Here is a 113,993-nt window from a genome sequence, read left to right on the forward strand (position 1 = left end):
TGGTCGACAGCATGTGTAACGGGAGCTTCGTTGCTGCGCAAGCCGCCACGCGGCATCGACAACCCTCGACGCAAATCCTTAACTCACCGGCATTGACCCCTGACTACACAAAGTCTTCCGGATCACGGGGGGCGCTGCGCGGTCGCTACCGGCGGGGGGCCACCGGGGCGCTGAGGCCGAGGGTGAAGAGGCGTTGGTCCACCTCGTTGAGGGCCAGCCGCAGGGCGCCCAGGGCGACACTGTCCGCTCCCAGCGTCGAGGCGCGGACGTCCGGCAGGCGCAGGCACAGGCGCTGCAGCTCGCGGCGGAGCGGGTCGAGGACCAGGTCGGCGGAGCGGGAGAAGCCGCCGCCGAAGACCACGACCTGCGGGTCGAGGGCCAGGACCAGGGCGGCGGTGCCGATGGCGAGGTCCTTCACGTAGCGGTTGACGGCGGTGCGCGCGTCGCGGTTGCCGTCGCGGGCGGCGTTGAAGACCCAGGCGGCGGCGTCGTCGGGGCTGACGGTGGCCGGCACGCCAGGGCACCGCTCCAGGTGGGACGGTGCCGTCAGCCAGCGGACGGCCTTCAGCGCGCCGATCTCGCCGGCGGCTCCGCCGTAACCGCGGCGCAGGACGCCGTCGATGATGAGCCCGGCGCCGTTGCGCATGCCGGCGAGGAGGAAGACGATGTCGTTGGCGTCGCGGGCGGCGCCCTGCCAGCGCTCGGCGAGGGCGGCGAGCTTGCAGTCGTTCTCCACGACGATGGGGCAGGTGAAGCGGTCGCTGAGGTGGGCGCCGAGGTCGACGGTCTGCCAGCCGGGCAGCGGTGTGAAGAGGGTGGTCTTGCCGCTGGCGTCGACGGGGCCGGTGACGCCGATGGTGACCGCCCAGATGTCCTGCTCGGTCTTGCCCGCCTCGAGCAGGCAGGTGGCCAGGATCTGGTCGAGGGCGGCGAGCCGCTCGCGGGGGTCGGCGTCGGCGGCGACGGTGCAGCGGGCGGTGTGCACCACGTTGCCGTCGAGGTCGGCGAGCAACGTCAGTATCTTGTGCGCGCCCACGTCGACGCCGATGACGTGACCGGCGGTGGCGCGGAAACGGTACCGCCGGGCGGGCCGCCCCACGACGCTGCTGCCGCCGGGCTCGACGACCGTGGCCCAGCCGCCGGTGACGAGGCCCTGGGCGATCACGTCGACCGCGGGCCGCGACAGGCCGGTGAGCTTGGCCAGCTCGGTGACCGTCGCCGGGGGCTGGTCGCGCAGCGCCCGGACGACCGACAGCGAGTTGAGCTCGCGCAGCCTGGACAGATCGGTGCCGCTGATGACCTGATCTGTCACAGTCCGCCCCCTTGACGTATCGTGCCGTCGGCCCGCCAATATTGCTATGGAGTTTACAAAGTCCTCAGGGGATCGCAAGCCCGTCACGATCGCCGTGGTCGGTGCGGGGCTGCGCGGGCGGCAGTACGCGCGGCTCGCGGAGCGCAACGGCGGCCGGATCGTGGCGGTCGCCGAGCCGGAGCAGGGCCGCCGGGCGGCATTCGCCAAGGCGCACGACATCCCGGCGCGAGGGGTCTTCGAAAGCTGGGAGGAGCTGACCACGAAGGTCGCGGACGCCGCCATCATCGCCACCCAGGACCGCCTGCACGCCGAGCCCGCCGTCAGGCTCGCGGGTATGGGGTACCACCTGCTGCTGGAGAAGCCGATGGCCCCCACCGAGCCCGAAGCGCGGAGGATCGCCGACGCCGTCGAGGCCGCCGGGGTCATCGGGGCGGTGTGCCATGTGCTGCGCTACACGTCGTACACGAAAGCGCTGAAGCGGGCGATCGCCGAGATCGGTGACCTGGTGAGCGTGCAGCACCTGGAGCCGGTCGGCTGGTGGCACCAGGCGCACTCGTTCGTCCGCGGCAACTGGCGGCGTGAGGACGAGTCGGGCCCGATGCTGCTGACGAAGTCCTGCCATGACCTCGACTGGCTGGCGTACGTGATCGGCGACACCCCGCGATCGGTGGCCTCCTTCGGCGGCCTGGCCCACTTCCACGCCGGCAACAAGCCGGAGCGCGCCGGCACGAGGTGCACGGACTGCGCCGTGGAGCCGCAGTGCCCGTATTCTGCGGTCCGGTTGTACCAGCTGGATGAATACAAGTGGCCCTTGGACGCGGTCATCGACGAGCTGGACCCGCACAAGCTCGAAAGCGCCCTGAGCAACGGTCCCTACGGCCGTTGCGTGTACGACTGCGACAACGACGTCGTCGACCACCAGGTCGTCGCCATGCAGTACACCGGCGGCGTGACGGCCACCTTCACCATGACGGCCTTTACGCCGATGCAGCGCCGGCAGACCAGGCTCTTCGGCACCCACGGCAGCATCGAGGGCGACGGCCGCCTCCTCCACGTCACCGACTTCCGCACCGGCACCACCAGCACCAGCACCACCAGCACCACCGGCACCACCGGCACCGGCGACGTCGGAGAAGGCCACGACGGCGGCGACGAGGGCCTCGTCACGGCCTTCCTCGCCGCCGTCGCCGCCGACGACCCCGGCCTGCTCAGCTCGGACATGGCGACCAGCCTGGCGTCGCACCGGGTGGTCTGGTCAGCCGAGCGCGCCCGGCTGACCAGCACCGTCGTGAGGATCTAGACGAAGGAGATGCTGTCGATCGTGAGGGTGCCGCTGCCGCCGTACCAGAAGCCCATCGCGAGCTGAGCGGGGTTGGCACGGTTGATGCCGTTGGCGACGAGGGGGATCCTGATGTCCTGGAACGTGTCCGTCAGGACGGGATGCCCGCCGCCGTCGAGGGTGTAGTCGGCGAACACCTTCGTGGTGCCGCCGACGCCGAGGTCGAAGTGGGCGGCGCTGCTGCCCTTGACCCGCATCACGAGGTAGGTGCGGCTGGACACGTCCACGCCGACGTCGCTGCCGAACCAGCCGCAGTTGTTGTACTGCAGGCTCAGCGCACCGCCGGCCACGGCGCCGCTGCCGCCGCCGTTGGTGAAGCAGTTGCCGCCGGTCCACTTCCCGAGGTCGTTCTTCGCCGCCGACGGGTAGGCGGGCGTGCCGTCGAAGTCGTCGACGACGAGCCCGGGCGGCGCCGGGGGAGCGGTCGCCGCGGTCAGCGGCGCCGACGCGGGGGAGAGGTTGCCGGCCGCGTCGCGGGCTTTCACGGTGTACGTGTAGGACCCGTCGCTCAGCCCGCTGTCCGTGAACGAGGTCCCGGTGACCGTGGCGGCCTGCGTACCGTTGCGGAAGACGACGTATCCGGTGACGCCGACGTTGTCCGTGGACGGGTTCCAGGACAGCGCGATCGAGGACGTGCTCGTCCCGGTGACGGCGAGGCCGGTCGGGGTGGACGGCGCCGCGCAGTCGGTGCAGCCGACGCCGACGGTCACGGCATTACTCGAAGCGGAGATGTTTCCCGCCGCGTCGCGGGCGGTGACGGTGTACGTGTGCGACCCCGAGGGCACCCCGGTGTCGGTGTAGGACGTGCCGGTGACCGTGGCCACCTGGGTACCGTCGCGGAGCACCGCATAGCCGGTGACGCCGACGTTGTCGGTCGCGCCCGTCCACGACAACGACGCCGAGGTGGCCGTCGTGCCGGTCGAGGTCAGCACAGGCGCCGACGGCGGGACGCAGTCCGCGGTGCACGAGCCGACCTGGATCGACGATGCGAGGACGTTGTACCCCTTCGCCGCGTCCCAGGTGCCGGTGTTGGCCAGCCGCACCGAGTACGCGGGGTTCCCGCGCAGCCCGGTCGCCTGGTCCGGCAGCCACAGCGCCAGCTTGTACGTCCCGGCTGTCATCGCCGGCAGCGTGACCGTCTGCGTCGGCACGGTGGCGGCGCCGGGGCGCCAGGTGCGCGGGTCGACGCCGGGCAGCGGCACGTTGTAGCGCTGGGATCCGTTGTCGAAGACGAGGAACGCGGGGCGGGGCTTGACGATGCCCGCGTAGCCGTCGTTGGACAGGTGCGCGGCGAACGTGAACGGCGCGCCGGCGACGGCCTGCGCGGTGAAGGTCGCGTCGAGCAGGCGCAGGCGGTAGCCGAGCTTGCGTTCGATGCGGGTGAACAGCGTCTCGGCCGGGTCGCTGCCGGACGCCGCGAGGTGCGCGGCCTTCCAGATGTCGGTGTTGACGGGCGCGTAGTCCTCGTTGATCTCCGTCCAGTGCTGTTGCGACAGTTCGTACTGGGCGCCGACCCCGGCGGCGTCGTTCGCGCCGCTGGCGTTGCAGGTCTCGCCGCCGACCATCGTGTTGCCGCCGGTGGACGTGAGCATGTCGTACACCCACTGCTTCTTGACCGCGACGTCGAACCAGCCGAGCCACGAGTTCTGGTCGTAGGTGCCCATGTCGGCGGTGTCGGCGAGGAAGCAGTCGTCGTGGAAGCCGAGCCGGTCGAGGTCCTGGGTGGTCATGAGGCAGTTGTCCGGCAGCGGGCAGCCCGGCGGCGGGGTGGTCCGTTGCCGGAACTCGTAGTTGAAGATGGGGTAGCGGATCGCGACCGGGATCGTCGCCGGGGTGCTGCTGAGCAGCTTCTTCACCAGCCTGTACCGGACCGGGGCCTGGCTCTCCTCCGACGACGCGGTGTAGGGGCTGGAGTGCCATTCGCCCCAGGCGCCGAAGAAGCCGGCTTCGATGTGCATGAGCACGTCGGCGTTGGCGGCGAGGACCGGGGCGAGCTGGTCGATGTGCCGCTCCATCTGCGGCTCGGTGACCGCGGAGTAGCCGTCCCAGACGTAGGCGACCCGCAGGACGAGCTTCATGCCCTGGGCGCGGATCGCGGCGAAGCCGGTCCCGAGGTTGGCCAGCAGCGCCGGCGGCAGGTCGCTGTTCTGGTATTTGTCGAGGTGCAGGTAGCTGTGGACGAGGGTGTTGCCGTTGGTGCGGGCCCGGGCGAACGTGCGGTCGAGCATGTCGGGGTTGAAGCCGGGGATGGTGTTGCTGGCGTAGTCGTTGACGGCGGGGTCGTCGATGATCTCGTACCGGTTGTGGAAGCCGCGCTCGGGGTTGGTGAACACGGTCGCGAGGTCGGCGGTGTAGGTGGCGGTGGTCGTCGGCGCGGCGGCGGTCGCGGCGCCCGGGACGAGGATCAGGGCAAGGGTGCACGCGGCGGCGATGAGCCGTCTCATGGGGCTCTCCTCGAATGGACCGGCGCCGTCCGAAGTGGACACTGTGGACGGCGCCGGCCGGGGGTGTCAGTTGGTGAAGGAGATGTGGTCGATGGAGATGCTGCTGTTGCCGCCGAACCAGAAGCCCATGGCGAGCTGGGCCGGGCTGCTCCGGTTGATGCCGTTGGCCACCATCGGGATCTTGATGTCCTGGTAGGTCGTGGTGATGACGGGGTGCCCGCCGCCGTCGAGGGTGTAGTCCGCGAACAGCTTGGTGGTGCCGCCGAGGCCGAGGTTGAAGTGGGCCTGCTCGCCGCCGGCGTTGCCCTTGACCCGCACGACGAGGTACGTGTACGCGGACACGTCGGTGGCGACGTCGCTGCCGAACCAGCCGCAGTTGTTGTACTGCAACGTGAGCGCCCCGCCGGCGACGACACCGCCGCCGCCGTTGGTGAAGCAGTTGCCGCCGGTCCATTTGGCGAGGTCGTTCTTCGCCGCGGACGGGTAGGCCGGGTTGCCGTCGAAGTCGTCGAGGCCGATGCCGCCGCCCCCACCGCCGCCGCTCGCGGACGTGGTGACGGTCAGCGGGCTCGACGCGGCCGACACGTTGCCTGCCGCGTCATAGGCCTGCACGGTGTACGTGTAGGCGGTCGACGCCGACAGCCCGCTGTCCGTGTAGGACGTGGTCGCGGTGGTGCCGACCTGGGTGCCGCCGCGCAGGACCCGGTAGCCGGTGACCCCGACCGCGTCCGTGGACGCGGTCCAGCTCAGCGACACGCTGCTGGCGGTCTTCGACGGTGAGGTGAGGCCGGTCGGGACGCTCGGCGCGGTGGTGTCGCCGCCACCGCCGGACCCGACCCCGATCGCGCCGAGGCCGAGCCACCCGTCGGCGTTCTGGGTGGCGTTGCCGAAGCGGAGCTGCTTCGCGGCCGGGCTGAGCGCCTCCAGGGGGTTCTTGACCCGCAGCACGAGCTGGTACGAGCCGGTCGCGACCCCGGTGAGGCTGACGCTCGACTGGAAGTACTGCGGGTAGCCGAAGTCCCGGTAGGTGGGGTCGGCGCCGACGCCCCAGTCGGGGAACGCCCGGATCTTCAGCGGCTGGACGGTCCGCAGGTCCCAGGGGGTGTCCCAGGTCTTGACCACGGTGCCGGCGGAGTTCTTCAGCCCGAGCGTCATCGTCCACGGGTAGTAGAACGGGGCGACGCCGTTGTTGACGAGCGTGACCCCGATGTTCGCGCTGCTGCCGGACACGGTGTTCTGGTAAAAGGCGTGGGTGGCGGACAGGTCGTAGCCCATCAGCCGGACCGCGGCGGCCACGTTCGGGTCGCTCGCGGCGTAGCTCTGGCTGGTCTGGTTGATCTTCCAGGTGGTGTGCTCCAGCTCGATGCAGGCCTTCATGGTGTCGACCTGGCCGGAGCCGCCGGGCCACGAGGAGAACGCGGAGCTCTGGATCTCGGGCCGGACCTCGCCGCCCATCGAGCTGGTGATCCATTTGTTCTCCACGCCCATGTTCAGCGCGCGCTGCAGCTGCGAGTAGCTCGCGCCGCCCATCGACTGCGGCAGGGTGACGCCCTGCAGCGGGGAGCCCTCCTTGTAGCAGAACGAGTCGTCGTGGTAGCCGATGTCGCGGGTGTTGGCGGCGCCGCCGGCGGAGTCCGGGTAGCGGATCTCCAGCTTCGTCTTGTTGAACGCCGTGTCGAACGCGGCGACGATCTGCGCGCCGTGCGCGTCGGTCGGCATGAGGTTCGGGTAGCCGTCGGCGGTGTCGGTGTCGAACGGCCACGTGTGCCATTCACCCCACAGGCCGACGATGCCGAGGTTGATGAACCCGATGCGGGGGTCGCCGTCGTACCGGGCACCGAACGCGGCGATGAAGTTCCCGAGGGCGCTGAGCAGGTACGGGCTGTCGTAGTCGGGGGACACGGTGCCCCAGAACGTGTTGTTGCGGTAGGTGACGTGCCCGTCGAAGCAGTGCGGGATCGAGTTGCCCGGGTGGGAGCCGGTCCCGCCCGGGTACTCCATGAAGAAGCGGATCGCCGCCTGGTTGCCGTAGGACGCGATCTCGTTGAGCGCGTTCTCCACGATCGTCCAGTCGTAGCTGCCGCAGTTCGCGGCGTTGGTCATCACCTCGGACAGCCCGAAGTAGCTCCAGGCGAGCGACCGGGGATAGCCGGTGTTCTGGTTGTCGCCCGGGAAGTAGAACCGGGCGAAGCCCTTGAGCGGATTGTCCAGCGGGCTCGGGGCGGCGGTGAGCGGGTGGTCGGTCAGGGCCGGGCTCGGCGTGGCGGGCGGAGCCGGTCTGGCCGGCGGACCGGCGGGTGCCGCCGCGGCCGGGGAAGCGACGGCGAGCACGGCCGTAGCGGCGGCCGTGCAGAGTGCGGCGGCGAACGCGATGCCTCGCCGCCGCAGGGCGGTACGCATGGATGGGCCTCCGGGACGTGGGGTGTAGGTCCCCGTACCTCGGTCTGATACGAGGAGGTGTTGACAAACTTTCCCTGAGCTTCATCATTATTAACGGCCGTCCACCCCCCGCCGCAAGACATCAAACTCGAAGACTTTCGATGGACGAATCGAGGCACGGATCGTGACGATGCGTAACTCCCTGGCGGTGACCGCCCCGCCGGCGTCAGCCCCGCCAGACGGGCCGGTCATCGCGGGACCGCGCCGTCACCGCGACGACAGGCGGGTCGCCTGGCTGTTCCTGCTGCCCGTGCTGACCGGGTTCGCGGTGTTCTACCTGTACCCGACGGCGCGCGGGGTGTGGTACTCGCTCACCGACTACAGCCTGCTCAACACCCCGTCGTACGTCGGTGCCGACAACTACGCCAAGCTCGTCACCGACGCGCAGTTCTGGAAGTCGCTGCGCATCACCGGGTACTACGTGCTCGTCAACATCGGCTCGCAGACGCTGCTCGCGCTCGGCGTGGCCACGCTCATGCACCGGCTGACCCGCTCCGTCGTCCTGCGGGCCACGCTGCTGCTGCCGTGGCTGGTGCCCAACGTGACCGTCGGCCTGCTCTGGATGTGGCTGCTGGACGCCAACCTCGGCTTCGTCAACCACCTGCTGACCGCCGCGGGCCTCTCCAGCCGCGGCTTCCTCACCTCGCCGGACCTGGCGATGCCGTCGATCGCGCTCATCAACACGTGGGCCTACACCGGCTACACGGCGCTGCTGCTCTACGCCGGGATGCTGCAGATCCCGCCGCACCTCTACGAGAGCGCCGCGCTGGACGGCGCCGGCGAGTTCCGGATGTTCCGCATGATCACGCTGCCGCTGCTGCGCCCGATCCTCGCGCTGGTGCTCGTCGTGTCGCTGATCGGCTCGTTTCAGATCTTCGACACCGTCGCCGTGACCGAGAAGGTCGTGCCGGTCGGCGCCACCCGGGTCATCTACTTCTACATCTACCAGCAGGCGTTCACGTACTTCCACATGGGCTACGCCGCAGCGGTCGCGATGGCGCTCGTGCTGATCCTCGGCGTGCTCACCGCCGTGCAGATGTGGCTGCTGCGCGCCTCGCGCTCCGACCTGACCTGAGAGGGGCTGACACCCATGAAACGCCGCCTGACGCCCGGCCGGCTGCTGGCCTGGACCGCGCTGATCGCCTTCCTCGTGGTCACGATCCTGCCGTTCTACTGGATGGTCCGCACGGCGCTCACCCCCGCCGCCGACCTGTACACCGACAGTGCCGGCCTGGTGCCGCAGCACCCCACGATGATCAACTTCTGGCGGGTCCTCGGGCTCGTCGACGACAGGACGGCACGCGAGGCGGGAGGCTCGGGTGCGAAGATCAACTTCCTGCGGTACACCATGAACTCCCTCATCTACTGCGGGCTCATCGCGACCGTCCAGACCTTCTGCTGCGCCATGGCCGGATACGCCTTCGCCCGCCTGCGCTTCCCCGGCCGTGACCTCGTCTTCGGGGCCGTCGTCGCGGCGCTGATGGTGCCGCCGATCTTCACCCTGCTGCCCAACTTCGCGCTCGTGCGGCAGTTCGACGCCATCGACACCTACGCCGGCATGGTCGCCCCGTCGCTGCTGATGACCCCGTTCGCGGTGTTCTTCCTCCGGCAGTTCTTCCTCTCCGTGCCGCGGGAGGTCGAGGAGGCCGCCGTCATCGACGGCGCGAGCCGCTGGGGCATCTTCTGGCGGGTCATCGTCCCGATGAGCCGGGGCCCGCTCATCACCATCGCGCTCACCACGTCGGTGTGGGCGTGGAAGGACTACCTGTGGCCGCTGCTCGTCGGCCGCGGCGAGGACAACCGGGTGCTCACCGTCGCGCTCGGCGTCTTCCTCCAGCAGTCACCGAACACCCAACCCGACTGGACCGGACTCATGGCGGGCTCCACCCTGTCCGTCCTGCCGGTCCTGCTGCTGCTGATCTTCCTGGGCAAACGGCTCGTGCAGTCCCTGAACTTCACCGGCATCAAATGACACCCCCCGCCCTCCTTTGAAAGGGAGAACCATGTCCAGACTCCGTATCGCGGCGTCGCTGACCGTCGCCGCGCTCGCCTTGCCACTCGCGGCCTGCAGCGCCGAATCCGGCGACGACGGCGGCAACGTCACGCTCAACTACTGGCTCTGGGACGACAAGCAGCAGCCCGCCTACCAGGCGTGCGCCGACGAGTTCACCAAGGCCAACCCCGGCATCGCCATCAAGTTCACGCAGACCGCGTGGACGCAGTACTGGCAGAACCTCACGACCCAGCTGGCCGCCGGCGGGGCGCCGGACGTGTGGACCGACCACGCGTCGTACTACCCGCAGTTCGTGTCCAGCAACCAGATCCTCGACATCCAGCCGTACGTCACGAAGGACAAGGTCGACCTCGGCCAGTACCAGGCGGGCCTCGCGGACCTGTTCGTCAAGGACGGCAAGCGCTACGGCCTGCCGAAGGACTGGGACACCATGTCGCTGGTCTACAACACCAAGCTCGTCACCGACACCACCGGCCTGGACAAGCTCACCTGGAACCCGGCCGACGGCGGCACGTTCGAGCAGGCGATCGCGAAGGCCTCCGTCGACGCGCAGGGCCGCAACGGTCTCGACCCGGCCTTCGACAAGAACAAGGTCAAGGTGTACGGCTTCCTGCCCGAGTGGGCGGACGGCTCGCAGGGCCAGAACGGCTGGGGCGACCTCGCCGTCGCCAACGGCTTCACCTACCTCGACAAGAACCCGTGGGGCACGAAGTACAAGTACGACGACCCGAAGCTCGCGGAGACCATCGGCTGGTTCAAGCACCTCATCGACAAGGGTTACGCGCCCAAGTTCGACAAGCAGTCGACCCTCGGCCGGGACGCCGTCATGGACTCCGGTCAGGGCGCGTACACCATCGTCGGCTCCTGGACCATCGGCACCTACCTCGGCACCGGCGCCAAGCAGCAGTACGCGTTCGCCCCGCTGCCGACCGGCCCGGCCGGCCGCAAGACCGCCATCAACGGCCTGTCCGACGCCATCTACGCCGGCACCAAGCACCCCGAGCAGGCGTGGGCGTGGGTGAAGTTCCTCGGCTCGTCCGCGTGCCAGGACATCGTCGGTGAGAAGGCCGTCGTCTTCCCCGCCGTCAGGTCCGGCACCGACAAGGCGCTCGCCGCGCACAAGGCGGCCGGCCGCAACGTGCAGGCCTTCACCGACCAGGCGACCGCGTCCGGCGGCACGTTCTTCCTGCCGATCACCGACCACGGCAACGAGGTCAGCCAGATCGTCCAGGACGCCATCCAGTCCGTCGCGCTCGGCCAGGCCGCCCCGGCTGACGCGTTGAAGAAGGCCAACGACCAGGTCAACGGCCTGTTCAAGTAGCGCCTGCCCCGCTGTTCGAGCGGCGGGGTGCTGTGGCCGCACCCCGCCGTGACACCACCTGATGAGGAGAACCATGGCACAGCTCGTCGAGGTCGGCGGACACCGCTTCGCCCTCCAGCACTCCGCCGACGGCGCACCGCGCCCCGCCCCCGGCGGCGTCCTGCTGCCCCCCGGCCGGGTGGCGATCCTGCACGGCCTCGGCGACGCGTCGTTCTACCGGCACGGGCAGAACTCGTGGAGCCCGTGCGGCTGGCGGCGGCTGAGCGAACCCCCGCTGCGGGTGCCGAACCCGACCCGGCTGGTCACCGCCGACGATCCCACGTTCGACGACCCGGCGCGGCACCACTCCTCGGCCGTCGCCGCGCTGCAGGGCCCCGGCGGCGGCACCCTCCTGCTCGGCGCCCTCGGCCTCGACACGCCCAGGCTCGCCGCCGACCACGACACCATCACCGGCTGGTACGCCGGCGGGGGTGCTGACGGGGGCGCCGAATGGTTCCTCGCCTACGGCCCCGAGGAGGACGTCTTCGCCGCATACACCGACCAGCTCGCGTCGCGGTTCGGCGCCGGCACCCGCCGCGCCGGCAACGTGTGGTGCAGCTGGTACGCCTACTACGAGAACGTCACCGAGGCGCAGCTCACCAAGGACGTCGCCGACCTCGCCGGGCTGCCGTTCGACGTGGTGCAGATCGACGACGGCTGGGAGGAGCTCGTCGGGGACTGGCAGCCGAACGCGAAGTTCCCCAGCGGGATGCGCGCCGTCGCCGACCGCATCGCCGACGCCGGCTTCACGCCGGGGCTGTGGCTGGCCCCGTTCATCGCGCTGCCGCACTCCCGCCTCGCGCTCGAACGTCCCGAGCTGCTGTTGCGCTCCGCCGACGGGCGGCCGGTCGTCGCCGGGTACAACTGGGGCGGCCCCTACTACGCCCTGGACCTCGCCCGCGAGGACGCCCTCTCGCACGTCGCCGGGCTGATCCGGACCGTGGTGCACGAGTGGGGGTACCGCTACCTCAAGCTCGACTTCATCAACGCCGGCGCGGCGCCCGCCGCCGGCCCTTCGAGAGAGTCGCTCTACCGCACCGGACTGCGGGTCATCCGGGAGGCCGCCGGCGACGACGTCTACCTGCTCGGCTCCGGCGCGATCCTGGTGCCGTCGCTCGGCCTGCTCGACGGCCTGCGCAGCGGCCCCGACGTCGCGCCGATGTGGGACAACTACGCGTCGATCGACCCGTCGGACGCCACCGCCCGCAACGCCGTCGTCAACAGCGTGCACCGGCTGTGGCAGTCGCCGCTGGTCGAGGTCGACCCCGACGTCATCTACTTCCGCAGCAAGCTCAACCTGCTCACCACCCAGCAGACCCGCTGGCTGCGGGACCTCGCCGACGTGTGCGGCTTCCGGGCCGTGTCCGACCCGCCGAGCTGGCTGACCCCGGCCGAGCTCGAGGACATGCGCCAGTACCTGGACGCGAAGCCGGTGATCCGCCGCCTCGGGCGCTACCGGTTCTCCGTCGACGGCCGCGAGGTCGACTTCGGCCCGGCCGTCGCCACCGACGGTCAGTTGTATCCCATCTCGTGAGGCGGTGCCGCCGATGACCATGACGGAAGAGGCCGGGCCCATGCTGCCGGCCGTGCGCTACCAGCGCATCATCGAGCTGCTGGCGCGGTGCGAATACGTGACGATCACCGACGTGCGCAACGCGACCGGCGCGTCGCCGGCCACCACGCAGCGCGACCTGGCGCGGCTGGCCACGACCGGCGCCCTCGCCCGGGTCCGTGGCGGCGCGACCCGGGCGCCGGCCCCGCGCGGTGAGGCACGCCTGCTGGCCGCGTGCCTCACCCGGATCCGGCACGCCCTGGACCGCCACGACATCGACACCGTCGAGGACGCCCTGCACCAGGCCCTCGACGCCTGCGCCCGGCTCCGCCGCTGACCGGATCGGCCGCCCCCGTCAGCGGCCGATCCTGTCCGTCGGTGCGAGTCCACTGCATCGGCGCCCGGGTGGCAAACGGTTCGACGATCGTCGAACCGTTTGCCACCCGGAGCGATCGAGGCGCGTCAGTAGACTGGCCGCATGGTGTCGGTGATGGTCGGTGGGGAAGGCATTGCCAGGCTGCGGATGGCGGCGTCGCCGGCCGTGGAGACCCTGGCGTGGTTGTGGCTGACGGCCCGCGGCGCCCGGCACCGCGAGTTCGGCGACCCCGGGCCGGCCGCCCGCTTCGCGCTGCGGGACCGGGACGTGGCGCTGCTCGGCAAGGCGGTCCGGGCCGCCGCCAGATACTCGCCGGACCTGCTCACGCCGAGCCCGTCGATGCTGGGCTGGGACGAGGACCGGCACCACCAGCTGGAGCGGATCCGTGCGACGCCGGCCGGCGTGGCCGTCGAGCAGCTGCTGGACCCCCGGCTCGGGGACCAGTCCCGCGAGGTCCGGGACGCCCTCGACGACGGGTCGTTCGCCAGGCGCGCCGCCGACGGGCTGCACCGGTTCTACGACACCGTCCTCGCCGAGCAGATCACCGGCATCCGCGACGCCCTCGACGCGGAGCTGGCGGCGCGGGGGCGGCTGATGGCGCGGTACGGCATCGGCCACGCCCTCAACACGCTGCACCCGTCGGTCCGGTGGACCGGCACCCGGATCGAGCTGACGGTCTCCTGGAAGCAGGACTACGAACTGCCCAGATCGGGCCTGGTGTTCGTGCCGACGATGCTCGGCTGCCCGACCCTCGCGGTGCAGCTGGACGACCTCGACAACGCCTCGGTCGAGTATCCGCTGTGGGGCAGGCTCGCCCCCTCGGCGCGCTCCGCCGGGCTGATCCAGCTCGTCGGGGTCCGCCGGGCCGCGATCCTGCGCGACCTGGACGAGCCGCGGTCGACCACCGAGCTCGGCCGGCGGCACGGGCTGAGCAAGTCGACGGTGTCGCACCACCTCAACGCGCTGTACCGGGCCGGTCTCCTCGCCCGCGTCCGCAAGGGCAAGGTCGTGCAGTACAGCCGCAACCACGACGGCGAGCACGCGGTCGCGCCCTCGGCCCTCCGCTGAGGCCTCAGGGTCGCAGCAGCGTGTCCACGGCGGGGAGGCCGGGCAGGGCGGTGGTGCGGGCCGCGAGGGCGTCGGCGTCGGCGGGGGACAGGACCCGGGTGGCGTTGAGGCGGAACTTGCGGGCCAGGTCGGCGGGGGAGAGCGGGGCCCCGGCGCTGCCGAGTGAGGCGTCGACGCGGTGCTCGTGGACCTGCCCGGCGGCGCCGACACGCAGGACCGCGGCGAAGGCGTGCGGGAAGATCCCGGTGGCGCGGTCGTCGCGCACGCAGCGGACCTTCGCGGCCAGGGCGAGCCGGTCAGGGTCGAGCGGCCCGGTGAAGTCGTCGAGGCCGACGCCAAGGCCGCCGCCGCCGAGCAGCGCGGTCGCCACGGTGTACGGCCCGGAGAACTTCCCGTGGTAGGTGCTGCGCGGGTGGGCCTTCTCGGCGACCGGTTCGGCGATGGTGCGCAGCGTCGGGGCGGCCACGCCGAGCTCGATCCAGTCCACGGTGGACGCGTCGAGGCCGGCGGCGCGCAGCGCGAGGGCGCAGTCGATGCCCGGGTGCGTGAAGTGGTTGGACGGATACGGTTTGAACGCGGTCCGCAGCAGCTCCCACCGGGTGCCGAGGTCGCCCAGCAGCGCGTCGTCGTCGTGGCGGCCGTCGGTGTACGCGGCGAAGAAGCCGAACCTGCCCTCCAGCACGGTCGGCGGGCCGGTGAGCCCGTCGGCGGCGAGGTAGGCGGCGGACACGCCGGCGTGCGCGGCCCAGCCGCAGTGCAGTTTCTTGACGGTGCCGCCGGTGCGGTTCGCCTCGATGAGGCCGGCGCCCATGCTGGCGGCGACCCCCATCGCGGACGCGACGCGGGGCGCGTCGAGGCCGAGCAGCAGCGCCGCCGCGGCCGCGGAGCCGATCGCGCCGCAGATCGAGGTGGCGTGCAGGCCGCGTTCGAAGAAGATGCTGTTGGCGATCGCCGGGTCGTACGCGGCCATGCCCAGGCGGTTGGTCAGCTCGACGCCGGCGGCGACGGCGGCGAGGACCGCGGCGCCGGACGCGCCGGTGGCCTCGGCGGTGGCGAGGACCGCCGGGACGACGGACGCGGACGGGTGCAGCACCGACGGCAGGTGCGTGTCGTCGAAGTCCAGCGAGTGCGCGAGGGTGCCGTTGACGAGCGCGGCGGCCGGGGCGGGGAGCCGCTCACCGGTGCCGATGACGGTCGCCTCGGGGGTGCCGCCCCACCGGCGCACCGACCGCAGGACGGCGGGCGCGGCGTCGGCGTCGGGGTCGCCGTGGGCGGCGAGGGCGAGCCCGAGGATGTCGAGGACCCGGGCCGGCACGTCGGCGACGACGGCCCCGGGCAGCGGCTCGTCCCGGCAGGCGACGGCGAACTCGGCGAGCCGCTCGACGGCCGTCATGCCGCACCGCCGGCGCGCCGGCCGTCCGTCGCGTGGACGGCGGCGGTCGTCATGCCGCACCCCCAGCGGCGGGGAGGATGGCGAGGGGGCGGACCGGGGCGCCGGTCGCGCCGACGATCGGCAGCGGGTTGAGGATCAGCAGGCACTCGCGGGCGCCGGTGTCCAGCAGCGGGTGCAGCCGCATCGTCTCCACGATGTGGACGCCGCGCTCCACCAGCAGCATCCGGTGCACGGGCAGCACCGCGTGCCCCTTGCCGGCCGGGATGTGCTCGAACGCGATCGTCTCGCCCCCGACGACCCGGACCTGCCGATCGGCGAGCCACGCCCCGGCCCCGACCCCTGGGCCGGGCGTGCCGTCCCGGTGGCCGATGAACGCGTCGTGCTCGTCCCACCGGCGGGACCACCCCGTGCCGATGAGGACGGCGTCGCCGGGACGTACGTCGGCGGCGCAGGCGTCGAGGTCGGCGGCGGTGATCTCATAGCCGGCCGGCAGCACCGGCACGCCGTGCACCCGGGCGACGTCGAGGACCACCGCGCGGCCGACGAACACCTCGAAGGACTCGATGCCGTGGGAGGTGAACCCGAGGTGGGACTGCACCGAGGCGGCCTCGACGCCGCCGTGGAGCACGCCGTCCTGCGACACGTGGGCCAGGGCGTCGACGTGGGTGCCGACGTGGCCGCCGGTGACGATCAGCTCGTTCGCGGCCGAACCACCGTCGGGGCGGACCAGGTCGCCGTGGCGGCGCTCCAGGGCCATCCGGAACGGCGGGTGGTTGGGCGACTGCGGCATGCCGCGGCGCATCGGCTGCGCCAGGTCGAGCACGGTCGCGCCGGCGAGGAACCCGAACATCACAGCACCCCGTCGGCGTGCAGCTTCTCGACGTCCTCGGCGCTGAGACCCAGGCGGTCGCGGAAGATCTCCTCGTTGTGCGCGCCGAGCCTCGGGCCGGTCCACCGGATGTCGCCGGGGGTGGCGGACAGCCGGTACAGCACGTTCTGCATCCGCACGGGGCCGAGGTCGGGGTCGTCGACGGCGCGCAGGGTGCCGAGCGCGGCGTACTGCGGGTCGGCGAACACGCCGGCGATGTCGTTGATCGGGGCGACCGCCGCCTCCGCGGCCTCGAACGCGGCGACCACGTCGGCGGCGTCGCGCTGGGCGATCCAGTCGCCGACGTAGCCGTCGAGGAGGTCGGCGTGCAGGGCGCGGGTGGCGCCGGCCGCGAACCACGGCTCGTCGATCACCTCGGGGTGCCCGACGAGCCGGAGCACGCGCTCGGCGACGGCCTGGGCGGACGTCGAGACGGCGAGCCACTTGCCGTCGCGGCTGCGGTACGTGTTCCTCGGCGCGTTGTTGACACTGCGGTTGCCGGTGCGTCCCTGGACGACGCCGAGCTGGTCGTAGACCATGGGCTGCATCCCGAGCAGGGTCAGGATGGGCTCGATGATGGCCAGGTCGATCACCTGCCCCTTGCCGGTGCCGTGCCGGGCGAGCAACGCCGTCGTCACGGCCTGCGCGGTGGCGATGGCGGCGATCCCGTCGGCGAGGCCGAACGGCGGCAGGGTCGGCGGGCCGTCGGGCTCGCCCGTGATGGCCGCGAAGCCGCTCATCGCCTCGGCCAGGGTGCCGAAGCCGGGGCGCGACGCGTAGGGGCCGAACTGGCCGAACGCCGTCACCCTGGCGATCACGAGGCGCGGGTTGACCTCGGCGAGGACGTCGGGGCCGAGGCCCCAGCGCTCCAGGGTGCCGGGCCGGAAGTTCTCGATGAGCACGTCGGCGTCCGCGAGGAGGCGTTTGAGAAGCTCGGCGCCGGCGGGGCGGGACAGGTTGAGGGTGGCGCAGCGCTTGTTGCGCCCGAGCAGCGTCCACCACAGCGGCACGCCGTCCTTGGCGGGGCCGTGGCCGCGGGAAGGATCACCCTTCGCGGGATGCTCGATCTTGATGACGTCGGCGCCGAAGTCCCCGAGGATGGTGGCGGCGAGGGGGCCGGCGAACAGGGTGGACACGTCCACGACCGTGATCCCTGCTAAGGCGGGCTGCAGTTCCACCAGCAGAGCCTAACGGCACTTCCGCCGAAATGGAAACCCCGTTACTCTCAGGGAAACGCCGGAAAGGATGATCACGTGGCGCGGTACGACCTGCTGGTTCGCAATGGCACGCTGGTGCTCCCATACACGGGCACGGTCCGGGCGGATCTCGCCGCGAAGGACGGACGTATCGTCGCGATCGGCGAGGATCTCGACGATGCGGACGAGGTCCTCGACGCGACCGGCAAGCTGGTGTTCCCGGGCGGCGTGGACGCGCACTACCACCTCGGCATCTACCGGCCCCTCGCGGTCGACGCGGCCGAGGAGACCCGCTCGTCGCTGGTCGGCGGGGCGACGACCGTGCTGTCCTACTTCCGCACCGGCCAGCACTACCTGAACAGGACCGGCGCCTACGAGGACATCCTGCCCGAGGTCCTCGACGCGGTGTCCGGCCACGCCTGGACCGACTACGGCTTCCACCTCGCGCCGATGGACACCCGCCAGGTCGGCGAGGTGCCCGCGCTCGTGGACCGGCACGGGATCAGCTCGTTCAAGTACTACATGTTCTACAAGGGCTTCAACCTGTCCGCCGACTCCCGGGACGCGAAGGCGTTCACGATGAGCGACGAGTACGACCTCGGCCACCTCTACCAGATCATGGAGGCCGTCTCCGCCGCCGCCCAGGACACCGGCCGGCGGGTCTCGCTGTCGCTGCACTGCGAGCAGGCCGAGCTGATGCGGCTGTTCATCGAGCGGGTCCGCGCCGCCGGCGACCCGCAGACGCTGAAGGCGTACTCCGACGCCCGCCCGCCGCTCACCGAGCGGGTCGCGATCGGCGAGGCGACGACCCTGGCGGCGGCGACCGCGTGCCCGGTCAACCTGCTGCACCTGTCCAGCGGTGAGGCGCTCGCGGCCGCGAACGAGGCCCGCCTCGCCCGTCCCGACCTGGACCTGCGCACCGAGGTCACCCTGCACCACCTGTGCCTCAACTACGACGAGCTGTCCGGCCTCGGCGGCAAGGTCAACCCCCCGATCCGCAGCGCTCTTGACACGGAGGCGCTCTGGGCGGGGGTGCTGTCCGGCAAGGTCGACTGGATCGCCTCCGACCACGCGTGCTGCCTGGAGGAGCACAAGGGCGACGAGCTCTGGCCGGCGCTGCCCGGCTTCGGCGGCACCGGCCTGCTGTATCCGATCCTGCTCAGCGAGGGCATGCACAAGCGTGGCCTCGCCCCGCACCGGGTCGCCGAACTCGTCTCCGGCAACCCGGCCCGCGCCTACGGCCTGTGGCCGCGCAAGGGCTCCCTGCTCGTCGGCCAGGACGCCGACCTCACCGTCGTGGACCCCGACCTCGAGCAGGAGGTCACCACCGACCTGCTGCTGTCCGGCCAGGACCACTGCCCGTTCGCCGGGCGCAAGGTCCGCGGCTGGCCCGTCGCCACCGTCCTGCGCGGCCAGGTCGCCTACCGCGACGGCGCCGTCGTCGGCACCCCCCGCGGCGCCTTCGTCCCCCGCTGAGGCTCGTCGCCCGCTGAGCTCTTGTCGCCCGCTGAGGCTCGTCGCCCGCTGACCCGCCCGATTCCAGGTTTCCGCAAGCTTCCTGCATTGCGACCGCTCGATGCTGTCTCCCGTCACGCAGTTCCGACGGACGGGAGACAGCGCAGTGCATCGTTTCGGACCCATCGGCCGGCTGCTGGGGGTGACGGCGGCCGTGTCCGCCGTCGCGCTGGCCGTGAGCGGCGCCCCGGCGCACGCGGCCGGCTACAACACCCTGACCACGTACATGACCAGCGCCAACAACAGCCAGCTGCGACTCGGGTACGGCACGTGGTACTCCAACCCCGTCGGCAGCACCGGCAACGGGTACGTCGAGGCCCACGACTCGTACTGCGACGGGCTCAACGGCATCTTCGCGATGGTGACCGGCGCCGGCGGCAGCACCTGGTCGACGTCGGCACAGGGCTGCGGCCTGAGCAACTACAAGGACATCCCGGCGGCGGCCCAGGGCGGTCCCGCGTACGGCGAGCGGATCACGCTGACGGTGTGCAAGCTGCTGCCCGACGGCAACTTCAAGAGCTGCTCGACCCGCGCCGCGGTCAACCGGCCGGTCTGAGCCGGGCGGCTGCCACGGACGGACGGCCGCCGCCCGGCAGGGCGGCGGCCGGGTCCACTACATGCCGTCGCCGGACCAGGGGCCGCGGGAGCGGGAGCGGACCGGGAGGGTGGAGATGACCGGGGCCTCGTGGGTGTGGTAGTTCTCGGCGGTGCCGCCCCACTTGACCCACTCGTCGGTGGTGTACCAGTTGATGAGCTCGCCGTCGGAGCGGATGATCCAGTCGATCTCGGTCTCGGCGATGAAGTGGCCGTGCTTCACGCCGGCGGGGCGGAAGCAGTAGGTGCCCTCGTCGATGTCGCCGAAGTTGTACGCCATCTTGCCGCTGAGCGTGTAGAACTCCTCGTAGCAGGGGTGGTGCGCGAGGCGGTGGTCGCTCCAGCCCTTCGGCGCCCGGATCAGGCGGGTGTAGAAGCCGGTCTTCGGGTCGCGGTGCAGCAGCTTGATGTACAGCGGCGTGAGCGGCCCGACGGTCGGCGCCGCGACCCACTCCAGCTTCGACGGGTCGATGAGCGACGGCGCGCCTTCGGAGCGGGACGGGCCGTCGGGGTCGAAGCCGGCGTCGCCGTACTCGCGCCAGTGCAGGACGTGGCTACCTTCCCGGATCTTGATCCAGTCCATCGGCACGCCCTTGGGGACCTGCAGGTAGCCGCCCGGTCCGACCTCGGTGCCGCCGTACACCAGCGAACCCGACACGACGTAGAACTCGGTGTCGGCGTGCGGCACGCCCGGGCCTCGGCCCCAGTCGGCCGGGAACCGCAGCGACAGCGACGACGAGCCGTCCTCCTCGTCGGTGGACAGCCGCCGCTCGACGGCCCCGCCCTCCCCGAACGGCAGTTCGGCGGCGTGCCAGATGTAGTCGTCCTCGTGGATCAGCTCGACATGGGCCCTCACAGAGCACTCCTCAACTCTCGTTTCAACACCTTGCCAGCCGCGTTGCGGGGCAGCGCCGCGATCGGCCGGATCTCCTTCGGCACCTTGTGCCCGGCGAGCCGGTCCCGCAGGTGCTCGCGCAGCGCGTCCGGGTCCCACCCGGTCCCGGGACGCGCCACGACGTATGCGACGACCCGCTCGCCCCACCGGTCGTCGGGCTCGCCGACGACCGCGGCCTCCACGACCGACGGGTGCGCGGCCAGGGCCTCCTCGACGTCACGGGGGTAGACGTTCACCCCACCGGTGATGATCAGGTCCTTCTTGCGGTCGACGATGGTGATGTACCCCTCGTCGTCGACCACGACCACGTCCCCGCTGGTCATGAAGCCGTCCGCGGTGGTGCACTCCGCGGTCGCCGCGGGGTTCGCGAGATATCCGTTCATGAGGAACGGCGACCGGCTGTAGAGCTCGCCGGGTGTGCCCGGGGCGACCGGCACACCATCGTCGTCGACGACCCGGATCTCGGTCATGAACCAGGGATGGCCGACGGATCCGGCCTTGCGGCGGGCGTCGGCGGGGCGCAGGTTGGTGATGACACCGGCCTCGGTGGAGCCGTAGAGCTCGTGCACGCCGACGCCGGGGAACGCTTCCAGGACCCATGCCTTGAGCGCGACGGGCAGCGCGGCCGCGTTGAAGTACAGCGTGTCGAGGCTGCGCAGGTCGTGCCCGGCGAGGCCGGCCTCGCGCAGGCCGACCGCGTGCGTCGGCACCAGGAACACCGACTGCAGGCGGTCCCGCCCGATCATGGCCAGGAGCGCGCCCGGGTCCCAGGCGCGCAGCATCGACACGGTCCCTCCGGTGAAGACGGCCGCGTAGGCGAACGCGAACCCTGCGCCGTGATACATCGGCGCGACGGCGACCGTGCGCCGGCCCGGTCCGAGCCCCCACTCCAGGGCGGTGCAGTAGAAGGTCAGGCAGCGGGAGCGGTGACTGATGAGGACACCCTTCGGCGCGCCGGTGGTGCCCGAGGTGTACGCGATGCAGAACGGGTCCTGTTCACCGACCGGCACCCGCGGGTCGGTCGCGGAGGCCCTGGCGAGCGCGGCTTCGTAGGCCGGGCCGAGCGGCAGCGTGATGCCGACGTCCACGGCGCGGTCCTGCAGCACCGGGTCCAGGATCAGCGCCCGCGCGCCCGAGTGGCCGGCGATGTACGCGGTGTCGGCGGCCGTCTGGCGCGGGTTCAGCGGCACCATCGGCAGGCCGGCCTTCGCCAGCCCGGCGGCGATCTCGCAGTACTCCAGGCGGTTGCCGGACAGGACCGCCACCGGGTCGCCGGGCCGCAGACCGGCGTCCAGGAGCGCGTTGGCCAGGCGGCTCGCCCGCTCGTCGAGGGCGGCGTACGTGAGCCGGCGGTCCCCGTCGATCACGGCGACCGTGTCCGGCGTGGCACGGGCGAACTCCCGCACGCCGTTGCAGATGTTCAGCTGAGCGCCAGTCACGGCGTAATGGAAACACCGTTTCCATTCTGAGGCAAGGGTGGGAACGGCGCCGTGCGGCCGAGCTGGGCGGGGGTCCGGATGCCGAGCCGTTCCCCGATCCAGGTGCCGGTGGCGGCGAGGGCGGGCAGGTCGAGCCCGGTGTCGACGGCCATGCCGTGCAACAGGTACGTGAGGTCCTCGGTGGCGATGTTGCCGGTCGCCTGCGGCGCGAACGGGCAGCCGCCGATCCCGCCGATGCTGGCGTCGAGGGTCCGCACCCCGGCTTCGAGGGCGGCGACGGCGTTGGCGTAGCCGGTGTTGCGCGTGTTGTGGAAGTGCGCCCGCAGCGGCACGCCGAGGGCCTTCAGTTCGCGGACGAGTGTCCGCACCTGGGTGGGGACGCCGACGCCGATCGTGTCCGCGATCGCGATCTCGCGCGGTGCGGACCTGCAGGCCTCGGCGGCGATCTCGAGCACGCGGTCCACGGACACCTGGCCGGTGAACGGACAGCCGAACGCGGCCGCGATCGTCAGCGAGGCCGGAACGCCCGCCGCGGACGCGATCCCGTGCCAGACGTCGAGGGCCTCGGCGGTGGTGGTGCCCTGGTTGCGGCGGGAGAACTCGTCGGAGGCGACCACGACCACGTTGACCTCGTCGACCCCGGCTGCCAGGGCCCGGTCCAGGCCGCGCCGGTTGAGCACGAGGCCGATGTACGTGACGCCGGCGCGGCGCGGCACCGACGCCATCACGGCCTCGGCGTCGGCCATCTGCGGCACCCGGCCCGGATGCACGAACGCGGTCGCCTCCACCCGGCGGACGCCGGCGTCCAGGGCCCGCGTGATGTAGTCGACCTTGACCTCGGTCGGCAGCAGGACCTTCTCGTTCTGCAGGCCGTCGCGCGGACCCACCTCGACGATCTCCACACCGGCCATCGCCGACCTCCGGTTCCTCTAGCGAAACAACGTTTCCAAACCGTACACTCCCGAACCATGGTTGGTCCGCTGTCTGACATCCGCGTCCTGGAGACCGGGACGCTGCTCGCCGGTCCGTTCGCCGGGCAGCTGCTCGGCGACTTCGGCGCCGAGGTCATCAAGCTGGAGGATCCCGGCAAAGGCGACCCGATGCGCGAATGGGGCAGGGAGAAGCCGCACGGGCAGTCGCTGTGGTGGCCGGTCGTGGCCCGCAACAAGAAGTCCGTCACCTGCAACCTGCGCAGCCCCGCCGGGCAGGACCTGGTCCGCCGGCTCGTCGCCTCCTCCGACGTGCTCGTGGAGAACTTCCGGCCCGGCACGCTGGAGCGCTGGGGCCTCGGCTACGACGAGCTGTCCGCGATCAACCCGCGGCTCGTGCTCGTCCGGGTCACCGGGTACGGGCAGACCGGCCCCTACGCGCCGCGGGCCGGGTTCGGGTCGATCGGTGAGGCGATGGGCGGCATCCGGCACGTCACCGGCGAGCCCGACCGCCCGTCCAGCCGCGTCGGCGTGTCCCTGGGCGACGCCCTCGCCGGCACCATGGCCGCCTACGGCGCCGTCATGGCCGTGCACGCCCGCTCCCGCACCGGTCGCGGCCAGGTCGTCGACTCCGCCATCTACGAGGCCGTCCTCACGTACATGGAGTCGCTGCTGCCGGAGTGGGTCGTCGCCGGGTACCAGCGCGAACGCACCGGCGCGATCCTGCCGAACGTCGCGCCCAGCAACGCCTACCCGACCGCGGACGGGGTCGACATCCTCATCGCCGGCAACCGCGACACCGTCTTCGCCCGCCTGTGCGAGGTGATGGGCCGGCCCTCGCTGGCGGAGGATCCCCGCTACGCGACGCACGGCGCCCGCGGGGCCAACCAGCAGGAGCTCGACGACACGATCGGCGCCTGGACCGCGACCCTGCCGGCGGATGAGACCCTCGCGTTGCTGCACGCGGCGGGTGTACCGGCGGGGAAGATCTACCGCCCCGCGGACATGCTCGCCGACCCGCACTTCGTCGCCCGGCAGTCCATCGTGGACGTCCCGCACCCCGGCTTCGGGACGCTGCCGATGCAGGCGCCGGCGCCGCGCCTGTCGGAGACCCCGGGTTCGATCCGCTGGGCCGGTCCCGCCCTCGGCGAGCACAACGAGTCCGTGTACGGCGACCTGCTGGGACTGTCCACCGAGGACCTGGAGAAGCTGCGCGCGGACGGCGTCGTCTGATGTCCACACCGGACTATCTGGCCGCCGGGTTCTCGCGGCGGCTCGGCTGGGGGTCGCGGCCGGCGCTGCTGCTCGTCGACCCCGTCGTCGCCTACCTCGACCCGGACTCGCCGCTGTTCTGCACCACGGCATCGGCCGCGCTCGCCGCGATGTCGGACCTGCTCGCCGCGGCCAGGCCCGCCGGGCTGCCGGTGGCGTTCACGGCCGTCGGGTTCGCCGACGAGACCTGCTCCGAGGCGCCGCTGTTCGCCACCAAGGTCCCCGGCCTGAGGGTCTTCGCCGACGGCTCGCCCCTCGCCGCGCTGCCCCCCTCGCTGACCCCGTCGGCCGGTGAGCTGGTGATCCGCAAGCACTACGCGAGCGCGTTCGCCGGGACCGCCCTCGCCGCGTGGCTCACCGCCGCCCGCGTCGACACCGTCGTCATCGGCGGCTACTCCACGTCCGGCTGCGTGCGGGCCAGCGCCGTCGACGCGCTGCAGGCCGGCTTCCGGCCCATGGTGGTGCGGGAGGCGTGCGCCGACCGTGCCCCGGGCCCGCACGAGGCGAACCTGTTCGACCTGGACGCGAAGTACGCCGACGTCGTCTCCGTGGATGCGGCGGTGCGGGCCTTCTCAGGATGAGGTTCGATGTGAGCCTGTCCCCGTTCACCCTTGTGCATGCGCGGGTTTCGTTAGACAACGGGGGTGAACCGTAACAGCCGCCTACCGTCGCTCACCGGACTGCGCTGGGCAGCCGCGCTCATCGTCTTCGGCCAGCACCTGCTCGAGCAGTACTACAACCCGCAGCTCGTCGCCGCCAAGCCCGTCCGCTCCGCGGTCTGGGCCGCCCTCGCCCACGGCGGCGGCCTCGGCGTCTCGTTCTTCTTCGTCCTGTCCGGCTTCGTCCTCGCCTGGTCCGCCCGCCCCGGCGAACCCGCCCGCACCTTCTGGTGGCGGCGCTTCAGCAAGATCTACCCGGCGACCTTCGTCACCACCGTGGCCGCCGTGTTCATCATCGGCGGCGCCGGCCCGCTGCAACTGGCCACCCACCTGACCCTCACGCAGAGCTGGGTGCCGCGGCGCGACGTGTACGCCGGCCTCAACATCGTCAGCTGGTCGCTGTCCTGCGAGGCGTTCTTCTACCTGTGCTTCCCGCTGCTGCTCGCCGGCCTGCGCCGCCTCGGCCCCGCCGGCCTGTGGGCGATCGCGGTCATGATGGTCGAATGCGTCGTCGCCCTCGGCGCGAACCTTGTCCACGCCTCCCACGCCACCGCGGCCTGGGTCGGCTACCTCCTGCCCCCGGTCCGCATGGCCGAGTTCACGCTCGGCGTCTGCGTCGCCCTGCTCGTGCGCTCCGGCTCCTGGCGCGGCCCCGGTCTGCGCTGGTCCTTGGCGCTCCTGCCGCCGGCGATGGTCGCGGGCCTGTTCGCCCCCTACCCGCTCAACGAGCACGCCATCACGCTCGTCCCCGTCACCTGCATCGTGGCCGCGGCCGCCCGCGCCGACCTGCGCGGCGCACGCACCTTCTGGTCCCGCCCGGTCATGGTGTACCTGGGCGAGCTGTCCTTCGCGTTCTACCTGGTGCACTACCTGGTCATCGCCGCCTTCAACCGCTGGGGCCTCCTGCCGCACCACGCCGGCCCACTGCAGGCGCTGGTGGCGACGGTGTCGGTGCTGTGGTTCAGCCTCATCGCGGCCATGCTCGTCTACCACGGCGTCGAACTCCAGGCACTGCGCCTGTTGCGCCGCTCCAGGCCCACGCGGGTCCCGGTCGCCGGCCGGCACCGCCTGGTGCTGACCGCGGCCCCAGGTCCCCGCTTCGCCGCCACGGTCCCCGTGCCCCGCCGCTCCCTGCCGACCCTCACCGTCCCCGCTCCACCGGGCGTGCCCGTCCCCCGCTCGCCCGTGTCGGTGCCCACCGCGGCGGGCCGGGCAAGGCACGCCCGCTGAGTCCCGCCCCCGCCACGGCCGGCCGAGCGCGACGGGCCGGGGCCGGGCCGTCGATACTGGACGGCATGGACGTTCGGTACGACGACGTGATCGGTGCGCTGCGGACGGCGTACGACGGGCGGGCGGCCTGGCGGGACCGGCTCACCAAGGAGCCGTGGAAGGTCGCGGAGCGGCAGGCGTTCCGGGACAGGCTGGCGCCGGGGGCGCGGCTGCTGGAGGTCGGCGCCGGCACCGGGCAGGACAGCCTCGCGTTCCAGGAGGAGGGTTTCGAGGTCGTCGCGGCCGACCTGTCGCCGGCGATGGTCGAGCGCTGCCGGGCCAAGGGGCTCGAGGCGCACGTCATGGATCTGCTGCGGCTGGAGGTGCCGGCCGGCTCGTTCGACGCGGTGTTCACGATGAACTGCCTGCTGCACGTGCCCAACCGCGACCTGCCCGCGGCCCTGGAGGCGATCCGCGCGGTGCTGCGCCCCGGTGGGTTGTTCTTCCTCGGCGTGTTCGGCGGGACGCACAGCGCAGAAGGGCCCATCGACGGCGACGAGCACGTGCCGCCGCGCTTCTTCTCGTGGCGCACCGACGAGCAGTTGCTCGGCCTCGTCACGGGCGGCGGCGCGGGCTTCGACGTCGTCGACTTCCACACCGTCGGGGTGGAGCGGGGCCGCCGGTTCCAGTCGCTGACCCTGCGGGTCAGTCCGTCGTCCACGGCCTGAGCTTCTCCGGGTTGCGGACGGCCCAGATGCGCGTGATCCGGCCGCCGTCGACGGCGAACGCGAACACCGTGACGATGCGGCCGTCCTGTTCGGCGACCAGGCCGGGCCGGCCGTTGACGGTGCGCTCCAGGAAGGTCGTGCCCGCCGTCGCCAGGTGGGCGATCTCGACCCAGGTGCGCGCGATCCGCGCGGCGCCCGAGATCGGGTGCGGGAAGGTCACGGCCAGGCCGCCGCCGTCGGCGACCGCCGTGGCGTCCGGGTCGAGCAGGCCGATGAGCGCGTCGACGTCCTTGGCCTCCCAGGCCGCCTTGAACGCCCGCACGACGGTCGCCTGCCGGGCCGCCGGGGTCGCGGAAGCCCGGGCGGCGCGGATGCGGCGGCGGGCCGAGGACGCGAGCTGGCGGCACGCCGCCGGGGTGCGGCCCACGATGCCGGCGATCTCCGCGAACGGGTAGCGGAAGACGTCGTGGAGGATGAACGCGACGCGTTCCGCCGGGGTCATCGACTCCAGCATCACGAGAAACGCCATGTTGACCGACTCGTCGAGGGTGACCCGGTCGGCCGGGTCCGCCGTGGCGCCCCACTCCGTGCGGTCGGGCAGCGGCTCCGGGAGCCACTCGCCCACGTAGCGCTCCCGGCGGGCGCGGGCCGAGCCCAGCACGTTGAGGCAGATCCGGCTGGCGACCGTGGTCAGCCACGCACCGGGTGCCTCGACGGCCTCCTGCTGCTCGCGGCTCATGGCGTACCAGCGGGCGTACGTCTCCTGCACGGCGTCCTCGGCCTCGGCGAGGGAGCCCAGCAGCCGGTACGCCAGGTTGATCAGCTGCCGCCGCTCGTCGACGATCGCTCGGTCGGTCATGTCCGGCCGCTCCCCTCGGTTGCGGGTTTCCTCACCGGTACGACAGCACAGCGCACCGGATTGTGAGGCCTGACATTCCGCGGGGCTGTGCTGTCGAACCCCTCGAAGCAGCATCCGACGAACAGGGGACACCGATGACGGACTTCCAGGCGATCGCGGACCGGGTCGAGATCGAGGCGCTGCGCGGCGAGTTCACCGACGCGGCGATGATGCGGGACCGGGCCCGCCTCGCGGCGCTGTTCACCGGCGACGGCGTGCTGCGGATGCCCGACATCCCCGCCGAGTTCACCGGCCCGGAGGAGATCCTGGCCGGCGGCGAGCGGCTGCAGGCGCAGTGGGAGTTCTTCGTGCAGAACACCCACCCGGGCACGATCCAGCTCGACGGCGACACCGCGACCGGCCGCGCGTACATCCAGGAGCTCGCCCGCACCCGCGACGGCCGGCAGGGACAGAACTACGCCGTCTACCACGACCGGTACCGGCGCACCGGCGACGGCTGGAGGTTCGCCGAGCGGGTCTACGAGGTGCGGTACCTCGACACCAGCCCGCTGGCAGGGGAAGCACCCACCGACAGGCTGGAGCGGACCGCGGCGGCGCTGCGGGCGAACAACTTCGCCGTGGAGATCCTCGACGACGCCGCCGCCGCGCGGGCCCGCGTCGCGGAGCTGATCCCGCAGGGCGCGAGCGTCTTCACCGGGGCGAGCGAGACGCTGCGCCTGTCCGGCATCGACGCGGACATCAACGCCGGCGGGCGCTACGACGCGATCAAGGCGCGGACCCTCGGCATGGACCGGGCGACGAGGGCCCGCGAGATCTGGGCGCTGATCGGCGCCCCGGACGTCATCGTGGGCAGCGTCGCCGCGGTCACCGAGACCGGCTCCCTGGTCGTCGCGTCGGCCAGCGGAGGCCAGATCCCCGGCTACGCGGGCGGCGCCGGGCACGCCATCTGGATCGTCGGATCGCAGAAGGTGGTGCCCGACCTGGGCGCCGCGCTGCGCCGCGTCGAGGAGCACTGCCTGCCGCTGGAGAACGTCCGCGCCCAGGCGGTCTACGGCCGGCCCAGCGCCGTCAACCGCCTGCTCGTCCTCAACGGCGAGCTGGAACCCGGCCGCGGCACCGTCCTGCTGCTCCGCGAACCCATCGGGTTCTGAAGGCTCAGCGGTACGCCTGCCAGCCCAGCCGCACGGCGAGACCGAGACCGAGCACGGCGATGACACCGCGCAGCGCCGCCGGCGGGCTCCTGCGGATGACGACCGGTCCGAGCCGGCCGCCGATGAACAGGCCCGCGCCCAGCGGCAGCACCGCGAGCCAGTGCACCGGGCCGAACAGCGCGAACGCGCAGGCCGCGACCGCGTTCGCCGCGCCGAGCAGCACGTTCTTCGCGGCGCTGCCCTGCGCGAACGTGTCCGGGGTCATCGCCAGCAGCAGCGCGAGCAGCACGATCCCGGCCGCCGCGCCGAAGTAGCCGCCGTACACGCCGACGAGCGCGACACCGCCGGCGAGCAGCCAGCGGTGGTGCCGGTGCCGCGGCGCGTCCGACGGCCGCCGGGGCAGCAGGATCGCCAGCGACGCGCCCGCGATCAGCCACGGCACCACGTATTCGAACGTCTCCGCCGGCGCGAGCAGCAGCAGCGAACTGCCCGTCACCCCACCCGCGACGGCGGCGAGCGACAGCCACCGCAGCCGTGGCCCCTGCCCGGCGAGCTCCGGCCGCGACCCGGCCACCGACCCGGCGCTGCTGAAGACGAGGGAGACGCTGTTGGTGACGTTCGCGGTGACCGGCGGCAATCCCATCGCCAGCAGCATCGGATAGCTGATGAGCGAGGCGAGCCCCGCGACGCTCCCGACGAGGCCGGCCCCGAAGCCGGCGAGCGGCAGCAACGCGTACATCCACCACGACACGCACCAGAGTGTTCCCCGGCGTCCCGTCGCGGCCGGCGGCAGGCCACCCGCGACCGGGATCCGTCACACCCGGTCCGGGCTTGAGCTCAAGTGCGGTTGAGCACCTAGTGTCCGCGCCATGACCTACGTGATCGCGTTGCCGTGCGTGGACCTGATGGACAAGGCATGCGTCGACGAGTGCCCGGTCGACTGCATCTACGAGGGCGAGCGGATGCTGTACATCCAGCCCGACGAGTGCATCGACTGCGGTGGGTGCGAGCCGGTCTGCCCGGTCGAGGCCATCTTCTACGAGGACGACCTGCCCGCTGGGCTCGACGCGTTCACCGCCGTCAACGCGGGGTTCTTCAGCGCGATCGGCTCACCCGGCGGGGCCTCGCGGGTCGGACCCGTCGGGGGCGACCACGCGTTCGTCGCGGCCCTGCCGCCGCAGGTCCACGACGCCGCCCTGGCGTGAGGTCACGCCGGGTCGTCGAGGCGCACCGGCCCCTTCCCGCGGGTGCCGAGCTGGTCGTCGGGGTTGAGCAGGTCGCACAGCCGCATCGACAGGCAGCCGCAGCCGATGCAGGCGGTCAGCTGCCGCTCGAGATTCACGAGGTACCGCCGCCGGTCCTCGAGCTCACGCTTCCAGATCCGGGACACCCGCACCCAGTCCCGGTGGCTCGGCGCCTCGTCGGCGGGCAGGGTGGTGAAGATCTGCGCGACGTCGGCGAGCGGGATGCCGAGCCGCCTGGCCGCGAGGATGAGCGAGATGCGGCGCAGCATGTGCCGCCGGTACAGCCGCTGGTTGCCACGGTTCCGCTCGGCGGTGATGAGTCCTTCGGCCTCGTAGAACCGCAGGGCTGACGCGGCCACCCCGGTGCGGGCGGTGACCTCACCGACGGTCAGCAGGTCCTTCACGTGCGCGTTCGGCTCGGGTGCCACGCGTGCACCGTAAAACCTCAACCTAGGTTGAGATCAAGGTCAGGGGCGGTGGTGGATGAACCCAGGAGCGCGAGGGTCCGCGGCCTTCATCGGATCCGGCTTCGGCGGCGGTACCGGTCAGCGCCGGCACACCGCGAATGCCCGGCCGGTCCGGGGCGGGGCTACCATGACGCTTCTTCAGAGATCGCCGGACCGTAGAGGGGCATACGCCATGACCGAACCCGTCGAGACCCGGGGCGACCAGCGCGACGAGCTGCTCGCCGTCGACACCAACGGCGACGGCGTCGCCGACGTGCTGGCCATCGACACCGACGGCAACGGCAAGGCCGACCTGTTCCAGCTCGACAGCGACGGCGACGGCAAGGCCGACGTCACTATGGTCGACCTCGACGAGGACGGCATCATGGACACCAAGGTCGACGGCGACGGCGGACACCCCCTGTCCGGCTGACGGGCGGCGGTCCGTTTCCGGGCCGGGTGCGGGTGGGCCGGGACGCGCGACACGCGCCCCGGCCAACCGGCGGGTCAGGAGGAGCAGGTGTTGAGCATCGTCTGCAGCGCGGACTTCTCCGACGACTGGAGCTTCAGCGCCCAGTAGTACTTGACGGCGATCCACATCTTGGCGTAGGTGCAGCGGTACGACGTCAGCGACGGCTGCCACGTCGACGGGTCCTGGTCGCCCTTGGACTGGTTGACGTTGTCGGTGACGGCGATGAGCTGCGGGCGGGTGAGGTCGTTGGCGAAGCTCTGCCGCTTCGCGGTCGTCCACGAGTTGGCACCGGACCGCCACGCCTCGGCGAGCGGGACGACGTGGTCGATGTCCACGTCGGACGCCGCGGTCCAGGTGGCGCCGTCATAGGGGGAGTACCAGCGGCCCGACGTCGCCGAGCAGGAGCTGTTGGTGACCACCGACGTGCCGTCCCGCTTGAGGACGGTCTCGCGGGTGTCGCAGGAGCCGCTGATGGTGACCCAGTGCGGGAACAGGTCGCGGGAGTAGCCACTGGTCGTGCCCTGCGTGGCGACGGTCAGCGCGTTCAGCCACGACTGCGCGGTCGCCTTCGACGGGATCCCTGACGGGGCCGCGTGGGACGGGGTGCCGAGCACGAGCGCGGCGAGCACACCGGCGAGCAGCGCGGCGAGCGGACGAGAACGTCGGGTCATTCCTGCTCCGATCAGACTTCGGGCGACGGCGGCGACGCCGGTACCGGCACCGCCGCCGACAATATCGACGATCATTAGTGTCTGACGCGACGGCCGCCACGTGAACATCCCGTGGCCGTCCTACGACGCGACAGATGGTCGTTGACCCCCGAACGACGCGACGTCGGGACCCGAACGAGGTGGGTTCGGCCCCGAACGAGGTGGGTTTCGGGCCCGAACGAGGTCGGGGGCGCCGGCGAAGACCGGATCCGAACGACCGTCGCCGGCGCGGCCCCGGGAACCGGGCCGCGCGGTGCCGCCGGCGGTCGCGCACGACGGCCGGTGCCCCGGACGGGTGGAACCGCTTGCGCCGGTGCGTTCCGCGGCCCGTGGTGAGGCGGCTGGGGGTGGGGTCACCGCCTCGGTGGGGCCCAGGTGCGTTCGCGGGCGTCGAGCCGGTCCAGGCCGGCGCGCGGCCGGAGAGCGCCGCCCTCCAGGAGAAGGGCGGCGACCGGGTCGACGCAGCGGTCCATGGCGGCGCGCCGGGTGTCGCGGAGGCGACGCAGGACCTCGCGGCGCTGGGCGTCGGCGAGGTGGCCGTTCCCTACGGAGGTGTCACATCAGTCGCGTTCGGCTTGACGCAGGCCGTGTGCGGGTGTCCACCACTCGACGACGAGCCGGGTGCCCGCGGCGTTGAGGTGCGTGTGCACGACCTCGGCGATGTCCGCGCAAAACTTATTTGAATTGTCGGAATTGTCCGACAAGGCCGCGCGCCCGGTGATCTTCGCCTCGCCGGGCCACGAAGCCTCGGAGCCGTCCACCGGGTCGACCGTGGCGCTGTGCAGGGCGAAGCGAGGATCGCGCCGCAGGTCGGCGCCCTTGCGGGCGTTCGCCATCGAGCCGAAGCACAGCTCGCCGCCGGTGAACTCCGCCTCGATGCCCGAGATGCGCGGCGACCCGTCGGCGCGCAGTGTAGCGATCGTCTTGTGCTTGTACGCGTCGAACAGCGCCCGGACCCGGCCGGCGAACGCCGGCTCGGCCGTCTCGAACTCCTGCCACGTCGTCATGCGACCCATGATGGCACCAAGGTCCATCCCCCGGTCGGCGGCCGTCAACCGAGGTGCGAAAGACTGTGGCATGCACCTCCAGCACGGACTCCTCGCCATCGCAGCGGTCCTCGTCATCGTCGCGGTCGCGAAAGTGGCGCCACGCGTCCGCGTGGCCGTGCCCATCGCGCTCGTGGTCGTCGGCATCGGGTTCAGCTACATCCCGTTCGTGCCGAATCTCAACGTCGATCCGCACCTGATCCTGTTCGTGGTGCTGCCGCCGATCCTGTACTCGGCCGCGGTCAACGTGCACGCCACCGACTTCCGGCGCAACGTGAAGGCGATCGGCGGGCTGTCGGTGCTGCTCGTCGTCATCTCCGCGCTGGCCGTCGGGCTCCTGCTGCACTGGCTCATCCCCGACCTCAGCCTGGCCGCCGCGATCGCGCTCGGCGCCGTCGTCAGCCCGCCCGACGCCGTCGCCGCGATCGCGATCGGCAAGCGGCTCGGCCTGCCGCCCCGGCTCGTCATCGTGCTGGAGGGCGAGGGGCTCATCAACGACGCGACCGCGCTCGTCATGCTCCGCTCCGCGGTCGCCGCGACCGCCGGCGTGGTGTCGCTGTGGGACGTGCTCGGCGACTTCGCGTTCGCCGTCGCCGCCGGGCTCGTCATCGGGCTCGTCGCCGGCCTGCTCACGGTGTGGATCCGGGCAAAGCTCAACGAGCCGGTGCTGACCACCGCGATCTCGTTCATCGCGCCGTTCCTCGCGTTCGTCCCCGCCGAGGAGATCCACGCCTCCGGCGTGCTCGCCGTCGTCGTCGCTGGACTGGTCACCGGGCATCAGAGCGCGCGGCACTTCACCGCGCAGGACCGCATCAGCGAGCGCACCAACTGGCGCACCATCCAGCTGCTGCTGGACAACGGGGTGTTCCTGCTCATGGGGTACCAGATCGTCACCGTCGTCGGCGACGTGCACCACGGGGAGGACGACGTCCTGGAGACCGTCGGGATCGGGCTCGCGGTGACCGCGCTGCTGGTGCTGCTGCGGGTGATGTTCGTGGCGCCGCTGACCGCGATGCTGCGCCACGACCAGCGCCGCGCCCGGGCCCGCACCGACCGGCTGCAGGGCATCCTCGTCAGGCTGGCCGAGCGGCAGCACGACTCGCCGAAGTCGGCGGCGCGGGCCGGCTGGATGGCCTCGCTGGTGCGCCGCAAGCAGGCCGACGACGCCTACCTGACCACGGAGGGTCTCGGCTGGCGCGGCGGCGCGGCGCTCGCCTGGGCCGGGATGCGCGGCGTCGTCACCCTCGCCGCCGCGCAGTCGCTGCCGCAGAACGTCCCGCACCGCTCACAGCTGATCCTCATCGCGTTCGTCGTCGCGATCGTCACGCTCCTCGGCCAGGGCGCGACGCTGCCGGTGCTGATCAAGAAACTGCGCATCGCCGGCACCGACGCCGAGGCCGACCGGCGGGAGCTGGCCCGGCTCATCGGCGAGATCGTCGCCGAGGGCGAGGACGTCCTGGAGAACCCGGACCTGCGGCAGGCGGGCGGCCAGCCGTTCGACGAGGAGGCCCTCGAGGCGGCCCGCCGGGAGAACGCCGCGCTCGGGCAGGCGCTCACCAAACCGGCCGGCCCGGCCGAGTCGGACCTGCTGCACCAGCGCCGCGAGCTGCACCGGCTGCTGCTCGAGTCGGCGCAGGCCGCGCTGCTGGACGCGCGCGAGTCCGGCACGTACACCTCACGCGCCCTCGGACACGTCCAGCACATCCTCGACAACGAGGTCTCCAGTCTCGACCCCGCGGACGCGCACCATTAGGCCTGAATAGGCCTGGTCAGGCCTCGTTGCGCCACTCGGTGTACATGTACGGGTTGTCGAGCACCTTCGTGGCCGGGATGTCCGGGTTCATGCCCTGCTGCCACGCCGCAGGGCCCATGGTCGTGATGAGGTGCTCGACGGTCCGCTCGACGTCGAGGCGGGCCTTGGCGAGGTCCGCGCCGACGAGCCTGCCGTCGCGCTTCACGACGCGCCCGTTCACGAGCACTGTGTGCACGTCGCCGCGCTGTGCCTGGAAGGCGACGTGGCCGTACGGGTTGAGGATCGGGAACATGACGGGGGAGTGGTCGTTCTTGAGGAGCACCACGTCCGCCGCGCGACCGGGCTGGAGGCTGCCGACGACGCCGTCCAGGCCGAGGGCCCTGCTGCCGCCGCGGGTCGCCCAGTCGACGACCTGTTCGGCGCGCAGGTGCACGTGCGTGACGGTCTCCGCACGGTCGTGCGCCTGCAGGTGCTCGCGGGAGCGGTCGGCGCCGAGCGTGGCCCGCATCGCGGAGAACAGGTCGCCGCTCCACCACACGCTGGTGTCCATCGACAGCGACACGGGGATGCCGTGGTCGCGCAGCTGCCAGGTCGGTGGGTAGCCCTGCCCGGCGCTCTGCTCGCTCTCCGTCGACACCGAGACGGACCCTCCGGTCGCGGCGATGCGATGGTACGAGTCGCCGGACAGCGTCGCGGCGTGCACGTAGATCGTCGACGGGGTCATGAAGCCGTGCTCGTGCATGAGCCGGATGCCGTCGTCGTTGGTGGCGCCCCACACCCCGGCGTGCGTGGTGACGGGCACGCCGAGCTCGCGGGCGACCTCGAACGCCGCCCGCTCCGGGAACGCGGGGTCGCCGGTCACGTCGAACGCCATCTGGAAGCCGAGCGCGCCGCGCGCCCGCCGCTCCACGAAGTCGCGGAAGCCGGGGCTGGTCGCCCACTCCCACGGGCCCTGCTGGATGTTGCCGTAGGCGAGGACGAACCTGCCCGGCACCGACTCGAGGGCGTCGGCGGCGGCGTCGGCGTGCTGCGGGGTCTGCAGGCCGTGTGACCAGTCGACGGTCGTGGTGACGCCGGCGTCGAGCGCCTCCCAGGCGCCGAGGACGTTGCCGGCGTGGATGTCCTCGGGCCGGAAGTGCCGGCCGGACTCCAGGTAGTACCAGACGAAGTACTGGGTGAGCGTCCAGTCGGCGCCGTAGCCGCGCATCGCGGTCTGCCACAGGTGCCGGTGGGTGTCGATCATGCCGGGCATGACGATGCCGCCGCTCGCGTCGATCTCGTCGGTGCCGGGCGGGGCGGTGAGGCCGACGCCGACCTCGGCGATGCGCCCGTCCACGACGAGGACGTCGGCGCCGGGCAGGACGGTGTGCGCGTCGTCCATCGTGAGGACCAGACCGTTGCGGAACAGCACCGGCTGTGCGTCCATCGCTGTCAACTCCTTCCGGACAATCGTCCGTGTAGCGGTCAGAGGAGCGATCGGCGAAAGTGTGTCCCCCGTCACGAGCGCTGTCAAGGCACCCGCCTCGCGCCTTCCCAGGTCGTACCGATGCCGCAGACGCCAGCGGGGCGGCGGTTGACATCACGGGGTGCATTCTTGAGACTGGTGTAGCGGACAAGTGTCCGTATCGCGGACGAGGGGGAGTTGATGGCGGCACCGGAGCGCGGGGGACCACTCAGTGGTCTGCTGGTCGCCGACTTCTCGCGGATCCTCGCCGGGCCGTACGCCACGATGCTCCTCGCGGACCTCGGCGCCGACGTCATCAAGGTCGAGGGGCCGGGCGGCGACGACACGCGCACCTGGATGCCGCCGACCCGCGACGGCGTCTCCACGTATTACCTCGGCATCAACCGCAACAAGCGGTCCATCGCCCTCGACCTGCGCGACCCGGAGGACCTCGCGGCGGCGCAGGCCCTCGCCGCCCGCGCCGACGTCATGATCGAGAACTTCAAGCCCGGCGGGCTGCGCCGCTTCGGCCTCGACCACGCGACCGTCGCCGCCGGCAACCCGGCGGTCGTCTACGCCTCGATCAGCGGTTTCGGGTCCGGCGCGGGCGCGGCGATGCCGGGCTACGACCTGATGGTGCAGGCGGTGTCCGGCCTGATGAGCCTCACCGGCGACCCCGGCGGGCCGCCGTTCCGCGCCGGGATCTCCGTCTTCGACGTGATGGCGGGCATGCACGCGGGCATCGGCATCCTCGCCGCGCTGCACCACCGCACCGCGACCGGCGCCGGCCAGCATGTCGAGGTCAACCTCCTGTCCTCCGCCCTGTCCGGCCTGGTCAACCACAGCAGCGGCTACGTCGCCGGCGGCACCGTGCCGTTCCGCATGGGCAACGCGCATCCGAGCCTGTTCCCGTACGAGCCGCTGCCCACCGCCGACGGCGACCTCATCGTCATCGCCGGCAACGACGGGCAGTTCCGCAAGCTCTGCGCCGTCCTCGGCTGCGAGGAGCTCCTCGACGACCCCCGCTTCCAGCGCAACCAGGACCGCACCGCGCACCGGGAGGCGCTGCGCCCGCTGCTCGTCGAGCGGCTGCGGGCCAAGGGCAAGCAGGCGTGGTTCGACGAGCTGATCGCCGCCGGGGTGCCGTGCGCGCCGATCAACACCATCGACGGCGGCGTCGCCCTCGCCGAGTCGCTCGGCCTCGACCCGGTCGTCGAGACCGGCGCGGTGCCCGGCATCCGCAACCCGATCACGCTGTCGGCGACCCCGCCGAGCTACGAGCTGCCGCCGCCCGGCCTGGACGAGCACGGCGAGGAGATCCGGCGATGGCTGAAGAGCTGAGCTTCCCCACGTCCATCGGCACCTCCGACGCCGACCGCATCACGCTGCTCGGCCAGGACCTCGCCGCGGACCTGATGGGCAACGTCGGCTTCGGGGAGCTCGCCTTCTGGCTCGTCGCCGGGCGCCGGCCCTCGGCGGGGGAGACCCGCGTCTTCGAGGCGGTCCTGGTCGCGCTCGCCGACCACGGGTTCACACCCACCGCGATCGCCGCCCGGGTCACGTACGCCAGCGCACCCGAGTCCCTGCAGGGCGCGCTCGCGGCGGGGCTGCTCGGCGGCGGCTCCCGCTTCCTCGGCGTCACCGAGGACTGCGGCGTGTTCCTGCACTCGGTGTTGTCGTCGCTTTCCTCGACTCCTGTCGATGATGCCGGCTGGGACGCCGTTGCCGCCGACGCGATCGCCGCCCGCCGTGCCGCCGGACAGTTCGTGCCCGGCCTCGGGCATCCGGTGCACAAGGTCCAGGACCCCCGCACGCCGGTGCTGATCCGGATCGCCGACGAGGCCGGTGTACGGGGACCGCACCTGCGACTGTTCGAGGCCGTCGGACGGGCGCACCCGGCGATCCTCGGGCGGACCCTGCCGCTCAACGGCGCGGGGGTCTGCGGCGCCGCCCTCGCCGACCTCGGCCTGCCGGTCACCATGCTGCGCGGCTTCGCGCTCCTCGCCCGCGCCGCCGGGCTCCTCGGGCACCTCGCCGAGGAACAGCGCACCGGCCTCGGCCTCGAGATCTACCGCACCGTCGACCGCAACGCCCGCTACGTCGACCCACCCACTGTTCCGGCTGACTGAAAGGAAGCGGCGCCATGGCCCAGGTTGTCGCGGTCATCGCCTCGACCCACCATCCGTTCTACTTCAAGGCCAGCACCGCCACCGGCGACGACCGCCCGCCGTTCGCCGACGAGTGGGTCCGCAAGGTCACCGCGTTCCGCGAGACGCTGACCCGCGCCCGCCCCGACGTGCTCGTCATGGTCGGCTCCGACCACTTCCACCAGCTGTGGCTGGACAACATGCCGCAGTTCCTCGTCGGCAAGGCCCCGTTCTACGACGCCAACTGGTACAACGAGGAACGCGAGTTCGGCCTGCCGCGCATGCTGCTGCGCGGCCAGGAGGACCTGTCCGCGCACGTGCTGCGCGAAGGCCTCGACGCCGGCTTCGACCTCGCGTTCAGCAACGAGCTGCGCATCGACCACAGCATCACGTGCCCGATCATCACGCTGCGGCCCGAGGCGGACCTGCCGATCGTGCCGATCTACACCAACATCTTCGCCCCGCCGCTGCCGCAGCCTCGCCGGTTCGTGCAGCTCGGCCGCACCATCCGGGAGCTCGTCGAGTCGTGGCCCAGCGATCTGCGGGTCGCGGTCATCGGCACCGGCCACCTGTCCCTGGAGCTCGGCGGGCCCCGCCAGTTCGGCCCGCACGGCCCCGACCCCGAGTTCGACCGGCGGGCCGTGGAGTGGATCGCCAACGGCGACCTCGACGGCTGCCTGTCCGAGGTGACCCTGGACAGCCTGCACGCACCCGGCAACGCCACCCACGGGTTCATGGACTTCATGCTCATGATGGGTGTCGCCGGCGACGGCGTGAAGGCCGACTACGTCGACACCTACGACCTGTTCCACACCATGGAGGCGTACTTCACCTGGTACCCGCAGGGAGCCCCGGCATGAGCCGCTATCTGCTCGACAAGTTCCTGTACACAGTGGACAGAGACCCCGCGCTCGTCGAGCGGTACCGTGTCGACCCGGCCGGGACCGTCGCCTGGTGGGAGTCCACGCTGGCCAACGCGCTGCTCAACAGCCACACCGGCGAGGCGGGCACGTGGCAGCGGTTCACCGACGAGGAGCGGGCCGCGCTGACCGGGCACGACCACATCGCGCTGTTCGGCCTCGGCGCCCACCCGTTCCTCACGCTGACCCTGTTCATCGCGATGTTCGAACGCGACCACGACGAGCCCCTCGCCTACCAGAAGCAGTACGGCGCCCGGCTCGCCCACTTCGACCTGCCCTACCCCGACATCGCCACATGATGCGCGCCGCCACCGTCGTGCGCTGCGGGTCGCCGCCCGTGGTCGTTGTGAGATCGGCGCCGGTCGCGGGTGCGGGCCAGGTGACGGTCACGGTGACGGCCGCGCCGATCACGCCCCTCGACGTGCTGTGCGCGTCGGGCACCTCCTACTTCGGCACGCCCGGGCTGCCGTACGTGCCGGGCGTGCAGGGCGTCGGCACCCTCGACGACGGCACCGCCGTCTGGTTTCCGACCGACGCCGGGATGCGCCCCGGCGACGGCAGCATGGCCGAGGTCGTGACCGTGCCCGCCGCCGACGTCGTGCCGCTGCCCGCGGACGTCGACCACCGGCTCGTCGCCGCGCTCGGCCTGTCCGCCGTCGCCGCCTGGCAGGCACTCACCTGGCGCGGCGAGCTCCTCCCCGGCGAACAGGTCCTCGTCCTCGGCGGCGGAGGCGTCGTCGGGCAGGCCGCGATCCAGCTCGCCCGGCTCGCCGGCGCCCGGCGGGTCATCGCCGCCTGCCGGTCCGCGGCCGCCCGGGAACGCGCGCACCGCCTCGGCGCCGACGCCGTCGTCGCCCTCCACGACACCGACGACGTCGCGACCCTCGCCCGGCGGCTCCAGGACGCCACCGACGGCCCCGTCGACCTGGTCCTCGACCCGCTCTTCGGGATCCCGGCCGCCGCGTCGCTGCGCACCCTGCGCCGCGGCGGCCGCCTCGTCAACCTCGGCAGCGCCGCCGGGGAGATCGCGCCGCTGGACTCCGCGACGCTGCGCAGCGGGTCGCTGCGCGTCCTCGGCTACACCAACACCGAGCTCAGCGCCGCCGAGAAGAGCGCCACCATGCGGTACCTCGCGGGCCATGCCGCCGCCGGCCGGCTGGTCGCCGACCACGACTGCGTGCCGCTGTCCGAGATCGGCGCCGCGTGGACCGCACAGGCCGGCGGCGTGGCCACCCGGCGCCTCGTCGTCGTCCCCTCGTCGCCGTTGCGCAAGGACTAGTGTTCGCGGGGCGAACTCCAACCACGATTGAGGCGGCGATGGCACAGCGCGGAGAAGGACCCGACTTCATCGAGGCCCTGGCACGAGGGCTCGACGTGATCCGGGCGTTCCACGCCGACCAGCCGCGGATGACGCTCGCCGAGGTCGCCACCGCCACCGGCCTCGCCCGGCCCACCGCCCGCCGCATCCTGCTCACCCTGGAAGAGCTCGGCTACGTGCGGGCCACGGCCGGCGTCCACGAGCTGACCCCCCGCGTGATGGAGCTCGGCATGGCGTATGTGGGGGCCCTGTCACTGTGGGACATGGCCCGCCCGCACATGGAGCAGCTCGTCGCCGCGACCGGCGAGTCGTCGTCGATCAGCCAGCTCGACGGCTCCGACATCGTCTACCTGGCCCGCGTCGCCGTGCCGAAGATCATCGCGCTGCGCGTGCAGATCGGCACCCGCTTCCCGGCCGCCGCCACCTCCCAGGGCAAGGTCCTCCTCGCCGCGCTGCCCCCCGACCGCCTCGACGCCGCACTGGCCACGCCGAGCCGCTCCGGCATCGAGCCATGGGTCCGGCTCGGCCGGCGCACGATCGACACCATGCTCCGCGAGGTCAACGTCCGCGGCTTCGCCACCGCGGACAACGAGCTCGCCCCCGGCATCCGCTCCGTCGCCGTCCCGATCCGCGACGCCCGCGGCGACGTCCGCGCGGCGATGAACGTGACCGTCAACGCCGCCGAGACCAGCATGAAGACGCTCCTCGACAAGCACCTGCCGCACCTGCAGCGAGCGGCGGGCGCGATCAGCTCCGACTGGGCACTGTGGCAGTCCCGCCCCCAGCTCGACCTGCCCACCCCGTCCCCGACCCCCGTCTGACCCGCCGCCCCGACCTCGCCGCCGCGGTCCACGATGCCCGGGGAGCGGACCGCCTGACCGTGCCCGGCGCCTGCCGGCTCGATCCGGACACGGACGGTGGTCCGGCCGTAGCGTTCCTGCCATAGCCCGCTGGCGGCCGCCCTGCGGACGGTGGTCCGGGTGTGTCGCTGCCGGAATCGGTCGGGGGTGGTCGGTTCGCGGACGGTGGTCCGGGCCGTGGAGTTCGGGAGTGGGTCAGCGGGTGGCGGCGCGGCGGACGAGGGTCCGGATGCCGGGCAGCGTGACGGCGCGGACGGTGACGTCGCCGAGCCAGACGTGGAAGCGGTTCGGCGGGGCGTACTGCCGCATGCCGCGCCTGGCGAGGGCCTGCCGTCGGGTGACCTCGGGGCGCAGCGCCCGCTCCCAGCCGGCCAGGGCGGCCGGGACGTCGTCGTGCGCCGACAGGGCGGCGCCGAGCTGGTCGGCGCCGGCGAGGGCGAGGCCCGCGCCGTGGCCGGCGAACAGCGTGACGCACCAGGCGGCGTCGCCGAGCAGCACCACCCGGCCGGCGCTCCACCGTGGCATGACCACCTGGCTGACCGCGTCGAAGTAGGCCGCGCCGGGATGCAGGGCGAGGTGCCGCAGCGCGTCGGGCACGCCGCCGCCCAGGTCGCCGAACGCCGCGCCGAGCGCGTCGACGGGACCGCGGTCCAGGTCTGATCGCGGGGTTTCGCTGCGGTACGCGAAGAACGCCGACGACCGCTGCGGCCCCAGGTTGATGACGGCCGCCGTGCGACCCGGGCCGATGAACGTCGTGCCGGACCGTTCGGGGACCCCCGCCGGCGGGCCGGGCAGGTCGACGGCGCCCACCACGTACGGCAGCGGCACCCGCCAGCCGTCGCCGAACACCGCGGTCCGGGTGGCGGAGTGCACGCCGTCGGCGCCGATGAGCAGGTCGGCGTGTTCGACGGTCCCGTCGCTCAACGTCACCCGCACCGCGTTCTCCTCCTGTGTGACCGCCGTGACGGTGGTGCCGAAGCGGAAGTCCGCGCATGGTCGTACCTCGGCGAACAACGCGGACTCGAGATCGCCCCGGAAGACCGTGATGGCCCGCTTGCCGAGGGCGGCGGCCGCGAGCTCCGCCGGCACCGTGAGCTTGGGCCGGCCGTCGGCGCGCACGAGGACCGTGGTGAACAGGCCCAGATCGCGGGCGGCCAGGCCGGGCAGCAGCCGCTCGGCGGCGTCGAAGCCGGGGCCGAGGAGGTTCACCAGGTAGCCGCCGCTGCGCCGGGCCGGGGCCTGCTCCACGACGAGCGTCTCCCAGCCGTCACGCCCGAGCCTGACGGCAGCGGCGAGACCTGCCACGCCCGCACCGACGATCACCGCACGCATGTGTTGCCCCCTCCAGAATGAGCAAGTGTTCAAACCTAGTATGAGCAGATGCTCATTCTGTGCGCAACGCCTAGAATCCGGGGATGCCCCGCGGAGTCGCCATCCCAGAGCCCAGGCAGCAGCTCTTCGCCGCCGTCGAGCGGGTGATCGCCGCCGACGGGCCGGTCCGCCTCACGGGCCGCGCCGTGACCCGCGAGGCCGGCGTTGCGACCGGGCTGCTCTATGCGCACTTCGCGGACTTCGACGACTTCCTCACGGGGTATGCCGTCGACCGCGCCTTCCAGCTGGCGGCGGCGGTCGCGGGCCTGCCGGACCGGGCGGGCACCGGCACCGTCGCGGGCAACCTCGCCGACGCGCTGCTCGCCGTCCCCCTCGACGGTCTGCTCCCGCTGACCCGGCTGACGGCAGCGAAGCCCGAGCTCGCCGCGGCGGTCCGCGACGTCCTGGGGGAGCGGACCGCCGGCCTGGAGGCGGTCGAGGCCGCCGCCGCCCGCTACCTGGCCGCCGAGCAGCGCCTCGGCCGGGTCCCCGCCGGCGCCGACACCGAAGCCCTCGCCCTTGCGGCGGTCGCCGTGCTGCACCACGTCGCGCTCACCGCTTCGGACGGCGCCCGCGTCCGTCGCGCGATCGCCGCGCTGGCCGGCGGATTTCCGGTCGCCACCGGCTCGTGACCGGGTCGCGGTGGGCACTTGTATTGACAGATATCTGTTAGTCAGGTTACCTGTCCGGTACCCCCACCGCCCGCCCGACGACGTCTGGAGCCCCCATGCGCAGACCTGTCCTGGCGCTCGCATCGGTCGCGCTGACCCTGGTCGCGACCGCCGCCTACGCCCTGACCAGCACGTCCCCGGCACTCGCCGCCGGACCCACCGCCGCCCAGCTGCTCGCCAAGACCGCCACCTGCAGCCAGGTGTCCAACGGGAAGTACGCCACCGACGACGGCGGCGCCGAGACCGTCGCGATCTGCAAGAACGGCTCGGCGTACTTCTGGACCGCCGACATGGACATCGACTGCGACGGCATCTCCACGTCGCGCTGCAACGCCTCGACCGACCCCTGGTACCAGGCACAGACCTCGTTCACGACGTCGACCGGCGCGTACTTCACCTCCGACGTGACCCGCTACTTCGTCGTCCCGCTGCCCAGCAGTCACAGCTCCAGGCGGTAGCCGAGGCCCGGCTGGGTGACGAGGTGCTGCGGGCGGGCGGGGTCGCGTTCCAGCTTGCGGCGCAGGTTGGCGAAGTGGACCCGCAGATAGTTGGTCTCCGTCTCGTACCGGGGACCCCACACCTCCCGCAACAGCCGGCGGTGCTCGACGAGGGTGCCGGGGGAGCGGGCCAGGACCTCGAGCAGATGCCACTCGGTGGGGGTGAGGCGGACCTCGCCGGCCGGGCCGACGGCGCGTTTCGCGGACAGGTCCAGGGTGAACGCCGCCGTCGTGACGACCGCCGGGCCGGCCGCGGCGCCGGTGGGCGGAGAACCTCGGCGCAGAGCGGCGCGGATGCGGGCCAGGAGCTCGTCGACGCCGAACGGTTTCGTGACGTAGTCGTCGGCGCCGGCGTCGAGGGCCGCGACCTTCGCCGGCTCCGAGTGGCGCGCCGACAGGACGATGATGGGCACCTCGCTCCATCCGCGCAGGCCCTTCACCACCTCGATGCCGTCGAGGTCGGGCAGGCCGAGGTCGACGATCGCGAGATCGGGGTGGTGGTTGCCGGCCGAGATGAGGCCTGCCGCGGCGGTGCCGGCCGTGTCGACCTGGTAGCCGCGGGCGGTGAGGTTGATCCGCAGCGCCCGCAGCAGCGGCTCGTCGTCGTCGACGATGAGGATCCGGCTCACGATCCGTATTGTCCCCCGGGCGGTGCGGGGCCGGCCCGGTAGGGTCGCGAGGGTGTCGTCGCCCATCTCGCTGACCGGACCCGGCAGCCACCGCCTCGAGCGGAAGCCCGGCGTCGGTGTCGTCGTCATCGGGCCGCAGGGCAGCCGGCCGCAGCCGGACCTGGTCGTCGAGGCCGGCGACGCGATCGACTGGACCGTGTTCGACCCGTTCACCGTCCCGGCGGGCTATCCATGGCCGCGCCGCATCGTGTACGACGGCGACGACACAGGCTTCGTCCGCTGGGCGGACAGCGGGGCATGACGGGCGGCGGCGGCATCATGGGCGGGGCATCGCGAACGGGGCATCGCGGGCGGCATCATGCGCGCGGGGGAGCTGTGCTGGCGCGGACGACGAGCTGCGTGGCGAGCTCCACCCTGCCCGGCTCGACCGGCTCGCCGACCGCCAGCTGCAGCACCATGCGCGCCGCGGTGGCGCCCATCTCGGCGAACGGCTGCCGGACCGTCGTCATCGGCGGGCCGCACCACCGGGTGACCTCGATGTCGTCGAAGCCCACGACGCTGACGTCGTCGGGGATGCGCCGGCCGAGGAGCCGGGCGGCCTCGTAGACGCCGAGCGCCTGCAGGTCGTCGCCGCACAGGATCGCGGTCGGCGGGTCGGGCAGCGACAGCAGCTGCCGGCCGAGCAGGACCCCGTCGTCGAAGTGGAAGCGGCCGTGCCGCAGCAGCACCGGATCGAGGGGCACGCCGGCGGCGTCGAGGGCGCCGCGGCAGGCCTCCAGGCGGGCGCGGGCGCACAGGTACTCCATCGGGCCGGTGATGACGCCGACCCGCCGGTGACCGAGGTCGAGCAGGTGCCGGGTCGCGGCGATCCCGCCGCTCCAGTTGGTCGCGCCGACCGACGGGATCGAGTGCATCGGCTCACCCGTCGGGTCGAGCACGACCATGGGCACGCCGCTCGCGGTGAGCTGCTCGTATTGCCGGGCCCGGAACGCCGAGTTGACGGCGATGACCCCGGTCGGGCGGCGGGCGAGGAGCCGGTCCGCGGTGCGCCGCCCGCCGGGTGCCGGACCCTGCAGGTCGGTGAACCCGACGGCGAGCCCGCGGTCGCGGACGACCTGCTCGACACCGCGGAGGATCTCCATCGCGAGGTGGCTCTCCAGGCCGTAGAACGCCACCTCGACGCTCGGCGACGCGGCCGCGGACCCGCCGCGCCGGTAGCCGTGCTCGCGCAGCAGCGCCTCCACGCGGTCGCGGGTCTGCACCGCGATGCCGGACCGGCCGTTCAGCACCTTCGAGACCGTCGGCGGGGACACGCCGGCGAGCTGCGCGATCGCCGCGACCGTGACCTCGCCGCGGCGCCGGCGGCCGCCCTGACCCTGCGACTTCCCGGAATCCACGGCGCCAGTCTATGACCGTGCCGAAGACATGGAAATGTTTCCGAGCGCCGCCGTGCTGGCCCGCACCACCAGCGGGGTGGCCAGTTCGAGGCGGGTCGAGTCGAGGGGCTCACCGGCGATGAGCGTCAGCAGCATCCGGGTGGCGAGCCCGGCCATCTCGGTCAGCGGCTGCCGGACCGTGGTCAGCGGCGGGATCGACCAGCGGGCCTGCTCCAGGTCGTCGAACCCGACGACGCTCATGTCGTCGGGGACCCGCAGGCCGCGCTCGTACAGGGCCTCGTAGGCGCCGCGGGCCATCTCGTCCGCTGCCGCGAAGACGGCCGTCGGCGGCGTGGGCAGGTCCAGCAGTGCCAGGGTCTCCCGGTGGCCGGTCGGGCTGGTGAAGTCGCCGGTGCGCTCGTAGCCGGCGGGGACCGGCAGGCCCGCGGCGTGCATCGCGGCCCGGTAGCCGTCGACGCGGGCCCGCGAGCACAGCACGTCGCCGGGGCCGCCGATGACGGCGATCCGCTGGTGGCCGAGCCCGATCAGGTGCTCGGTCGCGGTGAGCGCGCCGGTCCAGTTGGTGGCGCCGACCGACGGGACGCTCGGGTCGGGCTGCCCGGCCGGGTCGACGACCACGACGGGGATGCCGAGCTCGGCGAGGCGCGCCCGCTGGTCGGCGGCCAGTTCCGACAGCACGAGCAGGACCCCGTCGGAGCGGCGCGCCGCCAGGTGCTCCAGCCACCGCCGGTCCGGCGCGGTGCGGGTGCGGCCGCGAGGTTCGAAGCGGTTCCGCTCAGCGTCCCTGTCGACGTGTGGTGTGTGCCGGACGGCGGAGACGACGACGCCGGTCCCGGCGCGGTGCGCGACCTCCTCGACGCCGGCCAGGATCTGCATCGCCCAGGCGCTGCCGAGGTCGACGAACACGACGTCGATGAGGCCCGCGGTGCGGGCTGGCGGGTTGCGGCGCGGCAGGTAGCTGCGGGCGCGGAGCAGCTCCTCGATCCGCTCCCGGGTGGCGGGGGCGACGTCGTGGCGGCCGTTGAGCACCTTGGAGACGGTCGGCACGGAGACGCCCGCCTCGGCGGCGATCTCCGCCATGGTGGCCCTGCTGCGCGACGTCATAGCCCGCGAGTCTACGGCGAAAGTTTCGAGCGCAGCCAGTCCAGCTGGCGGCGCACGTGGACCGCGTCGCCGCCCTCGTGCCCGTTGAACGGGTAGGTGTGCATGGTGCGGTCCGCGCCGCCGTAGGCGTTGTACGCGGCGAACACCGTGCTCGGCGGGCACACGGTGTCGCGCAGCCCGGCGCCGAAGTGGCCGGGTGCCCGCGCCCGGCGGGCGAGGTGGACGCCGTCCACATAGGACAGCGTGCGCCAGACGTGGTCCCCGGCGTCGCGGTGCACCGCCAGGTACTGCGCGATCTCGCCGTAGGGCGGGGCGTCGGTGAGCGCGACGGCCCGCTCGAAGTGGCACAGGAACGGTGCGGTCGCGAGCAGCGCCGCCAGGTCGGGGACGAGGCCCGCGACCGCGAGGGCGAGCCCGCCGCCCTGGCTGTTCCCCAGCGCCGCGACCCGTGCCGGGTCGACGCCGGGCAGGGCGCGCACCGCGTCGACCGCCCGCACCGCGTCGGTGATCAGCCGCCGGTAGTGGTAGTCGTGCGGCGACCGGATGCCCCGCGTGACCGGCTGGAGACCGCCGGCGTGCGGGTCGGGGGTGTCGCCGCCGCTGCCGAACAGGTCGCCCTGACCGCGGTTGTCCATCAGCAGGTGCGCGTACCCGGCGGCGACCCAAATGAGCCGCTCGTGCGGCAGGCCGCGGCCCCGCCCGTACCCGGCGAACTCCACGACGGCCGGCAGCGCCCCGGAAACGCCGGCGGGACGGCTGAACCAGGCCCGGACCGGGTCGCCGCCGAAGCCCGCGAAGGTGACGTCCCAGGTGTCGACGAGCCGCAGCCCGGTTGCCACGCGGGCGGCCGACACGACCGGCGGCACGGACCGCGCGTCGCCGAGCGTCGAAGCCCAGAACGCGTCGAGGTCCGGCGGCTCGGCGATCCGCGGCGCGTACCGGCGAAGCTCGGGCAACGGAAGGTCGAACTGCGGCACGGGCGCCTCCTCGCGGGTCGACCGAAAGTTTCCAATGCCACGCGCGAAGGCGGCCGGTCCAGTGTGCGCAGGTCATGCGCCGCAGATCGAGTCCTTGACAGCACGTAGTGATGAATCTACATTGCCCAATGCCTGGCCGAATGTTGCCGAAACTTTCGAAGATGCGGAAGGGGGAACATGGGACGCCGCACCTGGCGGGTCGCGCTGCGGCGCGACTGGCAGCTGTACTCCCTCGCCGTGCTGCCGCTGCTGTTCTTCGTCGTCTTCCGGTATCTGCCGATGGCCGGCAACGTCATCGCCTTCCGGCGGTTCCGCCCCGGCGGCGACCTCTTCGGCGACACGTGGGTCGGCCTGCGCTACTTCAGGATGTTCTGGCAGGACCCCACGTTCTGGCACGTCTTCACCAACACGCTGGTCCTCGGCGGGCTCACCCTGCTGCTCGTCTTCCCGCTGCCGATCGTCCTGGCGCTGCTGCTCAACGAGGTCCGCGCCCGCCGGCTCAAACGCCTCGTGCAGACCATCTCCTACCTGCCGCACTTCCTGTCCGTGGTCGTCGTCGCCGGCATCGTCATGCAGCTGCTCGCGCTCGACGGCGCGGTCAACGCGGGGCTGCGCGCGGTGGGCGCCGACGCCGTGCCGTTCCTGCAGCGACCCGGCTGGTTCCGCACCGTCTACATCTCCTCCGAGATGTGGCAGACCGTCGGCTGGGGCACCATCCTGTACCTCGCCGCCCTGACCACCATCGACCAGGAGCTCTACGAGGCGGCCCGGATCGACGGCGCGAGCCGGTGGCGGCAGACGTGGCACGTCACGCTGCCCGGCATCCGTCCGACGATGGTGACGCTGCTGATCCTCAACATCGGCACGTTCCTGTCCGTCGGGTTCGAGAAGGTCCTGCTGCTGTACAACCCGCTGACCTACCCGACCGCCGACGTCATCTCCACCTACCTGTACCGGGTCGGCGTCGTCTCCGGCAGCTTCAGCTACGCCGCCGCGATCGGCCTCTTCGAGTCGGTCATCGGCCTCACCCTCGTGCTCACCGCGAACGTCGTGTCCAGACGAACGGTCGGAGCGGGCCTGTGGTGAGACGCGCCGTCCTCGGGCTGATCCTCACGGGCGTCGTGGTGGTCACGCTGTACCCGTTCGGCAACGTCGTCGCCCGCTCCTTCAGCGACGAGCAGGCGATCCAGGCCGGGAAGGTGAACCTGCTGCCGCGCGGGTTCAACACGACCACCTACGAGGTCGTCATGGCCGACCCCGCGTTCTGGACCGGCTACCGCAACACGCTGCTCTACACCGTCGTCGCCACCGCGATCTCGATCGTGCTGACCACCTGCTACGCCTACGTGCTGTCGAAACGCCATCTGAAAGGCCGGGCGCTGCTCGTCGGCGCCGCCGTCTTCACCATGTTCTTCAACGGCGGCCTCATCCCCAACTACATCCTCGTCAGCGGCCTCGGGCTGCGCAACACGATGTGGGCGGTGGTCCTGCCCAACGCCGTCAGCGTCTTCAACCTGCTCGTCATGAAGGCGTTCTTCGAAGGGCTGCCGGTCGAGCTCGAGGAGGCCGCCGCAGTTGACGGCCTCGGCGCCTACGGCATCCTGTGGCGGATCGTGCTGCCGCTGTCGAAGGCGGTCATCGCCACGATGGTCCTGTTCTACGCGGTGGCCTTCTGGAACTCGTGGTTCCCGGCGTTGCTGTACATGGACGACGCCGACATGTTTCCGGTGACCATCTACCTGCGCAACCTGATCGCCGGCTCCACCGGCGGGTCCGACATCTCCACGCCCTCGGACACCGCGATGCAGATCGCCGCCAACATCCAGGCCGTGACGATCGTGCTCACCGCCCTTCCGATCATGCTCGTCTATCCGTTCGTCCAGCGGTACTTCGTCTCCGGGGTCACCCTGGGCGCGGTCAAGGGATAAGGAGTCTTCGATGTTCGAGGTGAAACGGCGCACCCTGCTCGGCGCGGCCGGCGCCGCCGCGCTCGTCTCGCTCGCCGGCTGCGGCGAGGACGAGGATCCCGCGAAGGGTCAGGACTACACCGGGCACCGTGACGGCGCCATGGACGGCTACGGGATGGGCGCGCAGTTCACCGCCACCCAGCCGCTGACGTTCTCCATCATGATGCTCAGCAACGCGGCCTACCCGTACAAGGCCGACTGGCTGTTCTTCAAGGAGCTCACGAAACGCACGAACGTGACCCTGCAGGCCACCGTCGTGCCCGGCAGCGACTACAACCAGAAGCGCAGCGTCGTGGTCGCCGCCGGCGACGCGCCGATGATCATCCCGAAGACGTACCACCCCGACGAGGAGGCGTACATCGCCGGCGGGGCGATCCTGCCGGTCAGCGACCACCTCGACCTCATGCCGAACTTCCGCGACCAGATCGCGAAGTGGAACCTGCGGTCCGACCTCGACACGCTCCGGCAGGAGGACGGCAAGTTCTACCTGCTGCCCGGCCTGCACGAGGACGTGTGGTCCGACTACTCTCTCGCCGTGCGCACCGACGTGCTGCAGCAGCTGAACCTGGGGATCCCGAAGACGTGGGAGGACCTGCGGACCGTGCTGCGCGCGATGAAGGCCGCGCACCCCGACGTGTACCCGTTGTCGGACCGGTGGAGCAGCCCGCCCAACCCCGGCGGCAACAACCTGCTGTCGATGATCGGCGCCGCGTACGGCACCCAGGCCGGCTGGAGCTACCAGCACACCAGCTGGGACGACGCGGCGAAGGCGTTCGTCTACACGGGCACGACCCCGCAGTACAAGCAGATGATCGAATACCTCAACTCGCTCGTCACGGAGAAGCTCGTCGACCCGGAGAGCTTCACCCAGTCCGACGACATCGCCAAGCAGAAGTTCGCCAACGGGAAGTCGTTCGTGATGAGCTGCAACGCGCAGACCCTCGTCAACGAGCTGCGCCCGAGCATCGCGAAGATCGCCGGGGCGACCGTGCTGAAGATCCCCACGCCGACCGGCCCGCTCGGCGACGTGAAGGTCGGCACCCGCCTGGAGAGCGGCGTCATGATCTCCGCCAAGGCCCGCGACAGCAAGCACTTCGTCGCGCTCATGCAGTTCATGGACTGGCTGTACTACTCGCCGCAGGGCAAACTGTTCGCCAAGTGGGGCGTGGACGGCACCACGTACACCGGCAGCGTCGACGACGGCAGCTTCAAGCTCGCCGCCGACGTCAACTGGGGCGGCCTCAACCCCGCCGGCACGAAGAACCTCCAGGTCGAATACGGCTTCCTCAACGGCGTCTTCGTCTACGGCGGCGCCACGAAACTGCTCGACTCCCAGTTCCCGAAGGAGGAGCAGGCGTTCCAGGACGTGATGAACGCCCGGAAGAACCAGCCGCTGCCGCCGCCGCACCCGCTCAACGCCGACGAACGCGAGCAGGCGACGCTGTGGGAGACGACGCTCAAGGACCACGTGAACCAGCAGACGCTGAAGTTCGTCCTCGGCACCCGGCCGCTCAGCGAGTGGGACGCGTACGTCGGCGAGCTCAAGGGCAAGAACATGACCCGCTACGTCGAGGTCGTCAACGCCGCCTACAACCGGTACAAGAAGAACCACGGATGACGGGCCGCCTCGGCGACGCGTGGCGGCACTGCGTCGGCGCCGGCCGCTTCGACCTCGCGCTGCGGCGTGACTACCAGGACTCCCTCGCGCTGCTGCAGCGGGACATCGGGTTCCGGCACGTCCGCCAGCACGGGCTGTTCAGCGACGGCGCCGGCGTGCACCGGCCCTACGAGCACGGCGGGTCGCGGCGGGTGCTGCACGCGTTCACCTACGTCGACCAGGTCGTCGACGCCTACCTGGAACTGGGGATCCGGCCGTTCGTGGAGCTCGGCTTCACGCCGTCGGGGCTCGCGTCCGGCGACCAGACCGTGTTCTGGTGGCGCGGCAACGTGACGCCGCCGCGGGACCGGGCCGAGTGGGTGGCCCTCGTGCGCGGCACGGTCGCGCATCTCGTCGACCGGTACGGCCTCGACGAGGTCCGCCGCTGGCCGATCGAGGTGTGGAACGAGCCGGACCTCAAGGACTTCTGGCAGCACGCCGACCAGGACGCCTACCACGAGCTGTACGAGGCCGCCGCGTGCGCGGTGAAGGACGTCGACGCCGGGCTCCAGGTCGGCGGCCCGGCCCTGTCGCCGGGCGCCGACGACGGATGGTTGCCGCGCTTCGCCGAGTTCGTCACCGCGCGCGGCGTCCCGGTCGACTTCGTGAGCCGCCACGCGTACACGTCCGGCGCCGCCCGGCACGTGCCGTTCGGCGTCCACCAGACCCTCGCACCGGCGGCGAGCCTCCTGGAGCAGTTCGCGGCGCCGCGCCGGCAGCTGTCCGGCAGCGCCCTCGCCGGGGTGCCGGTGCACATCACCGAGTTCAACTCCTCCTACCGGCCCGACAACCCGGTCCACGACACCGCGTTCCACGCCGCGTACCTGGCGCCGGTCGTCGCGGCCGCCGGGGACCTGGTCGACTCGTTCTCGTACTGGACGTTCTGCGACGTGTTCGAGGAGGCCGGGGTGCCCACGTCGCTGTTCCACGGCGGGTTCGGGCTGCTCACCCACCGGCAGATCCGCAAGCCCACGTTCCACCTGTACGCGTTCCTGGCCCGCATGGGCGACGAGGTCCTCGCCCGTGGCGACGACCACCTCGTCACCCGCGACGGCACCGGCCGGGTCACCGTCCTGGCCTGGGCGCCCGCGGACCACACCGGCCGGAACCCGCCCACCGGCGGCCACCGCCTGCGGCTGTCCGTCCCCATCGGAGGGTCCATCGGAGGGTCCATCGGAGGGCCCATCGGAGGGTCCATCGGTGGACCCCGGAACGCCTTCGTGGCGCGGTCGTCGGTGTCGGAGGAGGCGGGCAACGCCTGGGCCGCGTGGCGGGACATGGGCCGGCCGCGCTCGCCGCGTGCGCGGCAGCTCGACGCGTTGCGGGAGGCGTCCGAGCCCGCCCGCCGCCACCACAGCGTGCCGGTCGCCGGCGGGCGGGCCGACCTCGACCTGACCCTCGCCGCCCACGAGGTCACCCTCGTCGAGGTGACGCCCGTCCGCGACGAGACCCCGCCGTGGTGCGACGACGACCGGCTCCTTGGATGAGCCGCCCGTTCGGGACCGGGCCGCTGTCGCGGGTCGCGGCGCGCACCTACACGCTCCTCGTCGTGGAGGCGCTGTTCGCCGCCGCCACCGCACCGGGTCTCGCGCTGCTCGTGGTCCTCGGCCGGGACGCCGGCGACATCCCCCTCGCCGCCGTCGCGGCGCTGCCGGTCGGCCCGGCGCTGTCCGCGGCGCTGTTCGCGCTGCACCGGCAGCCGGCCGACCTCACCGACCTGCACCCCGCCGCCGCGTTCCTGCGTGGCTACCGGCTCAACGCCCTCGGCGCGCTGCGGATCTGGGCGCCGCTCCTCGCGGTGCTGACCGTCGTCGCCGTCGTGCTCGCGCACCGGTCGGCGGCGGGTGTACCGGCATGGTGGCTCGCCCTGCTCGTCGCGCTCGCGGCGGCGGCGACACTCGTCGCGGTCACCGCACTGGTCATCGTGTCGCTGTTCGTGTTCCGGCCCGGCGACGTCCTGCGGCTCGCGGTCCACTTCCTCGCCGGCCGGCCGGTGACCGCGCTCGGCGTGGCCGGCCTGCTCCTGGCCGCGGCCGCCGTCACGCTGCTCCTGTCCGAGGCGGTGCTGCTGCTCCTCGCCGCGGGATACGCCGCCGCGCTGCTGACGGTCACCCGCCCGATGATCGCCGGGATCAGGGAACGGTTCGTGGCGTGAGTCCCGGAGGGTTCGCGTCCGGCGGGGACGTGACCGGGGTCCACCCGGCGTGGCTGCCGCCCGAGGCGATGCGGCCGATCGGTGCCCGCACCGTGTCCGTGCACGGCGACGGGCTCGACACGGTCCGCGCCGAGGTCCGGCAGGCGTGCGACCGCCACGGCGGCGCCGTCGTCGCCGGCGGCGCCGACCTGGTCCTCACACTGTCCGGTGTGGACACCGGTCCGGACGGCTTCGTGGTGTCCCGCGACGGCGTGGTCACCACCGTCGCCGCCGAGGACCCTGCCGGGCTCCTCTACGGCCTGTTCCACGTCGCGCGGGTCGGCGAGGCCGCGTTCGGCGCCCCGCATCCGCCCGGCACGCACCGGCCCGCCCACGGCCGGCGGATGCTCGACCATTGGGACAACGTCGACGTGCACCCCGTCATGGGGCAGGTCGAACGCGGCTACTCGGGCGGCTCCCTGTTCTGGGACGGCGGGGCGCTGCGCGCCGACCTGACCCGGGTCACCGCCTACGCGCGGCTCCTCGCCGCGTGCGGCGTCAACGCCGTCACCGTCAACAACGTCAACGTCCACGCCACCGAGACGCTGCTGCTCACCGACCGGCTCGCCGACATCGCCACGATCGCGGACCTGCTGCGCCCGTACCACATCCGGATGCACCTGGCGGTGAACTTCGCCGCGCCGGTCGCCGACCTCGGCACCGCCGACCCCCTCGACGCGCGGGTCCAGGCGTGGTGGGCCACGGCGACCGACGGCGTCTACGCCGCGATCCCGGACTTCGGCGGGTACGTCGTGAAGGCCGACTCCGAAGGGCAGCCGGGACCGTACGGGTACGGACGCGACCACGCGGACGGTGCGAACGCCCTCGCGGCGGCGCTCGCCCCGCACGGCGGCGTCGTGCACTGGCGGGCGTTCGTCTACGACCACCGGCAGGACTGGCGGGACCGCACCACGGACCGGGCCCGCGCCGCGTACGAACACTTCGCGCCGCTCGACGGCCGGTTCCTCGGCAACGTGATCGTGCAGGTGAAGCACGGCCCGATCGACTTCCAGGTCCGCGAGCCGGTGTCGCCGCTGATCGCCGCGATGCCCGCCACGGACGTCGCCGTCGAGGTGCAGGTGACGCAGGAGTACACCGGCCAGCAGCGCCACGTGTGCTACCTCGCTCCGATGTGGAGCGAGGTGCTGCGCACCATTCGGACGGCCGGTCCGGTCGGCGTGTCCAACGCCGGCGACGACCCGTTCTGGACCGGGCACCCCCTCGCCCAGGCGAACCTGTACGCGTTCGGGCGGCTCGCGTGGGCGCCGGACCTCGACCCCCGCGAGGTCCTCGACGAGTGGATCGGCCTGACGTTCCCCGGCACCCCGGACGTCGTCGGGGAGACGCTGCACGCCGTCATGGACGACTCGTGGCGCACCTACGAGGACTACACGGCGCCGCTCGGCGTCGGGTTCATGGTCCGGCCCGGTCACCACTACGGCCCCGACGTCGACGGCTACGAGTACACGCCGTGGGGGACCTACCACTTCGCCGACCGGGACGGCGTCGGCGTGGACCGCACGTGCGCGACCGGGACGGGTTTCACCGGCCAGTACCCGCCCGTACTGGCGCGGCTGTACGAGTCGGTCCACGACTGCCCCGACGAGTTGCTGCTGTTCTTCCACCACGTGCCGTACGGGCACGTCCTGCACGACGGCGGCACCGTCATCCAGCACATCTACGACACCCACTTCGCCGGCGCCGACGCGGTGGCGGCCATGCGGGACCGCTGGGCCGCGCTGCCGGCGGATCTCGTCGGCCCCGCGTTCGCCGCGCGGGTCGCGGACCTGCTCGACGAGCAGGTGCGCGGCGCCGCCGAGTGGCGGGACCAGATCACCGCGTACTTCTTCCGCAAGTCGGGCGTCCGCGACGCCCACGGCCGCCGCATCCCCTGAGGTTTCCGCCGGCCGTGCAACGTTCACGGGCACCGCGATGTTTCGGACGGGTCCGGAAACATTGCCTTGTTGACACCGATCGATTGCTGCGACGCTCCGGGCCTCCTCACCCCCGGAAAGGAGCATCGATGAACCGACCTCAGCTGATCGCCGTCGCCGTCACGGCCGCCGTGACCCTTGCCGCCGGCGTCGCGGTCGCCGCCAGGACGGCCACCGCGGAAGCGGCGGTGACGGCGTCCACTGTGGAGGACGAGGGCGCCGGCTGCCCGGTGCCCGCCCTGCCCGACGCCGGCGCGCTGCCGACCGACGCGAAGCTGCCCGACCCGTTCAAACGCCTCGACGGCAGCCGCATCACCGCGAGATCCGACTGGCGGTGCCGCCGCGAAGAGGTGAAGCAGCTGGCGGAGAAGTTCGTCTACGGCGAGAAACCCGCGAAACCGCAGAGTGTCACCGGCACCGTGTCCAGCACCGGCGTCACCGTCAACGTCACCCACAACGGCAGGAGCGCCGGCTTCTCCGCCCGGGTGGAACTGCCGGGCGGCACCGGCCCGTTCCCCGCCGTCGTCGTCCTCGGCGGGTTCGGCGCCGACACCGCCGCGATCAAGGCCGCGGGCGCCGCCGTGATCAGCTACGACCCGTACGCCGTCGGCAAGGAGGGCACGCCCCGCAGCAACAAACAGGGCGCGTTCTACAGCGTCTACGGCGCGCAGAGCACCACCGGGCTGCTGATGGCGTGGGCGTGGGGCGTGAGCCGGATCATCGACGTCGTCGCCCAGTCCGACGGGCGGGTCCTCAGGGCCGACGCGATGGGCGTCACCGGCTGCTCCCGCTTCGGCAAGGGCGCGTTCGTCATCGGCGCGTTCGACCAGCGGATCGCGCTGACCATGCCGATCGAGTCCGGCAGCGCCGGCGCGCCCATCTTCCGCGGCATCCCCGGCGAGGGCGCGCAGAGCCTCAGCAGCGCCTACGGCGAGCAGCCGTGGCTCGGCGACGCGTTCGGCACGTTCACGGGCAACCCGAACCGGCTGCCGGTGGACACGCACGAGATGGTCGCCATGGTCGCGCCGCGCGGGCTGTTCATCATGGACAACCCGCACATCGCCAACCTCGGCCCGAGGTCCGCGAGCGTCGCCGCGCTCGGTGGCGCCGAGGTCTACAAGGCGCTCGGTGCGGGCGACAACATCACCTACTGGTCGGACGTGCAGGACGGCACCCACTGCGCCAACCGGCCCGAGTGGCGCACACCGCTGCAGCAGCACATCCAGAAGTACCTGACGAGGACCGGCAACAGTGCGGGCACCATCCGCATCTCCAGCCGGGCCGCCGGGCGCCTCGCCGACTGGGCCACCTGGCAGACCCCGGTCCTCAGCGACGGGCCGACGTCGAGCGCGAGCCCGAGCGCGAGCGGGAGCCCGAGCGCGAGCGGGAGCCCGAGCCCGAGCGGGAGCCCGAGCCCGAGCCCGAGTCCGAGCCGGTCCGGGTCCCCGTCCCAGTCGGCTTCCCAGCCCCCTGGTCAGGGGTGCACCGCCGTGGTCACCGTGCAGGACGTCTGGGACGGCGGGTTCGTCGCCTCCGCCCGGGTCACCGCCGGCGGCGCCCCGATCACCGGCTGGACCGTCCGGCTCGCGATCCCCGGCGGCACCGTCACCAACCTGTGGAACGGCAGGCTCACCGGTACATCGGTGGCCAACGCGGCCTGGAACGGCACCCTCGGCGCGGGCGCGTCGACGGACTTCGGCTTCCAGGGCACCGGCTCCGCCGCCGGTCTCGCCGCGACCGGCTGCACCGCCGCCTGAGTCCCTGTCCGGCGGGCGCTCAGGACCGCTGCCGCAGCGCCCGCCGGATCGTGGCGGCGACGGCCTCGGGATCGCGCTGGTCGTGCAGGACGATCACCGCGGTCCCGTTGCTCTTGCCGCCCGAAGGCTCCGCGAACAGCGACACCACCTCCGTCATCGCGGCGTCGAGCTCCGCGGCCGGCTCGGTGGTGTCGCGCCGCAGCCACCGGCGCAGCACGTGGTTGTGCGCCGACACGACGGCCGCCGCCATGAGCTCGGCCCGCAGCGCCGCGCCCGGGGCCGGACCCATCCACTCGGCGATGAACTCGCGGAACAGCCGCTGGTACCGCGCGACGGTGGCGATCTCCCGGTCCCGCAGCGTGGCGATCCGGCTGGTCAGCGCGTACCGCAGGCGGGCCCGGTCGCCCTCCTCCACGTACCGCAGCAGCACCAGCCGGACCGTTTCGGTGACCGCGACGATCGCGGTGTCGGCCTTGCTCGCCGTGGCCAGGCGCTCCTTGACGATCGCGAGCAGGCGGTCGTGATCGGGAAAGATCACGTCCTCCTTCGACCGGTAGTGGCGGAACAGGGTGGTGCGGCCGACGCCCGCCCGGTCGGCGATGTCGTCGGCCGTCGTCTGCTCGTAGCCCCGCTCGTCGAACAGCGCGAAGGCGGCGTCGACCAGCCGGTCTCGTACGGGAATCGCGGTCACGGTCCCATCCTTGCGTATCGCTCTGACCTGTTGCTTTCCGGTCGCGGTATCCAGTACCGTCTCGATGGTACGCGGTACCGCACCGTTTTGGGGAGGGCACATGGTCCTGGCGTTTCCGTCCGGCGCAGCGACTTCCGGGACCGCCGGCGCGCTCGCCTATGACCCGGTGCTGCGCTCGACCGACCTGTTCCGCAGCGTCGACCCCGACTCCGCGGCCGCCCTGGCGCAGGAGTTCGAGCGGCTCGACGCGGAGCGCGGCACGGTCCTGTTCGCCGAGGGCGACCCCGGCGACCGGCTCTACATCGTGCTGTCCGGCAAGGTGAAGCTCAGCCGCAGCTCCGGCGACGGCCGCGAGGGGCTCATGGCGCTGCTCGGCCCGACCGACCACTTCGGCGACTTCGAGCTGCTCGACGGCGGCCCCCGGGTCGTCGTCGCCGCCGTCGTGGCCGACGCCCGCCTCGCGGTGCTGCCCAAGACCGTCCTGGACCGGTGGATCGCGCATCACCCGCACGTGGCGGAGCAGCTGCTGCGCGTCATCGCCCGCGGCATCCGCGGCCACCGCGCCGCCGTCGACGACCGGCTCTTCAGCGACGTGCCCGGCCGGGTCGCCAGCCGGATCATCCAGCTCGCGCACCGCTTCGGCGTGGCCGAGGATGGCGCGACCCGGGTCGTGCACGACCTCACCCAGTCGGAGCTGGCGCAGTTCGTCGGCGCGTCGCGGGAGTCGGTGAACAAGGTCCTCGCCGAGTACGCCGCCCGCGGCTGGCTGCGCCTGGAGCACAAGTGCGTCGTCATCCTCGACAACGCGCCCCTGGCGCGCCGGGCGCAGCACGGCAGGCGCCGCTGACGTCGCGCATCTACGCTGGCCGGCGTGGATCTGGAGTTCAGCGGCGAGGTGTGGCACTGGCGCGGCCCGTCGCCGTTCCACTTCGTGACGGTGCCCGAGGACGACTGTGCGGTGCTGCGCTCGGCGGCGTCGCTCGTCACGTACGGCTGGGGCATGATCCCGGTCGCGGCGCGGGTCGGCGGCACGACGTGGACGACGTCGCTGTTCCCGAAGGACGGCGGCTACGTCGTGCCGCTGAAGGACCGCGTGCGCAAGGCCGAGGAGATCGACCTCGGCGACACCGTGACGATCCGCCTCGTCGTCGACGCCTAGATCGGCCAGTGCCGCAGCGCCCGGTCCAGCCACGGTATGACGAGCAGCACCGTCGGCAGCACCAGGATCGCGGCGGCGACCACGTAGACCGCGGCGCCGAGCCGGGCGTCGGTGCGCGGCGCGCCCGGCACCAGCCGGTCCAGGCGCCACCGGCGTTCGCGGTCGGGGTCCTCGGTGCCGGCCTCGATGCCGGTGGTGCCGGGTGCGTCGGCGAGGGTCCGCAGTGCCTCGCGCACCGGCCCGTCGCCGTGCTGCCGTCGTGCGGCGTCGTCCGCGAGTGCCTCCAGCAGCAGGTGTACGGCGTCGAGCGGTGCCCGGCTGCGCAACGGCGGCGGCACCGCCCGGTAGAAGGCGGTGAACGACTCCATCACCACGTCGTGCCGGGCGCGCAGGTGCGCCCGCTCGTGGGCGAGGACCGCGGCGACCTGCGGCTCGCTGAGCAGGCGCAGGGTGCCCTGGCTGAGCACGATCCTGGGGGAGCGGCCCGGCACGCAGTACGCGAAGGGCAGCCCGCCGTCGAGGACCCGCACCTGCCCGTCCAGGTCGGCCCGCTCCTCCGCCCGGTCGAGCAGGTCGGCGAGCAGCCGGTGCCGGGCGCGGCGCACGCGTGACCGGTACGCCACCTGCCACAACGAGACGAGCAGCCGCACGACGATCACGGCGGCCACCGCCAGGGCGGCGACGAGCGCGGCGGCGGCGAGGGTCTGGTCGGCGCCGTGCGCCCTGACGAGCTCCTCGGGCGCGGCGAGCACCACGCCGAGCGCGCACAGCACCGCGGCGAGGGTCACCGCCTGCCACAGCGCGACGGCGGCACCCGGCGCCCGCGCCGTCCAGCGGGCCCGCGCGAGGGGGCCGGGCACGACGAGCGACAGGGTCAGCCCGAGCGCGCCCAGCAGGAGCGCGGTCACCGCTTTTCGGCGGCCTTCAGCGCCGCCGTGAGGGCGTCGGCGCCGATCCGCCCGACGAAGTGCGCGAGGGCGGCGTCGCGGGCGGCGCCGTCGGGGGCGGCGCTGAGTGCGTCGAGCATGAGCGCCGCGGTCATCTCCTCGCGGGTCTGCGTGGCCGTGTACCGGTAGGCGCGGTCCGCCTTCTGCTGGGTGACGACGCCCTTCTTCGCGAGCCGGTCCAGCACCGTCATCACGGTGGTGTAGGCCAGGCCCCGCGCGGGGTCGAGCCGCTCGTGCACCTGCCGGACGGTCAGCGGCTCCGCGGCGTCCCACAGCCGCGCCATGACCTCGCGCTCCAGCTCACCGAGCCCGCTCATGCCGCCACCTCCGCTGCGCTCCGGCGTCGGCCTGAGCCAGAACTGTTACATGATGAGCGGCCCGAGCCGCTGCGCTGGCCGCTCATGCCGCCACCTCCGCTGCGCTCCGGCGTCGGCCTGAGCCAGAACTGTCACATGATGAGCGGCCCGAGCCGCTGCGCTGGCCGCTCATGCCGCCACCTCCGCTGCGCTCCGGCGGCCGAACCGCCGGCCCGATGGGCGGCCCCGGGCCGCTCACCCAGTGTAACCCACATTACGGTGCGCGTCGTACTACGACACGTAGTATGTACTACGAAGTGTCGTAGAGGGGGGTGTCATGGACGTGCTCGACCTGACACGGCTGCAGTTCGCCGTGGTCACGATCTACCACTACCTGTTCGTGCCGCTGTCGATCAGCCTGTCCGCGACCACCGCCGGCCTGCAGATCGCCTGGCTGCGCACCGGCGACGACAGGTACCGGCAGCTGACGATGCTCGTCGGCAAGCTGCTCATCGTCACCTTCGCCGTCGGCGTCGTCACCGGCCTGGTGCAGGAGTTCCAGTTCGGGCTCGCCTGGAGCGAGTTCGCCCGCTTCTACGGCGACGTCTTCGGCCCGACCCTCGCCATCGAGGGTATGCTCGCGTTCTTCCTCGAGGCGACGTTCCTCGCCCTGTGGTATTTCGGCTGGGACCGGCTGTCGCGCCGCGTCCACCTCGCCACCATCGTCGTCGTCGCGGTCGGCACCCTGCTGTCGGCGTTCATCATCCTCGCCGCCAACTCGTTCATGCAGCGTCCCGTCGCCTACGAGCTCGACCCGGTCACCGGCCGCGCCCACCTGACCAGCTTCCGGGAGCTGCTGCTCAACGAGGTGAACCTGGCCGCGTTCCCACACACCATGGCTGGCGCGGTCATGGTCGGCGGCGCGCTGCTGCTCGCCGTCGGCGCCTGGCGGCGTTTCGACACCCGCGACGGCGCCGCGTTCGCCACCCTCGCCCGGATCGGCGCGTGGATGACCGTCGCGGGCGGCGCGCTCACCGCCGTCACCGGCGACCACCTCGGCAAGGTCATCACCCAGGTGCAGCCGATGAAGATGGCCGCCGCGGAGGCGCTGTACAGCACCACGACCGGCGCGCCCTTCTCGCTCTTCTCCACCGGGGCCGGCGGCTTCAGCATCGAGGTGCCCCGGCTGCTGTCGATCCTCGCGTACGGCAGCCCGGACGCCACCGTCGCCGGCATCGACGACCTCCAGGCGCAGTACAGCGCCACGTACGGGCCCGGCAGCTACATCCCGATGGTCCCCGTCGCGTTCTGGACGTTCCGCCTCATGATCGGCGCCGGCATGCTCGCGACTGGGTTCGCGCTGCTGTACCTGTGGCGCACCCGGCGCGACCGTCGGCCGGGCAGGTGGCTGGTCCGGGGCGCGCTGCTGCTGCCGCTCCTGCCGTCCGCCGCGAACAGCCTCGGCTGGATCTTCACCGAGACCGCCCGGCAGCCGTGGATCGCGTTCGGTCTGTCGAAGGTCGCCGACGGCATCTCCCCGGGCCTCACCAGCGGCGAGGTCCTCGCGTCGCTGCTCGCCTTCGCCGCCGTCTACGGGGTCCTGGCCGTCGTCTGGCTGCGCCTCGTGCGGCATCTCGCCCGCAAGCCGCTCAGCACCGTCGACGCGGGCGCTCCGACATCGGCCGAGCCCGCCGCCGTGAGCTACTGAGGAGACCTCGATGAGCCTGGTCGTCATCTGGTACGCCCTGATCGTCCTCTGCTGGGTCCTGTTCTTCGTCCTGGAAGGCTTCGACTTCGGGGTCGGCCTGCTCAGCCCGCTACTCGGCCGCGACGATCACGAACGCGCCGCCGCCGTGCGGACCATCGGCCCCTTCTGGGACGGCAACGAGGTGTGGCTCGTCGCCGCGATCGGCGTCACGTTCGCCGCGTTCCCGTCCTGGTACGCCGCCCTGCTCGCCGGGCTCTACCTGCCGATGGTCGCGATCCTGCTGCTGCTCGCCGGGCGCGGCGTCGCCCTGGAGTTCCGCGGCAAGCACTCCGACCCCCGCTGGCGCCGCCGCTGCGACCTCGTGCTCGCCGGCTGCTCCGCCGGGGTCGTGCTGCTGTGGGGCGCGGTGCTCACCGTCTTCGTGCGGGGCCTCGCCCTCGACGCCGCCGGCGACGTCACCGGCGGGGGCCTCGGCCGCACCCTCACGCCGATCCTCACCCCGGCCGCGCTCGGCGGTGCGCTGGTCGCGTTGGTCGCGGCGGTCCTGCTGGGCGCCACCTTCCTGGCGCTGCGCACCACCGGCCCCGTCCGGCGGCGGGCCGCGCTGCTCGCCCGGCGGGTCTCCCTGGCCGCCGCGGTCGTCGCGCTCGTCGTCGCGGCCGGCTCCCTGGTGACCGGGGGTCCCGCGCTCGCCGCCGTCGTCGCGGTGCCGCTGGCCGCAATCGCCGTCCTGAGCCGCCGGCCGGGCACACGGTGGGAGGCGTCCGCGTTCGGGCTGACCGCGTTCGCCGTGGCCGCCGCCGTCGTCGGCGTGCTGACCGCCAACGGCGACGTCGTCCTGCCCAGCACGCTGTCCGGCGCGTGGTCGCTCACGATGGACGAGGCCGCCGCGACCGGGCCCGCGCTGCGGCTCATCAGCGCCGCCGCCGTCGTCGTGCTCCCCGGCGTCCTCGTGTACCAGGCCTGGTCCTACCGCGTGTTCCGGCAGCGCGTGTCGAGCGAGCGGATCGCCTCATGACCACCCCGGCCGCCCCCGCCCCCGCCCCCGCCGCGCAGACGGCAGCCGGCCGCGTCGTCACAGCCTCGGCCGTGTCCGGGGTGCCCGCTGCGACCGTTTCCGGGGTGTCCGCTGCGTCCGCGTCCGCTTCCGCTGCGTCCGCGTCCGGGGTGTCCGCGGCGACTGAGACAGGGACGTCCGCTGCGGCCGTGGCCGGGGCGACGGGCGCGACCGCCCGCAGGGTTCGGGGGCCGGTCGACCCGCGGCTGTTGCGGCACGCCCGCACCAGCCGTGCCGGGATCGCCGCGCTCGCCGTCATCGGCGCCGCGCAGGCCGCCGCCACCGTCGCCCTGGCCGTCGTGCTCACCGGCATCGTCGTCGGCCTCGCCGGCTCCGGCGGGGTCGGTGCCGGGGCCGTCGCCGCGCTCGCCGCCGTGTACGCCGCCCGGGCCGCGCTCGCCTGGGCGGAGCAGGTCGCCGGGCGGCGCACCGCGGCCCGTGTCACCGACGAGCTGCGCCGGTCCGTGCTGCACGCGGCGCTGCGCCGCGGACCCGCCTGGGTCGCCGGCTACGGCACCGGCAGGCTCGTCGCGGTCCTCGGCGGCGGGCTCGACGCGCTGCGGCCGTGGTTCAGCGGATACCTGCCGTCGCTCGTCCTCGGCGCCGCGCTCCCGCCGCTCGTCGTGGCCACGATGCTGTTCGTCGACCCTGCCTCGGCCGTCGTCGTCCTGGTCACCCTGCCGCTGATCCCGCTGCTCGGCGCGCTCATCGGGTGGGCCACCCAGCGGCGTGCCGAGGAACGCTGGCAGGCGGCCGCCCGCCTGGCCGGCCATTTCCTCGACGCGGTGCGCGGCATCGCGACGCTGCGCCTGTACGGCCGAGCGGAACGCCAGACCGCCGCCGTCGCCACGATGACCGACGGGCACCGCGCCGCGACCGTGCGGGTGCTGCGGGTCGCGTTCCTCTCCTCGACCGCCCTGGACCTGGTCGGCACGCTGTCCGTCGGCCTCGTCGCGGTCGAGGCCGGCCTCCGCGTCGCCGCCGGCCGCCTCGACCTCGGCCCGGCGCTGCTGGTCATCCTCCTGGCCCCGGAGGCGTACCGCCCGCTGCGCGAGGTCGCCGCCCGCTTCCACGCCTCCGCCGACGCGGGCGCCGTCATCGCCGACGTCGACGAAATCCTCACCGGTGTCGCCGCCGCCCCGCCGGCCACGGCCGTCGCGTCGGGTCCGGGTGTTGCGCCGGGTCCGGGTGTCGCGTCGGGTCCGGGTGTTGCGCCGGGTCCGGGTGTCGCGTCGGGTCCGGGTGTTGCGCCGGGTCCGGGTGTCGCGTCGGGTCCGGGTGTCGCGGCGGCGGGCCTGCGGGTCCGGCACGCGGGCGCGGCCGTCGACGCGGTGTGGCTGCCGCACCTGGCCGTCCACGGTGGAGAGATGGTGGCCCTCCGCGGGCCTTCGGGCGCGGGCAAGACCACAACGCTGCGGGTGCTCGCGGGCCTGCAGCAGCCGTCGGCGGGGACGGTGGCGGTGAGCGGGGCACGGCCGCTGTACCTGCCGCAGGACCCCACGTTGCCGCACGCCCGGACCGTCGCCGAAGCGGTCGCCCTCGACGGCGAGACCCGGCCCGACGACCGCACCGTCCTCGCCGCGCTGCGGACCGCCGGCCTCGACACGGAGATCCTCGCCATGCCCGGCGGGCTCGACACCCCACTCGGCGAACGCGGCCAGGGCCTCTCCTCGGGCCAGCGCCAGCGGCTCGCCCTCGCCCGGCTGCTCCGGCAGGCCCGCACCGCCCCCGCGGTGGTGCTGCTCGACGAGCCGACCGCCCACCTCGACGCCGCCGCCGAGCGTCTCGTCATCGCCGAACTCCACGCCCTCGCCGCCCGGGGCTGCGCCGTCCTCGTCGTCGCGCACCGCCCCGCCGTCCTCGCCGCCGCCGACCGGACCGTGCGGATCACGCCGCCCGGTCGTACCGCCGCGGCCGCGAACCCCGTCCAGGAGCACGCCGCCGTCGCGGCGCCGGCACCCACTTCTGAACGGGACCGTTCGCCGCGGTGGACGCGGCACGCGGGCGTGGCCGTCGCGCTCGGTGCGGCGTCGTGGCTCGCCGGGATCACGCTCACCGGGGCGGCGGTATGGCTGCTCGTCCGCGCCGCGGAGCTGCCGCCGGTGCTGACCCTGTCCGGTGCCGTGGTCCTGGTGCGGGGGAGCGCCGTGGCGAGGCCGCTGCTGCGCTACCTGGAGCGGCTCGTCTCGCACGAGGTCGCGTTCGCCCGGCTCGGGGCGTGGCGGGCCGAGGTGTACGCCGCCCTGGTCCCGCGCATCCCCGGCCCGGCCCAGCACCGCCGGGGCGACCTGCTCACCAGGGTCGTCGACGACGTGGACGCGCGGGTGGACGGGGTGCTGCGGGGGAGGCTGCCCGCGTACGCCGCCTGGGCCGCGCTCCTCGTCGCCGTCGCCGCCGCCGCGATGGTCAGCCCCACCGCCGCGGCCGCGCTCGTCGCGGGGCTCGCCGTCGCGGGGCTCCTCGCGCCGTGGCTCGCCGCCCGGCACGCGGGCCGGGCCGACGCCGCCACCGGCCGGGCCCGCGCCGAACTGCGCGACGCCGTCGTCGAGACCGTCGAAGGCGTCGAGGACCTCGCGACCCGCGACGACGCCGCCGCGCTCGCCGTCCCCGACCGCCGCAGCCGGACCCTGTCCCGCCTGGAGGCGGCGGCCGCGTCCACCGCCGGCGCCGCCTCGGCCCTCGCCCACCTCGGCTGGGGCGCCGCCGTCATTGGCGTGGCCCTCGCCGCGTCGGCGGGCACCCACCCCGCCGAGGTCGCCGCGATCCTCCTCCTCGGCGCGGTCGCCCTCGCCGAACCGGCACTCACCCTCCCCGACGCCGCCGTCGCCCGCCGCGCGGCCACCGGGGCCCGCGCCCGCCTGAACGCCCTCACCACCCTGCCCCGCCCCGTCATCCGGTCCACTTCGGACATGAAGGACGGACCGGCCGCCCCCACCGCCGCGGAAGGGGCCCGGCGTGCCGGCGACGCCACCGCGCGGTTGGACGGGGTGGCCGCTCCCGCCGCTGAGGAAGGGGTCCGGCGTGCCGGTGACGCCGTCGTGGGAAGGGGAGCGGGCGGGCGTCCGGTCGCCCGGAACGGCGCGGCCAGGGAGTCCACTGTGGACGACGGCGTCGTGCCGGCGGTGGAAGGGGTCCGGCGTGCCGGCGACGCCACCGCGCGTTTGGACGTGGTGGCCGCCCGTACCGCCGCGGAAGGGGTGCGGCATGCCGTCGTGGGAGGGGGATGGGGCGGGCGTCCGGTCGCCGGGTCCACTGTGGACGACGGCGTCCTGCTGGCGGTGGAAGGGGTCACGGCGGCGTGGGATCCGCGGCGGCCGGCGGCGTTGCGAGGGCTCGACCTCGAACTCCGGCAGGGGCGGCGGGTCGCGGTGTTCGGGGCGTCCGGCAGCGGCAAGTCGACCCTCGCGGCCGTCCTCGTCCGGATGCTCGACCCCGCGCGGGGTCGGGTGCGGCTCGGCGGGGTCGACCTGCGGGACCTGCCCGACGCCGTCCTGCGGACCAGGATCGGGCTGGTCGGGGATGCCGCGGACCACGTGTTCGCCACGACGGTGCGGCAGAACCTGAGGCTCGCCCGGCCGGCGGCGACCGACGACGAGGTGCGGGCCGCGCTCGGCCGGGCGCACCTCGGGACCTGGCTGGAGAGCCTGCCGGCGGGACTGGACACCTGGCTGGGGGAGGGCGGCGCGACCATCTCCGGCGGCCAGCGGCGCCGCCTGGCGATGGCCAGGGCGCTCCTCGCGGGCCCGCCGGTGCTGGTGCTCGACGAGCCGACCGAGGGCCTCGACGAGCAGGAGGCGGCGGCGCTCATGGCCGACCTGCTGGCCGCCGCCGCCGGGCGGACGGTCCTGCTGCTGACCCACCGAGGCGACGGCCTGGAACACGTCGACGAGGCATACGACCTGGAAGCGGGCCGGCTCAGGCGGCGAGCAGCCGCACCAGCACCTCGGTCAGCTCGTCTGCGGTCCGAGCGGACGACAGGGCAGACAACGGGGCAGACGACGGGTCAGACGACGGCTGGACGATGTGGCTGACGACGAGCCGCACGATCGAATCCGCCGCCAGCGCGACAACCCCGGGATCGTGGCCGGGCAGGTGCGTGGCGGCCCATTCGACGATGACGGGGCCGGCCATGGCCAGCACCAGTGACGACCGCGTCGTCAGGTAGGGCAGCAGGTCGTCGGCGCTGGTCAGGATCGACTTGATCAGCGGGTTGGCGCCGGGGAAGGTCGACCCGCGGCACAGCTGGAACAGCGACCGGCTCGTCACCAACGTGTTCCTGTTCCAGCTGCAGCGGCACAGCGACCATCACGCCAACCCGCTGCGCCGGTACCAGACGCTGCGCACGTTCGACGTGTCGCCGCGGCTGCCCGCCGGCTACGCGACGATGGTGGTCGTGGCCCTGGTCCCGCCGCTGTGGCGCTGGATCATGGACCCCCGGGTCCTGGCGCACACGGCGGCGACGCCTCCCTCGCCAACCGCGGCCGTAACTTTCACGCCCCACCCGCCGTGCGGCGCCCGATTGTTTGACCGAAGTCGATGCGCGAGCCTACCTTGCCGAGTCGAAGCGCTTCGACAACCGTCAATCGACAAGGGGCCCGTCATGCGAAGGCGCACCGCTGTAGTCCTGTCCACCGCGGCGATCGGCGTGGCCGCGGCCGGCGTCGTCGTCCTCACCGCGCCGCCCGCGTCGGCCGCCACCGGCTGCCGGGTCGCGTACTCCGTCGCCAACCAGTGGCCCGGCGGGTTCGGGGCGAACGTCACCGTCACCAACCTCGGCGACCCGGTCACCTCGTGGACCGTCGTCTGGTCGTTTGCGTCCGGACAGTCGGTGACCCAGGCGTGGAACGCGACCGTCACCCAGGCCGGGTCGCAGGTCACCGCCCGCAATGCCGGCTACAACGGATCCCTGGGCACGGGCGCGAGCACGTCGTTCGGGTTCAACGGATCCTGGACGGGGAGCAACCCGGTCCCGGCGGGCTTCACGCTGAACGGCACCGCCTGCACCGGCGGGGTCTCGAACAGCCCCACCCCGAGCCGGACGCCGTCGAGCACACCGTCGAGCACGCCGTCCAACGGGGTGCCGTCCGACGCGGCCTGGGTCGCCACCGGCGCGTGGGACCAGTGGACGAACAACGGGTACACCGTCATCAACGACGTCTGGGGCTCCGGCGCCGGGCCGCAGACCATCTGGGCCCGCACCGGCACCAACTGGGGCGTCGTCGCCGAGCACCCGCGGACCAGCGGCGTGAAGTCCTACCCGCACACCGGAAAGACCCTCAACCGGACGCTGAGCTCGCTGACCTCGGTGCGCAGTTCGTTCGGCGTCACCGTGCCCGCCGACGGCGACTACGCGACCGCCTACGACATCTGGGCGAACAACAACGCCTACGAGGTCATGATCTGGGCGAACCAGCACGGCGCGGTCGGCCCGATCGCCGAGTCCTACGACAGCAACGGCGCGGTCCCCAACGCCCGCAACGTCAGCGTCGGCGGCCACACCTGGAACGTCTACCGCGGCTCGAACGGCGCCAACGCCGTCTTCTCGTTCGTGCGGACCAGCACCACGAACTCCGGCACCGTCGACGTCCTCGCCGTCCTGAACTGGCTGCGGACCCAGAACTGGTGGGGCGACGTGACCGTGGGCCAGGTCCAGTTCGGCTTCGAGATCACCGGCACCGCCGGCCGGTCGTCGTTCACCAACGGCAGCTTCTCGCTCGACTACAGCTGACGCGCTGTCCGGCCGCTGCCGGTGTACCGGCGGCGGCCGGTGCCATCAGGTCGGGATGCCGTGTCGCTGGGCGATCAGGTCCACGGCGTCCTTGGCCTCGCGCAGGCTCGCGCCGGTCGCGGCCCGCATCTCCTTGATGGCCTGGATCCTGCGGCCGGCGAGGAGCTCCCGCAGCACCGCGTCGGGCACCCGCGGCTCGGGCTCGCGGATGCCGAGGTGGTCCATGACCAGGTCCAGCTTCCGCTCGATCTCGGCCAGCCGGCGGGCGTGGTGGTCGGCGGCGGCCCGGCGCCCGCTACCGGCGACCAGCACCACGAGCACGAACGGCAGGAGCACGGCGAACGGCACGATCCATTCCATCGTGCCATTGAACACCGTCACGCCACGGCGGGCACCGCGGCGGCAGGGGTGGGGGCGGCCCGGCGGATGCCGCGGACGAGCAGGTAGCCGACCATCCACACCTCGCCGACGGTCGCGGGCACGACCAGGACGTCGGCGAGGACCGGCGCGCCGGGCAGCAGATACCCGGCGAACGCGGCCAGCACGTAGCCGCCCCCGCCGGTGATGAGGACCCAGCCGAGGGCGCGCGGCATCCGGCCCGACCGGATCGCGCACCAGCCCATCGGGATCAGCCACAGCCCGAAGAAGATGCCGCCGACGCTCCACAGCGCGCCGCTGACGAGATACAGCACCTGCACGTTCGCCGCGTTGTCGCCGACCGGGTCGCCGGCGAGGGTGACCGTCGTGCCCAGCAGTGCCGCGCTGACCAGGACGACGGCGGCGTTGACGGTGCCGAACACGGCGATCGCACCGGCGGCGAACTGGTCCGTGGACCGGAACAGGCGGTAGAACCACAGCGCCACGAGGGTCTGGGTGAGGACCGTGAGCAGCTCCACGGCGACGCCCGTGCGGGCGAGGGCGTCGTGGGCGACCAGATTCGCCAGGGTCGCGGGCGCGTCGCCGTCGACGAACAGCCGGGACCGCACGAACAGGAACCCGAGCCCGCCCGCGACGGCGAGACCGAGATAGAGCAGACCGGTGACACGGGCGGTGCGGACCAGCGGGTCCATGGGGTGCTCCTCAGCGACGGGCCAACCTTACCTCGTAAGGTAACCATACCTTGTAAGGTGACGGCAATGAGGAAAGCGCTCAGCCGGGAACGGGTCTTCGCCGCGGCCGTGACCCTGGCCGACGAACACGGCATCCAGGCGCTCACGATGCGCCGGCTCGCCGCCGACCTGGGCGTCGAGGCGATGTCGCTCTACTACCACCTGCCCGACAAGGAGACCCTGCTCGACGGCGTCGCCGACACCGTGGTCGCCGAGGTGGTGGCCGCCCTGCCGGAAGGCGGCGCGGCGGGGCCGTGGCGGGACGTCCTGCGCGGCCAGTTCCTCACCGCCCGCCGGGTGATGCTGCGCCACCCGTGGGCGCCAGGGCTCCTCGGCACCAGACGGACCATCCCGGCAAGCGTGTTCGGCTACTACGACCGGATCCTCGGCACCATGGTCGGCGCCGGGTTCAGCTACCGCATCGCGCACCGCGCGCTGCACGCCTTCGGCAGCATGCCGCTCGGCTTCGCGCAGGAGGTGTTCAGCCCCGCCGCCGCGGGCGGCAGCATGGACGCCGAAGCCACCGAGGCCGAGCTCGAGGCCCTCGCCGCCACCATGCCGCACCTGACCGCGATGGTCGCCGCCGAGGTCCACGCCGCGACCGACCCCACCCTCGGCTGGTGCGACGGCCAGGTCGAGTTCGAGTTCACCCTGGACCTGCTCCTGGACGGACTCGAACGGCTGCGGGGATAGGTATGGTGGCGGCGTGGAGTACCGCGCGCTCGGCAGGTCAGGTCTGATGGTCTCCGTCCTCACCATGGGGACGATGACGTTCGGCGGCAAGGGCGGCTTCGCGGCCGTCGGTGCCACCGACGTGACCGAGGCCCGCCGCCAGGTCGACATGTGCCTCGACGCCGGCGTCAACCTCATCGACACCGCCGACGTCTACTCCGCCGGCGAGTCCGAGCGGATCGTCGGCGAGGCCATCAAGGGCCGCCGCGACGACCTGCTCGTCGCCACGAAGGTGCGGATGCCGATGGGGCCCGGCCCCAACGACGCCGGCCTGTCCCGGCAGCACGTCATCGCCGGCTGCGAGGCGAGCCTGCGCCGTCTCGGCACCGACCACATCGACCTCTACCAGCTGCACGAATGGGACGGCGTCACCCCGCTGCAGGAGACGTTCGAGGCCCTCGACCTGCTGGTGCGCGCCGGGAAGGTCCGCTCCGTCGGCCTGTCCAACTACACCGGCTGGCAGCTGATGAAGGCGGTCGGCACCGCGATCCTGCACGGCCTGCCGCGCCCCGTCAGCCAGCAGATCTACTACTCGCTGCAGGCCCGCGACGCCGAGTATGAGCTGATCCCCGCCGCCGTCGACCAGCACCTCGGCGTCCTCGTGTGGAGCCCCCTCGCGGGCGGGCTGCTGTCCGGCAAGTACCGTCGCGGCGTCGCCGCCCCCGCCGGGTCCCGGCAGCTCAGCGACTGGGACGAGCCGCCGGTGCACGACCAGGAGCGGCTCTACGACACGGTGGAGGTCCTCGTCGAGATCGGCGCGGGGCACGGCGTGTCGGCGGCGCAGGTCGCCCTCGCCTACATCCTCGGCCGCCCGGCCGTCACGTCACTGGTGATCGGCGCCCGCACCAGCGAGCAGCTCGCCGACAACCTCGCCGCCGCCGACCTCGTCCTCACCGGCGAGGAACGCGAGCGGCTCGACGACGCGAGCGCGCTCAAGCTCCTCTACCCGTACTGGCACCAGGCGAAGACCGCCCGCGACCGGCTGTCCCCGGCCGACCTCACCCTCCTGGGCCCGCATCTGTGACAGGGCCCCGGGCGGGAGCCGGCGGCGGTGAACGCATGACCGGCCGATGACGGGGTACAGCGACCATATGGCCGCACGCAGACAGAGCAGGAACGAGCTGGACACCGACGACCGCGACGTGATGCCCGACAGCGCGTTCGCGTTCCCCCGGCTGCGCAAGGAACCGCTCAACGACGCGACGCACGTGCGCAACGCGATCGCCCGGTTCGACCAGGTCCGCGACGCGACCGACGCCGAGCGGACCGAGGCGTTCAAACGCATCGAACGCGCCGCGAAGCGCCACGGCGTCAACATGACCGAGACCAGCTGGCGCGAGCTCGGCAAGCCGTCGGCGAGGATGAAGTCGTCGGACAGGCCGAAGACGGGCGGGTCGCGCGACGAGCTGTACGCGGAGGCGAAGCGCCGCGACATCAAGGGCCGCTCGTCGATGACCAAGGTCCAGCTGCAGCGGGCGCTGAACAGCAGGTGACCTCGACCCCGCGCGGCTCCGGCCGAGCGGGCCGCGCAGGGTCGAAGGTGCCGGTCAGGCGGTCCCGAGGCGCCGCCGGCGTCGCGGGCCGCCGAACGCGATGAGTGTCGCACCGGTCGGGATCATCGTCGTGCCGACGAGGATCAGGTCGAGCAGCCCGAGCCCGGTGACGGCCAGGGCCGTGCCGAACACGAACGCCGAGTAGGTCGACTCGGCCACCTGACCGTAGGCGTCGGTCACCCGGTACCGGACCGCCTTCGCCTGGCCGGCGAACCCGGACACCGCGACGAAGCTGATGTGCCCGTTCGCCGGCTGCAGCACGTACGTGCCCTGGTTCGGGATCCGCACGACGATCGCCGGCTTGCCCTTGGCGTCCAGCAGCGTGATCGAGCCACCGGCCGGCACCGTCAGCGTCGCCGACTGCGTCTGGTCCGGCTGACCCGACGTCGTCTTGCTCGGCGGCGCCGGCGGGGCCGGGATCGTGACCAGCGGCGTGTACGTCGCCGTCGCCGTCTGCCCGTACGCGTCGGTGACCCGGTAGTCGACCGGCGGCAGCTGGCCGTGGAAGCCCAGGACCGGCGTGAAGACGACGGTCGCGGATCCCGGCGACGGCGACGGGTTCGGCACCGTGCCGGCCGCCGCGATGGAGGCGCCCGTGCCGGCCGCCGCGATGGAGGCGCCCGCGGCGACCGCGGCGCCGGCCGGGGCCGCGAGCTGCAGCGTGTACGTGCCCTTGTTCGGGAAGAACAGCGACGTGACCTGGTTGCCGTCGGCGTCGATCAGCGCGATGGTGCCCTTCGCCGGCACCGGCAGCGTCGCCGTCTGCGGCGTGACACCCTCACCGCTCGTGGTGCGGTCCGGCGCGGCCGGCGGCGGCGGGATGGTCACCGTCGCCGTGTAGGTCGCGTCGCCGTGCTGCCCGTAGCCGTCGGTGACCCGGTAGGTGGCGGCGGCGACGACCCCGATGTAGCCGGGGAACGGCGTGAACGTCAGCGTCCTGGCGGTCTCGTCGAAGCCGTAGGTGCCCTTGCCCTCCACGGTGAGCGTCGGGGTCACGGCGCCACCGGACACGTAGCCGACCTTGCCCGCCGCGGGCAGGTCCACGGCGACCGTCTGGATCACGGTGCCGAGGCCCGAGGTGGTCTTCGCCGCCGGGTTCGGCCCGGCCGGCTTCGTGACCGTCGGCGTGTACGTGGAGTCGCCGGTCAGGCCCGCGGCGTTCGTCAGCCGGTACGCGACGGGCGTCGCCGTGCCCTGGAACCCGGCGACGGGCGTGAACGTGATGACACCCGACGCCGGGTCCAGCACGTACGTGCCCTGCTGCGCGACCGTCACCCTCGTGCCCGGCAGGCCGGCGGTGCCGACCAGCGTGACCGTGTTGCCGGCCGGGACCGTCGCGGTCGCGCTCTGCGGCGCGGTGCCGACGCCGGTGCTGGTCAGTGCCGTGGGCTGCGGCCCGGTGCTGACCGGCGGCCCGGCCCCGACCGTCGGCGTGTACGTCGACTGCGCGTTGATCTCACCGACCTTCACCCGGTAGGTGACGGGCGTGGCGGTGCCGGAGTAGCCGTCGACCGGGGTGAACGTGATGACGCCCGTGCCCGAGTTCAGCACATAGGTGCCCTGCCCGGCGACCGTGACCGTGCCGACCTGCGCGTTCTCGGAGTTGAGCAGGAAGATCTGGCCCGAGGCGGGGATGGTCGCCGTGGCGCTCTGCGCCGTGTTGAAGGGGCCGGTCGACGTCAGCGGCGACGCGGTCGGCGGCGTGACCCACTGGATCACGACCTCGCCGTGCTGCTCGTGGTCGCCCTTGCCGGCGGTCTTCTGCGCCTGCCCGTCGGCGGCGGACTTCTCGTCGACCGCCGCGTAGATGTAGGCGCCGGAGACGCCGGTGGTGTGCTTGTATCCGGAGCCGCCGCCGCCGGAGCCCGCGAAGACGATGCTGGCGAAGCTCGCCTGGCAGTCGCCGCCGCCACCGCCGAAGTAGCCGCCGCCACCGCCGCCGCCGGGCTTGTAGCCGTCGCCGCCCGCGCCGCCGGCCAGCGACGCGCCGTCGTCGCCCTCCCCGCAGCCGTTGTTGCCGGCCGCGCCGGCGGTCATCTGCGTGCCACCGGCGCCGGCCGTGGCGCCACCGGCTCCGCCGCCGCCGCTGGAGCCGCCGCCCCCGCCGCCGTCGTTGGCGGTGTCGACCGCGGCGGCGCCGCCGCCACCGGCGATGAGCAGCGGGCCCACGCCGGACGAGGTGCGCCAGACCGCGGACATGCCGCCGCCGCTGCCGCCGTCGTCGTTGCCGTTCTCCTCGCGGCCGGTGCCGTGCTCCTGTGCCGCGCCCACGACGGCCATGCCGCCGCGGCCGCCGCCGCCGTAGGTGGGCACCGCGGAGTCCGGCTTGCCGCGCTCGCCGACGGTGATGGTGAGCACCTCGCCGGGCGTGACCGTGACGGTCCCGGTGGCCCAGCCGCCCCCGCCGCCCTTGCCCTCCAGCGAGTCGGCCCCGCCGGCGCCGAAGACGTCGACGTCGAGATAGGTGATGCCGGCCGGCACGGTGAACGTCTGGTCCGCCCCCGTGTACGCGAACCGCATGCAGTCGGTGTAGTTGACCGGGGTGCACGGCACCCCGGCCGCCGCGGCCGGAGCCTGGTGGAAGAACGGAACCATCACGCCGGTGAACGCGACGGTCACGGCCATGGCGGCCGTCCCCCGTCGTCTGCGAGTGCCTGCTGCCGCACCACTGCCGCGGCAGGCACCGAATGTCTGCTTCAACTGCTCTCCCCGTTGACCTGATACCAGAAATCACCTTAAACAGTGAAAAGATTCACCTAGGGGTTATTTCGGATATCAGGCGTACGGACGGGACGCGCCACGCCAGACGCCGTGTCCAGCGCCGGTACCTGTCGGACGGGCCCGTCCGGCAGGTACCGGGGCATAGGCTCGGTCGCATGGTGCAGACGCAGACACACACCCTCGCGCTGCCGGGGGCCGACCTGGTCTACGACGTCCGCGGGCCGCTGCCGCCCGCAGGCGGGCAGCCCGTGCTGTTCATGATCGGCCAGCCGATGACCGCGGACGGGTTCACCGTCCTCGCCGGGCACTTCGAGGACCGCACCGTCGTCACGTACGACCCGCGCGGGCTCGGCCGCAGCGTGCGCTCCGACGGCGGGACCGACAACACGCCGCAGCAGCAGGCGACGGACCTGCACGCGCTGATCGGCGCGCTCGGCGCGGGACCGGTCGACGTGTTCGCCAGCAGCGGCGGCGCCGTCACCGCCCTCGAACTGGTCGCCACGCACCCCGGCGACGTCGCCACCCTGGTGGCGCACGAGCCGCCGCTGAGCACCGTCCTGCCCGACGCGGCCGGCGCGGAGCGGGCCCGGGCCGGTTTCAATGACGCGTACGAGGCGAAGGGCTGGGGCGCCGGCATGGCGGCGTTCATCGCCATGACGTCGTGGCAGGGCGAGTTCACCGACGAGTACTTCGCGCAGCCGGCCCCGGACCCGGCGATGTTCGGGATGCCTGTCGAGGATGACGGGACCCGCGACGACCCGCTGCTGTCGAAGCGGTCGTGGGCGGTCACCGACTACCGGCCGGACGTCGCGGCCCTCGCCGCCGCGCCGACCCGGATCGTGGTCGCGGTGGGGGAGGAGTCGGCGGGGACCTACACGGCGCGGACCGCCGTCGCGACCGCCGCGCTGCTCGGCCAGGAGGCCACCGTGTTCCCCAGCCACCACGGCGGCTTCCTGGGCGGAGAGTTCGGCTACGCCGGCAAACCCGAGGAGTTCGCGGTCAAGCTGCGGTCCGTGCTCTGACGTGCCGTCTCCGCCGCCGCCCGGCGTTGTCCGCCGGGACCGGTGGCGTCAGATCTCGACGTCGATGTGCATGGTGCCGGTGCTGACGTCGCAGACCTGGGTGGCGCCGCCGGCCATGGTGAAGTCGACGTTGTAGGGGTGGTCGGTGCCGGAGCCGTCGGTGAGGGTCAGGTTGACGGTGCCGGTGCCGCCCGGCGTGTGCTGCGAGGAGACCATCTTCGTCTTCCACGGTCGCGGGTACGCGGCGAAACCGTCCCGCAGCTCGGCGGCGGTCGGCGGGGTCCCGGACGACGCGCACCAGTGCGACGCGGCGGTGGTGTAGTCGGCGCGTTCCAGCTCGCCGAAGAGCTGCTCGGCGGCGAGGCGGATGCGCTTGCCGTCGCCGTCGCTGAACGGCTCGGCGGCGCAGGCGGACAGCGCGAGGACCATGAGGACGAGGGCGAGCCGCTTCATGCCCGCCACGGTAGGCGCCGGCGGACGACCACACGGTCGCGCCGCCGACACCTGTCGTGCGTCGTGGATCACTGCTACCGCAGGGGCACGTCCACATAGGAGCCGCCGGCGACGGTGACGGAGCCGCCGAGGGTGTTCGCGTCGTAGTACAGCGGGTCGGTCGTGTCGACGACGAGGGTCAGCGAGTGCCCGGCCGGCACGTCGTACGCCGTCGCCGACAGGGACACGTCCACGCTGCGGCTCCCGGTCGCGGTGCCCTGCCACGACACGGGCGCGTGCGTGATGAGCTTCGCGTTGCCGGCGCCGTCCAGGTCGTACAGGTATGCCACGAGGGTGCCCTGGGCGGCGGTACCCGTGAGGTTCAGGTGCACCTTCGGCACGCCCCGGATCCGCTGGACGGTCGACGGCCGGTCGGAGGCCCAGACGCCGGCGCGGAGGCGGTCGACGGTCGGCAGCCAGATCTGCGGCAGGATGCCGGTGAGAGCCGCCGCGCCGTTGGTGAGCAGGACGACCCCGCCGTCGGCGGTGGTGTTCAGGTCGGACGGCAGGGTCTTGCTCCAGCCCGTGCTGGGGCTTCCCCCGAGCAGCCCGGTGCCGTCCCACCAGCGGATCTGGCCCAGGCCGTACCGGCGGACACTCCCGCTGAGCGAGGACCACGCGGCATAGCTCTCGCTCGCGGCGTTGTGCGGCTTGACGAGCACCGGCGGCTCCGAGCCGATCCCGGTGTCGACCCCGGCGAGGTACTGGTCGAACCATCGGTACGCGCTCGCCCACACCTCGTTCGGCAGGCCGATGACGCCGGTGAGCTCGGCGATCGCATGGTCGCCGGGGCGCAGTTCCAGGCGTTTCGGCCCGGCGAGGCGGCCGTAGAAGTCGACGAGCTGGTTCGGCGGGAAGATCGAGTCGCCCCACGAGTTCGCGATCAGGACGGCCGGCCGGTTGGCGTTGATGGCGTCGAGGTAGGTCGCCGCGGACCGTACACCCGCCCAGGCCATGATCTGTGGGATGTTGCGGTTGGCGTTGAAGTCGGCGAGCTTGCCGGACAGGTCGGGCCCGGCGTTGCCGAGCAGCCCCGCGGCGAGCTGCAGCAGCCCGGCCGACTGCTGGTGCCGGGTCTGGTCGCCGTAGAGCGAATAGACGAGGTCGGTCCAGCCGCTCATCATGACGACGGCGCGGATGCGGGGGTCGAAGGCCGACCCGAGGAGGCTGATGCCGGCACCGTACGAGATGCCGGCCGCGCCGATCCGGGAAGGGTCGGCGGCGGTGTTCGAAAGAGCCCAGTCGATGACGGCGGACAGGTCGGCCATGTCCTTCGGCCCGGCGGTGTCGATCTCGCCGCCGGAGGCCCACCAGCCGCGCGGCGTGTAGGACACGACGACGTAGCCGCGGCCCGCGAGGGTTCTCGCCTGGGCGATGTACTCGAGGTCGTTGAGCCCCCAGCTGGCGGGGAACACGATCGCCGGGTAGCGACCGGCGGCGGACGGGGCGATCACGTTGGCCTTGAGCACGACACCGCCGGAGCCGGCGATGTCCACGAACCGGAACCCGGTCGTGGGAACGGCGGAGGTCGCCGACGCGGCCGCCGGCACAGAGGCGGCGGTGGCGGGGGTGGCGGTGGCGGGGGCCGCCGCGGTGAGGGCGGCCGCGGCGAGCACGGACAGCAGGCGGACGGACAGGCGCTTCGCCATGCGCTCTCCTTCAGAGGGAACAGGGGTGGCGGGAGCGTAGAAGCGCGTACCGAGAATTTGAAGTTCATGACATTATCGTTACCAGCGGGTAACATGAGTCGCTGTCGTGGCTGCTTGGAGGTGGTCGGCCCCGTGCTGTACGGAGTCCAGACGCCGCGTCGCCGGGACGCGCAGCGCAACCGCTCGGCGATCCTGAAGGCGGCCACGGAGATGATGCTGGGCCGGCACTCCACCGTGCTCATGCCGGAGATCGCCCGCCGGGCCGGCGTCGGCCAGGCCACCCTCTACCGGCACTTCCCGGACCGGCAGGCGCTGACCGCCGCCGTCATCGCGCACGAGCTGGCGCGGCTGGAGGCCCTCGTCGCCGCGAACGCCGACCGTCCCGCCGCCTTCCGCGACCTCCTCGCCGAGCTGCTGCGCACCCAGATCGCGATGCGGCCGCTGGTGCTGCACGTGCGGCGCCTCGATCGGCAGACGCGGGACCGGTATCAGCAACGCATGATCACGACGCTCGCCGCGCCGCTGCGCCTGGCCCAGCAGGCCGGTCACGTCCGCGCCGACCTGGCCCCGTCCGATCTGGCGCTGCTGTGCACGATGGTCGAGGGCGTCGTGGAGACCGCCGACGCGGACGCCGCGATCCGCTCGATCGACCTCATGCTCGAAGGTGTGTGCCGTCCCGCAGCGCCCGCCACAGCCGCGGCGGCACCGGACGGGTCAGGAGCTCGGCGCTCGCCGTGACCTCGTCGAGGCGGGTCCGACACCCGGCGGCGGGTCCGCCCAGATGTCCTGAGCCGGCTCACCGTCGGCCCGGTCCGCCCCAGCGGGACCACGTCATCCGCTTGCATGCGTTAACTTTTGCGGGTGTACAGCAGCGTCCCTTACCACCGGCTGGCGCGCACCGCCTCGCACCGCTGGTGGCGGCCCGTGGTGGGCACCCTCGTCCTGGTGGTGTCCTGGTTCGTCGCGGTCGGCGTCGTGTACGCGTTCGCGGACGCCATCGGGATGGTCGTGGGCCGTCCGGTCGGCGCGGACGGCGTCAGCGACTGGGGCGACACCGGCGGCTTCGGGGTCGAGCTGCTGACGCTCGGCGCCCTGATCCCGTGCGTGGCGCTCGCCGCCTGGTGGGTGCAGCGCCGCCGCCCCGGGACGGTCTCGTCGGTGCAGGGCCGGCTGCGGCTGGGCTGGCTCGGCGTCTGCCTGATGGTGGCGGTGCCGGCGATGGCGCTGATCCTGGTGGCCGACACCGTCCTGTCCGTCCTGACGACCGGCCCCACGGAGGAGGTCTCGTCCGGTGGCGGCTGGGTCGGTGCGGGCCCGTTCGCAGCCGCCCTGCTGATGCTGCTCGTCCTTGTGCCGTTGCAGACCGCCGCCGAGGAGTACCTGTGCCGCGGCTGGCTCCTGCAGGCCGTCGGCGCGTTCGTCCGAGCCCCGTGGCTGCCGATCGGCGTCCAGGCGGTCGCCTTCGCCGCCATCCACGGCGCGGGCACCCCCTGGGGCTTCATCGACCTCATCCTCTTCGGCGCGGTGACCGGCTGGCTCGTGGTCCGCACCGGCGGCCTGGAGGCGGCGATCGCCCTGCACCTGGTCAACAACCTGGTCGCGATGGGCGCGTCCGCGGCGTTCGGGGAGCTCACCTCGTCCGCGAACGCCGCCGACGCGCAGTGGCAGATCCTCGCTGTCGACCTGGCGATGTTCCCGCTGTACGCCGCGGCGATCACCTGGCTGGCCCGCCGCCGCGACCTGGTCACCGCCGCCGCGGTTCCCGCTGCGCCGGACCCCGTCCTCGAGTCGGCCTGACCCGTCGCGTTTCCCGGCGCGGCCGGAGAGCCGGTTCCAGATCCGCATCGGGTGTCAGGCGCGGGTCAGGGCCGGCGCGACGGGGCGGCCGGTGCCCTCGGAAACGACGGGGGCCGCCCGCCAGGACAGCGGGTCGTCCACATCGGACGGAGGCCGCGCGCACAGGACGTAGTGGCGCGGGGTCATCGCCGCGTGGCGGCCGGGCAGGGCGGCCAGGCAGCGCTGGTGGGCCTCCTCCGCGGTGGCGGGGCCGCCCGGGACGACCGCGACGTAGGCCACGAGCGGCACACCGTCCACCGCGGTGAAGACCCGGCACGGTGCCGGGGCCAGCGCGAGGTCGAGCAGGGACTGGACCTCGGCGAGGTCGATCCAGCAGTGGTCGACGAGGAGCCAGCCCGGTGGGCGTTCGAGCGGGGGCAGGCCGAGCGCGGCGACGACGGCCGCGGGGGAGAGGTCGCCGTCCGCGGCGGTGACGATGAGCCGCTCCAGCGCGAGGAGCAGCGACGAGACCTCGGAGCGGTCCACGCGGCCGGTGTCGCCGCTCCACAGGCGGGCGACCAGGGCGCCGTCGACGCCGCCGAGGTCGAAGCGCAGCAGGATGTCGGTCGGCGGCATGTCGACCCACTGCGTCTCGGTCGCCGCGGCCGGAGCGGGGTTCCCCGAGGAGCCTGAGGAGTCCTGGGCGGCGGAAGGGGCGGTGTCCATGACGACGCTGTTGAAGACGGGCTCGAACGTCGGGGCGATGCCGCGCGACGCGGTGATCGGCGAGGAGCGCTCGTGCTGGCGGTAGACGTCGTAAGTGCCGTGCAGGCCGGCCTGCAGGACCGCGCCGAAGCAGCGGCCGACCAGGGTGTCGAAGGTGGCGCCGCCGGTGGGGACGGTCAGGAACGTCGACTGGGCCAGGGTACCGACGTATCGCAGCAGGTCGGACTCGAAACGGTTCGCCGACAGGGTGACGAACCGGCAGGTGTCGTCGCCGGTGCGGTGGGACAGCAGCGCGCAGAAGGCGGCGAGCACGATCGAGGGGCGGCTGGCGCCCGTGCGGGCCGCGATGTGCGACAGGGCCGCGGCGGCGGCTGGGGAGGACATGCCGCACGCGCCGGAGCCCCTCGCCGGTGCGGTGCGCGCCCTGACGTACGGGTGCGCGGGTGCGACCCGCAGCGAACGCTCCCAGTGCCGCAGCGACAGCTCCATGCGGCGGGCGCGGGCGGGTCGCGACTCCAGGGTGGCGCGGTCCAGCGGTTGCGGGCGGGGCGGCCCGGCGACGCGGGCGGCCGGGTCGCGGATCATCTCGGCGAACTCGGCGGCGAGGACGGCGAGGGCCTGGAAGTCCACGGCGATGTGGGAGCAGACGACGGCCGCGGCGACGACGGCTCCATTGTGGACACCGGCGCCGAACCGCACCGGCGGCGCCGCCGCGAGGTCGAAGGGCCGGGCGCGCAGCAGGGGGGTCAGGGACGGCCCGTCGGCGACGAGCAGTGGCAGGGATCCGGAGGCGAGGACCCGCTGCGAGCCGGGGTCGCCGAGCCGGTACGTGCTGCGCAGCCCCTCGTGCCGGCACAGCAGCACCTCGAAACACGCCGCGATGTCCGGCAGGGACACGCCCGGCGGGACGTCGAAGGACTGCGCCAGCACCGCCGCCGGCGCGTGCGGTGCGTCGAGGAGCCACTTCGCGATGTTGCGCTGCCCGATGGTGAGCGGCCCGGCCGCGTCCCGGTGCCCCTCGAACCGTAACCGCACCATTGTCATGGTCTCCCAACGAAAAGGCCGAGAACCGAAAGTCGCATCGTCATGAAAACAGGAAACCTCGGCGTCGATCAATGAAAGTTTCAGGATGAGTTTTTCGAAAATCGCCAGGTCGGTGGGTGTCATCAGGGCGGCACCGGCCACCCGCGGGAAATCCGGCCGCGGGTGGGTCTGGCAGTGCCGGAACTCGATGATGCTGAGCGGGTCCCCGCCGAACAATGTTTCGAAACGAAGGGCTGAACAATGGACAGGAATCGAAAGCGGGCGCTCGGCGCCGCCGGGGCGGGTGCCCTGGCCGTCGTGGTGGCGCTGGGTATCGCGTCGACCGCGGACGCCGCCGCGTCCACGCTCGGTGCGGCCGCCGCCGAGCAAGGGCGCTACTTCGGCACGGCGGTCGCGGCGTACAAGCTGAGCGACTCCGTGTACAGCGGCATCCTGGACCGCGAGTTCAACATGGTGACGCCGGAGAACGAGATGAAGTGGGACGCGACCGAGCCCACGCAGGGATCGTTCTCCTACGGGTCCGCGGACCAGATCGTGTCGCGGGCGCAGTCGCACAACCAGCGGGTCCGTGGGCACGCGCTCGCGTGGCACTCGCAGCAGCCGGGCTGGGCGCAGAACATGTCGGGCACGGCGCTGCGCAACGCGATGGTGAACCATGTGACGCAGGTGGCCACGCACTACAAGGGCAAGATCTACGCGTGGGACGTCGTCAACGAGGCGTTCGCCGACGGTGGCGGCGGCGGGCGGCGGGACTCGAACCTGCAGCGGACCGGCAACGACTGGATCGAGGTCGCGTTCCGCACCGCGCGGGCCGCGGACCCGGGCGCGAAGCTCTGCTACAACGACTACAACACCGACGGGCAGAACGCGAAGTCCAACGCCGTCTACGCGATGGTGCAGGACTTCAAGGCCCGCGGTGTGCCGATCGACTGCGTCGGCTTCCAGTCGCACTTCAACAGCGCCAGCCCCGTCCCGTCGGACTACCAGGCCAACCTGCAGCGCTTCGCGAACCTCGGCGTCGACGTGCAGATCACCGAGCTGGACATCGAGGGCTCCGGCACGACCCAGGCCAACAACTTCGCCGCCGTGACGCGGGCCTGCCTCGCCGTGACCCGCTGCACCGGCATCACCGTGTGGGGCATCCGGGACAGCGACTCGTGGCGGGCGTCGGGCACGCCGCTGCTGTTCGACGGCAACGGCAACAAGAAGGCCGCCTACACGAGCACCCTCGCGGCCCTCGGCGGCGGAACCCCGCCGAGCACGCCGCCGGTGAGCAGCAGCAGCTCGGCGCCGCCGAGCTCGCAGCCGCCGATCCCGTCGGGTGGCTGCACCGCGACCGTGTCGGTGAACCAGTGGCAGGGCGGGTTCGTCGCCACCGTCCGCGTCACCGCCGGCGCCGCCGGCACGAAGGGGTGGGCGGTCACGCTGCCGCTGCCGAGCGGTGCCACCCTCACCAACTCGTGGAACACGACCAGGTCCGGCAACACGTTCAGCAACGTCGCCTACAACGGGCAGATCAGCGCAGGGCAGTACACCGAGTTCGGCTTCCAGGCCACCGGCACCGCCGGGACGCTCAGCCCCACCTGCGCCGCGAGCTGAGGAGGACCAGCGGATGCGCCTGAGAAGAGCCATCACAGCGGCCGCGGCGGCCGCGGTCCTCGCCGTCGCCGGCATCACCCTGCTCGCGTCGCCGGCCGCCGCGGCGACGCTGACCGAGGTGACGAACTTCGGCACCAACCCGACGAACCTGCGCATGCACCTGTACGTGCCGAACACCGTCGCCGCCCGCCCGGCGGTCGTCGTGGCCGTGCACTACTGCACCGGCTCGGGGCCGGCGTTCTACTCCGGCACGGAGTTCGCGTCGCTCGCCGACCGCTACGGCTTCATCGTCGTCTATCCGTCGGCGACCCGCAGCGGCAACTGCTTCGACGTGTCGTCGCCGCAGGCGCTGCGGCGCGGCGGTGGCAGCGACCCCGTCGGGATCATGTCGATGGTGACGTACGTGCAGCAGCACAACAACGCGGACCCCAGCCGCGTGTTCGTCACCGGCGCGTCGTCCGGCGGCATGATGACCAACGTGCTGCTCGGCGACTACCCGGACGTGTTCAAGGCCGGTGCCGCGTTCATGGGGGTGCCGTTCGGCTGCTTCGCCACCACCGACGGCTCGTCGTGGAACAGCACCTGCTCCAGCGGGCAGCTGAACAAGACGCCGCAGCAGTGGGGTGACCTGGTCCGGGCCGCCTACCCGGGATACACCGGGCCGCGCCCGCGCATGCAGGTCTTCCACGGCACGACGGACACCACCCTCGCCTACCCGAACTTCGGCGAGGAGATCGAGCAGTGGACGAACGTGCTCGGGGTGAGCCAGACGCCGGTCCTCACCGACCAGCCGCAGGCCAACTGGACCCGCACCCGCTACGGCAACGCGGGCACCATGGCACCGGTCGAGGGGATCAGCATCGCCGGCGTCGGGCACAACCTCCCCCTGGCCGGACAGGCCGCGATGGTGATCGCGTTCTTCGGGCTGTCCGGCGGCACGAGTCCGACACCGCCGACCTCGTCGCCGCCGGCGTCACCGTCGAACCCGCCGTCGAACCCGCCGTCGAGTCCGTCGAACCCGCCGGCCGGTGGTTGCCGCGTGGCGTACACGGTGAATGCCTGGAACACGGGGCTCACCGCGGACGTCACGATCACCAACGGCGGCACCACGGCGGTCAACGGGTGGACCCTCGGGTTCACGCTCCCGTCGGGGCAGGCCGTCACGTCGGCGTGGAACGCGACCGTCGCACCCGCCTCGGGGGCGGTGACGGCGCGGAACGTGAGCTACAACGCGTCGATCCCGCCGGGCGGTTCGGCGTCGTTCGGGTTCCAGGCGAACCACTCCGGCAACACGGGCAAGCCGTCCGCGTTCACCCTGAACGGCAGCGCCTGCACGGCCGTCTGACCGCATGACGAAGGGCGGGACCCGGTGCGGGTCCCGCCCTTCCGCGTTGCCGGGTCCGAAGTGGACGACGGCGTGGCCCGGTCCGGCGCGGACGCCGGTGCGGCTCAGTCCGAGACGGACACCCGCGGGTGCAGGTGGCGGTCGTGGCCGACGACGCGGCGCGGGCCGGCGACGGGGATACGGACCGCGGCGTGGACGTCCGCACTGGACCGTGCGACGCGCAGCTCGACGTCGCCGGGCTCGACCAGGCGGTGCCCGTCGCGGCCCGTGTAGGACAGCAGGTCCGCGTGCAGCCCGAACGTGACCGTGCGGCACTGCCCCGGGGCGAGGTCCACGCGGGCCGCCGCGATCAGCTGCCGCTCCGGCCGGGCCACCTCGGCGACCGGGTCGTGCAGGTACACCTGGACGACGGTGCTCGTGGGGCGGTCGCCGTCGTTCGTGACCGGCAGCGAGACCTCCACGGTGCCGTCCGTCGGCCAGCCGCCCGCCGGCGCGGGTGCGACGTCGCCCCAGGTGGTCGTCGTGTACGACAGCCCGTGGCCGAACGGGAAGAGGGCGGTCGGGTCGACGGTGCTGACCCCGCTGCGCCGGGCGAGTGGTGCGGCGAGGTACGTCGACGGCTGGGCGGCGCCGGCGCCCGGGAAGCTCACCGGCAGCCGCCCCGACGGGTCGATCCGTCCACTGAGGACACCCTCGATGGCGGCGGCGCCCTCCTCGCCGGGGAAGAACCCGCACACGACGGCGGCGAGCCGGTCGACCTGCCGGGACAGCTCATACGGGCGCCCGACGAGCAGCACCAGCACGACCGGGGTCCCGGTGGCGAGGAGCGCCTCGAGGAGTTCCTCCTGCCTGCCCGGCAGCCGCAGGTCGCTCGCGTCGCAGCCCTCGCCGGAGGTGCCGCCGCCGAAGAGCCCCGACAGGTCGCCGAGCACCGCGACGCACACGTCGGCGGCCGCGGCGGCCCCGGCCGCGGCGGCGATGTCCGCGGCGGTCTGCGGGGAGTCGCCGGCGACGGGGCAGCCCTGCGCGTAGGTGACGTCGTAGCCGGCCCGCAACGCGTCGAGCACCGACGGGATCGGCACCCCGGCCGGGACGCCGGGGTGGTGGACGAGGACGTGCCGGGGAAACGAGTAGCAGCCGAGCATCGCCCCGGGCTCCGCGGCGCCGGGGCCGACGACGGCGAGCCGGGTGCCGGGCCGCAACGGCAGCGCGGCCTCGTTGCGCAGCAGCACGACGGAGCGCTCGGCGAGCTCCTTCGCGAGGGCCCGCTCCCGCGGCCCGTCGATGTCCACAGTGGACCCGTCGACGAAGGGCGGGTCGGGGTCCCAGTCCGGGTCGAGCAGGCCGAGGGCGCACTTCTGCAGCAGGATACGGGTGACGGCCCGGTCGATGAGGGCCTCGTCGATCTCGCCGGCCTCGACGGCGCCCAGCAGCGGCGCGCCGTAGCAGTTGGCGCCGGGCAGTTCGACGTCGATCCCGGCGCGCAGCGCGAGGGCGGCGGCGTCGGCGCGGGACCCGGCGACGCTGTGCAGCGTCTGCAGGAACGCGATCGCGAAGTAGTCGGACACGACGGTGCCGTCGAAGCGGAGCCGCCCGCGGAGCAGGTCGGTGAGCAGGGTGCCGTCGGCGGCGACGGGGACGCCGTCGACGTCGGTGTAGCTGTTCATGACGGAGCGGGCGCCGGCGCGCAACGCCATCTCGAACGGTGGCAGCAGCACGTCGGCGAGCTCGCGCGGCCCGACGGACACCGGCGCGAGGTTGCGCCCGGCGCGGGACGCGGAGTAGCCCGCGAAGTGTTTGAGGGTGGCGACGACCCCGGCGGACTCCAGGCCGCGCACGTACGCGGCGCCGATGGTGCCGACCAGGTGCGGGTCCTCGCCGATGGTCTCCTCGACGCGGCCCCAGCGCAGGTCCCGCACGACGTCCAGGACGGGGGCGAGGCCCTGCTGGATGCCGAGACGGTGCATGGTGCGGCCGATCTGGGCGCCCATCCGCTCGACGAGGGCCGGGTCAAAGCTGGCGCCCCACGACAGCGGCGCCGGGTAGATCGTCGCCTGCCACGCGGCCAGGCCGGTCAGGCACTCCTCGTGGACGATCGCCGGGATGCCGAAGCGGCCGGCGGCGACGATGTCGCGTTGCAGGCGGGCGACCCGCCGGGCGCCGTCGGCGGGCGCGATCGGGGTGGTGCCGTAGGCGCGGGTGATCTGGCCGAGGCCGTGGGGGATGAGGTCGCGCCAGTCGATCGGGTCCGGGGTCTGCTCGTGCTGGTGCGGGGCCACCTCCCCGGCGCTGTCGTCGACGTCGAGCCAGGCGCCGTACATCTGCGCGACCTTCTCGCGCAGGGTCATCCGGGTCATCAGGTCGGCCACGCGTGCGGACGCGGGCGCCGTGGTGTCCCGCCAGGTTCCGGCGGAGACGCCGCTGTCGAGTGTCACGCTCGGGCTCCAATGTTCGTGCAGGGTGGCACAGGGCGCCGCGTGCGGCGTTGCGCGCGGGCTCGGTCGTGAAACTTTCAGGGGCGAGGGAAACCGGGTCAGAGGGCGCGGGTCGAGTGCCGCACCACGAGCCGGGTCGGGAGCCGGACGTGGGTCGCGTCGACGTCCTCGCCGTGGATGAGCCTGATCAGCAGCTCGATCGCGCGGTGCCCCATAGCGTGGATCGGCTGCTCGACGGTGGTGAGGGCGGGGCTGGCGAGGGCCGCTTCGGGCACGTTGTCGAAGCCGACGACGGACAGGTCGTCGGGGACCCGCAGCCCCATCGACGCGGCGACCTCGACCGCGGCGATCGCGGAGACGTCGTTGGCGCCGAACACGGCGGTGGGCCGGTCCGGGCGGCCGAGCAGCAGCCGGGCCGCGGCCGCGGACGAGTCGGGGTCGTAGTCGCCGATCTCGATCAGCTCCGGGTCGACGGGCACGCCGGCGTCGCGCATCGCGTCGCGGAAGCCCTGCTCGCGCAGCCGGGACGACTCGAGGTCGGGCCGGCCGGTGATCATCGCGATGCGGCGGTGGCCGAGGTCGAGCAGGTGCTGGGTGCCGAGCCTGGCGCCGTTGAGGTTGTCGGAGTCGACGGTCGGCAGGCCGGACGGGCCGGCGTGCGGGTCGACGGCCACGACGGCGGTGCCCTGACCGACGTCATGGCCGATGTCGACCACGGTCGGGGTGACCAGGACGGCACCGTCGATGAGGGTGCCGGACAGCCGGGACAGATACCGCTGCTCCCAGCCCGCCTGGTCGCTGGTGCGCCCGCCGGCGGAGTAGACGACCAGCTCGTAGCCGGTGCCCTTGATCGCCTTCGCGGCGCCCTTGAGCAGCTCGGTGCTGAAGGGCTCCAGGTCGGCGACGAGGATGCCGATCACGTTGGTCTTGTGGTTGCGCAGGCTCTGCGCCACGAGGCTGGCCTCGTAACCCAGGTCCCGGATGACGGCCTGGACGTGCGCGCTGGTGGCGGCGGACACGCCGTAACGGGCGTTGAGCACCTTGGACACCGTCGCCACCGAGACGCCCGCAGTCGCGGCGACGTCCCGGATCGTGATTCGAGAGCTGGGCTTCACGAGGGCAGAGTAACTTCCGATAACGATATCAACAACGATTGACAAGCGTTGTTCCTGAGGCGGAGACTCTGCGGTCATCGAGGGCCGAGCCCTTCGGCTCGGCTCGCCCCCGTCAGGAGATGATCACTTTGAACGTCCGCCTGAGCACCCCACGGAGGCTGGCCACGATCGCCGTCGCATTGGCGATGGCCGTGCCCTCCCTGACCGCATGCGGCGACGACGACCCTGGATCGAGCGGCGACCCGAACGCCGCCACGACCTTGACCTGGTGGCACAACGCCGCCCAGGAGCCCGGCAAAGGCGTCTGGCAGTCAGTCGCCGACCAGTACCACAGTGAGCACCCCAACGTGTCGTTCAAGGTCGAACCGGCACAGAACGAGGCACTGAAGACGAAGATCTCGGTGGCGCTGCAGTCGCCGAACCCGCCGAGCATCTTCCAGCAGTGGGGCGGCGGCGCCCTGGCCACCCAGGTGGAGTCCGGCAAGATCCTGGACATCACCGACGCCACGTCGAGCTGGATCAAGGAGCTCGGCGCCGGCGCCACCGGCTGGCAGGTCGAGGGCAAGCAGTACGGCGTGCCCTTCGGCCTGCACGTCGTCGGCTTCTGGTACCGCACCGACCTCTTCGCGTCTGCCGGCATCACCGCCCCGCCGACCACGATGGAGGAGCTCAACGCCGCCGTCGTCAAGCTGAAGGCGAAGAACATCGCCCCGATCGCCATCGGCAGCAAGGACAAGTGGCCCGACGCGTTCTGGTGGTCCTACTTCGCGATCCGGGAGTGCTCCCTGGACACGGTGAAGAACACCGTGAAGAACCTCAAGATGGACGACCCGTGCTGGGTCAAGGCCGGTGAGGACCTCAAGGCGTTCCTGGACACCAAACCGTTCCAGGACGCGTTCCTCGGCACTCCCGCCCAGCAGGGCGCCGGCAGCTCCGCCGGGCTCGTCGCCAACGGCAAGGCCGCGATGGAGCTGCAGGGCGACTGGGAGCTGCCCACGATGATCCCGCTGACCGAGGACAAGGAGTTCGCGAAGAAGCTCGGCTGGTTCGCGTTCCCGACCGTCGCCGGCGGCAAGGGCACCCCCGGCACCGCGCTCGGCGGCGGTGACGGCTTCTCCTGCGCCGTCAAGGCCGGCCCCGCGTGCGCCGACTTCCTCAAGTACATCGCCAGCGCCCCCGTGCAGCAGAAGCTGGTGCAGTCGAACACGATCAGCCTGCCGGCGAACCCGGCGGCGATCTCCGCCATCCAGGACCCCTCGCTCAAGACCGTGCAGGAGTACCTGAACAAGGCCCCGTACATCCAGGTGTACTTCGACCAGGCGCTGCCCACCAGCGTCGGGCAGGCGCTCAACGACGCCATCGCCGACTTCTTCGCCGGCAAGGGCACCCCGCAGGGCATCGTCGACGCCTTCACCAAGGCGGTCGCGAACAAGTGACCGCTTCCGCAGTCACGGCACCACAAGGCAAGGCCGGCCGCGTTGACCCGCGGCCGGCCCGCCGGCCGGGCCCCTGGTCGAACCGCAGGGGCACCCGGCTGGAGCTCGCGCTGCTGCTGAGCCCGGCACTCGTGCTGTTCGTCGGGTTCGTGCTGCTGCCGATCGCGGTCGCCGTCTACTACAGCTTCTACAAATGGACCGGGTTCAGCCCGCGCACCCCGTACGGGCTGGGCAACTACCAGCGGGTCCTCGAGGACTCCGTGTTCCGCGCCGCCCTGCTGCACAACCTGATCATCGCCGGGCTGTCCGTGATCATCCAGCTGCCGCTGTCGATCGGCCTGGCGTTGCTGCTCAACCGGAAGATCCGCGGGCGGACCGTGCTGCGCCTGGTCGTCTTCGCGCCGTACGTGCTGTCCGAGGCCATCACCGCCGTCGTGTGGCTGCTCATGCTGCAACCCGACGGCCTCGTCGACCAGCTCTTCACCGCCGCCGGGCTCGGCGGGCTCACCCAGGACTGGCTCGCCGACGGCGACCTGGTGCTCTACACCCTCTTCGTCGTCATCACCTGGAAGTACATCGGCTTCGGCATCATCCTGCTCCTGGCGGGGCTGCAGGGTGTCCCCGCCGAACTGCGCGAGGCCGCCTCGACCGACGGCGCGTCCGCGTGGGAGACCACCCGGCACATCGTGCTGCCGCTGCTCGGCCCCACGATCCGGATCTGGATCTTCCTGTCCATCATCGGGTCGCTGCAGCTGTTCGACCTGGTCTGGATCATGACGCTCGGCGGGCCCGCCGGCGCGTCGACGACCATGGCGACCTACCTGCTCGACCACGGGTTCAGCCGCTACGAGTTCGGGTTCGGCAGCGCCGTCGCGGTCGTGCTCTTCGTCGTGTGCTTCATCTTCGCCCTCGTGTACCAGCGCTTCGCGCTGCGCCGCGACACCCTGGGCGCACTGACCGGGACCAAGAGGTGAGCGTGTGAACGGCCGCCGCACCGCCGCAATGAGCTTGACCTATCTCGTCGTCCTGCTGGTGGTCGGCGTGACGGTCGTGCCGTTGCTGTTCACGATCATCGGCGGGTTCCGGACCAACGCCCAGATCAACAACGACCCCGTCGGCTGGCCGGATCCGTGGAACCTCGGCAACTACGCCGACGTGCTCACCTCCGACGTGTTCTGGCAGGCGATGGGCAACAGCGCGCTCATCGCCGTCATCACCACCGGCCTCGCGGTCACCGTCGGCGCGATGGCCGCGTTCGCGCTGTCCCGCTACACGTTCAGCGGCCGGGAGTCGCTGTACACCCTGTTCACCCTCGGCCTGCTGTTCCCGCTCACCGCGGCGGCGCTGCCGCTGTACCTGCTGCTGCGCGAGCTGGACCTGCTGGAGAACCCGCTCGGGGTGGCGCTGCCGCAGGCCGCGTTCGCCCTGCCGATCACGATCGTCATCCTGCGCCCGTTCATGGCCGCGATCCCCGGCGAGCTCGAGGACGCGGCCGCGATGGACGGCGCCGGCCGGCTCGGGTTCTTCTGGCGGATCCTCATCCCGCTGAGCCGGCCCGCGCTGACGACCGTGGCCATCCTCGCGTTCGTCACCAGCTGGAACGCCTACCTGCTGCCGCTGCTGGTGCTCAGCGACCCGTCCAACTTCACGCTGCCGCTCGGCGTGGCCGCGTTCCAGTCGCAGTTCTCCCAGGACACCGCCCGCATCCTCGCCTACACGGCGGCGTCGATGATCCCCGCGATCGGCTTCTTCGTGTTCGCCGAACGGCACATCGTCGGCGGCCTCACGGGATCGGTCAAGGGCTGAGCCGCCGCGCCCCCGCCGGGGACCGATCGGCGCGGATCCCCGGCGAGGGCGCGGCCACCGCTCACAGCAGCGAGCGGACCGTGGACGCGCGGCCTCGGGACAGGGTCAGGCCGGCGCGGCCGTAGTTGTGGATGACGCGGGTCGCGCCGACCGGGGTGTCCTCCGTTCGCCATCACCGGGGCGTCCAGCCGCGCAGGCGGAGCCCCTCGATGCCGTCGAGGAGCAGGTCGAGCGAGAACTCGAACTCGAACTGATCGTCGCAGCCGCTGCCGACCACGGATGCCTCGTCGTGCGCGACCCTCGTCGTGATCTCGGTGATGTACGGGTACCGCCCGGCCATCTGACGGGCGATCTCGGCGTCCGGGGGCGGGGCGGACGGCGGCGCGCCGAACAGTTCCTGCGAGAAGCCGAGGATGCGGCTGCCCATGGCGTGCATGACGTGGTGGGTGAGGTCCACCGACAGGCCGCCGGTGCGGAACATGCCGATCATCGAGTCCATGTACGCCAGGACGACCGGCGTCGGCACGGTGCGGGACTCGATGACCCGCGACGCCCACGGGTGGTGCAGCAGGACCTGCCGCGCGGACAGGATCCGCTGCCGGACCGCGGTCCGCCAGTCACCGGCGGCGGCCGGCGGGTCGATCTCGCCGACGAGGACGTCGAGCATCCCGTCGAGGAGCTCCTCCTTGTTGGCGACGTGCTTGTACAGCGCCATCGGCACCACGCCCAGGGTCTGGGCGAGCTTGCGCATGCTGAGCGCGTCGATCCCGGTCGCGTCGGCGAGCGTGACCGCCGCGCGCAGGACGCGGTCCCTGGTCAGGGGAGCCCGGCGCACCTGCTGAGTCATCCCGATCACCGCCCTTCCGCAGCCGTCGACGATATCGCCCCTTGACTGGTGTACGTCGTACACCCTACCTTCGAGACAGCGGGTGTACGCCGTACACCTGCCGCATCCGTCAACGGAGGAGTTTGTGATGAAGGCGATCGTGCAGGACCGCTACGGCCCGTCCGACGTGCTGCGGCTCAGTGAGGTCGACGCACCGGTGCCCGCCGCCGGGGAGGTGCTCGTCCGCGTCCACGCGGCGTCCGTGAACGCCCGCGACTGGCACGTCATGCGCGGCGACCCCTACGTGGCCCGCATGGCGTTCGGGCTCGGCGCGCCGAAGGTGCGGGTCCGCGGCACGGACTTCGCCGGCCGTGTCGAGGCGGTCGGCGACGGGGTGACCAGGTTCGCCCCCGGCGACGAGGTGTTCGGCGAGGTCGACGCGGCGTTCGCCGAATACGTGCGGGTCCCGGCGGCCGGGGCGGTGGACCGCAAGCCGGCGAACCTGACGTTCGAGCAGGCCGCCGCGGTGCCCCTCGCGGGCAACACCGCCCTGATGGGCCTGCGTGACGCCGCCGGGGTCCGCGCCGGGCAGCGCGTGCTGATCAACGGCGCGTCCGGCGGCGTCGGCACGTTCGCGGTGCAGCTCGCGAAGGCGTCCGGGGCGGTCGTGACCGGGGTGTGCAGCACCCGCAACGTGGACCTGGTCCGGTCGCTGGGCGCCGACCGCGTCGTGGACTACACCCGCGAGGACTTCACCCGCGGCGGCGGCACCTACGACGTCGTGTTCGACCTCGTCGGCAACCGCTCACTGGCCGACTGCCGGCGGGTGCTGACGCCCACGGGGACCCTGGTGCTGTCCGGCGGCGGGGTGTCCGGCGGTGGGAGCCTCCTCGGCCCGATCGGCCTCATCGCCAGGGGCCGCCTGGTCGCGCGGTTCGTGCGGCAGCGGGTGCTCGCGCTGACCGCCGTGCCGTGCCGGGAGAACCTCGCGACGCTGCGCGAGCTGATCGAGTCCGGTGCGGTCACGCCGGTCATCGACCGTACGTTCCCGTTCGGCGAGGCGGCGGAGGCCGTCCGCTACCTGGAGATGGACCACGCCAGGGCGAAGGTCGTCATCACTGTGTGACGAGCCGGCCGGCGTCCGCGTCGAGGTCCGCGAGAAGGTCGCGGGCTCCCGACACGTACTGCTCGCTGAGGGCGATGGTGTCCAGGACTGCGGTGTGGCGTTCGCCGGGTGCGACCCGGCGGGTGGCCGCGAGCTGGTCGCGAGCCGCGCGCAGCTGCGCCAGATAGGCGTCGAGCATTGCGAGCATGTCGTAGTGCATGGTTCCCTGACCCTCGACGTCGCGGGTGGTGGCCGCCGTGGCGCGGAGGCGACGGCGGCGCAACCGGTTACTTCTTCTTGTTCTTCTTGCTCTTCTTGTCCTTCTTCGACTTCTTCGCCATGGGAACCACCCCCGTTTCCTGCCCCGTTCCAGCGGATTCGTTGATCATCCTATGGTTGGGGTGACACCCGGCGGGTACATATCGTTCAGTTTCTGTTCACCCACCGTTACCTCGACGGCGGGTGTGCCTCACGCGCTGCCGTAGGTGGCGTTCGGGCCGTAGTGCTCCATGGTGTGCCCCGCGTCGTGGATCTTGTCGACGCGGTCCATGCGGTGGTCGCCGTCGGTGTCGCGGACCAGCTGGTCGAGCACGCCGTCGCCGTCCTTGTCGTACTGCACCAGCTCCGCGAACCCGTCGTGGTCGCTGTCGAGGCGGACCTCGTCGATCAGGCCGTCGCCGTCCCGGTCGTACTCCTTCTGGTCGATCGAACCGTCGCCGTCGACGTCGTGCCCGGCCATGTCGATGACGCCGTCGCCGTTGAGGTCGTACTGGTAGACGTCGACGACACCGTCCCGGTCGACGTCCGCGGTGACCACGTCGACCCGGCCGTCGTGGTTGAGGTCCTGCTCCTCGACCAGCGGACCGGTGAGGTGGTAGGAGTTCGGGTGCTCCTCGAACGTGTCGGACAAGTGGTTCGAGCCGGTGCTGTAGGTGTCGGACCGGGCCTCGTCGACGCCGATGAGGTGGCTGTCCGCGCCGAAGTCGTAGTCGGTCATGCGGCTCCCTCTGCTGTGGGGCTCAACCGTAGGCCGGAATCGACAATGGCCAGATCCCCAGATCGCGCCACGCGCCGCGTCAGCCGTACACCTGCAGCCGCGGGTCGGTGGCGAGCTGCCACAGCTGCTCGACGGTGAGCGGCGGGGCGGGGCGGGTCGCCATCAACGTGTCCGGGGTGTGGTTGCCGGACGTGACCGACACGGTCGAGCCCGCCGAGTACACCGCCACGGTCCAGCCCGTCGACGTGCCCTCCGCCTCCGGCTTGTGGTAGACGCCGGCGGGTTCGCCGTGCGGGCCAGTGCGGCGCTCGCAGCCGGGCGCGACGCAGGTGTCCTTGTCCGGCGGCGGGTCGGCCGGGTCGCGCGGCCGGACCACGATGAACACCAGCCCGACACCCGCCGCGTCGGTGACGAGCGCGTCGGCGTTGAACCCGCGCCCCCACGAATGCGGGTACGCGTGCAGGGCCAGGGTCCCCGGCGGCGCGCCCTGACCGGTGGGCTGGGTGAGGGTGGCGCCGGGCAGCATCCCGGGCACGACGGTGGTGGCGAAGCAGGTGATGGCGTGGCCGCGGTCCTCGCCGGAGGCGTCCGGTCCGACGGTCAGCCCGGTGCAGGGCCGCGCGGCGGCGGCCGGCCCGCTCGGCGCGGCGGTGGCCGCCAGGATCGACGTGGGTGGCGCGTCCGGCGTCGTCAGCTGGGCGGCCGCGACCGCGGCGACGGTCAGGACAGCGGCCACCCCGAGCGCCTGGAAGGTGCGGCGCCGGCGTCCGGCCCGGCGCCCGGCGGTGAGCATGCCGGCCGAGGTGAGGCCGAGCGCCGGTTCGCCGCCGGTGGCGTAGTCGTGCAGCGCCGTGCGGAGGGCGCCGTCGTCTGGGTCCGTGTGCATGGTCGGCTCACTCCTCGGAGTGGGTGTAGACGCCGAGGTGCGCGCGCAGCGTGCGGGCGGCCCGGAAGGTCTGGCTCTTGACGGTGCCCTCGGAGATGCCGAGCAGGCCGGCGGTCTCGGCGACGGAGACGTCCTCGATGAACCGCAGCGCCAGCAGGGTCCGCTGCTTCGGGGTGAGCACGGCCATCGCCCGGCCCAGGTCGACCGCCTCGGTCACGGAAACCTCGGCCGCGGCCCGGTCGGGGACCTCGGCGACGATCTGTTCGCCCCGCAGCCGGCGGGTCTTCGACAGGTAGCTGTTGATGAGGACTCGGCGGCTGTACGCGTCGACGGTCTCCGCCCGGATGCGGGGCCAGTGCTGGTACAGCTTCAGGAACGTGACCTGGACGAGATCCTCGGACAGGTGCCAGTCGCCGCACAACACGTAGGCCAGCCGGCGCAGCGGCACCGCCCGCAGGGCGAAGTACTCGGAGTACTCCGCCTCCCAGCTTGTCGTTGCCCTGCGCACCCTCCGTCGCGCCGGCGGCTCCCGATCCGATGGATTCGCGCGTCCCACCCGTGACTCCCTCCGCCGCCGACACCCTTACTACTCGGGCCCGGTCGATCGGGTTGTCACGGATGTCAGAAAACTTCAGCGCGGGCTTCGGGCAGGTTCCAACGCGGGCTTCGGTCGGGCTTCGGTCGGGCTTCGGTCGGGCTTCGGTCGGGCTTCGGTCGGGCTTCGGGCGGGCTTCGGGCGGTTTCAGGGCAGGGTGAAGGTGAACGTCGTGCCGGTCGGGTCGGCCGGGGCGGCGGCGATGGTGCCGTGATGCGCGTCGATGATCGCCTTGGTCACGGCCAGCCCGAGGCCGGTGCCCTTGATGCCCTGCGCGAGCGCGGTGGACGCCCGGAAGAAGCGGGTGAACAGCTGCTGGTACTGCTCCGCCGGGATCCCGATGCCGGTGTCGGTGACGCTGACCGTGGCCGCGCCGGAGGCGTCACCCGTCGCGGTGACGGTGACGGTACCGCCGGCGGGGGTGTACTTGACGGCGTTGGACAGCAGGTTGTCCAGCACCTGCCGCAGCCGCGCCGGGTCGGCCCGCACGGTGAGGTTCGCGCCCGGATCGAGGCGCAGCGTGACGTCCCTGGCGACCGCGGCCGGCCGGTGGTCGTCGACGGCCTCCCGCAGCGCCCTGGTCAGCGACAGCGGCCGCGGGTCGACGGCGAGGCTCGCGCTGCCGAGCCGGGCCAGGTCCAGCAGGTCGTCGACGAGCTGCTGCATGTGACTGCTGTGCCGGCGGATGACCTCGCCGGAGCGGCGCACCTCGTCGGTGTCGCCGGGTTCGTCGCCGATGATCTCGGCGTACCCGAGGATGGTGCCGATCGGGTTGCGCAGCTCGTGCGAGACGAGCGCGACGAGGTCGTCCTTCATCCGGTCCAGCTCACGCAGCCGCCGCACCTGCTCCCGCTGCTCGGCGAGAAGCTCCTCGCGGTGCTCGGCGAGCAGCCGGCGCTCGGTGACGTTGGTGCTCATCCCGTCCATGAACAGCCGCCCGTCCTCCCGCCGCGGGACGGCGCGGGTCCACACCCAGCGGATGACGTCGTCGAAGCCGATGACCCGCACCTCCATCTCCGCTGGGCGGTCCGCGGCGATGGCGGCGTGGAGGTCGGCGAACTCGCCGCGGTCCTCCGGGTGTACGCGGTCGGCGAGGATCATGGCGAGGTCGGTCCCGGCCGGCATCGGCGCGCCGAAGACGCCGCCGCCGTCGGGGCTGGCGTAGACGGAGCGGACCGACTGGTCGGGGAGCACCTCGACGGTCCACACGTAGTCGTTGACCCCTGCGATGACCCGGTCGAAGTCGCGGCGCGCGGCGGCGAGCGCGGTGCTGAGGTCGTCGGCCCGCAGCCGCTCGATGTGCCGGGCGATGTGCGCGCAGACGCCGTCGAGCAGCGCCAGGACGTCCGGGTCGGGCGGCACGAGGCGTTCGGTGGCGAAGACGAGCACGCCGAGGACGGTGCCGCCGCTGCGGACCGGCAGCCCGATCGCGGCGTGCAGCCCGGCGGCGAGGGCGGCGTCCTTGCGCGACGACGCGTAGGGCAGCCGCCCGATGTCGTCGATCCACTGCGGCCGGCCGGTGCTCCAGACCCGGCCGATCATGCCGTCGGCGCGGGTCGCGGGTGGCGCGTCGTCGACGAACGACGGCCGGGCCCGGCCGGGGTTGACCCAGACACCGAGCCGGTCGGCGACGCCGGCGTCGGGGTCGACGTGCCAGTATTCGCCGAGCGCCCAGTCGAGCGCGCCGGTGACCGCCTCGACGAGCGCCTCCGCCGCCTGCGCCGCCCCGCCCGCCGTGGTCAGCGCCTCGGCGACCGCGAGCTGCGCGCCGCGCAGCAGCTCGGCCCGGTGCGCATCGGTGATGTCGTGCATGGCGACGACCGCGCCGAGCCGCGTGCCGCCGGGGGCATCGATCGGCTGGCCGTTGCACAGGAACCGCCGCTGCGGCCCGCCGGGCTCGCCGACGACGACCTCCTCGCCGTGGATGTGCTCACCGGCGAACGCGCGGGCGAGGGGCACCTGGTCCGGACGCAGCATCCGCCGCCCGTCCGCGGCGAACAGCTGGTGGGTGCCCGCCCGGTGCTGCCCGGTGGACGATGTCACCGGGATGCCCTGGTGCGCGTCGCGCAGCGCCCGGTTGACGGTGGCGAGCCGGCCCTCGCTGTCGCACGCGACGACCGCGGTGTCGAGGCTGTCCAGCAGCGCCCGCTGGAAGGTGCGCTCGGCCTCCAGCTGCCGCTGCGCCGCCTGCCGGGTGCTCAGATCGTGCACGAAGGCGTGGACGACCGGTCGGTCGCGCTCCACGTACACCTGGGCGATGACCTCGATCGGGAACCTGCGCCCTGCCCGGTCGACCGCCGTCACCTCGCACGTCCCCGCGGTCCCGCTGCCGACGGCCCCGTCGAGCCACGCGGCGAACGCCGCCCGGTCGGCCTCGGCGACGACGTCCATCGGTCGGCCCAGGGTCTCCGCCGCGGACCGGCCGAACATCCGCTCCGCGGCGAGGTTCCACGCGTGGACGGTGCCGGTCGCGTCGAGCGACACGAAAGCGTCCGCGGCGCTGTCCAGCACCGCCTGTGTCCGCGTCGAGGCCAGCATGAGCTCGCTGTTGGCCAGCCGCAGCGCCAGCTCGGCCTCGGCGGCGCCGGCCAGGTCGGCGACCGTGTCGAGCTCCTCGGCGCTCCACTCCCGCGGCGCGTGGTCGATCACGCAGAAGCATCCGAGCACCTGCCCGTCCGGGGTGTGCAGCGGATACCCGGCGTAGGCGACCACGACCTCGTCCCGTCCGCCGGCCACGACCAGCGGCGCGTCGTCGTCGACAACGGTCCTGCAGTACGCGTGCGCTCGCGGCGATTCCCGGACACCTGTCCGCCCAGCGGCGCTGACGAACACCTGCCGGTCGGCGTCGACGAGGGACACGAGCGCGGTCGGCGCACCCACCGCGCGCCGGGCGAGCCGGGTCAGCCGGTCGAGGGAGGGGACGCCGTCGGCCTGAAACAGCCCGGTGGCGTGCAGCGTCTGCGGGCGCGCCGGATCACCGACGCGTCCCTCGGGTGCCGCACCCGACGATCGTGACCCACGACCCCGCACACCTCCTTATCGGCGCGCCCGTCCCCGACCTGAGCCTGCCACCATGAAGCGAACGTGCGCTTGCACCATCTGTGCGGCCTCGGCGGGGTCTTCGATGATCCGGAAGAGTTTGTGCCGCTATGGAGGGTGGCGCGTAATTCGGAATTCTGGCTTGTCAAGCTTCTACCAACGCGTGTTCTAGGCCGCGAAGCGGACCTTTCGGGCAGTCGTCGCAGAGGAAAGTCCGGATTGCGGCTTTCTCGTCGACAGACCGACTCTTCGACGCATCGACGTAGCTAATTATGCGCCACCCTCTATGACGACATGAAGTCTTCCGGATCATGGAAAATAGGCCAGTGTCGATGGCTGGACCGGGGAGTACCACGGTTCGGACGGTGATCTTCAGGGCGTCGTGTGGGGTGGGGGACGGCGCCACTCGCACACCACCAACGTGGACATGACCAAGGGCCAACCGTCGGGCGTCGGGCGTCAGGCGTCAGGCGTCCGCCGTCAGGGCTTGGGCGTCAGGGTTTGGGCGTCAGGCGTCCGCCGTCAGGCGTCCGCCGTCAGGCGTCAGGGTTTGGGTGTCAGGGTTTGGGCGTCAGGCGTCAGGGGCTGGGTGTCAGGCGTCAGATCTTGGGCGTCAGATGTTGTGCGGTCAGGACGTCAGGTGTCAGGCGTCAGATGGTGGGGGTCAGGACGTCAGGCGTTGGGGCGGTCGGGGTGCCGCGACCCCAAGCCCTTGACGTCACCCGGCGTCAAGGCGCCGCACCGCTGGCGCGGGCGAAAGGGCGATGACGGCGCGGATGCCCGTCGGTGCTTTGACGTGGCGGTCGACGGAGGCGGCAGTGCGGTAGCGGGGGAGCGGGAGCCCGGCGGCGCAGTGACCTGGCCGGTTGATGGAGGCGGCAGTGCGGTAGTGGGGCGCGGGAGCCCGTCGGCGCAGTGACGTGGCCGGTTGATGGAGGTGGTAGCGGCACGATGAGAAGGAGTGTGAGCGGCGGTCGCCACCGCAGGGATCGGTGTGAGACGCAGGCCACTACCGGGATCGGATCGAGGCACACGGCCACGCCGGGGTGGTGTGAGGCGGCGGATGCCGGAGCGTGGTGGATAGGGTGGTCGCATGGCTGAGCGACCCCTGACGCTGATGGCAGTGCACGCGCACCCCGACGACGAGGCGACCGGCACCGGTGGTGTGCTGGCGAAGTACGCCGCGGAGGGCATCACGACCGTGCTCGTGACCTGCACCGACGGGCGCTGCGGCGACGGGCCCGGCGGGGTCAAGCCGGGCGAGCCCGGGCACGACCCGGACGCGGTGGCCGCGATGCGGGTCGAGGAGCTGGAGACGGCCTGCGCGACGCTGAAGGTGTCGCACCTGGAGCTGCTCGGGTATCCGGACTCCGGGATGATGGGATGGTCGACGAACGACGTGGCCGGCTCGTTCTGGACGACGCCCGTGCCGGACGCCGCCGCGCGGCTCGCCGAGCTGATCCGGCAGTACGAGCCCGACGTCATCGTCACCTACGACGAGAACGGCTTCTACGGGCACCCCGACCACATCCAGGCGCACCGGATCACGATGGCGGCGGTGGAGCTGACCGGCAGCGCCGCCAAGGTGTACTGGACGACCGTGCCCCGCTCGGGCATGGAGGAGTTCGGCAGGACGCTGCGGGAGTTCGGCGTGGAGTTCGACGCGCCGGATCCGGCCTCCGACGCGGCGCCGCAGGGGCCGCCGCTCGGGCTGCCGGACGAGGAGATCACGACGTGGGTCGACACGAAGGCGTACGGGTCGCAGAAGTTCGACGCCCTCGCCGCGCACGCCAGTCAGGGCGAGAACATCTTCTTCCTGCGGATGGGCAAGGAGCGGTTCACGGAGCTGATGGGCGTGGAGACGTTCCTGCGCGTGCGTGACACGACGGATGCGCCGCTGCCGGAGGACGACCTGTTCGCCGGGCTGCGCTGAGGCGTCTGAGGGGCGGCTTAAGCGTTCCTTTGGTGGCGGTGGAGCGGTCGCACGCCCGGCTACGATGCCCAGCGTGCTGGACAACCCCGAACCGCAGCAGCCATGGTGGACGCGCCGCAGGACGTGGGTGGTCGCGGCCGCCGGCGCGGTCGTCGCCGGGACCGCGACCGTCGCGCTCGTCGCCCAGGCGTCCGGCGCGGCGTGCGCGGCGACGGCGTCCGGCCAGGCCACCTATTACGCGGCCGACGGCAGCGGCAACTGCTCGTTCGACCAGGTCGCCAACCCGCTCGTCGTGGCGCTGGGCAACGCGGAGTACGCCGGCGGGGCCGCGTGCGGCGGCTACCTGGACGTCAAGGGTCCCAAGGGCACGGTCCGGGTCAAGGTCACCGACCGCTGCCCCGAGTGCGCCGCCGGGCACCTGGATCTGAGCAGGCAGGCGTTCGCGAAGATCGGCGACCCCGTCGCAGGGATCATCAAGGTGACCTACAGCAAGGTGACCAGCCCGCCCGCCCCCGGTCCGATGACCGTCCGGGTGAAGGAGGGTTCGTCGCGGTACTGGCTGGCGCTGCGCCTGGACAACACCGGCAACCCGCTGTCGGCGGTGGAACTGCAGTCCGGTGCGACGTGGAAGGCGCTGAGCCGCACCGACTACAACTACTGGATCGCGCAGAACGGCGCCGGCACCGGCCCGTTCACCGTCCGTGTGACCGACACCGCCGGACGCCGCACCACGCTGAGCGGCGTGACGCTGACCGTCGGCACCGTGCAACGCCCGGGCGCGACGGCGGCGGCGCCGAAGACCTCGGCGGCGAGCCGGTCCGCCGTGCCCGGGTCGGCTCCGGCTTCCTCCGCAGTGCCCGCGTCGGCGACGGCGCCGGCCTCCGATCCTTCGGCCGGGCCGGCCGGCACCTCGACGGTGTCCGAGCGTTCGGCGGGCCCGTCGACGCGGTGCGGCTGACCTTGTCCGGAGGCGGCGCGCATGGCGTACACCTGCCGCCTCCGCACAACGGGTGCTGATCCCGGGTATCCGGAGGAGTGGAAGCAGGGCCGCCGTGACAACATGAAACGCAAAGGTTAGGCTAGCCTAACTCCATGCCGGCTGGTGGTGGAGTCAGAGCGGTCGAGCCGGTCTCGACGTGAGCGATGGGACTGCGATGCCACAGCCGCGCGGGGACGAAACACCGGTCGTCGACCTGGTCGGGGTCGGCTTCGGTCCATCGAACCTGGCGCTCGCGATCGCGGTGCACGAGCGCAACGCCGCCGGCGGGCAGGACCCCGTGAGCGCCGTGTTCCTGGAGCGGCAGGCCTCCTTCGGCTGGCACCGCGGCATGCTCATCGAGGACGCGACGATGCAGGTGTCGTTCCTCAAGGACCTCGTCACGATGCGCGACCCGACCAGCTCGTTCAGCTTCCTGTCCTACCTGCACGAGCGCGGCCGGCTCATCGACTTCGTCAACCACAAGAGCCTGTTCCCGCTGCGCATCGAGTTCCACGACTACCTGGAATGGGCGGCCGCCCGCGTCGCCGACATGGTCCGGTACGCCGCCGAGGTCACCACCGTGCGCCCGGTCGTCGTCGACGGCATCGTGACGGCGTTCGACGTCGAGTCCGGCGGCGAGACGTTCCGCGCCCGCAACGTTGTGCTCGCCGGCGGGCTGCGGCCCGCGCTCCCGCCGGGCATCGTCGCGTCGCGGCGGGTCTGGCACAGCCGGGACCTGCTGACCAACGTCGACAGCCTGAACGGCACGGACCCGGCCCGGTTCGTCGTCGTCGGCGCCGGGCAGAGCGCCGCCGAGGTCACCGCGTTCCTGCACGAACGCTTCCCGGCGGCCGAGGTCTGCGGCGTGCTGTCCCGCTACGGCTACAGCCCCGCCGACGACAGCCCCTTCGCCAACCGTATCTTCGACCCCCTCGCCGTCGACGACTACTTCGGCGCGCCGGCCCAGGTCAAGTCGATGCTGCTCGGCTACCACGCCAACACCAACTACTCCGTCGTGGACACCGACCTCATCGAGTCGCTCTACCGCCGCGTGTACCGCGAAAAGGTCCTGGGCACTTCTCGGCTCCGCCTGCTCAACGTGTCCCGCCTGACCGCCGCGGAGGAGACCGCCGGACGGGTCGCCGTGACCGTCGAGTCGATGCTCACCGGCGCCCGGACCGTCCTTCCCGCCGACGTGCTCGTCTGCGCCACCGGCTACGCCCCCGCCGACCCGTTTCCGCTGCTCGGCGTCCTCGCCGACCGCTGCCATCGCGACGAGCGGGGCCTCGCCGTCGTCGAGCGCGACTACCGCATCCGCACCGACGCCGGCGTGCGGGCCGGCATCTACCTGCAGGGCGGCACCGAGCACACGCACGGCCTCAGTTCCTCACTGCTGTCCAACACCGCGGTCCGCTCCGCCGAGATCCTCGAGTCGGTCTGCGAGCGGCGTCAGGAGGAGGCCGCCGCCGACGTCGCGGAGCCGGTCGAGCCCGCCGCCGAGCCCGCGCTGTCCGGCTCGGGGCGCGCCGGCACCTACGCGTGACCCGGCTCCGCGCCGACGGCTATGACCGCAGGACGATCAGCACCGACCTGCACCGACCTGCACCTCGACGTGCCCGACGGCCGCTTCACCGTCATCGTCGGCCCGAACGCCTGCGGTAAGTCGACGCTGCCGCGGGCCCTGGCGCGGCTGCTCACCCCGTCGCACGGGTAGGTGCTGCCGGCCGGCAGGTCGATCCACGTGTACCCGGCGAAAGAGGTCGCCCGCCGGCTCGGGCTGCTGCCGCAGTCGTCCGTCGCGCCCGCCGGCATCACCGTCGCCGCCCGCGCCCGCCCGGACCGCCGCGCCACGTACACCACCGTCCTGGCGGCGGTCACCGGAGGCGTGCACCCGACCGGGTGACCGGCGGGTGATACCGCGCAACGGCGCTCCGGGCGTCCCTATGGTGATCCGATGAGCGCAGCGGGTGCGGCCATGTGGGGTCTGTTCGCGGCGCTCGCGCTCGAAGGGCTCGACCTGCTCGGTGCCGCGCGCCGGGCGGGCACGTGGCCGTGGCGCGGTGCGGGGGAGCCGGATCCGGTGGCGTACGCGCTGTCCGTCGTCCTGCGCTGCCTCACCGGTGCCGGGCTCGCCGCCGGGGTCGCCGCCGCCGGGCAGGTGACCACCGCGGGCGGGGCCGCCGCCGTCGGGATCGCGGCACCGCTGCTGCTGACCCAGGTCGTCCGGCTCGCCGGGCTCGTTCCGGATGTTGCCGTCGCCGCCGGTACCGCGGCAGCACCATCGACGGGGGCGGCACCGCCGCACGGCTCGGGGCGCCCGTCGCGGCTGCGGGTCAAGTTGCCCGCCGCCCGCAAGAAGACCGGCGACGACCACCGTGCGGGTTGACCGTCTCGCCGCGCGGGTCCTGGCAGCGCTGGGCCGCACCGGCCGCGACGCACCGGCGCTGCCACCGTTCCTCGCCGCGCTGCGCCGCGACACGGAGGCGTTCGGCGGCACCACGACCACGACGACCGGGCCCGCGTCGCTGCCGGCGAGTCAGCGCGTCCTGCTGACCGGGTTCCTGCGCCGGGCCGCCCCGATCTGGCCGGGCAACCGCGCCGCCGCGCCCCCGGACGACCACCCCGCGGCGGTCGCTGCCGCTGCCACCGCCGGCAGCGGGCCGGCCGGCCCGGCGGTGCAGGCGCACGGGCAGACCGCGCCGCGGCAGGCGAAACGTGAGCCGTGGCCGCCGCCGCTGTTCTCCATGCCCGACGCGACGACCTCCCAGCGGATGCCGTCGACCACGACCCGCAGGCTGTGCGCGGCCGTCCACCTCGACGCGGGCCTCGCCCGGACGGTCGTCGCCGAGCTCACCGACGACCCGCACCGCGCGGTGCCGCCGTCGGTCGGGTTCGACCTGGAGCCGGTGCTGTGCCACGCGCTGCGGGCCAGGCTGCTGAGCCACGCCAGAGACGCGTTCCTCACCGTCGCCGTGCTCGCCGCCCTGATCCTCGCGCCCCGCACCACGGTCGCCGTGCTGCTCCTCGGCGCCGCCGCGGGGCTGTGCCTCTCCGGCCCGGTCCGCGCGGCACCGAGGACCGGCCGGGTCCTCCTCGCCGCCGCGCTCGTCTTCGGCCTCGCCACCGCCGTCGGGGCGGCCCTCGCCATCGCCGGCTCGGCCGTCTCCGCGCCACCGGCCCGCTCCGCGACGGCGGCGCCGGCCGGCGAGTTCGCGCGGATCGCGGCCGTCGTGGGTGCGGAGGCCGGCGCGCGGGTCTGGGTCGCGCTCGCCGTCCTCGTCGCCTGCGCCGCCGCCGGGCACCTCGCCCACCTGTGGTGGACCGCAGCCACTCTCACCGCCCCGGCCCATCCCCTCCCGATGCACGACACCACCAGGCAACGGGTCGCGGTCGTCGCCGCCGCCCAGCGCGGCAACGTGGCGTTCAGCCGCGACGACCCGTTCGTCGGCGCCGGGCACCGGGTGGCGGGCTGGTCGGTCGCGGTGGCGTTGCGGGCCATCGACTCCGGCGGCTACCGGCCGCGCAGCCCCGCCACCCTCGACCCGGTCCTGCTGCGCCGCCATGTCGGGCAGGCGCTGCAGGGCCTCGGCGACGGCACCGGCCACCACGGCGTGCCGGGGCCGGCGGTCACGCCGTACCTCGCCGCCGACGGGGTCCGCTGCGCCGGCGACCCGCTCCTCGACGGCGGCACCCCGCTGCCCCTGGCCTCGCGGGAAGCCCTCGACGCCGTCGTGCGCGGGCCGCAGGAGGGCCTGCGCCACTACGACCGGGTCGTGATCGTGCCACGGGCCAGGGGCGTCACCACCGCCGAGGGCAGGCCCGTCGTGCCGTCCGACGACGGTGACGGGCTCGTGTCGGTGTTCGTGCACACCGCGATCGAAGCTTCCGTCCTGTACGTCGAGCTGTCCGCGCACGTCCTTCCGCCGGTCCGCCCCACGTGGTATCTGCCGGCGCCGGTCGTACACCTGGACCTGCTGACCCAACTGACAGGTGCGCCGTGGCGCCTGGCCCGTGCGGCGGCACACGACACGGCCCGGCGGGCGCGACGGGCCCGCCCCGGCGGCTGGCACGACCACAGCGCCCGGCTCGGCGTGCGGGACCTCGTCGGCGACCCCACCGCCGCGCTGCCCGCGCTGGAGGCGGCCAAATACGTGCGGGTCGTCGAGCGGGTCGTCGTCGAAGCGGTCGCCGACTTCCTGGAACGCTACGACCTCGACGCGAGCACCTTCCGCGCCGAGGTCCCGACAAGACGCTGACCGGAGCCCGGCATCCGGCTGACGGGAGGCCTGGCGTCACGCTGACCGGGCGGGGCGAGACGAGACACTGACCGAGGTGTGGCGTCACGCCGACCAGGGCGGGAAGGGCGAGGGCGCTGACCGGGGCGAGACGCTGACCAGGGGCCCGGCCGGACGCTGACCGGAGCCCGGCGAACGCTAACCGGAGCCCGGGGTCACCAGCCCCGTCTCGTAGGCGGCGACGATCGCCTGGGCCCGGTCGCGCAGCTGCAGCTTCGACAGGATGCGGGCGATGTGCGTCTTCACCGTCGCGTCGCTGAGCTGCAGTCCCGCGGCGAGCTCCGCGTTGCTCAACCCGCGGGCGAGCAGCCGCAGCACCTCCAGCTCCCGCGGCGTCAGCCCCGCCAGATCCCGGTGCAGGGTCGCCGTGCGCCCGTCCCGGTTCGCATACCGCTCGATGAGCCGCCGCGTGATCGCCGGCGCCAGCAACGCGTCGCCGGAGCGGACCAGGCGGACGGCGGCGACGAGATGCTCGGGGCTGACATCCTTGAGCAGGAACCCGCTCGCCCCCGCCGACAACGCCGCGTAGACATACTGGTCGAGGTCGAACGTCGTGAGGATGATGACCCGCGGCGCGGCGGCGGTCACCGGCCCGCCGAGGACGCGGCGGGTCGCCTCAAGGCCGTCCATCCGCGGCATCCGCACATCCATGAGGACCACGTCGGGCCGGGTGCGGCGCACCGCGTCGACGGCCTCCGCACCGTCGGCGGCGTCCGCGACGACCTCGATCCCCCCGGCCGTCAGAATCATCCGGAACCCGGTCCGCACCAGCGCCTGATCATCGGCGACGACAACCCGCAACGGCTCGCTCATGACCCCACCCGCCCCTGATCGCCGACGCCCCGCAACGGCTCGCTCACGACCTCACCTGCTCCTGACAGTCGGCGACGCCCCGCGCCGGCGCGGTCATAGGGCCCCGATCGGCATCGCAGCGCGGACCCGGAAGCCACTGTTGCCCGCCGGGTCCGCCGACCTGATCGTCGGCGGCGACGCCCCGCAACGGCTCGCTCATGACCTCGTCCGACCCTGACAGTCGGCGATGCCCCGCGGTGGCGCGGTCGTAGGGCTCCCGATCGGCGTGGCGGTGTGGACCCGGAGGCCGCTGTCGCCGGGCGGGTCCGCGGACCTGATCGTCGGCGCCGACAAACCGCGACGGCCCGCTCATGACGGCACCGGCCTTGGGGCTGGGAAGGCGTCCCCGGTCGGGATGACGGCGTGGACCCGGAAGCCGCCGTCGCCGGTCGGGCCCGCGGACAGGCTGCCGTCGTGCACGCTGAGGCGCTCCCGCAGGCCGGCCAGCCCGCGCCCGCTGCCCGGGTCGGCGGCCGTGTCCGCGGTGCCGCCGGTGTCGGTGACGTCGATGCGCAACGCGTCCTCCGCGTGCTCGACGGTGACCGTCACCGACGCGCCCGCGGCGTGCTTCACCGCGTTGGTCAGGGCCTCCTGCACGACCCGGTACGCCGCGAGCTCGACCCCCGCCGGCAACGGCACCCGCGTGCCGGTCTGCACCACCTCGACGGGCACCCCGGTGCGCCGCACCCCGTCGGCGAGGACCCCGAGCTGGTCCAGGCCCGGGGCCGGGGCGAGACCGAGGTCGTCGTCGTCCATCGTCAGCAGCCCCATGACGTGCCGCAGCTCCACCATCGCGGCCCGCCCGCTGGACTCGACCGCGAGCAGCGCCTCCCGTGCCAGGCCCGGCTCGGTGTCCAGGACCGTGCGGGCGGCGCCCGCCTGCACGACCATCATGCTGACGCTGTGGCTGACGACGTCGTGCAGCTCCCCGGCGAGCCGGGCACGCTCCTGCTGCACCGCCAGGCTCGTCGCGGTCGCCTGCTCCCGTTGCAGGGCGAGGGCCCGCTGCTTCCACGTGTGGATCGCGTTCGCGGTGAGACTGACCGCGCACAGCAGGAGGAACGTCGCCAGCCCCGGGCCCAGCCCGGCGTCGTCGCCCTGACCGGCGAGCACCAGCACGGCGGCGGCCACGAGGACGCTGCCGATCGCGAGGGCACGGTGGCGGCTGTACAGCGCGGCACTGTACGCGGCGATCACGAAGCACACGAGCGCCGCCGTCGGGTCGAAGCCGGGCTGCAGCCGCAGCACCTGCGTCGCCGCGGCGATGACCCACAGCGACGTGACCGGAAACCTGCGGCGGGTCACCAGCGGCAGCGCCGTCAGCGCCGCCAGGACCAGCACCCAGCCGGGGAACTCGGCGGGCTCCTGGGGCGGGATCCACGGCCGCTCACCGGGAAACGGCGGCTCCGGCAGCTCCGGCACCCGGAACCGCTCGTGCTCCATGATGTCCACGGGCGCCGCCGTGTCCTGGCGGTCCATCGCCGAGCCGACGGTGGCGAGGGTGAGCAGGAGCGCGAGGACCGCGTCGGCCGCCCACGCCCACTTGCTGAGCTTCGGCAGCGGGCCGCTCACGCGCCGCAGCTCGGCGTCGATCGCCCGCAGCTGCCGCCCGAGGAACCCCGTGTCCATGGCCCCCAGTCTGCCAAGCGCCCCGTCCGCCGGCATCGGCCATGGTGTCCATTGCGTGCCGCGCGGCGTAGTCCGAAAGAATGACCGCGGCACCGGATCCCGTCACCATGGCCGACGTGCCGGAGCACCGAGGGTTCCTACGGTCGGAGGACGTCAACCGTCACCGTGGAGGTGCCTGTGTCAGCGCCACGCATCCAGAACAGCGACATGAGTGAACCGCAGGTACCCGTGTCAGCGCCACGCATCCAGATAAGCGACATGAGTGAACCGCAGGTGCCCGTGCCAGCGCCACTCATCCAGATCAGCGACGTGAGCAAACGCTACGACGACGGGCCGCCGGCCCTCGCCGGCCTGACGTTGCGCATCGACGCCGGTGAGGCCGTCGCCGTCCTGGGCGCGTCCGGCAGCGGCAAGTCGACGCTGCTCAACCTCATCGCCGGGCTGGACCGGCCGACGTCCGGCAGCGTCACCGTCGACGGGGTCAGGGTCGACGGGCTCGGCGAGGCCGCGTCCGCGAAGTACCGCCGCGCCCGCATCGGCATGGTCTTCCAGTTCTTCAACCTGGTGGACGACCTGACCGTGCACGACAACGTCCTCCTTCCGGCGCAGCTGGCCGGTGTACCGCGCACCGAGGCCACCGCACGCGCCGGCGAGCTCCTGGAACGCCTCGGGGTGCAGCGGCACGCGAAGGCGTTCCCCGGCCGGCTGTCCGGTGGCGAACGGCAGCGGGTCGCCGTCGCCCGGGCGCTCATGAACCGGCCGTCGCTGCTCCTCGCCGACGAGCCGACCGGCGCCCTCGACACGGCGTCCGGCCGGGAGGTGCGGGACCTGCTGACCGCCCTGCACCGCGACGGGCAGACGCTCGTCCTCGTCACCCACGACGTCACCCTCGCCCACGAGTGCGCCACCAGGACCGTCGAACTCGTCGACGGCCGCCTCAGCCGCGACGTCCAGCACACCGCCGGCGGTGTCCGGTGAGCGGCGTCGGCCGGGTCGTGCGGGCCGGCGGCCGGCGCCGCGTCCAGTCCGTCGTGATGGCGTTGACGACCCTGCTCGCCGTTTCCGCGTCGGTACTGGCGGCAGGCCTGCTCGAAGCGTCCCGTGCCCCCTTCGACCGGGGCTTCGCCAAGCAGCAGGGCGCCCACCTGACGGCCGCGTTCGACGCCGGGGCCGTCACCGCCGGCACCGTCGCCGCCACCGCGACCGCCGCCGGGGCGACCGCGTCCGCCGGCCCCTTCCGGACGGTGACGCTGCGCCCGACGACCGTCAGCGGCACCCACGTCCCGCCCGGCATCGAGCTGCCGCCGGCCGCGCTCGCCGGCCGCGCCGACCCCGGCGGCCCCGTCGACAAGCTCGACCTCACCGAGGGCCGATGGGCGAGCGCCGCCGGCGAGATCGTGTGGTCGGCCGGCCGGTCCCCGCTCGGCGTCGGCGACAAGCTGCGGTTCGCCGGCGTGGCGGGCAGCCCGACACTCACCGTCGTCGGCCTCGCCAGGTCCGTCGGGTCCAGCGCCGAGGCGTGGACGACCCCCGACCAGCTGGCCGCCCTCGCTGGTTCCGGCGCCGGATATCAGATGCTGTACCGCTTCGCCGACGCGGGCACCGCCGCGCAGCTCACCGCGCACCGGGCCGCGGTCGCCGCAGCCGTGCCCGACGGCGCGCTGACCGGTGCCTCGTCGTACCTGACGGTGAAACGCAGCGCGGAACGCACCGCGGCGACGTTCGTGCCGTTCGTGGTCGCGTTCGGCGTGCTCGGCCTGTGCATGTCGGTGCTCATCATCGGCGTCGTCGTCAGCGGCTCCGTCGGCGCCGCGACCCGCCGCATCGGCATTTTGAAGTCCGTCGGCTTCACCCCGGCCCAGGTCACCCGCGCCTACATCGGTCAGGCGATGATCCCGGCGGTCGTCGGCGCCGCGCTCGGCGTCGTGCTCGGCAACGTCGCCGCCGTGCCGGTCCTCGCCGAGGAGAGCGACGCCTTCGGCACCGCCCCGCTGACGATCGCGCCGTGGGTGAGCGCCGTCGTGCCGGTCGTCGCGCTCGTCGCCGTCGCCGTCACCGCGTTCGTGCCGGCGCTGCGGGCCGGGCGGCTGCGGACCGTCGACGCCCTCGCCGTCGGGCGCACCCCGGCTGCGGGGCGTGGACGGGCGGCGCGGCGGGTGCTCGGCCGGCTGCCGCTGCCCCGGCCGGTGAGCCTGGGGCTGGCGAACCCGTTCAGCAGCCCGTCGCGCTCGGCGACGATCGTGGCGGCGGTGGCGCTCGGCGCGCTCGGCGTCACGTTCGGCGCCGGTCTCGCCACGTCCCTGGCGGGCATCCAGGACGGCCTCAACCGCCGCAACGCCGGCGCCGTCGTCGCCCACGTCTTCGCCCCGCCAGGTGGTCCGGGCGGCCCGGGCCGGATCGACCAGCCCCCGCCGGCCGACCCGGCGCAGACCAGCGGCCCGGGCCGGACGGGCGGCCCCGGCGGCCAGAGCGGCGGCCCGGGTCAGAGCGGCGGACCGGGTCAGAGCGGCGGTCCGGGCCAGAGCGGCGTGCCGCGTCAGACCAGTGGGCCGGGTCCGGCGCCTCAGCCGGGCGCGAGTGGGCAGCCGGGGACGGCGGGGCAGCAGGGTCAGGCGCCGCCGGAGACACCCGCCGCGGTCGCCGCCGCCGTCGCCGAGGTGACCGGCGCGATCGAGGCGCAGCCGGGGACCCGCCGCTGGTTCACCACCGGGCAGGTCGAGATCGGCGTCTCCGGCCTCACCGCCCCCGTGACCGCGTTCGCGTTCGACGGCGACGCCACCTGGGGCACCTACGAGGTCATCGCCGGCAGATGGTTCGACGGACCGGGTCAGATCCTGGTGCCGACCGCGTTCCTCGACACCACCGGCCTGCGCGTCGGTGACACGGCAACGCTGTCGGACGCCGGCCGCACCGCCAAGGTGCGGATCGTGGGGGAGGTCCTCGACCTCAGCGACGACGGCCGGGTCGTCGTCACCGACGCGGCCACCCTCACCGCCCTCGGCACCCAGGTCGACCCGCAGTCCGTCGAGGTCCACATCGACCTCGACGCGGGCGTCGGCGCCAAGTCCTATGTGGACAAGCTGAACGCCGTCCTCGAGCCGCTCGGCGCCGCCGCCGACGTCAACGTCGCGGAGATCAGCGAGACCGTCGTCGCCATGGACACCCTCGCCGCGACGCTCACCGTCATGCTCGTCGTCGTCGCGGGGATGGGCGTGCTCAACACGCTCGTGCTCGACACCCGCGAACGCGTCCACGACCTCGGCATCTTCAAGGCCCTCGGCATGTCACCACGGCAGACGGTCACGATGGTCCTCACCTCGGTCGCCGGCACCGGCCTGCTCGCCGGCGCGATCGGCGTGCCGCTGGGCGTGGCCCTGCACCACCTGGTGCTCCCGGCGATGGGCCGCGCCGCCGGCACCGGCATCCCGGCGAGCTACGTCGAGGTGTTCGGCCCGCTGATGGTGCTGCCGCTGATCCTCGGTGGCCTCGTCATCGCCGTCGCCGGCGCCCTGCTCCCCGCCGGCTGGGCCGCGAAGACCCGCACCGCCACCGCCCTGCGCACCGAGTAGCCGCATGGGGCCGGACCGCGTGCGACGGTCCGGCCCCGGCATCGGGGTCAGCGGGTCGCCGGCATGACCCGACGGGGCGCTTCGGCGGCCAGGGCGGCCGGTGCGTTCTGCGTACACGAGGCGCCTTCGGCAGTCAGGGTCACCGTGTCGAGATACGTCAGGATCGCCGTCAGGATGCACGGGTTGAACGAGGTGGCGGACACGTGTCCGTCGGCGCGGTAGGTCAGCAGCCGCGCGTTGCCGAGGGTGCTTGCCCTCGTATGCCGTCGCGGGACGGCATACGGGAACCGCGTGCGACGACACAGAGCGGCTGTCGCCACATCGACCTGTCAAACGGCCGACTATGCTCTGCAGGCATGAAACAGGCCGGTGAAACAGCGCAGCAGCAGCGCGTCACGATCCGCGACGTCGCGCAGCGGACCGGTCTGTCGATCGCGACGGTGTCCCGGGTGCTCAACGGCCGCTCCAACGTCGCGCCCGGCACCCGCGACAAGGTCCTGGAGGCGATGGGCGGGCTCGGCCGGCAGGCGCCGCGCCGGCGGGGCTCCGGTGCGCAGAAGGCCGACAACGGCGTCTACGTGCGCTGCCCGTACGTGCTGACGGACTACTTCGGGCTCATCGTCTCGGCCATCGCCGAGGCCCTGGACGTGCACGGCATGCACGCGATCGTCGACGCCGGCGAGTCGTCGTGGAAGCGCACGGAAGTGCTCAAGACGCTGACCGGCTGGCCGCAGGTCACCGGTGCGCTGCTCATCCTGCCGTCGGAGCCGGAGGCCGACCTGGAGCTGCTGCGCGACCAGGGGTTCCCGTTCGTGGTGGTGGACCCGCGCACGTCGCCGCCGCGCGACATCGCGGCCGTGTCGGCGGCCAACTTCGCCGGCGCCCGGCGGCTCACGACGCACCTGACGCAGCTCGGGCACCGCCGCGTCGGCGTCCTCGGCGGCCCGCCGGAGTGGATGGCCAGCAGCGACCGGCTCGCGGGCTGGCTCGCGCCGCTCGTCGGGGCCGGGGTGCTGCCCGCGCCGGACCTCGTCCGGTCGGTGACCGACCCGACGGTCGAGCAGGGTTACCGGGCGGCGGGGGAGCTGCTGGACCTGCGGGAGCGGCCGACGGCGATCGTCGCGTTCAACGACAAGATGGCCGTCGGGGCGCTGCACGCCGCCGCCGACCGGGGGCTGCGCGTGCCGCACGACCTGTCGGTGGCCGGGTTCGACGACATCGACGTCAGCCGGGCCACGCACCCGGCGCTCACCACGGTCCGCCAGCCCCTCGGTGAGATGGGGCGGATGGCGGTCAGCCTGCTCGGGCGGATGCTCGCCGGGCACGAGCTCGACGCGCTGCACGTGGAGCTCGCGACCGACCTCGTGATCCGCGGCTCGACGGGTCCAGCAGCGCTTTGACGCGTGTTTCATAGCGACTTCCATCGCGACCTGAAAAAAGTTGCGGCGTTCTGTTGACACGCCGCCGCAGCGCCGTGTTTTCTTCCTGTTACAAGCGCCGATGGATCCCGGCGCGCGCACCGCACCCCCACTCACCCGACGACCCGCCAGTCGCCCCGGGTCGGACGGCTACGCCCGCGTGAAGAACAGGACCCCGCCTTGAGAGTCTCCAGACGCACAGCAATGCTGGCGACCGCCGTGACGGCCGTGGCCGTCACCGCCGTCGGCACGGTCGCCATGACGGTCGCCTCCGCCGCCAGCAGCGGCCGGATCACCAGTAACGCCAACGGCAAATGCCTCGACGTCACCAACGGCTCCACCGCAGACGGCAACCAGCCGCAGATGTGGACCTGCTACACCGGCAGCGCCAACCAGAACTGGACCTTCGCCGACAACGGCTCCGTGCAGGGCCTCGGCAAGTGCCTCGACGTGGCGAACGGCGCCACCACCGACGGCGCGGTCGTGCACCTGTGGACCTGCTACGACACCGTCGCCAGCCAGAAGTGGCAGCTGACCGCGTCCGGTGACCTGGTCAACACCAACGCCGGCAAGTGCCTCGACATCAAGGACAACAACC

The 113,993-nt window shown here is 72.8% G+C and carries 101 protein-coding genes and 1 pseudogene (1 of these 102 running past the window's edge); 61 read left to right on the plus strand and 41 right to left on the minus strand.

Features of this window, described 5'->3' with window-relative positions; genetic code table 11:
- Positions 1–145: 145 nt before the first annotated feature.
- Positions 146–1,312, minus strand: coding sequence for an ROK family transcriptional regulator (locus tag ABZS58_RS31110; RefSeq protein ID WP_354786795.1), 1,167 nt, complete (start codon positions 1,310–1,312; stop codon positions 146–148).
- A gap of 46 nt (positions 1,313–1,358) precedes the next feature.
- Between ABZS58_RS31110 and ABZS58_RS31115 the strand changes: the two genes are divergently transcribed.
- A complete protein-coding gene (locus ABZS58_RS31115; RefSeq protein WP_354786796.1) occupies positions 1,359–2,612 on the plus strand; it encodes a Gfo/Idh/MocA family oxidoreductase in 1,254 nt (417 codons plus the stop codon).
- Here ABZS58_RS31115 and ABZS58_RS31120 read toward each other — a convergent pair.
- Positions 2,609–5,095, minus strand: a complete 2,487-nt coding sequence (locus ABZS58_RS31120; protein ID WP_354786797.1) for a DUF4832 domain-containing protein — start codon at positions 5,093–5,095, stop codon at positions 2,609–2,611. The genes ABZS58_RS31115 and ABZS58_RS31120 overlap by 4 nt on opposite strands.
- A gap of 66 nt (positions 5,096–5,161) precedes the next feature.
- Positions 5,162–7,495, minus strand: coding sequence for a carbohydrate-binding protein (locus ABZS58_RS31125; RefSeq protein ID WP_354786798.1), 2,334 nt, complete (start codon positions 7,493–7,495; stop codon positions 5,162–5,164).
- Between the two features lie 169 nt (positions 7,496–7,664).
- Between ABZS58_RS31125 and ABZS58_RS31130 the strand changes: the two genes are divergently transcribed.
- From ABZS58_RS31130 to ABZS58_RS31155, 6 genes are all read left to right on the plus strand, one after another.
- The gene (locus tag ABZS58_RS31130; RefSeq protein WP_354786799.1) at positions 7,665–8,609 is read left to right on the plus strand and encodes a sugar ABC transporter permease; all 945 of its coding nucleotides are present in this window, start codon (positions 7,665–7,667) and stop codon (positions 8,607–8,609) included.
- Between the two features lie 15 nt (positions 8,610–8,624).
- Positions 8,625–9,506, plus strand: a complete 882-nt coding sequence (locus ABZS58_RS31135; protein WP_354786800.1) for a carbohydrate ABC transporter permease — start codon at positions 8,625–8,627, stop codon at positions 9,504–9,506.
- A gap of 31 nt (positions 9,507–9,537) precedes the next feature.
- Complete coding sequence (locus ABZS58_RS31140) at positions 9,538–10,869, plus strand: sugar ABC transporter substrate-binding protein (RefSeq protein ID WP_354786801.1); 1,332 nt, start codon at positions 9,538–9,540, stop codon at positions 10,867–10,869.
- A gap of 73 nt (positions 10,870–10,942) precedes the next feature.
- Positions 10,943–12,442, plus strand: a complete 1,500-nt coding sequence (locus tag ABZS58_RS31145; protein WP_354786802.1) for a glycoside hydrolase family 36 protein — start codon at positions 10,943–10,945, stop codon at positions 12,440–12,442.
- 13 nt (positions 12,443–12,455) lie between these two features.
- A complete protein-coding gene (locus tag ABZS58_RS31150) occupies positions 12,456–12,797 on the plus strand; it encodes a DeoR family transcriptional regulator (RefSeq protein WP_354786803.1) in 342 nt (113 codons plus the stop codon).
- Positions 12,798–12,938: 141 nt separating this feature from the next.
- A complete protein-coding gene (locus ABZS58_RS31155; RefSeq protein ID WP_354786804.1) occupies positions 12,939–13,904 on the plus strand; it encodes a helix-turn-helix domain-containing protein in 966 nt (321 codons plus the stop codon).
- 4 nt (positions 13,905–13,908) lie between these two features.
- Here the strand turns inward: ABZS58_RS31155 and ABZS58_RS31160 are convergent, their stop codons facing one another.
- Genes ABZS58_RS31160 through ABZS58_RS31170 form a run of 3 tightly spaced genes read right to left on the minus strand, consistent with a single transcriptional unit; the run spans position 13,909 to position 17,343 of the window.
- Positions 13,909–15,297, minus strand: a complete 1,389-nt coding sequence (locus tag ABZS58_RS31160) for an MmgE/PrpD family protein (RefSeq protein WP_354786805.1) — start codon at positions 15,295–15,297, stop codon at positions 13,909–13,911.
- Positions 15,298–15,346: 49 nt separating this feature from the next.
- Positions 15,347–16,147: a cyclase family protein gene (locus tag ABZS58_RS31165; RefSeq protein WP_354786806.1), complete on the minus strand. Its 801-nt coding sequence runs from the start codon at positions 16,145–16,147 to the stop codon at positions 15,347–15,349.
- Positions 16,147–17,343, minus strand: coding sequence for a CoA transferase (locus ABZS58_RS31170; protein ID WP_354786807.1), 1,197 nt, complete (start codon positions 17,341–17,343; stop codon positions 16,147–16,149). The genes ABZS58_RS31165 and ABZS58_RS31170 overlap by 1 nt, the downstream gene beginning before the upstream one ends.
- A 75-nt stretch (positions 17,344–17,418) precedes the next feature.
- On the opposite strand from ABZS58_RS31170, the gene ABZS58_RS31175 reads away from it, so the two are divergent.
- Both ABZS58_RS31175 and ABZS58_RS31180 read left to right on the plus strand, forming a co-directional pair.
- Positions 17,419–18,837: a dihydroorotase family protein gene (locus ABZS58_RS31175; protein WP_354786808.1), complete on the plus strand. Its 1,419-nt coding sequence runs from the start codon at positions 17,419–17,421 to the stop codon at positions 18,835–18,837.
- A gap of 145 nt (positions 18,838–18,982) precedes the next feature.
- Positions 18,983–19,432 carry a hypothetical protein gene (locus ABZS58_RS31180; RefSeq protein ID WP_354786809.1) on the plus strand — a complete coding sequence of 150 codons (450 nt, stop codon included), beginning with the start codon at positions 18,983–18,985 and terminating at the stop codon, positions 19,430–19,432.
- 57 nt (positions 19,433–19,489) lie between these two features.
- Here the strand turns inward: ABZS58_RS31180 and ABZS58_RS31185 are convergent, their stop codons facing one another.
- The 3 genes from ABZS58_RS31185 to ABZS58_RS31195 are packed head-to-tail and all read right to left on the minus strand — an operon-like array spanning position 19,490 to position 22,715.
- A complete protein-coding gene (locus tag ABZS58_RS31185; RefSeq protein ID WP_354786810.1) occupies positions 19,490–20,326 on the minus strand; it encodes a DUF4437 domain-containing protein in 837 nt (278 codons plus the stop codon).
- Positions 20,323–21,804 (minus strand): AMP-binding protein, encoded by a 1,482-nt coding sequence (locus ABZS58_RS31190; protein ID WP_354786811.1) that lies wholly within the window; start codon positions 21,802–21,804, stop codon positions 20,323–20,325. The genes ABZS58_RS31185 and ABZS58_RS31190 overlap by 4 nt, the downstream gene beginning before the upstream one ends.
- A complete protein-coding gene (locus ABZS58_RS31195; RefSeq protein ID WP_354786812.1) occupies positions 21,801–22,715 on the minus strand; it encodes a hydroxymethylglutaryl-CoA lyase in 915 nt (304 codons plus the stop codon). The genes ABZS58_RS31190 and ABZS58_RS31195 overlap by 4 nt, the downstream gene beginning before the upstream one ends.
- A 57-nt stretch (positions 22,716–22,772) precedes the next feature.
- Between ABZS58_RS31195 and ABZS58_RS31200 the strand changes: the two genes are divergently transcribed.
- From ABZS58_RS31200 to ABZS58_RS31215, 4 genes are all read left to right on the plus strand, one after another.
- A complete protein-coding gene (locus ABZS58_RS31200; RefSeq protein WP_354786813.1) occupies positions 22,773–23,966 on the plus strand; it encodes a CoA transferase in 1,194 nt (397 codons plus the stop codon).
- Entirely contained in the window at positions 23,966–24,586 is a 621-nt protein-coding gene (locus ABZS58_RS31205; protein ID WP_354786814.1) for an isochorismatase family protein, read from the plus strand. Before ABZS58_RS31200 ends, ABZS58_RS31205 begins: the two co-directional genes overlap by 1 nt.
- 63 nt (positions 24,587–24,649) lie before the next feature.
- On the plus strand, positions 24,650–25,894 hold the full coding sequence (locus tag ABZS58_RS31210; RefSeq protein ID WP_354786815.1) for an acyltransferase: 1,245 nt from the start codon (positions 24,650–24,652) through the stop codon (positions 25,892–25,894).
- Positions 25,895–25,950: 56 nt separating this feature from the next.
- Complete coding sequence (locus ABZS58_RS31215; RefSeq protein WP_354786895.1) at positions 25,951–26,601, plus strand: class I SAM-dependent methyltransferase; 651 nt, start codon at positions 25,951–25,953, stop codon at positions 26,599–26,601.
- Here the strand turns inward: ABZS58_RS31215 and sigJ are convergent.
- A complete protein-coding gene (gene sigJ, locus ABZS58_RS31220) occupies positions 26,579–27,460 on the minus strand; it encodes an RNA polymerase sigma factor SigJ (protein WP_354786816.1) in 882 nt (293 codons plus the stop codon). The two genes, ABZS58_RS31215 and sigJ, sit on opposite strands and share 23 nt — an antisense overlap.
- A 134-nt stretch (positions 27,461–27,594) precedes the next feature.
- Between sigJ and ABZS58_RS31225 the strand changes: the two genes are divergently transcribed.
- Positions 27,595–28,611 (plus strand): nuclear transport factor 2 family protein, encoded by a 1,017-nt coding sequence (locus tag ABZS58_RS31225; protein ID WP_354786817.1) that lies wholly within the window; start codon positions 27,595–27,597, stop codon positions 28,609–28,611.
- A gap of 4 nt (positions 28,612–28,615) precedes the next feature.
- Here the strand turns inward: ABZS58_RS31225 and ABZS58_RS31230 are convergent, their stop codons facing one another.
- Positions 28,616–29,362, minus strand: coding sequence for a sulfite exporter TauE/SafE family protein (locus tag ABZS58_RS31230; RefSeq protein WP_354786818.1), 747 nt, complete (start codon positions 29,360–29,362; stop codon positions 28,616–28,618).
- A 118-nt stretch (positions 29,363–29,480) separates the two neighbouring features.
- Here ABZS58_RS31230 and fdxA point away from each other — a divergent pair, with 118 nt between their 5' ends.
- A complete protein-coding gene (gene fdxA, locus ABZS58_RS31235) occupies positions 29,481–29,816 on the plus strand; it encodes a ferredoxin (protein ID WP_354786819.1) in 336 nt (111 codons plus the stop codon).
- A 2-nt stretch (positions 29,817–29,818) separates the two neighbouring features.
- Here the strand turns inward: fdxA and soxR are convergent, their stop codons facing one another.
- Positions 29,819–30,283, minus strand: coding sequence for a redox-sensitive transcriptional activator SoxR (gene soxR, locus ABZS58_RS31240; protein ID WP_354786820.1), 465 nt, complete (start codon positions 30,281–30,283; stop codon positions 29,819–29,821).
- 211 nt (positions 30,284–30,494) lie between these two features.
- Here soxR and ABZS58_RS31245 point away from each other — a divergent pair, with 211 nt between their 5' ends.
- Positions 30,495–30,734 (plus strand): hypothetical protein, encoded by a 240-nt coding sequence (locus tag ABZS58_RS31245; protein WP_354786821.1) that lies wholly within the window; start codon positions 30,495–30,497, stop codon positions 30,732–30,734.
- A gap of 74 nt (positions 30,735–30,808) precedes the next feature.
- Here ABZS58_RS31245 and ABZS58_RS31250 read toward each other — a convergent pair whose 3' ends face one another.
- Both ABZS58_RS31250 and ABZS58_RS31255 read right to left on the minus strand, forming a co-directional pair.
- Entirely contained in the window at positions 30,809–31,444 is a 636-nt protein-coding gene (locus ABZS58_RS31250; RefSeq protein ID WP_354786822.1) for an HNH endonuclease family protein, read from the minus strand.
- A gap of 599 nt (positions 31,445–32,043) precedes the next feature.
- Positions 32,044–32,490: a pyridoxamine 5'-phosphate oxidase family protein gene (locus ABZS58_RS31255; protein ID WP_354786823.1), complete on the minus strand. Its 447-nt coding sequence runs from the start codon at positions 32,488–32,490 to the stop codon at positions 32,044–32,046.
- Between the two features lie 70 nt (positions 32,491–32,560).
- Here ABZS58_RS31255 and ABZS58_RS31260 point away from each other — a divergent pair, with 70 nt between their 5' ends.
- Positions 32,561–34,282 carry a sodium:proton antiporter gene (locus ABZS58_RS31260; protein WP_354786824.1) on the plus strand — a complete coding sequence of 574 codons (1,722 nt, stop codon included), beginning with the start codon at positions 32,561–32,563 and terminating at the stop codon, positions 34,280–34,282.
- A 16-nt stretch (positions 34,283–34,298) separates the two neighbouring features.
- Here ABZS58_RS31260 and ABZS58_RS31265 read toward each other — a convergent pair whose 3' ends face one another.
- On the minus strand, positions 34,299–35,708 hold the full coding sequence (locus tag ABZS58_RS31265; protein WP_354786825.1) for an amidohydrolase family protein: 1,410 nt from the start codon (positions 35,706–35,708) through the stop codon (positions 34,299–34,301).
- A 219-nt stretch (positions 35,709–35,927) separates the two neighbouring features.
- Here ABZS58_RS31265 and ABZS58_RS31270 point away from each other — a divergent pair, with 219 nt between their 5' ends.
- Genes ABZS58_RS31270 through ABZS58_RS31295 form a run of 6 tightly spaced genes read left to right on the plus strand, consistent with a single transcriptional unit; the run spans position 35,928 to position 40,932 of the window.
- Positions 35,928–37,067 (plus strand): CoA transferase, encoded by a 1,140-nt coding sequence (locus ABZS58_RS31270; protein WP_354786826.1) that lies wholly within the window; start codon positions 35,928–35,930, stop codon positions 37,065–37,067.
- On the plus strand, positions 37,052–37,855 hold the full coding sequence (locus ABZS58_RS31275) for a citryl-CoA lyase (RefSeq protein ID WP_354786827.1): 804 nt from the start codon (positions 37,052–37,054) through the stop codon (positions 37,853–37,855). Before ABZS58_RS31270 ends, ABZS58_RS31275 begins: the two co-directional genes overlap by 16 nt.
- Before the next feature lie 14 nt (positions 37,856–37,869).
- Positions 37,870–38,733, plus strand: a complete 864-nt coding sequence (locus tag ABZS58_RS31280; protein ID WP_354786828.1) for an extradiol ring-cleavage dioxygenase — start codon at positions 37,870–37,872, stop codon at positions 38,731–38,733.
- Positions 38,730–39,092, plus strand: coding sequence for a hypothetical protein (locus ABZS58_RS31285; RefSeq protein ID WP_354786829.1), 363 nt, complete (start codon positions 38,730–38,732; stop codon positions 39,090–39,092). Before ABZS58_RS31280 ends, ABZS58_RS31285 begins: the two co-directional genes overlap by 4 nt.
- A 38-nt stretch (positions 39,093–39,130) precedes the next feature.
- A complete protein-coding gene (locus ABZS58_RS31290) occupies positions 39,131–40,072 on the plus strand; it encodes a zinc-binding alcohol dehydrogenase family protein (RefSeq protein WP_354786830.1) in 942 nt (313 codons plus the stop codon).
- Positions 40,073–40,110: 38 nt separating this feature from the next.
- Complete coding sequence (locus ABZS58_RS31295; protein ID WP_354786831.1) at positions 40,111–40,932, plus strand: IclR family transcriptional regulator C-terminal domain-containing protein; 822 nt, start codon at positions 40,111–40,113, stop codon at positions 40,930–40,932.
- Between the two features lie 234 nt (positions 40,933–41,166).
- On the opposite strand, the gene ABZS58_RS31300 is transcribed toward ABZS58_RS31295, so the two are convergent.
- Positions 41,167–42,303 (minus strand): FAD-dependent monooxygenase, encoded by a 1,137-nt coding sequence (locus tag ABZS58_RS31300; protein ID WP_354786832.1) that lies wholly within the window; start codon positions 42,301–42,303, stop codon positions 41,167–41,169.
- An 83-nt stretch (positions 42,304–42,386) separates the two neighbouring features.
- Between ABZS58_RS31300 and ABZS58_RS31305 the strand changes: the two genes are divergently transcribed.
- Both ABZS58_RS31305 and ABZS58_RS31310 read left to right on the plus strand, forming a co-directional pair.
- Positions 42,387–42,974, plus strand: coding sequence for a TetR/AcrR family transcriptional regulator (locus tag ABZS58_RS31305; RefSeq protein ID WP_354786833.1), 588 nt, complete (start codon positions 42,387–42,389; stop codon positions 42,972–42,974).
- 95 nt (positions 42,975–43,069) lie between these two features.
- A complete protein-coding gene (locus ABZS58_RS31310) occupies positions 43,070–43,471 on the plus strand; it encodes a hypothetical protein (protein WP_354786834.1) in 402 nt (133 codons plus the stop codon).
- Here ABZS58_RS31310 and ABZS58_RS31315 read toward each other — a convergent pair.
- Positions 43,453–44,139, minus strand: a complete 687-nt coding sequence (locus ABZS58_RS31315) for a response regulator (RefSeq protein WP_354786835.1) — start codon at positions 44,137–44,139, stop codon at positions 43,453–43,455. The two genes, ABZS58_RS31310 and ABZS58_RS31315, sit on opposite strands and share 19 nt — an antisense overlap.
- A 52-nt stretch (positions 44,140–44,191) precedes the next feature.
- On the opposite strand from ABZS58_RS31315, the gene ABZS58_RS31320 reads away from it, so the two are divergent.
- Positions 44,192–44,440, plus strand: coding sequence for a hypothetical protein (locus tag ABZS58_RS31320; protein ID WP_354786836.1), 249 nt, complete (start codon positions 44,192–44,194; stop codon positions 44,438–44,440).
- A 55-nt stretch (positions 44,441–44,495) separates the two neighbouring features.
- Here the strand turns inward: ABZS58_RS31320 and ABZS58_RS31325 are convergent, their stop codons facing one another.
- From ABZS58_RS31325 to ABZS58_RS31335, 3 genes are read right to left on the minus strand one after another with little or no spacing between them, the layout of a single operon-like run.
- Positions 44,496–45,536: a LacI family DNA-binding transcriptional regulator gene (locus ABZS58_RS31325; protein WP_354786837.1), complete on the minus strand. Its 1,041-nt coding sequence runs from the start codon at positions 45,534–45,536 to the stop codon at positions 44,496–44,498.
- Between the two features lie 9 nt (positions 45,537–45,545).
- Positions 45,546–46,640 carry a LacI family DNA-binding transcriptional regulator gene (locus tag ABZS58_RS31330; protein ID WP_354786838.1) on the minus strand — a complete coding sequence of 365 codons (1,095 nt, stop codon included), beginning with the start codon at positions 46,638–46,640 and terminating at the stop codon, positions 45,546–45,548.
- An 11-nt stretch (positions 46,641–46,651) separates the two neighbouring features.
- On the minus strand, positions 46,652–47,617 hold the full coding sequence (locus ABZS58_RS31335; RefSeq protein WP_354786839.1) for an acetylxylan esterase: 966 nt from the start codon (positions 47,615–47,617) through the stop codon (positions 46,652–46,654).
- 177 nt (positions 47,618–47,794) lie between these two features.
- Between ABZS58_RS31335 and ABZS58_RS31340 the strand changes: the two genes are divergently transcribed.
- From ABZS58_RS31340 to ABZS58_RS31370, 7 genes are all read left to right on the plus strand, one after another.
- Positions 47,795–48,703, plus strand: coding sequence for an ABC transporter permease subunit (locus ABZS58_RS31340; RefSeq protein WP_354786840.1), 909 nt, complete (start codon positions 47,795–47,797; stop codon positions 48,701–48,703).
- Positions 48,700–49,545, plus strand: coding sequence for a carbohydrate ABC transporter permease (locus ABZS58_RS31345; protein ID WP_354786841.1), 846 nt, complete (start codon positions 48,700–48,702; stop codon positions 49,543–49,545). Before ABZS58_RS31340 ends, ABZS58_RS31345 begins: the two co-directional genes overlap by 4 nt.
- 10 nt (positions 49,546–49,555) lie before the next feature.
- Entirely contained in the window at positions 49,556–51,202 is a 1,647-nt protein-coding gene (locus ABZS58_RS31350; RefSeq protein WP_354786842.1) for an extracellular solute-binding protein, read from the plus strand.
- On the plus strand, positions 51,199–52,728 hold the full coding sequence (locus tag ABZS58_RS31355; RefSeq protein WP_354786843.1) for a xylan 1,4-beta-xylosidase: 1,530 nt from the start codon (positions 51,199–51,201) through the stop codon (positions 52,726–52,728). The genes ABZS58_RS31350 and ABZS58_RS31355 overlap by 4 nt, the downstream gene beginning before the upstream one ends.
- Entirely contained in the window at positions 52,725–53,396 is a 672-nt protein-coding gene (locus ABZS58_RS31360; protein ID WP_354786844.1) for a hypothetical protein, read from the plus strand. Before ABZS58_RS31355 ends, ABZS58_RS31360 begins: the two co-directional genes overlap by 4 nt.
- The gene (locus ABZS58_RS31365) at positions 53,393–55,330 is read left to right on the plus strand and encodes an alpha-glucuronidase (RefSeq protein WP_354786845.1); all 1,938 of its coding nucleotides are present in this window, start codon (positions 53,393–53,395) and stop codon (positions 55,328–55,330) included. Before ABZS58_RS31360 ends, ABZS58_RS31365 begins: the two co-directional genes overlap by 4 nt.
- A 128-nt stretch (positions 55,331–55,458) precedes the next feature.
- Positions 55,459–57,126 (plus strand): cellulose binding domain-containing protein, encoded by a 1,668-nt coding sequence (locus tag ABZS58_RS31370; RefSeq protein ID WP_354786846.1) that lies wholly within the window; start codon positions 55,459–55,461, stop codon positions 57,124–57,126.
- Between the two features lie 19 nt (positions 57,127–57,145).
- Here the strand turns inward: ABZS58_RS31370 and ABZS58_RS31375 are convergent, their stop codons facing one another.
- Positions 57,146–57,817: a helix-turn-helix domain-containing protein gene (locus tag ABZS58_RS31375; protein ID WP_354786847.1), complete on the minus strand. Its 672-nt coding sequence runs from the start codon at positions 57,815–57,817 to the stop codon at positions 57,146–57,148.
- Between the two features lie 100 nt (positions 57,818–57,917).
- Between ABZS58_RS31375 and ABZS58_RS31380 the strand changes: the two genes are divergently transcribed.
- Together ABZS58_RS31380 and ABZS58_RS31385 are read left to right on the plus strand one after the other, a co-directional pair.
- Positions 57,918–58,664 (plus strand): Crp/Fnr family transcriptional regulator, encoded by a 747-nt coding sequence (locus tag ABZS58_RS31380; RefSeq protein WP_354786848.1) that lies wholly within the window; start codon positions 57,918–57,920, stop codon positions 58,662–58,664.
- Between the two features lie 24 nt (positions 58,665–58,688).
- Positions 58,689–58,976: a DUF1905 domain-containing protein gene (locus ABZS58_RS31385; protein WP_354786849.1), complete on the plus strand. Its 288-nt coding sequence runs from the start codon at positions 58,689–58,691 to the stop codon at positions 58,974–58,976.
- Here the strand turns inward: ABZS58_RS31385 and ABZS58_RS31390 are convergent.
- Both ABZS58_RS31390 and ABZS58_RS31395 read right to left on the minus strand, forming a co-directional pair.
- Positions 58,973–59,884 (minus strand): M56 family metallopeptidase, encoded by a 912-nt coding sequence (locus ABZS58_RS31390; protein ID WP_354786850.1) that lies wholly within the window; start codon positions 59,882–59,884, stop codon positions 58,973–58,975. The genes ABZS58_RS31385 and ABZS58_RS31390 overlap by 4 nt on opposite strands.
- Positions 59,881–60,240 (minus strand): BlaI/MecI/CopY family transcriptional regulator, encoded by a 360-nt coding sequence (locus ABZS58_RS31395; protein WP_354786851.1) that lies wholly within the window; start codon positions 60,238–60,240, stop codon positions 59,881–59,883. Before ABZS58_RS31395 ends, ABZS58_RS31390 begins: the two co-directional genes overlap by 4 nt.
- A gap of 316 nt (positions 60,241–60,556) precedes the next feature.
- Between ABZS58_RS31395 and ABZS58_RS31400 the strand changes: the two genes are divergently transcribed.
- The 3 genes from ABZS58_RS31400 to cydD all read left to right on the plus strand — a co-directional run bounded on the left by ABZS58_RS31400 (position 60,557) and on the right by cydD (position 67,015).
- A complete protein-coding gene (locus ABZS58_RS31400) occupies positions 60,557–61,927 on the plus strand; it encodes a cytochrome ubiquinol oxidase subunit I (protein ID WP_354786852.1) in 1,371 nt (456 codons plus the stop codon).
- A gap of 10 nt (positions 61,928–61,937) precedes the next feature.
- The gene (gene cydB / locus ABZS58_RS31405; protein ID WP_354786853.1) at positions 61,938–62,945 is read left to right on the plus strand and encodes a cytochrome d ubiquinol oxidase subunit II; all 1,008 of its coding nucleotides are present in this window, start codon (positions 61,938–61,940) and stop codon (positions 62,943–62,945) included.
- Between the two features lie 188 nt (positions 62,946–63,133).
- On the plus strand, positions 63,134–67,015 hold the full coding sequence (gene cydD / locus ABZS58_RS31410; protein ID WP_354786854.1) for a thiol reductant ABC exporter subunit CydD: 3,882 nt from the start codon (positions 63,134–63,136) through the stop codon (positions 67,013–67,015).
- Here cydD and ABZS58_RS31415 read toward each other — a convergent pair.
- Entirely contained in the window at positions 66,900–67,250 is a 351-nt protein-coding gene (locus ABZS58_RS31415; RefSeq protein WP_354786855.1) for a hypothetical protein, read from the minus strand. The two genes, cydD and ABZS58_RS31415, sit on opposite strands and share 116 nt — an antisense overlap.
- 334 nt (positions 67,251–67,584) lie before the next feature.
- Between ABZS58_RS31415 and ABZS58_RS31420 the strand changes: the two genes are divergently transcribed.
- The gene (locus ABZS58_RS31420) at positions 67,585–68,712 is read left to right on the plus strand and encodes a cellulose binding domain-containing protein (protein WP_354786856.1); all 1,128 of its coding nucleotides are present in this window, start codon (positions 67,585–67,587) and stop codon (positions 68,710–68,712) included.
- Positions 68,713–68,757: 45 nt separating this feature from the next.
- Here ABZS58_RS31420 and ABZS58_RS31425 read toward each other — a convergent pair whose 3' ends face one another.
- On the minus strand, positions 68,758–69,093 hold the full coding sequence (locus tag ABZS58_RS31425) for a hypothetical protein (RefSeq protein WP_354786857.1): 336 nt from the start codon (positions 69,091–69,093) through the stop codon (positions 68,758–68,760).
- On the minus strand, positions 69,090–69,782 hold the full coding sequence (locus tag ABZS58_RS31430) for a DUF4386 domain-containing protein (RefSeq protein ID WP_354786858.1): 693 nt from the start codon (positions 69,780–69,782) through the stop codon (positions 69,090–69,092). Before ABZS58_RS31430 ends, ABZS58_RS31425 begins: the two co-directional genes overlap by 4 nt.
- 66 nt (positions 69,783–69,848) lie before the next feature.
- On the opposite strand from ABZS58_RS31430, the gene ABZS58_RS31435 reads away from it, so the two are divergent.
- The 3 genes from ABZS58_RS31435 to ABZS58_RS31445 all read left to right on the plus strand — a co-directional run bounded on the left by ABZS58_RS31435 (position 69,849) and on the right by ABZS58_RS31445 (position 72,046).
- Complete coding sequence (locus ABZS58_RS31435) at positions 69,849–70,514, plus strand: TetR/AcrR family transcriptional regulator C-terminal domain-containing protein (RefSeq protein ID WP_354786859.1); 666 nt, start codon at positions 69,849–69,851, stop codon at positions 70,512–70,514.
- A 13-nt stretch (positions 70,515–70,527) separates the two neighbouring features.
- Positions 70,528–71,577 (plus strand): aldo/keto reductase, encoded by a 1,050-nt coding sequence (locus ABZS58_RS31440; protein ID WP_354786860.1) that lies wholly within the window; start codon positions 70,528–70,530, stop codon positions 71,575–71,577.
- Positions 71,578–71,644: 67 nt separating this feature from the next.
- Entirely contained in the window at positions 71,645–72,046 is a 402-nt protein-coding gene (locus ABZS58_RS31445; RefSeq protein ID WP_354786861.1) for a DUF6582 domain-containing protein, read from the plus strand.
- Between the two features lie 54 nt (positions 72,047–72,100).
- Here ABZS58_RS31445 and ABZS58_RS31450 read toward each other — a convergent pair whose 3' ends face one another.
- Entirely contained in the window at positions 72,101–74,731 is a 2,631-nt protein-coding gene (locus tag ABZS58_RS31450; RefSeq protein WP_354786862.1) for a glycine-rich protein, read from the minus strand.
- Positions 74,732–74,982: 251 nt separating this feature from the next.
- Between ABZS58_RS31450 and ABZS58_RS31455 the strand changes: the two genes are divergently transcribed.
- On the plus strand, positions 74,983–75,849 hold the full coding sequence (locus ABZS58_RS31455; protein WP_354786863.1) for an alpha/beta hydrolase: 867 nt from the start codon (positions 74,983–74,985) through the stop codon (positions 75,847–75,849).
- A 48-nt stretch (positions 75,850–75,897) separates the two neighbouring features.
- Here the strand turns inward: ABZS58_RS31455 and ABZS58_RS31460 are convergent, their stop codons facing one another.
- Both ABZS58_RS31460 and ABZS58_RS31465 read right to left on the minus strand, forming a co-directional pair.
- On the minus strand, positions 75,898–76,302 hold the full coding sequence (locus ABZS58_RS31460) for a hypothetical protein (RefSeq protein WP_354786864.1): 405 nt from the start codon (positions 76,300–76,302) through the stop codon (positions 75,898–75,900).
- Positions 76,303–76,376: 74 nt separating this feature from the next.
- Complete coding sequence (locus tag ABZS58_RS31465) at positions 76,377–77,990, minus strand: CocE/NonD family hydrolase (protein WP_354786865.1); 1,614 nt, start codon at positions 77,988–77,990, stop codon at positions 76,377–76,379.
- Positions 77,991–78,122: 132 nt separating this feature from the next.
- Here ABZS58_RS31465 and ABZS58_RS31470 point away from each other — a divergent pair, with 132 nt between their 5' ends.
- Both ABZS58_RS31470 and ABZS58_RS31475 read left to right on the plus strand, forming a co-directional pair.
- Positions 78,123–78,728 (plus strand): helix-turn-helix domain-containing protein, encoded by a 606-nt coding sequence (locus tag ABZS58_RS31470; RefSeq protein ID WP_354786866.1) that lies wholly within the window; start codon positions 78,123–78,125, stop codon positions 78,726–78,728.
- Between the two features lie 123 nt (positions 78,729–78,851).
- Positions 78,852–79,787 (plus strand): type II CAAX endopeptidase family protein, encoded by a 936-nt coding sequence (locus tag ABZS58_RS31475; RefSeq protein WP_354786867.1) that lies wholly within the window; start codon positions 78,852–78,854, stop codon positions 79,785–79,787.
- A 54-nt stretch (positions 79,788–79,841) separates the two neighbouring features.
- Here ABZS58_RS31475 and ABZS58_RS31480 read toward each other — a convergent pair whose 3' ends face one another.
- Complete coding sequence (locus ABZS58_RS31480; protein WP_354786868.1) at positions 79,842–81,530, minus strand: condensation domain-containing protein; 1,689 nt, start codon at positions 81,528–81,530, stop codon at positions 79,842–79,844.
- A gap of 246 nt (positions 81,531–81,776) precedes the next feature.
- Between ABZS58_RS31480 and ABZS58_RS31485 the strand changes: the two genes are divergently transcribed.
- On the plus strand, positions 81,777–83,135 hold the full coding sequence (locus ABZS58_RS31485; protein WP_354786869.1) for an endo-1,4-beta-xylanase: 1,359 nt from the start codon (positions 81,777–81,779) through the stop codon (positions 83,133–83,135).
- Between the two features lie 13 nt (positions 83,136–83,148).
- On the plus strand, positions 83,149–84,480 hold the full coding sequence (locus ABZS58_RS31490) for a PHB depolymerase family esterase (RefSeq protein ID WP_354786870.1): 1,332 nt from the start codon (positions 83,149–83,151) through the stop codon (positions 84,478–84,480).
- 104 nt (positions 84,481–84,584) lie between these two features.
- Here ABZS58_RS31490 and ABZS58_RS31495 read toward each other — a convergent pair whose 3' ends face one another.
- Both ABZS58_RS31495 and ABZS58_RS31500 read right to left on the minus strand, forming a co-directional pair.
- A complete protein-coding gene (locus ABZS58_RS31495; RefSeq protein ID WP_354786871.1) occupies positions 84,585–86,915 on the minus strand; it encodes a glycoside hydrolase family 3 N-terminal domain-containing protein in 2,331 nt (776 codons plus the stop codon).
- A 98-nt stretch (positions 86,916–87,013) separates the two neighbouring features.
- Positions 87,014–88,030, minus strand: a complete 1,017-nt coding sequence (locus ABZS58_RS31500) for a LacI family DNA-binding transcriptional regulator (RefSeq protein ID WP_354786872.1) — start codon at positions 88,028–88,030, stop codon at positions 87,014–87,016.
- Positions 88,031–88,149: 119 nt separating this feature from the next.
- Here ABZS58_RS31500 and ABZS58_RS31505 point away from each other — a divergent pair, with 119 nt between their 5' ends.
- From ABZS58_RS31505 to ABZS58_RS31515, 3 genes are read left to right on the plus strand one after another with little or no spacing between them, the layout of a single operon-like run.
- Positions 88,150–89,466 carry an extracellular solute-binding protein gene (locus ABZS58_RS31505; protein ID WP_354786873.1) on the plus strand — a complete coding sequence of 439 codons (1,317 nt, stop codon included), beginning with the start codon at positions 88,150–88,152 and terminating at the stop codon, positions 89,464–89,466.
- Positions 89,463–90,440, plus strand: a complete 978-nt coding sequence (locus ABZS58_RS31510) for a sugar ABC transporter permease (RefSeq protein WP_354786874.1) — start codon at positions 89,463–89,465, stop codon at positions 90,438–90,440. The genes ABZS58_RS31505 and ABZS58_RS31510 overlap by 4 nt, the downstream gene beginning before the upstream one ends.
- A gap of 4 nt (positions 90,441–90,444) precedes the next feature.
- Positions 90,445–91,272, plus strand: a complete 828-nt coding sequence (locus ABZS58_RS31515; RefSeq protein ID WP_354786875.1) for a carbohydrate ABC transporter permease — start codon at positions 90,445–90,447, stop codon at positions 91,270–91,272.
- 172 nt (positions 91,273–91,444) lie between these two features.
- Here ABZS58_RS31515 and ABZS58_RS31520 read toward each other — a convergent pair whose 3' ends face one another.
- Positions 91,445–92,128 carry a TetR/AcrR family transcriptional regulator C-terminal domain-containing protein gene (locus ABZS58_RS31520; protein ID WP_354786876.1) on the minus strand — a complete coding sequence of 228 codons (684 nt, stop codon included), beginning with the start codon at positions 92,126–92,128 and terminating at the stop codon, positions 91,445–91,447.
- Between the two features lie 118 nt (positions 92,129–92,246).
- Here ABZS58_RS31520 and ABZS58_RS31525 point away from each other — a divergent pair, with 118 nt between their 5' ends.
- Positions 92,247–93,224 carry an NAD(P)-dependent alcohol dehydrogenase gene (locus ABZS58_RS31525; protein WP_354786877.1) on the plus strand — a complete coding sequence of 326 codons (978 nt, stop codon included), beginning with the start codon at positions 92,247–92,249 and terminating at the stop codon, positions 93,222–93,224.
- On the opposite strand, the gene ABZS58_RS31530 is transcribed toward ABZS58_RS31525, so the two are convergent.
- The 5 genes from ABZS58_RS31530 to ABZS58_RS31550 form a co-directional block, all read right to left on the minus strand.
- Positions 93,214–93,486 (minus strand): hypothetical protein, encoded by a 273-nt coding sequence (locus ABZS58_RS31530; protein WP_354786878.1) that lies wholly within the window; start codon positions 93,484–93,486, stop codon positions 93,214–93,216. The two genes, ABZS58_RS31525 and ABZS58_RS31530, sit on opposite strands and share 11 nt — an antisense overlap.
- A 186-nt stretch (positions 93,487–93,672) precedes the next feature.
- The gene (locus ABZS58_RS31535) at positions 93,673–94,200 is read right to left on the minus strand and encodes a hypothetical protein (protein ID WP_354786879.1); all 528 of its coding nucleotides are present in this window, start codon (positions 94,198–94,200) and stop codon (positions 93,673–93,675) included.
- Between the two features lie 79 nt (positions 94,201–94,279).
- Positions 94,280–95,086, minus strand: a complete 807-nt coding sequence (locus tag ABZS58_RS31540; protein WP_354786880.1) for a hypothetical protein — start codon at positions 95,084–95,086, stop codon at positions 94,280–94,282.
- A 7-nt stretch (positions 95,087–95,093) separates the two neighbouring features.
- On the minus strand, positions 95,094–95,594 hold the full coding sequence (locus ABZS58_RS31545; RefSeq protein WP_354786881.1) for a SigE family RNA polymerase sigma factor: 501 nt from the start codon (positions 95,592–95,594) through the stop codon (positions 95,094–95,096).
- Positions 95,595–95,828: 234 nt separating this feature from the next.
- A complete protein-coding gene (locus tag ABZS58_RS31550; RefSeq protein ID WP_354786882.1) occupies positions 95,829–98,711 on the minus strand; it encodes an ATP-binding protein in 2,883 nt (960 codons plus the stop codon).
- A gap of 1,102 nt (positions 98,712–99,813) precedes the next feature.
- On the opposite strand from ABZS58_RS31550, the gene ABZS58_RS31555 reads away from it, so the two are divergent.
- The 6 genes and pseudogenes from ABZS58_RS31555 (at position 99,814) to ABZS58_RS31580 (ending at position 105,888) form a co-directional block, all read left to right on the plus strand.
- Positions 99,814–100,653, plus strand: a complete 840-nt coding sequence (locus ABZS58_RS31555) for a PIG-L family deacetylase (RefSeq protein WP_354786883.1) — start codon at positions 99,814–99,816, stop codon at positions 100,651–100,653.
- A gap of 73 nt (positions 100,654–100,726) precedes the next feature.
- Positions 100,727–101,611 carry an expansin EXLX1 family cellulose-binding protein gene (locus ABZS58_RS31560; protein ID WP_354786884.1) on the plus strand — a complete coding sequence of 295 codons (885 nt, stop codon included), beginning with the start codon at positions 100,727–100,729 and terminating at the stop codon, positions 101,609–101,611.
- Between the two features lie 196 nt (positions 101,612–101,807).
- Positions 101,808–103,175 (plus strand): lysine N(6)-hydroxylase/L-ornithine N(5)-oxygenase family protein, encoded by a 1,368-nt coding sequence (locus ABZS58_RS31565; protein ID WP_354786885.1) that lies wholly within the window; start codon positions 101,808–101,810, stop codon positions 103,173–103,175.
- Positions 103,172–103,454: pseudogene (locus ABZS58_RS31570) on the plus strand (ABC transporter ATP-binding protein); the annotation flags it as partial. The gene ABZS58_RS31565 and the pseudogene ABZS58_RS31570, both read left to right, overlap by 4 nt.
- A gap of 132 nt (positions 103,455–103,586) precedes the next feature.
- Positions 103,587–104,018 (plus strand): hypothetical protein, encoded by a 432-nt coding sequence (locus ABZS58_RS31575; protein WP_354786886.1) that lies wholly within the window; start codon positions 103,587–103,589, stop codon positions 104,016–104,018.
- Complete coding sequence (locus ABZS58_RS31580) at positions 104,008–105,888, plus strand: hypothetical protein (protein WP_354786887.1); 1,881 nt, start codon at positions 104,008–104,010, stop codon at positions 105,886–105,888. Before ABZS58_RS31575 ends, ABZS58_RS31580 begins: the two co-directional genes overlap by 11 nt.
- A 177-nt stretch (positions 105,889–106,065) precedes the next feature.
- On the opposite strand, the gene ABZS58_RS31585 is transcribed toward ABZS58_RS31580, so the two are convergent.
- Both ABZS58_RS31585 and ABZS58_RS31590 read right to left on the minus strand, forming a co-directional pair.
- Positions 106,066–106,740, minus strand: coding sequence for a response regulator transcription factor (locus ABZS58_RS31585; protein WP_354786888.1), 675 nt, complete (start codon positions 106,738–106,740; stop codon positions 106,066–106,068).
- 348 nt (positions 106,741–107,088) lie between these two features.
- Complete coding sequence (locus ABZS58_RS31590; RefSeq protein WP_354786889.1) at positions 107,089–108,408, minus strand: histidine kinase; 1,320 nt, start codon at positions 108,406–108,408, stop codon at positions 107,089–107,091.
- Positions 108,409–108,666: 258 nt separating this feature from the next.
- On the opposite strand from ABZS58_RS31590, the gene ABZS58_RS31595 reads away from it, so the two are divergent.
- Complete coding sequence (locus tag ABZS58_RS31595) at positions 108,667–109,386, plus strand: ABC transporter ATP-binding protein (protein ID WP_354786890.1); 720 nt, start codon at positions 108,667–108,669, stop codon at positions 109,384–109,386.
- Positions 109,383–111,977: an FtsX-like permease family protein gene (locus tag ABZS58_RS31600; protein WP_354786891.1), complete on the plus strand. Its 2,595-nt coding sequence runs from the start codon at positions 109,383–109,385 to the stop codon at positions 111,975–111,977. The genes ABZS58_RS31595 and ABZS58_RS31600 overlap by 4 nt, the downstream gene beginning before the upstream one ends.
- A 47-nt stretch (positions 111,978–112,024) precedes the next feature.
- Here the strand turns inward: ABZS58_RS31600 and ABZS58_RS31605 are convergent, their stop codons facing one another.
- Positions 112,025–112,297: an alpha/beta hydrolase gene (locus ABZS58_RS31605; RefSeq protein WP_354786892.1), complete on the minus strand. Its 273-nt coding sequence runs from the start codon at positions 112,295–112,297 to the stop codon at positions 112,025–112,027.
- A 36-nt stretch (positions 112,298–112,333) separates the two neighbouring features.
- Between ABZS58_RS31605 and ABZS58_RS31610 the strand changes: the two genes are divergently transcribed.
- Both ABZS58_RS31610 and ABZS58_RS31615 read left to right on the plus strand, forming a co-directional pair.
- Positions 112,334–113,377, plus strand: coding sequence for a LacI family DNA-binding transcriptional regulator (locus tag ABZS58_RS31610; RefSeq protein ID WP_354786893.1), 1,044 nt, complete (start codon positions 112,334–112,336; stop codon positions 113,375–113,377).
- Positions 113,378–113,575: 198 nt separating this feature from the next.
- Positions 113,576–113,993: part of a ricin-type beta-trefoil lectin domain protein coding region (locus ABZS58_RS31615; protein WP_354786894.1), annotated on the plus strand (this coding region is incomplete at its 3' end). The annotated region continues 1,417 nt past the right edge of the window; the window shows 418 of its 1,835 annotated nt.

Origin of the sequence: Dactylosporangium sp. NPDC005555 (assembly GCF_040605635.1) — a bacterium.
In the GTDB taxonomy this organism is placed as follows: Bacteria; Actinomycetota; Actinomycetes; order Mycobacteriales; family Micromonosporaceae; genus Dactylosporangium.

Bases quoted from the DNA above. Each gene is read 5' to 3' on its own strand.
- ABZS58_RS31115 (WP_354786796.1), top strand. From the start codon at position 1,359: ATGGAGTTTACAAAGTCCTCAGGGGATCGCAAGCCCGTCACGATCGCC.
- ABZS58_RS31120 (WP_354786797.1), bottom strand. From the start codon at position 5,095: ATGAGACGGCTCATCGCCGCCGCGTGCACCCTTGCCCTGATCCTCGTC.
- ABZS58_RS31125 (WP_354786798.1), bottom strand. From the start codon at position 7,495: ATGCGTACCGCCCTGCGGCGGCGAGGCATCGCGTTCGCCGCCGCACTC.
- ABZS58_RS31130 (WP_354786799.1), top strand. From the start codon at position 7,665: ATGCGTAACTCCCTGGCGGTGACCGCCCCGCCGGCGTCAGCCCCGCCA.
- ABZS58_RS31135 (WP_354786800.1), top strand. From the start codon at position 8,625: ATGAAACGCCGCCTGACGCCCGGCCGGCTGCTGGCCTGGACCGCGCTG.
- ABZS58_RS31140 (WP_354786801.1), top strand. From the start codon at position 9,538: ATGTCCAGACTCCGTATCGCGGCGTCGCTGACCGTCGCCGCGCTCGCC.
- ABZS58_RS31145 (WP_354786802.1), top strand. From the start codon at position 10,943: ATGGCACAGCTCGTCGAGGTCGGCGGACACCGCTTCGCCCTCCAGCAC.
- ABZS58_RS31150 (WP_354786803.1), top strand. From the start codon at position 12,456: ATGACCATGACGGAAGAGGCCGGGCCCATGCTGCCGGCCGTGCGCTAC.
- ABZS58_RS31155 (WP_354786804.1), top strand. From the start codon at position 12,939: ATGGTGTCGGTGATGGTCGGTGGGGAAGGCATTGCCAGGCTGCGGATG.
- ABZS58_RS31160 (WP_354786805.1), bottom strand. From the start codon at position 15,297: ATGACGGCCGTCGAGCGGCTCGCCGAGTTCGCCGTCGCCTGCCGGGAC.
- ABZS58_RS31165 (WP_354786806.1), bottom strand. From the start codon at position 16,147: ATGTTCGGGTTCCTCGCCGGCGCGACCGTGCTCGACCTGGCGCAGCCG.
- ABZS58_RS31195 (WP_354786812.1), bottom strand. From the start codon at position 22,715: ATGGCCGGTGTGGAGATCGTCGAGGTGGGTCCGCGCGACGGCCTGCAG.
- ABZS58_RS31200 (WP_354786813.1), top strand. From the start codon at position 22,773: ATGGTTGGTCCGCTGTCTGACATCCGCGTCCTGGAGACCGGGACGCTG.
- ABZS58_RS31205 (WP_354786814.1), top strand. From the start codon at position 23,966: ATGTCCACACCGGACTATCTGGCCGCCGGGTTCTCGCGGCGGCTCGGC.
- sigJ (WP_354786816.1), bottom strand. From the start codon at position 27,460: ATGACCGACCGAGCGATCGTCGACGAGCGGCGGCAGCTGATCAACCTG.
- ABZS58_RS31225 (WP_354786817.1), top strand. From the start codon at position 27,595: ATGACGGACTTCCAGGCGATCGCGGACCGGGTCGAGATCGAGGCGCTG.
- fdxA (WP_354786819.1), top strand. From the start codon at position 29,481: ATGACCTACGTGATCGCGTTGCCGTGCGTGGACCTGATGGACAAGGCA.
- ABZS58_RS31245 (WP_354786821.1), top strand. From the start codon at position 30,495: ATGACCGAACCCGTCGAGACCCGGGGCGACCAGCGCGACGAGCTGCTC.
- ABZS58_RS31250 (WP_354786822.1), bottom strand. From the start codon at position 31,444: ATGACCCGACGTTCTCGTCCGCTCGCCGCGCTGCTCGCCGGTGTGCTC.
- ABZS58_RS31255 (WP_354786823.1), bottom strand. From the start codon at position 32,490: ATGACGACGTGGCAGGAGTTCGAGACGGCCGAGCCGGCGTTCGCCGGC.
- ABZS58_RS31260 (WP_354786824.1), top strand. From the start codon at position 32,561: ATGCACCTCCAGCACGGACTCCTCGCCATCGCAGCGGTCCTCGTCATC.
- ABZS58_RS31265 (WP_354786825.1), bottom strand. From the start codon at position 35,708: ATGGACGCACAGCCGGTGCTGTTCCGCAACGGTCTGGTCCTCACGATG.
- ABZS58_RS31270 (WP_354786826.1), top strand. From the start codon at position 35,928: ATGGCGGCACCGGAGCGCGGGGGACCACTCAGTGGTCTGCTGGTCGCC.
- ABZS58_RS31275 (WP_354786827.1), top strand. From the start codon at position 37,052: ATGGCTGAAGAGCTGAGCTTCCCCACGTCCATCGGCACCTCCGACGCC.
- ABZS58_RS31280 (WP_354786828.1), top strand. From the start codon at position 37,870: ATGGCCCAGGTTGTCGCGGTCATCGCCTCGACCCACCATCCGTTCTAC.
- ABZS58_RS31285 (WP_354786829.1), top strand. From the start codon at position 38,730: ATGAGCCGCTATCTGCTCGACAAGTTCCTGTACACAGTGGACAGAGAC.
- ABZS58_RS31295 (WP_354786831.1), top strand. From the start codon at position 40,111: ATGGCACAGCGCGGAGAAGGACCCGACTTCATCGAGGCCCTGGCACGA.
- ABZS58_RS31300 (WP_354786832.1), bottom strand. From the start codon at position 42,303: ATGCGTGCGGTGATCGTCGGTGCGGGCGTGGCAGGTCTCGCCGCTGCC.
- ABZS58_RS31305 (WP_354786833.1), top strand. From the start codon at position 42,387: ATGCCCCGCGGAGTCGCCATCCCAGAGCCCAGGCAGCAGCTCTTCGCC.
- ABZS58_RS31310 (WP_354786834.1), top strand. From the start codon at position 43,070: ATGCGCAGACCTGTCCTGGCGCTCGCATCGGTCGCGCTGACCCTGGTC.
- ABZS58_RS31330 (WP_354786838.1), bottom strand. From the start codon at position 46,640: ATGACGTCGCGCAGCAGGGCCACCATGGCGGAGATCGCCGCCGAGGCG.
- ABZS58_RS31340 (WP_354786840.1), top strand. From the start codon at position 47,795: ATGGGACGCCGCACCTGGCGGGTCGCGCTGCGGCGCGACTGGCAGCTG.
- ABZS58_RS31350 (WP_354786842.1), top strand. From the start codon at position 49,556: ATGTTCGAGGTGAAACGGCGCACCCTGCTCGGCGCGGCCGGCGCCGCC.
- ABZS58_RS31355 (WP_354786843.1), top strand. From the start codon at position 51,199: ATGACGGGCCGCCTCGGCGACGCGTGGCGGCACTGCGTCGGCGCCGGC.
- ABZS58_RS31360 (WP_354786844.1), top strand. From the start codon at position 52,725: ATGAGCCGCCCGTTCGGGACCGGGCCGCTGTCGCGGGTCGCGGCGCGC.
- ABZS58_RS31370 (WP_354786846.1), top strand. From the start codon at position 55,459: ATGAACCGACCTCAGCTGATCGCCGTCGCCGTCACGGCCGCCGTGACC.
- ABZS58_RS31380 (WP_354786848.1), top strand. From the start codon at position 57,918: ATGGTCCTGGCGTTTCCGTCCGGCGCAGCGACTTCCGGGACCGCCGGC.
- ABZS58_RS31395 (WP_354786851.1), bottom strand. From the start codon at position 60,240: ATGAGCGGGCTCGGTGAGCTGGAGCGCGAGGTCATGGCGCGGCTGTGG.
- ABZS58_RS31400 (WP_354786852.1), top strand. From the start codon at position 60,557: ATGGACGTGCTCGACCTGACACGGCTGCAGTTCGCCGTGGTCACGATC.
- cydB (WP_354786853.1), top strand. From the start codon at position 61,938: ATGAGCCTGGTCGTCATCTGGTACGCCCTGATCGTCCTCTGCTGGGTC.
- ABZS58_RS31420 (WP_354786856.1), top strand. From the start codon at position 67,585: ATGCGAAGGCGCACCGCTGTAGTCCTGTCCACCGCGGCGATCGGCGTG.
- ABZS58_RS31430 (WP_354786858.1), bottom strand. From the start codon at position 69,782: ATGGACCCGCTGGTCCGCACCGCCCGTGTCACCGGTCTGCTCTATCTC.
- ABZS58_RS31435 (WP_354786859.1), top strand. From the start codon at position 69,849: ATGAGGAAAGCGCTCAGCCGGGAACGGGTCTTCGCCGCGGCCGTGACC.
- ABZS58_RS31445 (WP_354786861.1), top strand. From the start codon at position 71,645: ATGGCCGCACGCAGACAGAGCAGGAACGAGCTGGACACCGACGACCGC.
- ABZS58_RS31450 (WP_354786862.1), bottom strand. From the start codon at position 74,731: ATGGCCGTGACCGTCGCGTTCACCGGCGTGATGGTTCCGTTCTTCCAC.
- ABZS58_RS31455 (WP_354786863.1), top strand. From the start codon at position 74,983: ATGGTGCAGACGCAGACACACACCCTCGCGCTGCCGGGGGCCGACCTG.
- ABZS58_RS31460 (WP_354786864.1), bottom strand. From the start codon at position 76,302: ATGAAGCGGCTCGCCCTCGTCCTCATGGTCCTCGCGCTGTCCGCCTGC.
- ABZS58_RS31465 (WP_354786865.1), bottom strand. From the start codon at position 77,990: ATGGCGAAGCGCCTGTCCGTCCGCCTGCTGTCCGTGCTCGCCGCGGCC.
- ABZS58_RS31480 (WP_354786868.1), bottom strand. From the start codon at position 81,530: ATGGTGCGGTTACGGTTCGAGGGGCACCGGGACGCGGCCGGGCCGCTC.
- ABZS58_RS31485 (WP_354786869.1), top strand. From the start codon at position 81,777: ATGGACAGGAATCGAAAGCGGGCGCTCGGCGCCGCCGGGGCGGGTGCC.
- ABZS58_RS31490 (WP_354786870.1), top strand. From the start codon at position 83,149: ATGCGCCTGAGAAGAGCCATCACAGCGGCCGCGGCGGCCGCGGTCCTC.
- ABZS58_RS31505 (WP_354786873.1), top strand. From the start codon at position 88,150: ATGATCACTTTGAACGTCCGCCTGAGCACCCCACGGAGGCTGGCCACG.
- ABZS58_RS31525 (WP_354786877.1), top strand. From the start codon at position 92,247: ATGAAGGCGATCGTGCAGGACCGCTACGGCCCGTCCGACGTGCTGCGG.
- ABZS58_RS31535 (WP_354786879.1), bottom strand. From the start codon at position 94,200: ATGACCGACTACGACTTCGGCGCGGACAGCCACCTCATCGGCGTCGAC.
- ABZS58_RS31540 (WP_354786880.1), bottom strand. From the start codon at position 95,086: ATGCACACGGACCCAGACGACGGCGCCCTCCGCACGGCGCTGCACGAC.
- ABZS58_RS31555 (WP_354786883.1), top strand. From the start codon at position 99,814: ATGGCTGAGCGACCCCTGACGCTGATGGCAGTGCACGCGCACCCCGAC.
- ABZS58_RS31565 (WP_354786885.1), top strand. From the start codon at position 101,808: ATGCCACAGCCGCGCGGGGACGAAACACCGGTCGTCGACCTGGTCGGG.
- ABZS58_RS31575 (WP_354786886.1), top strand. From the start codon at position 103,587: ATGAGCGCAGCGGGTGCGGCCATGTGGGGTCTGTTCGCGGCGCTCGCG.
- ABZS58_RS31585 (WP_354786888.1), bottom strand. From the start codon at position 106,740: ATGAGCGAGCCGTTGCGGGTTGTCGTCGCCGATGATCAGGCGCTGGTG.
- ABZS58_RS31590 (WP_354786889.1), bottom strand. From the start codon at position 108,408: ATGGACACGGGGTTCCTCGGGCGGCAGCTGCGGGCGATCGACGCCGAG.
- ABZS58_RS31595 (WP_354786890.1), top strand. From the start codon at position 108,667: ATGAGTGAACCGCAGGTGCCCGTGCCAGCGCCACTCATCCAGATCAGC.
- ABZS58_RS31610 (WP_354786893.1), top strand. From the start codon at position 112,334: ATGAAACAGGCCGGTGAAACAGCGCAGCAGCAGCGCGTCACGATCCGC.